Origin of the sequence: Salinimicrobium aquimaris (assembly GCF_035607535.1) — a bacterium.
GTDB lineage: Bacteria > Bacteroidota > Bacteroidia > Flavobacteriales > Flavobacteriaceae > Salinimicrobium.
The window spans coordinates 1-115,343 of sequence record NZ_JAYDZX010000017.1 but is presented as its reverse complement, the minus strand read 5'-3'; the positions used below and the strand labels follow the sequence as shown (position 1 = coordinate 115,343).

Here is a 115,343-nt window from a genome sequence, read left to right as displayed (position 1 = left end):
CGGATGCATTTCCCTAACGGCCTGATGTACTGCCGCGATCTCGGCAGGGTGATGTGCATAATCATCAATGAACACAAGGTCCTCCCGTTTGATACGGTATGAAAATCTGCGCTCCACGCCTTTAAAGGAAGCTATAGCATTGGCAAGGAGCCCGGGGGGGGCACCAAACTCCATTGCCATTGCCAAAGCTGTGACTGCATTCTGTAAATTATGTTTTCCCGGAAGGCTTAATTCAAAGCCTTTATATGTTTTTTCTTTTGTCCTTAGATCGAAGTAATAACTGCCATTTTTGACACCTATGTTCACTGCCGAAATATCGGCGTCGTCATCTACTCCAACAGATGTTCCAAACAGCGGTAAACCATTTGCAAAGAACAACTTCCCATCCTCCGGAACCAGGGCCGCAAAAGATTTGAAAGAATCCTTGATCTGCGAATCTTCTCGGTAGATATCCAAATGATCGGCATCCATTGAGGTTATGGCTGCAAGATTAGGAGAAAGCCTGAGAAAAGACCTGTCAAATTCATCGGCTTCCACCACCATTGCCCTGTCTCCGTCAATAATGAGATTCGAATGATAATTCTCTGATATTCCTCCCAAAAAGGCGGTTATTTGGTAGCCTGTTTCTTTCAGCAAATGGGCCAGCATAGTACTGGTCGTGGTTTTTCCATGAGTTCCGGCAACCGCAAGTGTGAAATGGCCCTTAGTGAGATTCCCCAAAACTGCTGCACGTTTTTCAAGCGTGTAACCATCGGCTGTAAAATGCAGGTATTGTGAATGATCCAGCGGAATGGCCGGCGTATAAACGATAAGAGATTCTTTGTCTTCTAAAATGGCATTGGGAAGATCCTCTACTTTATCTGAAGTGATAACTTCAATTCCTTCTTTTTGTAATTCCCTGGTAAGAGAGCTATGGGTTCGGTCATAACCGGCGACATACTTCCCGGCAGCATGGAAATACCGTGCCAGGGCACTCATCCCGATCCCGCCGATGCCTATAAAATAAATATTTTGTATGTTATCGTAGTGCCCCATTATGGCCAGGTTCTTAATATTTTTTCAATTTCATTTACAATATTCGCAGTTGCATTCGGCTTCTCCAGCTTCTTGATATTTCTACCCAGATCCTTCATCTTTTCATCTGACTCCACCAGCGGAAAGAATATCGACCTGAAACCCTGTTCCAGGTGACTTTCTGAAAGTATCACTGCTGCATCCTTCTCGGCTACCGCCATTGCATTTTTGGTCTGGTGATCTTCGGCCACGTTTGGTGACGGAATAAAGACCACCGGCTTCCCCACTATACACAATTCTGAAACTGTTCCGGCTCCGGCACGGGAGATGATAATATCTGCCGCAGCATACGCCAAATCCATCCTCTTCAAAAATGCGAAAGTCTGAATGTTTTCCATTTCAGCGTATTTGCTGTACTCCTCAAAATACAACGTTCCCGTTTGCCAAAGTAATTGCAGGTTGTGCTTTTCAAACTCCTTCAGGTTGTCCTCGATCAATTGATTGATCTTTCTTGCGCCCAGGCTTCCGCCAAGCACCAAAACTGTCTTTTTTGAAGGATCAATTCCGAAGAATTTCTGCGCCTCTTCCCTCTTTTCACCGACTTTCAGCAGATCCTGCCGAACAGGATTTCCAGTTAGCACGATCTTTTCTTCAGGAAAGAACCTGCCCATATTAGGGTAGGCAACACAGATGCTATTTGCACCCTTAGCTAATAACTTATTAGTGATCCCGGGATAGGAATTCTGTTCCTGGATCAAAGTGGGAATGTTTTCCCTGTTGGCCATTTGCAGTAAAGGTCCACTGGCAAAGCCCCCGGTACCGATCACTACATCTGGTCTGAATTTCTTTATAATATCCCGCGCCTTCCATAAACTCTTAACGAGCTTCACCGGGAAAAGCAGGTTTTTAGCAGTCATGCGCCGTTGAAAACCGCTAATCCATAAGCCTTCGATCTTGTAGCCTGCTTCAGGAACTTTTTGCATTTCCATCTTGTCTTCGGCACCTACGAACAAAATTTCACAGGTTGGATATCTAAGCTTTAATTCGTTGGCAATAGAAATTGCCGGGAAAATATGCCCTCCCGTACCACCTCCAGATATGATCACTCTTAACTGATTTTTCATATTGCCTCACTTAAAATTTCCAGCGGATTATCTTCATCCGCATCGTTTTCTCTTTCTATTTGCTGCAGTTCCTCTTCCCGCTTCGCACTAACACTCAAGACCATTCCCAGTGCCAGGCAGGTCATCCAGATGGAAGAACCACCACTACTGATTAGAGGTAAAGTCTGCCCCGTTACCGGGAACAATTCTACTGCCACTGCCATGTTGACCAGCGCCTGAAAAATGATTGGCAGGCCTACCCCTATGACCAGTAATTTCCCAAAGACGGAATTTGCTTTTGTAGCCACAATAATTATTCTAAAAAACAGCATGAGGTAGGCGAACATGACCCCAATTCCTCCAATCAACCCCATTTCCTCAACTATAATGGCATAAATAAAATCTGAAGAAGACTGCGGAAGAAAATTTCGTTGTACACTTTTCCCAATTCCCTGCCCTGTCACTCCGCCACTGGCAATAGCGATCTTGGCTTTTTCTATTTGGTAGTCGGCTTCAGTAACTTCATCATTTGTGAAATTTTCTACCCGGCTTATCCAGGTGTCAACCCTGTTCGGGAACAATCCGGGGAAAGCTTTTGCTGTGAGCATAAAGATCCCCAGCATCACAATACCAGCTCCAATGATCGCCAGTAAATATTTCCATGGATATCCGCCAATGAAGGTTACTAGTAGCACCATTAAAAAAAGAATGGCAGTAGTCGAAAAGTTGGCCGGTAAAATGAGTCCCATGACCACTGCTACGGGTAACCACAGCGGAACTATAGTTTGCTTAAAAGTATACTCTTTATCCTTGACCTTCGCCATGTACTTGGCTACATAGGTCAGCAACACCACCGAAGCCAAAGTCGAAGGCTGGAAAGTCTTGTTAAGAATTGGAATATTGATCCATCTACTCGCATTGGCGCCATCGATCACTACTCCCTGGGATACCGTGAACAACAGTAACAGTATCAACAAGGGGAGCGTAATTATGGAGAGCCCCACGAAATAATGGTAAGGCACCTTGTGGACAAAAAACATGATCACAAAGCCAAGGAACAGGTGAATAAAATGGTTGACAAGATAAGGAAGGGTGCTCCCATCGCCATAGAGATAGGCAAGATTGCTGCTGGCGCTGTACACCGGCAGGAACGAAAAGATCGCCAGCAATGCTGCCGAAGCCCAAATCGTTTTATCCCCTTTTATCCTCGAAAAAAATCCTGTCATTTATTCTCCTTTTTGACACCTTAATTTTTATAGGTTCCTTACGGCCTCTTTGAATTGACGTCCTCTGTCCTCATAATTCTGAAAAAGATCAAAACTTGCACATGCAGGTGAAAGAAGCACAGTATCTCCTCTCTCTGCGACTTTGTAAGCCTGCTGCACAGCTTCTTCCATGGAGCGGGTCTCGAAAATAAGATCCACACAGTTTCCAAAAGCATTCAGGATAGGCTCATTATTTATTCCCAGGCAAACAATTGCCTTTACTTTTTCATTCACCAAAGGCAACAGTTCGGCGTATTCATTTCCTTTATCGACGCCACCCACGATCCAAACGGTTTCAGCTTCCATGCTCTCAAGTGCATAGTAGGTTGCATTCACATTGGTCGCTTTGGAATCATTGATGTACTGTACATTGTTTATTTTAAGCACTTTTTCAAGACGGTGTTCCACCCCCTGAAAACTTTCCATGCTCTGTCGAATAGTCTCTTTTCTAATGCGTAACAATTGTGCAACAGTAGCTGCAGCCATCGCATTCTTGGCGTTATGTTTTCCTTCTAAGGTTAAATTTGATGTTGGCATGGTTAATTCTGAATTATCTGTACGAATAATAAGTTGTTCATCTTTTATAAAAGCTCCTTTTTCAAACTCCTCCCGCAGCGAAAAAGGCATTTTTTGGGACTGTATCGGGTTTTCTCTAAGCCACTTCGCGATCACGGGATCATCGGCATCATATATAAAATAGTCTTGATCTGTCTGGTTCTTTATTATCCTGAACTTGCTGGCGATATACTGGTTAAAGTCATGCCTGTAACGGTCCAGGTGATCTGGGGTAATATTTGTTAGTACTGCAATATGCGGCCGGAATTCTTCTATCCCGTCCAGCTGAAAACTGCTAATTTCCAGCACATAATGATCTGCATTGGTCTCTGCCACCTGTTTGGCAAAGCTTTGTCCAATGTTTCCGGCCATTCCTACATTCAGTCCCCCGTCTTTCAACAGGTGGTGTGTGAGCATAGTGGTCGTGGTCTTTCCATTACTTCCCGTTATCCCTACCAGCACCGCATTGGTATAACCATAAGCGAACTCGATCTCTGAGATCACCGGAATTCCTTTCCCTCTTAGCCGACTGACGAGGGGGGCATCGTCAGGTATACCCGGACTTTTCATTACCAGGTCGGCCTTGAAGATCTTTTCTTCGGAATGTTGTTCTTCTTCCCAGTCTATTCCGTGGTCGTTGAGCTGAGTTTTAAAGTGATCTTTGATCTTGCCTTTATCTGAAACAAAAGTGCGGAAGCCTTCCTTTTTTCCAAGGATGGCCGTACCCACGCCGCTCTCACCCCCACCAAGGATGACGAGGAAATTGCGGTCTCTGTTCTTTGTTTCTTGCGACATTATCGAATCTTGAGAGTTACAATGGTTACGATGGCGAGGAAGATCCCAATGATCCAGAACCTCACTACGATCTTGCTTTCATGAAATCCCGCCTTTTGAAAATGATGATGTAAAGGCGACATCAGGAAGATCCTTCTTCCTTCTCCATATTTTTTTCGGGTATATTTGAACCATCCTACCTGCATTACAACAGATAGATTTTCAATAAGGAATACCCCACATAAAATAGGGATCAAAAGTTCTTTTCTTGTGGCCAAAGCAAGTACAGCAATAATTCCCCCGATGGTAAGACTTCCCGTGTCTCCCATAAAGACCTGTGCAGGAAAGGTGTTATACCAAAGGAATCCCACCAAAGCTCCCGCAAAAGCCGAAATATAAATAGTCATTTCCCCTGTTCGGGGGATATACATGACATTGAGATAATCTGAAAATATGATGTTACCCGAAACCCATGCAAAGATCCCGAGCGTTAGTACAATAATGGTTGAAGTTCCCGCCGCTAGCCCGTCAATTCCATCGGTAAGATTGGCTCCGTTAGAAACTGCTGTCACAATAAAGATCACGATTGGAATGAAGATCAACCAGGCATATTGAGCGTAATCAGGATTGATCCATGAAATTAGATCGGCGTAATCCAGCTCGTTATTCTTCACAAACGGAATTGTTGTTTTGGTCGACTTTTCCTCCTTCGAAGTAGTCACCGGATTCTCTGCTGAAGAGATCAATTCTACTGCCTGAGTATTACCCGGCAACTGCGGATTCTCATTAATGGTAATATCCGGATGGAAATAAATGGTAGCTCCCACAATGATTCCAAGCCCTACCTGGCCAACCACTTTAAAAATGCCTTTTAGGCCCTCCTTATCTTTCCTAAAGGTTTTGATGTAATCATCCAGAAATCCGATAGCTCCCATCCAGATCGTGGTAACGATCAAAAGGATCACATAAATATTGTTGAGCTTAGCCACCAGCAGCACTGGAATCAACGTTGCAATGATGATGATCAAACCTCCCATGGTAGGAGTTCCGGCTTTTTGAGTTTGTCCTTCCAGCCCAAGATCCCTCACGCTCTCTCCAATCTGCTTCTTTTGAAGGAAATTGATGATCTTCTTTCCATAAATGGTCGAAATACCCAGCGAAAGAATGATCGCCACAGCCGATCTAAAGGAGATGTACTGGTAGAGTCTCTCCCCGGGAAAAGTGTATACGTCTTCTAGATATTCGAACAGATGGTATAACATATGCTTTTGCTTCTTCTCCGGAAGAGATTATTTTTTTAGTTCTTTTAAAGTTTCGCTTACGATCTTGAAATCGTCAAAATCCTTTCTCACCCCATTGATCTCCTGGTAGGTCTCATGACCTTTCCCGGCGATCAAAATGATATCGTTCCTGTTTGCCAGCTGGCAGGCTGTTTTTATAGCCTGAAGCCTGTTGGTAACAGACATAACTTTTTTGAAATTCTGAGGCTCCACGCCTGCTTCCACTTCTTCAATGATCTTATCGGGGTCTTCTGTACGGGGATTATCACTTGTGAAAACAACTTTGGTACTAAGTGCTGATGCAATGTGGCCCATTTTTGGCCTTTTTGAGCGGTCACGATCTCCTCCACAACCCACAACTGTGATCAATTCTTCATTTTTGGTCCTGATGCTGTTGATGGTCTCCAGCACATTCTGCAAAGCATCGGGAGTATGAGCATAATCTACAATTGCAGTGATCTTTCCTTCGGAAATGTGATACTGAAATCTTCCGCTTACGGCGTTGAGTTCGCTAATGTACTTCAGGCTTTCAAGGGTTGTTAATCCGAGTAATTCTGATGCTGCATATATCGCCAGGACATTATAAGCATTAAAGTTTCCAATAAGCTTTGTCCATACCTCCTGTTCATTGATCTTCAGCAACATTCCGCCGAACCCATTCTCCAGGATACGGGCGTTATAATCGGCTACAGATTTTAAAGCATAAGTGTATTTCTTTGCTTTAGTATTCTGAAGCATTACCCTTCCATTCTTGTCATCTCCATTGGTCAAAGCAAAAGCTGAAGCAGGAAGCTGGTCAAAAAAGGCTTTTTTAACATCCCTGTATTCGGCGAAGTTCTTATGATAATCAAGATGCTCGTGGGACAGATTGGTGAAGATCCCGCCTGCAAACCTTAATCCCGTGGTACGGTGTTGCGCGATGCCGTGGGAACTAACTTCCATAAAGCAATACTCCACCCCTGCCTCGTTCATCTTCTTCAGGTAAGAATTGATGGTAAGGGAATCTGGAGTGGTATGTGTGGCAGGGAATTTCTTTTCGGCAATCAAAACCTGAACTGTAGAAAGTAATCCTACTTTATATCCAGCCTTTGTAAAAAGCTGATACAACAGGGAGGCCACGGTAGTTTTTCCGTTAGTTCCGGTTACTCCGACAAGCTTCAGGTTTTCTGAAGGATTTTCGTAGAAATTGTCGGCCATAAAAGCCAGGGCCTGCTGTGAATTCTTAACCTTTACATAAGTAATTCCGTTGACGGTGTGCTTAGGCATTTCTTCACACACTACAGCCAAGGCTCCTTGTTCAACAGCCTTATCAATGTAGGCATGACCATCAGTTTGTGTGCCTCGAATAGCAACAAAGACGTCATTAAATCCCACTTTTCGGGAGTCAAAGTGAATCTCGTTAACAGTGACGTTGGTATTCCCAACTACCGCCTCCAGGGAAACCCTGTATAATATGTCTTTTAAATAATTCAACTCAATTTCAATTTTATCACCAGGTTTTCAGCTATTTCTGTTCCCGGCTGAACAGACTGCTGACTCACCTCTCCGTTTCCGGACAATTCATACTTCACACCCAGATTTTCCAGCAAGGAAACAGCATCCATGGCAGGCATTCCTCTTAGATCGGGCACTACCTCCTGCTCATTTCTGGCTGTGGCAAAATATTTTTCGTAGTTCTTTTCGATTTCCGGATTTATCGCCTCCAGAGTTTCGAACTCGTCGAGCACAGGATTATCGGTGTATATCTTTTGGGCAATTCGCTTAAAAACAGGTCCACTCACATCTGCACCATAATATCCCACCTTATTGTCTGGCTTGTGGATCACAACGATGCAGGAGTACTTGGGGTTTTCTACAGGGAAGAAACCAACAAAGGAAGAAATGTACTGCGGATTCTGTGCCCAGCCCTCTTTCCAGTATTCTGTTTGGGCCGTTCCGGTCTTTCCGGCCATGGAAAAGTTAGGCTCATAAAGACTTTGTCCTGTTCCCCTTTCCACAACATGCTTGAGCATATCGGTCACCTTTGCAACCGTTTCGGGACTGCATATTTGTGGATCTATAACTTTTTTCTCGAACTTCTCAACCGTCCTGTCCCACTCCTTCACCTCTTTGATAAAACGGGGTTTTACCATTTCCCCGCCATTGGCAATTGCATTGTAAAATGTGAGCGTTTGCAACGGAGTGATCTGAATACTTCCGTAGCCATAGGCCATCCAGGGTAACGACAATCCACTCCAGGTCTTATCTCCGGGCGTAGGGATGTAAGGAGTTCCTTCTCCTTTTATGGCCAAACCAAGACTCTCATCAAGATGCATTGCTTTAAGACCATCCACGAATTTCTTGGGCTGGTCCTTATAATTTTCATAGATAAGTTTTACGATCCCAACATTGGAAGAAACCTCGAAAGCCTTACCGGCTGATATCTTTCCGTAGCCACCGTGCTTGGAATCCCGCACTCTCCTGCGGTGAATGATCATTTGCCCGTTCTCTGTATCTACAACTGTACTGGTATCGATTACTTTATCCTCCAAAGCGACGACCATTGCCATGAGCTTAAAGGTAGAACCTGGTTCATGAGCTTCGCCTACGGCATAGTTCAGCCTTTCGTAATAAGTACCTTTTGAGGTGCGGCCAAGATTTGAAATGGCTTTGATCTCGCCGGTTTCGGTTTCCATTACTACGACCGAACCATGATCGGCTTCATATTTTTCAAGCTGCTTGAGCAGGGCGTGATGTGCAATATCCTGGATCTTTACATCAATGGTGGAAATGAGATCATAGCCATCCTTTGGCTCCACCTCATTATTATCGCTTATAGGCTTCCACTGCCCTTTTGCAATCCTTTGCTTAAGGCGTTTGCCTTCCTTCCCTCTAAGGTAAGGTCCAAATGCACCTTCAAGTCCCACGCGGGTGTAGTAACCACTGTCATCCTGCCGCTCATAACCAACGGTACGCTCGGCCATAGTTCCCAGCGGGTGCTCGCGAACCGTTCTCTGCTCAACTATAATTCCGCCGCGGTTGGAGCCGAGTTTGAACATCGGGAAATTCTTGATCTTGATGTATTCGGAATATCCAAGGTTGCGCCCAATGAGAAGGTAACGATGTTTATTAGCTCTTGCTGAACGTAACCTCTGTGCCCAGCGGGAAGAGGATTCCCCGAACATCTTTGCCAGCTCTTCTGAAAGCGGACCTACGTTCTCCTGAAAATTCTTATCTGAAACAGTTACCGCGTCAAACCTGATGTCGTACTTGGGAATGGAAGTAGCCAGTAAATTGCCATTGGTATCATAGAGATTTCCACGGTTAGCCGGAATGACAAAATTGCGGTAGGTGCGTTCCTCTGCCATCTCCCGATAATTCTCCCCCTCCACAATCTGAATATTGAGTAACTTGACCCCTACAGCTACTGCCAACAAGAACATGCAGCCTGCCACAACATAGATGCGGTACAATATGTGCTTTTCGGTGGTTGCCATTTGGCCTTACTCTTTTTCTTTAACTATGATCTTGGTTGGCGGCACATCTGAAGGTTTAATCCCTCTACCTGCCATCCTCTTCGTAATGGTCGATTCCATTTTGAGCTTCATGAGGTTTGACCTGCCGTCAAGAAATTCTGTTCTCAACTCCAGTACCTCATCATTCAACCTTGCAATTTCATGGACCTTTTGCTCTGCACTGTGAGAACTTCCTATCATGAAGATCGCCAGGACCGTGCAGAAAAGGATAAAACGCCAGTTGTTAAAGGCGTCGTTGCTTATTAAAAATTTCCCCTTCAGGATGTCGTATAAGCTCTCTTTCATGCTACTCTATTCTTTCAGCTATTCGCAATCTTGCACTTCGGGCGCGATTGTTCCTCTTAATTTCTTCAGGCGAAGGCGTGATCATTTTTCCCACTTTTCGAAAGGGCACGGAAATATTTCCGTAGAAGTCTTTTTCGGGCTCCCCCTCAAACATGCCACTCCTTATGTATCTTTTAACGAGGCGGTCCTCAAGCGAGTGGTACGAAATAAGACTTAACCGTCCTCCCGGCTTTAGCAAGTCTTCAGTTTGCAATAAAAATTCCTTCAACACCTCGATCTCCTGATTCACCTCAATCCTTATTGCCTGATATATTTGTGCAAGTATCTTATGCTCCCGCCCTGCAGGCAAAAACGGTTTCAAAACCTCTTTTAATCTTTCACTGGTGGCGATCTCTGCCTCTTTACGGGCAGAAACAATCGTGCGGGCGATCTTTGGGGCGTTTCGCAATTCCCCATAGTTGAAGAGCACAGCCCGCAACTGCTTCTCCTCATAATTATTCACCACTTCAAAAGCGCTAAGATTGCTGCCTTGGTTCATCCTCATATCAAGCTTCGATTCAAAGCGGGTCGAGAACCCTCTTTCCGCCACATCAAACTGGTGGGATGAAACACCAAAATCTCCTAAAATACCGTCTACTTTTTTTAATCCGTAGAACCTAAGGAAGCGCTTAATGAACCTGAAATTCTCATTGATAAGCGTAAATCTCTCGTCATCGATCTTATTTTCCAGGGCGTCCTTGTCCTGATCAAAAGCAAATAGTTTTCCATTTGGCCCGAGCCGGTTAAGGATCTCCCGGGAATGCCCGCCACCACCAAATGTCACGTCCACATAAACGCCGGAAGGCTGAATATTCAGCCCGTCAACAGTTTCTTCCAGTAAAACCGGATTATGATAGCTCATTGGCGTCATTGCTTTTATTTCCCATTACACGCTCGGCGAGTTCGGCAAATTCCTCAGGCGGAGTGTCGATTGCCTTTTCATACTCGTCCTTATCCCAGATCTCGATGATGTCAATTGGAGAAGCGATCACCACCTCCTTATTTATTCCGGCAATGCGAATCAGATCCTTCGGAATAAGAAGTCGGCCGTTAGTATCAACCTCCACAATTTTAACACCAGCTGTAAATTTTCTTATAAAGTCCATGTTCTCTTTTACAAAACGATTCAGTTTTCCCACCTCCTGCATAACTTCATTCCATCGTGTCATGGGGTAGAGCTCCAAACAGTTCCCAAAAAGAGAACGTTTAAGCACAAAACCATCTTGTATGATCGGCACAAGTTGCTTCTTCATAGGCGCCGGGATCATCAACCGCCCCTTAGCGTCTACCTTGCATTCATATGTACCAATGAGATTTACCACTTCTATAGTTTACGATTCAAATATATTGAAATTTAAACCACATTTTACCACTTTTTACCACATTGTTGATAAATTTTCCACTTCCCGTCCCACCAGCACCTGTTAAACCAACTACTTGAAGCAGATTTAGTTGTAAACTGATTTTGTTAAAAAAATTTTCAAAAATGAAAACGATTGAGCAGCAGAAATGTGAAATTTCCCCGTCCGAAAATTATGGCAGCTTCTGTAAAATCGATATACTTGTGGGGAAATCATTATATTTGCGAAGCTAACAGCAAAGGCATCAATGGAAAATAATCTAAGGGAAGAAGGGAAATTCAGTTATGTAGAGGAAGGTGAAGGAACACCTATAATAATTCTGCACGGTTTAATGGGAGGACTAAGTAATTTTGAAGGCGTCCTCGATTTTTTTCCGAAGAACGGCTACAAAGTGATCTTGCTTAAATTACCCTTGTATGAACTGTCTCTGTTAAAGACCAGTGTTGCAACTTTTGCCAAATACCTGAAAGAATTTATTGATCACAAGAAGTTCTCACAGTCCATACTCCTTGGAAATTCCTTAGGTGGTCATATTGCTCTTCTTTGTACCAAGCTTTATCCTGAATGTATTAAGGCGCTTGTGATCACCGGAAGCTCCGGTCTTTATGAAAGCGCGATGGGAGAAAGTTATCCAAAAAGGGGAGATTACGACTATATTCGTAAGAAGGCCGAAAATGTTTTTTACGATCCTAAAGTAGCCACCAAAGAAATTGTAGATGACGTTTATGAAACGGTGAATGACCGCAATAAATTGATCAAGACCCTGGCAATTGCGAAAAGTGCAATTCGCCACAATATGTCGAAGGACCTTCCAAAAATGCATACTCCCACCTGTATCATTTGGGGTAGAAACGACAATGTCACTCCGCCGGAAGTCGCCGAAGATTTCCACCGCCTCCTCCCCGACTCCGATCTTTACTGGATTGAGAAGTGTGGACATGCAGCGATGATGGAACATCCCGAGGCTTTCAACGAGATCCTGTTTCGCTGGCTTACTGCCCGAAAATATTAAAATTTTATCATGAAGATCAAGTCGGCCGAATTCGTAATCAGCAATTCTGATGTTGCGAAATGTCCGGATACGAAGCTGCCGGAATATGCTTTCATTGGCCGAAGTAATGTGGGAAAATCTTCTTTGATAAATTCCCTCACGAACAGGAAAGATCTTGCCAAGACCTCCGGCCGGCCCGGAAAGACCCAGCTCATAAATCACTTCTTGATCAACCAAAGCTGGTTCCTGGTAGATTTGCCTGGATATGGTTATGCAAGGGTCTCCAAATCTGCTAAAAAGACTTTTCAGAAGTTCATTACCCAGTATTTTGAGAAGCGGGAGCAAATGATCTGTGCTTTTGTGCTCATTGACAGCCGCCACAAACCTCAGCCCGTCGATATGGAGTTCATGACATGGCTGGGAGAACATCAGGTACCTTTTTGCATCATCTTTACAAAGGCAGACAAGCTGAAACCTAAGGCCCTGGAAAGGAACATCAACGATTACCAGGCAGAAATGCTGCAAACCTGGACAGAGATGCCTCAGTACTTTATTACCTCTTCAGCGAGTGGAAAAGGCCGGGAGGAAGTTCTTGAATTTATACAGGGCATCAATGAAAATCTACAGCAGCAATAAGTTTGGAGTTGAGAGTTCAGAGTTTGGAGAGTTTTTCTTTTTTGAGGAGTGACTTTTTGCCACCAATCCACGTATCATCTTTCTCTAATACCTTCATACTCTAAAAGGCCTGGAATGAGGTGCGGAAAATGTCTTTTTTAAAGGGAGATCATTTTGCTGCGGAAGCTTTTTCAAAACCTCAAGACATCAAAACACTTTCAGAAAGAGAAGCTAAAAATGCGTTTTTTGAAGAGTGATTTTTTGCCACGAATTCACAAATGATCTTTTTCTAAAATCCCAATACACCAAAAGCTTTTCAGAAAGAAGTGCGAAAAGTGCCTTTTTTGAGTGGTAATTTTCGATCCACCATCCCAACTGATCACTGATCACTGACCACTGATTACTGATTACTGATTAGTGATTACTGATCACTGACCACCAACCACCGACCACTGACCACCGACCACTACTTCTTAATCTCCATTTTCTCTGCAAAATAATCACAGAAGTCTTTCATGGTATCACGCATCTTGTCATCCTGTGTCGCGCGATAAAAGGTGTCACTCATGGTAACCAGCGTTTGGTGGAAGAACATTTTCATGTCATCCAGAGGCATGTCTTTCGTCCAAAGGTCTATCTTCAAAGTTTCCTTCTGCGCCGCGTCCCACATAGAAAGGAGCATCGCCTTAGCCTCCTGGTTTTCCACGCCTCCGTCTTCAGCGCTCCAGTGCAATTCTTCGGGCACACGATTCTCGTCTAATGAAACTTTGATATTGATATTTGATTTCTTTGCTATAGCCATTATTTTGTCGGTTTATATTTTGATTGTTTAAATATAGTTTCTGCATTTGCCTGTATCATTTCTTCCACAGGAACATCGTTCTTTTCCATGTATTGTTCCACGATCTGCCAGCCCATGAATTGGCCCAAACGCGGCGGAGCTTCTGCATCAAGTTCCAGGAAGAACTTCGAAAAAGGCGCCGGAAATAAAAATCTTGTCTGCAAATCATTATCTGAAGAGTACAGGAGTTCCCGCTCAACAAAGTACCGCCATATCTGGTCTTCGTTGGCTTCGGCCCAATCCCATTCTTCGGGTAAATAGGTCATCTTTTCCGCATCAGTTTTAAATGGAAGAAGCAGGTCTTTCAGGTAAAGGATCTTTCCGTAGTAGATCATGTGTGCAAGAAAGCTGCGTGAGGACGGCCGCGGAACCACAGTTTGCGCAAAAGCTTCGGCTGCATCCACGGCAATCAACTCCTTGCGCATTTCCTTTTTAATATAATCCTGGACACCTATATATAGCGGATGATCCATTCCCAGATAGGTATCAAGGGCCACAAGCATCAGAGAATCTGCCCACACCACCTGGTTGCGGTAATCAACATCTGATGTCAGCGTTACTACTTTTGGTATCTTGCGTTGTGGAAAGTAGTATTTGATATGTTGAAAAAGCCTTTCCAGTTCTTTTTCAGTTTGCTCCAGGTTAGGAAATTCAGCTGCCACGGCCTGGTTTAATTCCAACTGAATAGTGTCCTCCATTTTCTCCACCCACATGATATCGGGATACTGCCTCGGAAAAAGGAAAGGAAATTGCTTTTTTAGAGCAGAAAGACTATCGGCCGTTGCATCTGCAAATCTTTGGTCAAATCTTTCAACTTGAAGTTCCACAGGAATAGCCGCTATCTCCTCTTCCCTCTTGTCATCTTCAGCACAAGAGATAAGGAAAACAAAGAGGCTGTAAAAAAGGAACTTTTTAAGCATAAGCAAATTAAGAATGGTTTAACGCAGGCTATTTCGTGAAAATTAGCTGAAGGTTTATATTTGTTAACAAAGATATTATTTCCGCTACAAACGAACCAACTATTATGAAAACTAAAGAAGTGATCGACCATATCGTCAACTGGCTAAAGGAATATGCTTCAAATGCCAAAATGAATGGTTTTGTAGTCGGTGTGAGTGGCGGAGTTGATTCTGCAGTTGTTTCTGCACTTTGCGCCAAGACCGGTATGCGGACTTTATGCGTAGAGCTGCCCATCCACCAGTCACCAGACCAGGTAACGAGGGCACAGGAACATATTGCCGGTTTGAAAAAGAAATTTGCAAATGTGACCGATGTACAGGTGGACCTTACAAGGACTTTTGACACTTTTAGTGAAACTGTACCCGAAGTGGAAGCGAGTCCAAAGTTGCACCTTGCCCTGGCTAATGTTAGGGCACGCTTACGAATGACCACCCTATACTACTTTGCCGGCTTGCACAACTATCTCGTTGCAGGAACGGGGAATAAAGTTGAAGACTTTGGCGTGGGCTTTTTCACCAAGTACGGGGATGGAGGAGTCGATCTGAGTCCCATTGCCGACCTCATGAAGAGTGAAGTGTATGAAATTGCCAGGGAAATGGATGTAATCAACAGTATCGTAGTGGCAGCCCCTACCGACGGACTTTTTGGGGACAGCCGTAGCGATGAGGACCAGATAGGTGCGAGTTATGATGAACTGGAGTGGGCAATGAAAGAAGCTGAAAAAGGAAAAACAGAAGATGATTTTTCAGGAAGACAGCAGGAAGTTTTCAGGATCTATAAAATGAGACATAAAGCAAACAAGCACAAGATGGAACCAATACCCGTTTGTGAGATTCCTCTTCACCTGAAATAAATGCAGTTAATCGAAAAAATTATTTTCCGACAGAATAAGGCATTATCTTTCATTCTCCCCCTGATTTGACTATTAAAAACTAACAATCAGAATTTTACCAGACCCCCGCGAATGAAATTCTTTGTGCTAAAATTCAAACAATGACGAAGATTCTAATTGCAGACCATCATCCCATCACCCGTATGGGAATTTCCTCTCTTTTGGAGAAGGAAGGAGTGTATGAAATAGTAGGAAAAGTAACCAATGGAAAGGATCTTTTCAGGGCGTTGAAAACCAAGAATCCCGACGTGTTGATCCTCGAGATCGATCTTCCCGAAATCAATGGAATTACCGCTCTTAGAACTATAAAGTCTGAAAACCCCGGAACTAAGATCCTCATTCTTAGCTGCCATCCAGAAGAAATGTACGCACTAAATGCCATCAAGGCGGGAGCTGCTGCTTACCTTTCAAAAACGGCATCTACAGAAATTCTTAGTGAGGCAGTGCACCAGGTTGCACGGGGAGGAATTTATCTCAACAAGGAGATCAGCGAAAAGATCAACTCGGGCACCACAAGATCCAACAATCTTGTTTCCCGCTACAAAAAACTATCTACCAGGGAAATTGAAGTGCTAAACCTTCTTTCCACGGGAAAAAGAAACAAAGATATCGCCGAAGCTCTGGACATTAATGAAAAGACAGTGAGCACCTACAAGACCAGGCTGCTCAAGAAACTACGGGTGGATAATCTTGCCGATCTTATTAACCAGTCTCGCCTGTTGCAGATAAGGCCTACATAACCCGGTTTAGCTTACCCGAAAGTACTTTTTTAAGGGTAATATAATCCATGATATCCTGAAGGATACCCGAAGATTCCTCTGGCGGGACCTCCTTTATTTCCCGGTTGAGCTCGTGGATCTTTTTGTTTACAAGATATCTTCTTAAAGAAAGGATGGTTTCATTTACCAGCCTACCTATTTCCGCTTTCTTACCTTTTACAAAAATTTCCATCCTTTCCCAGTCGTGCAGTACGTACTGCTCTTCATCCATCAGGATACTTGTAACTTCCGAAGCATTTTCGGGAGGTAGTTCATTGACAAAAGTTTCTATGGAGAACTCTTCCTCTTCGTTGAACTTTTTGATCACCTGCTGATAGATCTTTTGAAAGTGTTCATTTGCAAAAGCGACCTCATCTTCCTGCAGGTCAAGAAAGATCTTTTCATAGACCTTTGCTCTAACCATTTCAGGCTCAAGCGAGATCTCTCCTTTATCATCCACCTTTACAACGAGATCCTCAAAGTCCTCTTCCATCATTCCGTAATGAAGTAAAAGGCTAATTATCGTTCGCTCCAGAATGTACAGCTCGTCGACCTTAGGCTGGGACGTAACTTCATCCCTTACCACTTCAAATTGCTTTGTTTTCTTCGGAGCCGGCTTACCGGTACTCTTCCCGCTCAGTTGGGCAAGGGTGGTGAAGAGGACTTCTTCAGAAATATCCATGATACGGGAAGTCTCCTGCACATAAACCTCCTGCTGAATATTATCGGGGATCTTCGAGATACTGCTCACCATATCGCGAATGAGCGACGCCTTTTTTACCGGGTCATTCTTCGCCTCCTCCATCAAAAGAGAAGCTTTGTAATTTATAAAGTCCTTAGAATTCTCAGCCAGGTACAGCCTTATGTCTTCTTCAGTATTTTTCTTGGCAAAACTATCCGGATCTTCTCCTTCCGGAAAGGCACAAACCTTCACGTTCATTCCCTGCTCGAGAATAAGGTCTATCCCGCGTATCGAAGCCCGCTGTCCCGCAGCATCACTATCGAAAAGTACAGTGATGTTCTTTGTCAGCCGATTGATGAGCCTTATCTGCTCGGGGGTGAGCGCAGTTCCCGAGGAGGAAACCACATTCTCAATTCCGGCTTGATTGAATTGAATAACGTCTGTATATCCTTCAACCAGAAAACAATTATCTTCTTTGGCAATAGCCTGTTTAGCGTGATAGATCCCGTAAAGCACCTTGCTCTTGTGGTAAATATCACTTTCGGGACTATTGAGATACTTAGCAGCTTTCTTATCATTGTTCAGGATCCTGCCTCCAAAACCCAGCACCCGACCGCTCATGGATTGAATAGGGAACATCACCCTACCTTTGAACCTGTCAAATTGCTTTTCTTCTTTGACTATGGTAAGACCCGTTTTCTCAAGATATTTTAATTGATAGCCTTTTTTAATAGCTTCAGAAGTAAAGGCATCCCACTCATCAAGGCAGTAACCTAATCCGAACTTCTCGATAGTATCTTCAGTAAAGCCCCGCTCCCTGAAATAGCTTAAGCCAATAGCCTTCCCCAGTTCGTGCTTGTGAAGGATGTTCTGGAAATATTTTGCAGCAAATTCCGAAACAAGGTACATGCTCTCCCGCTCATCTGCCTGCTCTTTTTGTTCCTGACTCTGCTCTGTCTCCTCTACTTCAATGTTGTATTTTTTAGCGAGGTACTTGATGGCTTCCGGATATGTGAAATGTTCGTGTTCCATGAGAAAAGCCACCACATTTCCGCCTTTTCCGCTGGAGAAATCTTTCCATATCTGTTTTACCGGAGACACCATAAAGCTGGGAGTACGTTCATCGCTAAACGGACTGAGACCTTTATAGTTGCTGCCCGACTTCTTTAAGTTCACGAAATCCCCCAGCACTTCTTCGACGCGGGCGCTTTCAAAAACTTTGTCAATGGTGTTTTTAGAGATCAACTTTTACTGCGGAAAATTTTTCAAATGTACATAAAAAGAAGAGCCTTCTAAAAGGTCTTTTTTAGAAGGCTCTAATGAAAGCAAAATAAAGGCTAATCCTAATTCGCATCAAACCTCAGCCCCACCGAAATGTTATGCAGCTCCGGGTTTGCATCTTTAAAAATTGGATTTAGATCGTATTTCACATAAAGCGAAGTTCCTCCCCAGCCAATGTACCCGCTAAGTCCGTAGATAAATTCATTGGTATTGTAATCTCCTTTTAATTTTTCCTTTACGTCTTCGCCGTCTTCTTCATATTTGAGCTTTTGACGCTCTCCAATATTTACTCCGGCATAACCGCCAAGACCAATTTTGAGCTTGTTATGAGTAGAGAACCAAACACTGCGTGGAGATTCTATTTTTTTAGAAGGCCCGAATTCAAAATGCACCGGAAAAACCAGGTTATCCATCCTGAATTTCGATTTATCCAGGTCCAGCGGAAACTCTTCCAAAGTAGTCAAATCCCCATCTTCAACAAAAAGCCGGTTATCTGTGGGTTTTAATCCGTTGAACTGAAAAGAAAATCCGTAGCGCAATCTCAGGAAGTTGCTGTGCTCAAATACACGAGTTCTCCAGGCAAGACCTAATTCAAAGAATCTGCTGCCTCCAACCTTAAAATCTGAATCATTGATGGACTGGTCTTCCAGTAATGCATTATTGAACCCAAAGGCGACTATTAAATGCGTAGAGGTGCGGCTGTAGTGGTCTTTGAACCAGTGATCATCATCTTCGTCCTCTTCTTCATCCTCCCACTCCCAGTCCGGCTTCTCTTCTCTCGTAAGCAGTGCTATCTGGTTGTCGATGATCGCAACCCGGTTTTGGATATTTAAGGCATGTTTCTTTGCAGCCTCACTCTTTAGTTTCTCAGCCTCCTCCCAGTCAATCTCCTTAGCCTCTGCCCTGCGGTTGATGGCCTCCACCTGCTCTTTCAAAGCTTCTTTTTCTTCAGCTATGATCTGCTCCTTTTGCTTTTGCAATTGTTCAATTTTCTCTTTGTTCGTTTGTTCCTGCGCAAAGACAGGCTCAACAGCAAAAATTGACAAAATAATAAGCGCTAAAAATGTAACTTTTTTCATGTTTGTAAATTTTTATGGCTTTACAAGAAAGCCCGTTGAATGATTGATTGATGAATTAATTAAATCTTAGGTCGCGTGTGGCTACGGCAGTTTTGGCTTTCCGGAACCCATCTTTCACCACGTCAAAAACTTTTTCTCTAAATGACTGGTCCAGTTCATATTCAACCTGGTGTAAAAGGTCACCGGCCTTTACAGTATATGTAGAATCAGCTTTTAATTCGGCAGTTGCAAGTAATAAAAGAGCTTCAACCTCAAGATCTGTGTTCCCGGGGACCATCTCCTCCCGAGCTATGGCAGTTTCAGGTAGAGAAATAACTTCAATACTTTCTGAAGGTTCCTGAATGAGTTCAGAAGGATCTTCAACTGCTACCGCAGTCTCTGCTTCAGAAGATTTTTTAACAGGGGCTTCAAAAATGACATTTTTGACACCTCCTTTTGCGGAAGGTTTTTCCTGCTCTTTTAGCTCCTCTTTCTCTTCGGAAGAAGCCAGATGGATTACCTCGGGCTCTGATGTTTTCTCTTGCAAAACAGGCTCTTCGGCGGTTTGCTCTACCAATTGTGGTTCTTCAGAAGCAATTGGGGAGTTAAAATGAGAGCCAAGTACGAAAAAGATCGCAGCAATTGCCGCTGCGGAGGTCAGCCACAGGAGGTAAGGTCGTTTTTCCTTCTTTGGCGCCAGGCGTTGCTCCAGCTTTTCCCAGGCGGCAGCAGAGGGCTGGATCTCCCTCTCTCCTAGCACCTTTTTCACGTTATTTTCAAATTTTTCCGGTTCCATATTCTGTCCTGTTTTCCTGTTCCAGCTTTTCCTGAAGCATTTTTCGAGCTTTGAAAAGCTGTGATTTAGAAGTTCCTTCTGTTATGTTCAGCATTTTTGCTATTTCATTGTGCTTGTAGCCTTCAACAGCAAACATCAAAAACACCATTTTATAACCTTCTGGAAGACTGTCGATCAACTCCTGAATGTGCGCCGCATTAAAATCGGATGTAAAGGAATACGAGAAATCCTCATTTTCGGCTACCTCATCTTCAGCAAACATGGAGCGCTTATCGGTCCTCAAAAAGGAAATTGATTCCCTTATCATGATCCTTCGCATCCAGCCTTCAAAGCTGCCCTCATCCCGAAAATCCTCCAGGTGTGTGAACACCTTGAAAAATCCGTTGAGCATCACTTCTTCGGCATGCTGCAGGTCCTTTACATATTGCCTGCAAACGCTGAGCATCTTCCCCGAATGTTTCTCATAGATCTTACGCTGCGCCTGCCGGTTACCCGCGGCTGCACGTTTGATCAAAAGAGAATCATTTTTAAAGAGTTGAATTACTTTCACCTGCTTAGCTTTACAAAAGGCCTTCTATTAACATAGACGAGGGAAAGTTACAAAAGGTTGCCTGAGGCGGAGATTTTTTTGGAATTTAAATGCAATGACCTCTCATTAAAGCAATTAAACTTCATTTTTTAATTCTGTGGAAAGGAAAAACTGCGGAAACACTACTTCTTACGCTCTATTACGTAATTCACCATGAGCACAAGGGAATCTTTATATGGAGAATCGGGGTATTCTTCCAAAAGGGAAAGAGCCTGCTGTTGAAAATCTTTCATTCTCCCCACTGCATAATCAAGTCCGCCGTTTGCTTTGACAAAATTGATCACTTCTTTAACTCGCTTACTATCCTTATTATGGTTCTTCACAGAGTTTATAAGCCAGGCCTTTTCTTTTGGCTCAATTTTATTCAGCACGTGGATAAGGGGAAGGGTCATTTTTTGCTCCTTGATATCTATCCCGGTAGGTTTGCCTATGCGTTCGTTGCCGTAATCAAAAAGATCATCTTTGATTTGAAAGGCCATTCCAATAAGTTCTCCGAAATGCCTCATTTTTTCCACTTCCGGGGAATCGGGATGTACAGAAGCGGCGCCTAGACTACAACAGGCAGCTATAAGAGTAGCCGTCTTTTGCCGGATGATCTCGTAGTAAACATCTTCGGTAATATCCAGGCGACGGGCTTTTTCGATCTGCAAAAGCTCACCTTCACTCATTTCCCTTACCGCGACAGAAATGATCTTCAAAAGATCAAAGTCATTGTTGTCTATGGAAAGCAGAAGTCCTTTTGAAAGCAGATAATCCCCTACCAAAACAGCGATCTTGTTCTTCCAGAGCGCATTGATGGAGAAGAAGCCTCTACGCCGGTTGGAATCATCTACCACGTCGTCATGGACAAGGGTGGCAGTATGTATTAATTCTATTACCGAAGCACCACGATAGGTTCGTTCATTCACCTTCCCGTTTGAAACCATTTTGGCCACCAGGAAAACAAACATGGGACGCATTTGCTTTCCCTTGCGGTTTACTATAAAATGGGTGATGCGGTTGAGAAGGGCAACTTTAGAAGACATGGATTCTGTGAACTTCTTTTCAAAAAGTTCCATCTCACCTTCAACCGGCAATTTAATTTTGGAGATCACCTTCATAAGGGCTGCTAAGATAGTTAAAAGATTATTACTCCCTGAAATTTTGCCCTTTTTGAAAGACCTAAGCGGTGGCTTCTTTCGATTTATTGGCAAGCTGTCCACAGGCGGCATCTATATCCTTTCCCCGGGAGCGGCGTACTGTGCAGGTAATATTGTGACGCTCAAGTTCCCTAACATACATATTGGTCGTCTCCTCGGGAGCCTGCATGAAGTGATCATCACCAATAGGATTGTATTCAATAAGATTCACTTTACAAGGCACATACTTGCAAAATCTTACAAGAGCATCCACATCTCTCTTAGAGTCGTTGATCCCCTTCCATACCACATATTCATAGGTAATCCGGCTTTTGGTTTTTGCATACCAGTATTCGAGCGCCTCCCGGAGATCTTCTAGCGGAAAAGTAGCGTTGAAAGGCATAATGGAAGTCCGCACCTCATCTATAGCCGAATGTAAGGAAACCGCCAATTTGAATTTCACCTCCTCATCGGCCAGTCTTTTGATCATTTTTGGCACTCCCGAGGTGGAAACGGTAATACGCTTCGGGGACATTCCAAGACCTTCGGGAGAAGTGATCTTTTCAATAGCTTTCAGAACATTATTGTAGTTCATGAGCGGTTCTCCCATGCCCATAAAGACGATGTTGGAAAGCGGCTTCTCAAAATAAAGTCTGCTCTCGTTGTCGATCGCCACCACCTGATCATAGATCTCATCTGGATTTAGGTTGCGCATTCGCTTGAGTTTGGCCGTCGCGCAGAATTTACAGTCCAGGCTGCAGCCAACCTGTGAAGAAACACAGGCCGTGGTCCTGCTGGCTGTAGGAATTAAAACCGATTCCACGGTGAGGTCATCGTGCAATTTAACGGCATTTTTGATGGTCCCATCACTGCTGCGCTGCATTTGGTCCACGCGAATGTGATTGATCACAAAATTTTCACTCAGCATTTGACGTGTTTCTTTTGAAATATTAGTCATATCTTCAAAAGAATGAGCTCCTTTTCCCCACAACCACTCATAAACCTGAGTTCCACGAAAGGATTTATCCCCTTGAGAAACAAAGAATTGCTGCAGTTGCTCTTTTGTTAAAGCCCGTATGTCTTTCTTATTTTCTTTCACGCTGCAAAAGTAAGGAATTGTACAACCTTTTTTATCTTCAGGAATCTAATAATTTCAGAAGCAGCAGGTTTACAAAAAAGAATTTTCTTTTCGGCTGAAAAAACTTAGTAGCTTGTACTGCAAATTCCTTACAGAAAGTTACACAAAGCCTCCCGCAGATGATACCCTGAAATGATTGCTTAACCTTAGCAGAATTTTATTTTGTGCCGGGGGTTAACTTTCCTCTGCAGAATTATCTTCGATCCCCGCATCGGGAGCATTGGTCTTAACAGAAAGAACACCTTTTTCCATTGCCGTGAGGGACTTGTAGGCCTGACTTGTGCCAATTACCTGACCGTTAGTTGCTTTGAGGTTGAAGCGAAAACCATTTTCTGTCTCCTTGCGATCAAAGCGCTCATCGACCTGAGAGTTTTTTCTAACAGATTCTATACCCTTTAGACAATTTGCTTTGACTTTGTAGCCTTCACTGCTTAATACAACCTGCCCGTTAGCTGCTTTTAGGTTAAACCTGAATTCTTCTGCTTTGTCCTTTTTAATTTCGAATTTTGACATAATAATTTCTTTTTGCTTTTCTATAAACTAATAAAAATTTGCAAAATAAGAACTACCTCAAACAGCTAATCTTCCTTATTACCTGCCAAAAATGTCATTTTTCAGCCTCCTTATGAAAGGCGCTTTTGGATTCCGGTTTTTAAAAAAATAATTTTTTTGAACCTCCACCCTTTATTAATTACATGGGTTGTTTGCGAATCCACTAATATTCAGAAAAGCAAAAAACCCGCAAGGTCAAAAAGAACTTGCAGGTTTTGAATTTTTACTTCTCACTAAAGACTGAGCACTGCTCACTATCCTAAAGGATCAACATCGCGTCCCCGTAGGTATAGAACTTATATTTTTCCTTTACTGCTTCAGCATAGGCTTTCTTCATGAAATCATGCCCTGCAAATGCCGATACCATCATCAACAAAGTCGACTTTGGAGTATGGAAGTTGGTAATCATACAATTAGCAATGCTAAAATCGTATGGAGGGAAAATGAACTTATTGGTCCATCCCTGGAATTCATTCAGGGTTTTGTTTGAAGAGACCGAACTTTCCAGCGAACGCATAACAGTTGTTCCCACCGCACATACTCTGCGTTTTTCCTGAATAGCCTTATTTATAGTGTCTACTGCAGGCTTTTCAATATAAGCTTCTTCACTGTCCATTTTATGCTTGGAAAGATCTTCTACCTCCACAGGACTAAAAGTACCTAACCCCACGTGCAAGGTTACTTCAGCAAAGTTCACTCCTTTTATTTCCAGTCTTTTTAGTAGATGCTTGGAAAAGTGAAGACCTGCAGTTGGGGCAGCCACAGCACCTTCAGCCTTTGCATAGATTGTCTGGTAACGCTCCTTATCTTCGGGCTGCACTTCTCTCTTGATGTATTTTGGCAGCGGAGTTTCTCCAAGCTCTGTCAATTTATCACGGAATTCCTCGTAAGAACCATCGTAAAGAAAACGCAAGGTCCTTCCACGGGAAGTAGTATTGTCAATCACCTCAGCTACAAGACTTTCGTCCTCCCCGAAATAGAGTTTATTTCCAATTCTAATTTTTCTGGCAGGATCTACCAGCACATCCCACAAACGGGTTTCAGCATTAAGTTCTCTCAACAAAAACACCTCAATTCTAGCACCGGTCTTTTCTTTATTTCCAAAAAGACGTGCAGGAAATACCTTCGTGTTGTTCAACACCATCACGTCCTCCGGTTCAAAATAATCGATAAGATCTTTAAAATGCTTGTGCTCAATTGTTTGATCCTTCCTGTTTAAGACCATCAAACGGGCTTCGTCCCTGTTCTCGGCAGGATATTCGGCCAATAGTTCCGGCGGAAGGTCAAAATTGAAGTGCGATAATTTCATTCCCATATAAGATAGATTTTAAGAAGCTGCAAATATACAACCTCGGGATAGGCGTTGTCAAGTAAATGAGCCTTTATTTGAGAAATGTCTTAATTGATGCGGTCACACGTCCATGACTATTGAAGATATTTTAGATATCCTCAATTTCTTCTGAAGAAATTTCGAGCTTACTCAGATCTTCCCAAAATCCAGGAAAAGATTTACTAACCACTCCCGCATCTCTTATCCTCAAAGGAACTTTTAAAGCCAGCGGAGCAAAAGCCAGCGCCATCCTATGATCATGGTAAGTATCTATACTGATGTTGCTCTTTATTTCTGCTGAAGGGTCAAGGCGCAGAGAATCATTGGTGATCTCCACCTGTCCACCAAGTTTCTCCAGTTCATTCTTCAATGCCTGAAGCCTGTCCGTTTCCTTGATCCTTAGAGTGTGTAATCCGGTCATTTCTGCTTCTATTCCCAGTCCGAAGCAGGTGACAGCAATAGTCTGAGCCAGATCGGGACTGTTGGAAAGATCCAGTTCCATCTTCTTCGGAAGTTCCGTTTTTACTTTTTCCAGTCTTATCTCACCATCCAAAAATGTTGTTTTCACTCCCAATTTTTCGTAGATTTCTACGACACTTCTATCGCCCTGCAGACTTTCGGCCCGATAGGAACTCAGGGAAATTTCTGCCGACTCACTTAGAGCCGCCAGGCTGTAAAAATAAGAAGCCGAACTCCAGTCAGATTCCACTGTTATTTCTTTTTCGGGTACGGAAGATACAGGAGCAATGGAGATTTCATTATTCTGAAAACTTCCGCTTATCCCGCATTTCCGAAGTAACTGAAGTGTCATTTCAATATAAGGCACTGAAGTAACTTTTCCCTCAAGATGTATTTTTAATCCTTCAGGAAGGGAAGCCGCAATGAGCATCAATGCCGATATATACTGGCTGCTGATATTAGCCTTAATCGTAACTTCATTTTTTGAAAGTTTCTTGCCTTTTATACGTAAGGGAGGAAATCCTTTATTCTTCTCATAAGAAATATCTGCTCCTAATTCCCTTAGCGCATCTACCAGAATTGCGATAGGCCGCTCCTGCATGCGCTCACTACCTGTCAGCACTACCTCACGGCCTTCATTCGAAGCAAAATAAGCCGTTAAAAAACGCATGGCAGTACCCGCGTGGTGAATATCTATCACTCCTTCAGAAGAAGCCAGAGCTTTTTGCAGCACGCGCGTATCATCACTGTTGGAAAGATTTTCAATCCTGAGTTCGGGAAATAGTGCCTGTAGAATAAGCAGCCTGTTAGATTCACTTTTTGAACCGGTAACAGAGATCCTGCCGGAGAGTTTCCGGCTATCGGAAGTGAGCTGAAGGTGCATAATTACTGCCTGTTAAAGTTCTTGCGCCTGCTGGTCATATACATGGCATACACCAAGCTAATTGCCGCTTTTACCAGAAAATACTCAACCCATTTTCCATCTGAGAATTCATCCTGATAAATGACTGCAAAATCTCCTGAAATGATCTGCCTGAAATGTGAGATGATCAGGGAAAGTCCAACGAATATTACGAAGAAAATTGTCCCCAGTTGTAACACCTTTACCCAATAATCTGGATTTTTAAGATCTTCTAAAATGCGCATTTATTGTAATTTTTCATTGTTCTTATGCCTATCCTTATCCCGCTGAGTTTTAAGGTTAAGCTTCTTATCAAAAGACTCCTGCAGGTCAATTCCCGTCTGGTTTGCAAGACAAAGCACTACGAAAACAACATCGGCCAGTTCCTCTCCAAGGTCTTTGGCTTTATCGCTCTCTTTTTCACTCTGCTCCCCGTATCGCCGGGCAATGATCCTTGCTACTTCTCCTACCTCTTCGGTAAGTTGAGCCATATTGGTGAGTTCGTTGAAGTACCTCACCCCGTGTTCTTTGATCCAGGCATCTACAGCGGCCTGGGAATCTTTTATGTTCATAGTTCTATTCTGTTTCTTAACACCCTCAGTGGCTACTAGCCCTGACATCGGTTCATTTGTTACGACTTCGTTCGTGTACTCTTCAACCCTCTCAGTATGAAAACCACTGACAGGGTTTTTACTATCTGCTCCATTTGTCAACCCTGTCAGCGGCTCTTAGCCCTGACAGCGGTTAATAATCTGCTCAACCCTGTTCGGGTTTGGAACGCTCTGCTCATTCTATAGCAGCTACCCACCACCATCCTTTTGATTATGATAGGCAATAAAATTTTCCTTATCCCCAAATAAGTCTAGCACCTGTTCCTTATTCAAAATCGAAGTTTCCTGGGAAATTATAGCTTTATAAGAAGACCAGGGATAATCTTTAATTTCCTGAACCGCTCCATGAGCAACAGGATTATTATGAATGTAATAAATTACTTTCCGGAGATAATCTTCGGAGTCAATTCTCTTTCGCTCAAATGTTCTTTCAAATATTGAACCTGTCCTGTTATATCTTTTATTTACTGCCTGAGTATAGGAATTAAAGAGGTGCGACAATTGTCGGGAAGGATCTTTATAAACTCCTGGCTTAATTTCAGCATTTGTTCCCATCTCCCTTACCTCCTTAAAATAGATTAAAATGTGAAAATGGTTTCTCATTAGGCACCAGGCAAAGGTTTCAGATATGACATCCATATATTTATCATACAATCGAAGAAAATGCAGATAGTTTTCGTGTTCGAAAAACACATCAGCTCCATTATTACCACGATTGTAAATGTGATAGTAATTTCCCCTTTCTATACTTTCTATTTTCAAGCGATAAAAATTTGTTATGCTCAACCCCCTCTTCAACCCTGTCAGGGTATAAAACCGCTGACAGGGTCAATCCCGCTCAACCCTGTCAGTGGCTCCAAGCCCTGACAGCGGTTATGTCCTAACAACAGTTACTCCTTATTCTTCGAATCCAGAATTATCGTCACAGGCCCATCATTTAAAAGTTCGACTTTCATGTCTGCACCAAATTCTCCCGTGCCAACAGGTTTACCAATTTCTGCTTCCAGCTGCCGAACAAATTTTTCATAGAGAGGAATTGCAACCTCCGGCTTTGCAGCTTCGATATAACTGGGCCTATTCCCTTTTTTGGTACTGGCGTGGAGGGTAAATTGACTCACGACAATTGCATCACCATCCTGATCGAGTAAGGATTGGTTCATTACCCCATTACTGTCATTGAAGATCCGCATGTTGGCTATTTTTCTGCATAGCCAGAGAATGTCTTCATCGCCATCGGCATCCTCTATGCCCAGCAGGATCAATAATCCCCATCCAATTTCTGCCTTTTTAAAACCTTCTATAGTCACTGAAGCTCGTGAAACCCTCTGTATTACTACTCTCATTCCTGTTCGTAATTATCTATACGATATTGCTGGTCGTCCTCTCCTTTGAGGATCTGTACATAACTTTTATAACGGGACCATGGTATTTCTCCGGCGTCAAGGGCCTCCTTTACGGCACATTTAGGCTCCTCCAGGTGCAGACAGTTATAGAATTTACAATCCTGCTTTCTTGCAAAGAATTCAGGAAAGTAATCTCCCAGTTCCTCTTTTTCAATGTCCACAACTCCGAAGCCTTTGATCCCAGGAGTATCGATTATCCTTGCATCAAAACTGAGATCATACATTTCTGCGAAAGTAGTGGTATGTTGACCCTGCTTGTAGAGGTCTGAAATTTCACGCGTCTTCAATTCCAGCCCGGGCTCTATGGCATTTATAAGCGTGGATTTTCCTGTCCCGCTATGCCCCGAGATCATACTGATCTTGTTGTGCATAAGCTCCTTTACCTGCTCCACGTTCTTTCCGGTCTTAGCCGAAATACCTATACACTGGTACCCAATTTGCCGGTACATGGCAGCAAGATATTTCACCTCGGCCAGCTCCTCCTCATTGTAGGTGTCGATCTTGTTGAACAGCAGGATCACCTTTATGTCATAGGCCTCGGCAGTCACCAGGAAACGATCTATAAAAACAGTAAAGGTTGGGGGATTATTCAACGTCACCAGCAAAAATGCCTGATCAATATTTGCAGCAATGATGTGGGTTTGCTTTGACAGGTTGACCGATTTCCGGATGATGTAATTTTCCCGGTCCTTTATCTCGGTAATTACTCCGTTCATTTCCTCGTCACTGCCTTCTTCCGCCTTAAATTCTACTCTGTCGCCCACTGCCACAGGATTGGTACTCTTGATCCCCTTGATCCTGAACTTTCCTTTAATACGGCATTGGTAGAACTTTCCATCTTCGGCTTTCACCTGGTACCAGCTTCCGGTAGATTTATAAACGGTTCCTGTCATGCTACAAAAGTGCGAAATTATTCGCTAATAACCTTTTTCTGATGGTTTATCGACTCCTGGTGAATGGCTTTAAAAATACGCAGAATGAATTCTTCACTCAAGCCATTTTCCTGACCTTCTGAAGTCATCTTGCCAAGGATCTCGCTCCAGCGCTGATTTTGCAGAATAGCAACATTCTGTTCCTTCTTGGCTTTACCTATTTCATCTGAAATTTTCATTCTCCGTGAAAGCACGTCCAGCAATTGTGTATCTGCTATATCGATCATTGCCCTTAGGTTCTTAAGTTTTGCCTGAAATTCCTCGCTTTCAGAAACTTCTTTCCTTATTCTCAGATCCTGCATATACTGCACCAGGGTGGCCGGAGTAATTTGCTGGGCGGCATCACTCCATGCGTTGTCGGGATCATAATGAGTTTCCACCATGAGTCCGTCGTAATTGAGGTCGAGTGCAGTCTGGCAAAGGTCAAAGATCGAGGTTCGGTTTCCGGCGATGTGCGAAGGATCGAGGATCAAAGGCAGATCGGGGAATTTTGTTTGAAGATCGATCGGGATCTGCCATTCGGGATTATTTCTGTACCTGGTCTTTTCGTAAGTAGAGAATCCACGGTGGATCACCCCAAGATTCTTGATGTCATTGGTGTAAAATCTCTCTACGGCGCCCAGCCACAGGGAAAGATCGGGATTTACCGGGTTTTTGACCAGTACGATCTTATCTGTACCCCTAAGGGCATCTGCGATCTCCTGAATAATAAATGGGGAAACAGTGGTTCGGGCACCAATCCAGAGGATGTCGATATCGTGTTTCATGGCCAGTTCCACATGATTGGGATTGGCAACTTCGGTGGTAGTCAACATTCCTGTTTCTTCTTTTGCCTTCTGAAGCCATTTTAGACCTAAAGCACCTACTCCTTCAAAATTTCCGGGTCGGGTTCTGGGTTTCCATATTCCTGCCCGCAGTACATTCACATCTGTATCTTTCAGTTGATGCGCTATCTTGAGAACCTGTTCTTCGGTTTCTGCACTGCAGGGTCCTGCGATAACAAGTGGATGTTCCAGTCCAAAGTTGTCCAACCAGGTTCTTAGCTCTTTTTTATTTTCCATTTTATGATCAGTTTATTCCGTTCAAAATTGTCTTTATATGATTCGTTCTTTCCATTTCCATAAATACCTCTTCAAAATCATCTTTTTCGAGAAGATTTTTGAAACTGGTAAGGTTACTTATATACTCTTCCAGAGTTTCTAATATGTTGTTCTTATTCTGCTGAAAAATCGGAGTCCACATAGCCGGCGAACTTTTCGCAAGCCGCACTGTGGAAGCAAAACCACTTCCCGCCAGGTCAAAAATGTCCTTTTCGTTCTGTTCTTTTTCAAGAACGGTTTTACCCAACATAAAGGAGCTGATGTGAGACAGGTGTGAAACATAGGCAATATGTCGATCGTGAGATTTCGGGTCCATATACCTGATGCGCATTCCCAGCTTCTGAAATATTTCCAAAGCTGTTTCCTGTAGTTTAAAAGCCGTTTTTTCCACTTCACAAATGATGTTTGTCTTCTCGCGGAAAAGATCTTCTACAGCCGCACCCGGCCCCGAAAATTCTGTACCCGCGATAGGATGGGCTGCAAGAAAGTTGCGACGGTTTGGATGTGCTTCAATTGCTTCGCATAATCCCGCCTTTGTGGAACCGGCATCAAAAACAAGAGTGTTGTTTCCTACCTTATCCAGCACCTCAACAGCCACCTTTCTGGCCACATCTACAGGAACTGCAATGATCACCACATCAACCGTCTTTACTCCCTCAAGTCCTGCAGGCTGGTCAATAAGTTTTAACTCGGTAGCCTTCGCAAGGTGAGCTTCATTTGCATCAGTTCCCAGAATTTCCATCCCTGGAAATGCCTTTCTTAGTCCAAGAGCAAACGAACCTCCTATTAAACCTATACCTATGATCTGGACTTTCATGCTGTCAATCGTTTACAGGCTTTGATGATATTTTCTTCAGGGGAACAAAGAGAAAATCTTATATATCCTTCTCCCTGACTTCCAAAAATGAATCCCGGAGCCACAAAAATATGATACTGCTTTAGAAGATGATCTACAAAAGCTTCCGAAGTAGTTCCCTCAGGAACCCGGCACCATAAGAACATTCCGGTTTGATCTTCTGTGAACCTACAGTTAAGAAGGGTGGCCAGGTTCATGATCTGCTCTTTCCTGCTTTGATAAACCTTGTTCTGTTCCCTGAACCATTCCTGCGGAAGTCGAAGTGCCATGGCAGCACCCGCCTGCAGTGGAAAGAACATCCCGCTGTCCATGTTGGTCTTTACCTTTAGGACAGAATTAATATGTTTTTCACTTCCGCAGAGCATTCCTATTCTCCATCCCGACATATTAAAACTTTTACTTAAAGAGTTTAGTTCCAGCACACCATCTGCCTCATCAGAATATTTAAGGATACTTTCCGGCTCCTCATTCAAGATAAAACTGTAGGGGTTATCGTTGACAATAAGAATTCTGTGCTTTTTTCCGAAGGCGATAAGCTGTTTAAAAATTGCCTTTTTTGCCACCACACCTGTAGGCATGTTTGGATAATTCACCCACATCAATTTTACCCTGCTGAGATCCCTCTTTTCCAATTCCTGAAAATCTGGTAGCCAGCCCGTTTCTTCACTGAGGTCATATAACACAGTATTGGCTCCTACGAGCCGACTTACCGCTGCATAGGTTGGATATCCCGGATTTGGCACCAGCACTTCATCCCCTTCATTTAAAAAAGCCATGGAAATATGGGTTATTCCTTCCTTACTGCCCATAAGCGGCAGCACCTCGGTTTCTGAATCTAACTGAACTCCATAGAAATTCCTGTAAAATTCTGAAATGGCCTGCCGAAAATCCTTTGTCCCCCGGTAAGGCTGATATTGATGTGCATCGGGATTGAGCAGTGCCTGGTGTAAAGCCGTCATCACCTGGGATGGCGGTGGCAAATCGGGGCTACCTACTCCCAGGTTTATAACAGGTTTCCCCGAATCCTGTAAATCCCTTACCTCTTTTAATTTGGTTGAAAAGTAATATTCTTCAACATGGTTTAATCTCGTGGCCTGTGCGATCATAGTAAGCCGTTTTTATAAATCCCTAATATTTTTAATTCTTCTGTCAAATCTCTAATAACTCCCAAAACCCTGTGCAGCACCTCTTCTTCCTGAAAAAGAACATCGAGAAAAAAGGCATATTTCCAGGGCGTCTCAATTACCGGAACACTCTGGATCTTTGTCATATCCAGATCGAAATCTCTTAGTATATTCAAGATGCTCACAAGACTTCCTCTTTTGTTTTCAAGCACTAATTTTAAGGACGCCTTGTTCGCTGCTGTTGCTTGTGAGTATCCATTTTTAGCAGAAAGTACAAGAAAACGGGTGGCGTTGCTTTTCATGGTTTGAACATTTTCTTCTAATATCTCCAGACCATAGATCTCTGCCGCAGTTCTACTTGCCAAAGCCGCTATACCTTTTAAACCTCCTTCTTTTATTTTCCTGGCAACCGCCGCCGTGTCGGTATCTTCAATAAGCTCCAAATCGGGATAGGCGTTAAAAAAGGTTTGGCATTGCAGCAAGGCCATTGGATGAGAACAGACTTTCCTGATATCAGATATCTGTTGCCCCGCAAGTGCCATGAGATTCATGCTAATGGGTATATAGTGCTCTCCCTTTATTTGCAGGTCATTGTCATCTATAAGGGCATAATTTGGTAGAATAGTACCTGCAGTCGAATTTTCTATTGCCATAACAGCATAATTGGAACGCTGGGTTAGCAAACTTTCTACCACATCCCGAAATGACCTGCATTCATCAACAGGAATATCTTGTCCAAAATATTCTCCGGCCACCTGGTGGTGAAAAGAACCTCTTATTCCCTGTATTGCAACTTTTTCTTCCATTTTATGGCAAAAAAAAATCCCGATGTTTCGCATCGGGATTTCAGTTATTATATAATTTTAATTATATGGCACTCCCGATCCTATCTCTGTTATAGAAATAAAAGTAATACCAGGCGTTCCAGATAAATAAATTGTTCATTGTCATTTCTGTGAATGGCTAATGTAGCACATATTTCCTAAAAACGATATTTTTTCCTAAAAAAATCACGAGAACGATTTCGCCATTTTGCCAAAGCAGAAGTTCGCCTTTTCAAAAAGTTGATTTACATTTGGGAAAAAGCTGCTATGTCCATTCAGGTAAACAAGATCTCAAAATTCTACGGGGAGCAAAAAGCTTTAGATAATATCTCCTTTAGTATACAAAAAGGCGAAATCGTGGGTTTTTTGGGTCCGAATGGTGCGGGTAAATCTACTCTAATGAAGATCCTTACCGGATATTTAGAGCCTACCTCGGGAGAAGCTGTTGTGAATGACTACTCTATTTCGGAAGAAATATTACAGGCTCAAAAAAGCATTGGATATTTGCCCGAACACAATTCCCTTTACAGCGAAATGTATGTTAGGGAATACCTGGAGTTCAATGCGCTTATCTATAAGGTGTCAAAAAAGCGGATTGAAGAGGTGATTTTTCAAACGGGCCTGTTACCCGAAGCCAATAAAAAGATCGAACAACTTTCTAAAGGATACCGTCAAAGAGTGGGTCTTGCCAATGCGCTTCTACACGATCCCCAGGTTTTGATCCTCGATGAGCCAACCACCGGACTCGATCCAAATCAACTTATAGAAATTAGAGAGCTTATCAAAGAAATAGGAAAAGAAAAAACCATTTTCCTTTCCACTCATATCATGCGTGAGGTAGAAGCACTTTGCGAGCGGGTGATCATTATTAATAAAGGTCAAATTGTGGCCGATAAGCGCCTGGAAGACCTACGCGATGAGCAGGTGCAGATCATTGAAGTTGAATTTGACTACCGCATTGAAGAAGTTGCTCTGCAGCGACTGCCTCATTTACTGAATATCAAGAATGTTGGCGGCTTCGTCTATGAACTTACTTTTGATACTCCCAAAGACATGCGGCCAACTGTCTTTGACTTCGCCCACGACAACGGATTAAAAACTTTGCAGCTGAATCGGAAGAACAAAAATCTCGAAAGCCTTTTTTCTGAATTGACGCTGAAGAAGTAAATTTTTATATGCAAGGCACGGATTGCAAATCGGCGCCATCTAATTTCCTTGAGTAAAGCCATGATCTTCCTATTCTCTATTTAAAATGCAGATAAAATATAGAACCCTGTCAGGGTTTGGAACCGCTGACAGGGTTCTCCGCGAACAGCACCGGAGGTGCGACCCGTAGTATTCCGTAACAAAAGGATTGGGCTAAAGCCCTGATCAAATTATCTTCTACCTCCGGCTAAAGCCGAAGGCAGTTCATTTTTTTGTTATGTAGAGTTTATTTGCATAGAGCCTGAAAGGCTCAATCAAAATAGCCCCGGACATCGCCCGGGGAAAAAAAACCGCAAAATCTATCAGCCTGTAAGGCTGAAATTATAGGTTCTACAGATAATCGAGATGGTGCCAGCCTTACAGGCTGGGGATCAATGGAAATTTTAGGTCTATTGAAGAAGCAGATAAACCTAACAACCCTGTCAGGGTTTGGAACCTCTGACAGGGTTCTCCGTGAACAGCACCGGAGGTGCGACACAAATAACCTGTTCTCTTTCGAAACAGTAATAATCGGGCTAAAAACCTGTTCTTTTTAATTCTTTTGCCTCCGGCTAAAGCCGAAGGCTATTCATTTTGTTGGTATGCAAAATTTATTGCATAGAGCCTGAAAGGATCAAACAAAATAGCCCCGGGCATCGCCCGGGGAAAAAATAACCGCAAAATCTATCAGCCTGTAAGGCTGAAACTATAGGTTCTACAGATGATCGAGGATGATGCCAGCCTTACAGGCTGGGGATCAATGGAAATTCAAAGACTATTGAAGAAGCAGATAAAGCAAACAACCCTGTCATCGTTTGGAACCTCTGACAGGGTTCTCCGTGAACAGCACCGGAGGTGCGACACAAATAACCTGTTCTCTTTCGAAACAGTAATAATCGGGCTAAAAACCTGTTCTTTTTAATTCTTTTGCCTCCGGCTAAAGCCGAAGGCTATTCATTTTGTTGGTATGCAAAATTTATTGCATAGAGCCTGAAAGGATCAAACAAAATAGCCCCGGGCATCGCCCGGGGAAAAAATAACCGCAAAATCTATCAGCCTGTAAGGCTGAAACTATAGGTTCTACAGATGATCGAGGATGATGCCAGCCTTACAGGCTGGGGATCAATGGAAATTTTAAGTCCCGGAGCGCTGCTCCGGGCTGATTTGTTTAAGGCTTTCAGCCTAAACCTTTTCTCCAGATCAATTAGGCGAAGTTAGCACGGATTTTAATCCGTGCCGAAAAAAAAGCTCTTGGCCCCTGAATTCCCTGATCTTCCTTGTTGTTGAAGAAGCACCTCACCGCCTCCTGACCTGCAAGGTTTTAAAAACCTTGTAGGTCTCTATCGAAAATCTCTAAACTAAACCTACAAGGTCAAAAAGACCTTGCAGGTTTGAACGGAGCTTGATATGACATTATAGAAGGTGGCGTGGATCTTTAATTCGTGCCGCGAGGCAAAATACTGTTGCCCTCCTGATGGCGGTATCTGGAACAAAACCCAACAGGTTAAGAAACTGTTGGTTTTGACGGAAAGCCTCTTAACCCCTTCCATCCGGAAGGTGCGGGTGGGATGAAACTGGGCTAGGATTATTCGAAGATCAACCTTCCTGAATAAAACGCTTCCACGTCTACTACCGGCGGACGATTTACGGAAATCACATCCCCTGTACTCCTTATCTCTCCCTTCAACACCTCCTGCGGATTCACAATCAACTTATTTGTCCCCCTGTGCTGGAAATCGACCTTTCCCGCCATTAGCTCACCCGCTTCTACCCTGCCGTCTCCGTTGGCTATAAAGAGGTTAAGATGATCTGTTTTCCCACGCAGAAAGAAGTTAGAAAAATCATCCCCGGTCACCCTCACATAATCTGAAATCAAATGCAGGTCAAAATCTCCAACCGTATATACTCCCTTTGCCCTTTCCTGATTTAAACTTCTAAGCCATATGTTTGGGAAATGTAATTCTCCCACACTTTTGACCACCCGATTTCCGGCATTTTGAAGCCAGTTTAGATTTGGGGTGGTGACGTAAATTTTGGTGACATCATAATCCCTTACCAAATTACAGCCGTTGTCATTCCGGAGGATGAGCCTACTTTCCACCACTTCAGCAGAGATCTCGTTCATGAGATTCTCTCCGGTTTGGACCAATACGCGGTGTTCAGGTCCCTGTTCAATAAACAGATCGATATCTTCATAAACTATAAGTTCATTGAATGACTCTACCTCAAATTCTTTTCCAATGATCTTTCCGGCGGTTTGAAAACAGTCGGGGGCATCTGCGGTATCGCAACCGGCAAAAGACAACAGTCCCAAAAATGGGAAAATCAGCAGGTATTTTTTCAGCAGCAGTTTCATAAACGATATCCAATTGAAAATTCTACTGCCTCGGCATTTGCTCCATGCGAGCGAACGGTTACAGACCCAAAAAGGTCATTCCAGATCTCTCTTTGTAGCCCTACCCTATTGTAAATTCGGTCCACATATTTGTCGTATGGATAATATACATAATATCCGAGATGCGTTATAAGGGAAAGCTTTCTGAACGTAAGTTGGTGCCCGGCAAAGATCCCCACCCGCTTTGAATCTTCATCTCCCGCCGAACCGTCGAGCGGAAAAGCAACAGAATGAAAGTAAATATACTCTTCCATTGCCCGGGAAAGGAACAATTCTGCACCTGCCTGTAAGGTACTTTTGTGGTTCAAAGACTTATCTGCGTAAGCTGAAAAAGTGAGGAATGGATAAGACTCAGATCCTATGACTCCTGTAGTATTAACTCCGCCGCGCAATACAAGGTTGTATCTAAAAGGGGCCGAAAATGGCATTTTTGGATCCTTGGGAATGAACGCTCTTTTAGATTCGTGATTAAAGTCATAGTTCAATCCTGCGCTCCAGGCAAGCGTATTGGTGGAACTGTTGGGAGATTTAAAATCGGCGTTGGAATAATGTATCAGCGATAGTCCGGTTTGGAAACCGAGACCTCCTATAAGGTTTTCAAACTGCAGGTTCCCTGTGAAGATCGTGGAGCTTAAGATGCGGGAGCCGTAAGCATTGTTCCGGTAATTATCATCGGGGTGATAAGGATTTGTGGTCACTGCCAGTCCCTGGCCGACTTTCAGTAAAAGGTGACGCCTTAGAAAATAAAACCCCAGATGTGCATAGGCTCCAAAATTCTGTCCCAAATGCTCATTCTTGAGATCCTGGTACGAGAGCGAAAACCCAACATTGGGATAATTATACCGCCTCTCCCAGGCTTCATCTCCATAGGTCTTCCGGTTGAAGTGCAGCAACAGCCCGTACGGATGTTCTGTTATTAAATGCGAAATATTCGGATTGTGCTCCCAGATGCTGCCATAGAAATAATTCGCCTCCAAAGAATAATGCTTCTCCTGGGAGAAAGCTGTTTGGCCAAGACAAACAAAAAGAAGCAGCAGCAGTTTTCGCATGGGGGAAGAGCGCCGGAATTATTTCTTTACCGGCGAACCGTTCAGGATGATCTCAGATGTAATCTCGGCAGTCTTTTCCAGCATCTTAGCCACAGAACAATATTTTTCCAGCGAAAGGTCTACCGCTCTTACAGCTTTATTTTCCGGAATCTCGCCGTCAATGGTGATCTTGAGGTGAATTCTTCTAAAAACGTTTGGCACAGCGCCATCCACTCTAAAGCCTTCCACATCCATTTCCAGGTTGGTCATTTCCAGCTGCTGCTTTTTGAGGATCATCACAATGTCGATCCCACTGCAACCGGCAATTCCCATGAGCAGCAACTCCATTGGGCTGGCTCCCTGAGGATTCGGTTCGCTCTTGTTATCGAGCTGCACCACATCGCCCCGCTCATTAGTAGTTTCAAAATGATAGTTATTGTTCAGCCTTTTAAGATGGATCTTCATGAGGGTAATTTTTCAGCTAATTTAATTAAATCTGTAAGAACTCCGCGGGCCGTGACAACAGCTCCTGCCCCTGCTCCTTTAATCACCAGAGGCTGCTCTCCGTAAGATTCGGTAAAGATCTCGAAAGAAGAGTCGACATTTTGAAGACTCCCAAGGGCCGAAGATCTCTTCTCCTTCACTAGCTTTACATCCAGCACCCCCTCTTGCAGGTCGAGCTCTCCCACATGTCTTATCACCTCATCTGGTCCAAGATTTTTCTTTAGCTCCAGGAATAATGGGTCAAGTTCGTTCTTTTTCTGCTGAAAATTTTTAAGACTTGATTGCCCATTAAGGTGCGGTGGCACAAGATCCTGAACTGCAATTTCTTCAAATTCCTTTTCCAGCCCCAGTTCACGACCCAGAATAAGTAGCTTTCGCGCAACATCCTTTCCCGATAGATCCACCCTTGGATCGGGCTCTGTAAAACCTTTTTCGGCGGCTTCAGAAAGTACTTCAGAAAAAGCTCTTTCCTGCTCACAATAGGTGTTGAAAATATAACTTAAGGAGCCCGAAAAAACCCCTCTTACCTTCGTGACTCGCTCATTTGAACGGTAAAAATTCCTAAGGGTCTCAATAACCGGCAAACCAGCTCCTACATTCGTCTCGTAAAAGAAAAACCTGTTGTTTTCTTTAAGCGCTGCCCGCAGCTCGCCATAAAATTTTGAGGACCGGGTGTTGGCAACTTTATTGGCTGCCACGATGTGAAAACCGGCCTTGATTAGAGGCAGGTAATGATCCACGAATTCCTCACTGGCCGTGGCATCTACTGCAACCAGGTTCTTATACTTTTGCTTTTGAACGTACTCCAGGATATCATCAAATTTGTAGGGAAAGCCAAACTTTTCGCGGTCGGCCTCCCAGGAAGCCTGCTGATTCTCATTTTGGAAAAAAGCAGTAGTCGAATTTGCAATGACCGGTAAATTAAGCTCCAGCCCTTCTTTTTGTTTTAGACTCTCCCGCGCCTGCAGCACCTGATTAATGAGCTTACTGCCCACGTTACCGGTTCCAAACAGAACTATGTTTATTTTTTTCATCTTTTGTTGGTTTTGTATTAAAAATTGGACCCAGAATTTCCTTCAGCTGGTCATATTCAATAAGGAAAGCGTCGTGACCATGTATTGATCTAATCTCATGGTAGCTCAGGTTCTGCTTCCCTTCGGAAAGTTTTCTATAGGTATCCCTAATTTCCTGCGGAAGAAAAAACAGATCTGAATCAATTCCCACCAAATGAATGTCTCCGGTTATTTTCCCGGCTGCTGCTGAAGGATCCCCTTTGCCTGCCGAAATATCTATAGTTGTTAACAGGTGGTTCATCAATTTATAAGCAGCCAGTTCATATCGCTTCTCCAGCTTCCTGCCGTGATGGCTCAGCCAGTTTGCCACTTCAAATTCAAGATTGGATTCATTTCTTTTTCTGCGGAATTTGGCCGAAAATGACGCCGGAGTCCGATAAAAAGTCATTGCGTGCATTCGGGCATCATGTACAGGATCTGAAGAATTGTTGAGGATCTGGTCCTGCACCTTGCACTGCCCCAGTACCCAGTCGGTGGCTTTAAGATCGGCGGCAATGGGAATCAGGTTCTGGATCAGGTTTGGTTTGAGGACTGCAAGGTACCAGGCCAGGGCGCCCCCAATGGAGCCTCCAATGGCTGCAAACAGGCTGTTGATCTGCAATTCATCAAGTACCTTTAAGAATATTCCGGCAATATCCTCCAGAGTGAATTCGGTGTAATTTTGCAGCAGATGCTCCCGTTTGCCACTTGCGCCATTTCCCGGAACATTAATAGCCAGCACGCAAAACCTGTTGGTATCTATGACCTTTTTTGGCCCAACCAGTTCCTTCCACCATCCCTGCTCCCCCGAAACTTCGGCATTACCTGTGAGTGCATGGTTTACGAGCACCACAGGGGCAGTTCCGGGTTGCTGCCCAAAAAGGCGAAAAAACACATGGATCTTCTGCACGGTACCTGCCGAATTTCTGAAATCGGGTATAACTATTTCCTGAAGCATATCTTTAAATTTTCCGGAACAGCAGAAAAATCCTTCTCCTGTTCCGGATTAAAATTAGTCTGATTAAATGGCATTTTTAACAGGTATTTTTGCCAGGGCCTGCTCAAGATCATATTTGAGATCCTCCAAGTCTTCAAGACCCACAGACAATCTCACGAGATCTTTGGTTACACCCGTTGACTCCTGCTGCTCATCATTTAGTTGTTGATGTGTTGTACTGGCAGGGTGAATGATCAAAGACTTAGTATCGCCAATATTGGCCAGCAGCGAAAACAGCTTTGTCTCATCCACCAGCACTTTTGCAGCTTCATACCCGCCTTTTACTCCAAAGGTCACGACTCCGCTTTGCCCTTTTGGAAGGTACTTCTCAGCCAACTCATGATAAGGACTGCTTTCCAACCCCGGATAGTTCACCCAGCTCACCTCTTCTTTTTGCTGCAGCCATTTTGCCAGAGCCAATGCATTTTCACTGTGCTTTTTGATCCTTATCTCCAGCGTCTCGAGCCCCTGCAGGATCTGGAAAGCATTGAACGGACTCAGCGCTGCACCAAGATCCCGCAGGCCTTCAATTCGCACTTTAGCAATGAAGGCAGCTTCTTTTAAAGCCTCGTGATAGACTAATCCGTGGTAACCCGGCGAAGGTTCTGTGAACTCAGGAAATTTGCCATTGCTCCAGTCGAATTTTCCGGCGTCAATAATGACTCCGCCCAGGGAAGTTCCATTTCCACTAATGTATTTGGTTAGGGAATGGATCACCAGGTCGGCACCATATTCGATAGGTTTTACCAGTGCCGGAGTGGCCACGGTGTTGTCAACTATAAAAGGTACTTTATGTTTTTTTGCCACTTTGGAGATTGCCTCCAGGTCCAGCACATCAAGCCTGGGATTGCCCAGCGATTCCACAAAAACAGCTCGGGTATTCTCCTTTACGGCATTAGAGAAATTCTCAGCATCCTGCGGATCTACAAAAGTAGTGGTGATGCCGAGGCGTGGTAAGGTAACCCTTAGGAGGTTGTAAGTGCCGCCATAGAGGCTGCTGGAAGCCACTATATGATCTCCGGCTTTTAGCAGCGTAAGCAGCGTGGTACTGATCGCCGCAGTACCCGATGCTGTGACCACGGCTGCGATTCCGCCTTCCAGGGCTGCCAGTCGCTGCTCTAAAATGTCGTTTGTAGGATTGTTTAGTCTGGTGTAGATGAATCCCGGTTCTGCCAGTGAGAAAAGGTTGGCCGCATGATCGGAATCTCTAAAGACATAAGAAGTTGACTGGTAGATAGGGACTGCTCTAGTGCCTCCGTTTGCTGCTACATCATGCCCTGCGTGGAGAGCGTTGGTCGAAAAATTGTTTGTTGTACTCATCTTTTAAAGGTTTAAGGAATAAAGGTTAATAGTTAATTGTTATGTGTCAATGTTATCGGTTGTCGGTTCTCAGTTGTCGGTTGTCAGTTGACGGTTGCGGGTTCCGGGTTGCGGGCTAAAAACCTCTTTCCACATTGGAATTTGGAATTTGGTGCTTGATTATTGTTTGTTAATTGTCTTAAAAACAAAAATCCCTTTGACTCGCTTGCCAAAGGGATTTTCTAACTGAATATATAACTAACTTAAATCCTCGTTTTTCGGCAATAGCGGGTTGGTGCGCACATCATGCACATCATACAACACATCATCATCATTGCTATTGCTCTGTAATTTTTCATGGTTTCTCTTTTTTACTCTTTTGCCACTTCTTTTTATGTGGCCTCAAAAATGGCATTTTAGCTAGCTCTTGTTTCTTTAGTTCTTTGAAACAAAAAAGCCGCTGCGGTGGCAGCGGCTTCTTGCTATTTTATCTTTTTCAGATTCATGCAATAGGACGCGCTGCGGAATTTCTCCACATCATACACATCATATTACAAATCACCTTGTTCATTTCTCGATTTCTTGTGAAGCAAAGTTAACGACAGAAAATTTAAAGGAACAAATAAAATTCAAATTAATTTCAATTTCTGAGTGTTGACGGGGCTTCGGAGTTGCGAGTTGCAGGTTGCAGAGTTGCAGGCCTTGGGTTGCGAGTTGCGGTTCCGAGTTGCAGGTTTCGGGTTGCGAGTTCCTGAGTTGCGGGTTACGAGTTGTGGATTCTTTTTCAGTTAGTGAATACTGATCATATGACTAAAAATAATTGCAAACATACCCCAAGATATATTTCGCCCTTACAGGGCTTTTTTTCATGTGGTTCTTTTGAACCCGGGGCTAAAACCCCGGGCAAAAAATATTACGCCCCCTGGGGCTATTTTATATTTTCCACTAACTTTTAACCACGTTCAAAAGTAAAAAAACTAAAGGCTATACTGCCTCCGTAGACCCCCATGAAGTGAAGAGTTCCTGACCTGTTCATTCCTAATTGATCATTGATCATTGCTAATTGTTAATTGAGTCTGCGCTAAGGATTGAGCGGCTGTTGGAGCTCTCCCGCAGCCGGGAGGCTGAGGGAAGCGACCCGCGAAAGCCTGACGGGACGACCGGGAGGTCGCACCGGAGCGCCCAAATTATTCTTAAAAATGAGATTAGGCTGCCCAATTAAAACAATTTTTATACATTTGCTGCTCATCAATTTCAGGGAAAAATTTGACTGATTGCAACCCTTAAAAATGCTAAAGCAGTGACAACTTCTCTAGCGCTTCACGTCAAATATTTTCTGAATATAATTTTTAAAACGACGAAGCATGCCATACTTATTTACTTCAGAAAGTGTTTCTGAAGGCCACCCAGACAAAGTTGCCGATCAAATTAGCGATACTCTTCTTGATAATTTTCTTGCCTTTGACCCCGAATCCAAGGTCGCCTGCGAAACGCTTGTGACTACAGGACAGGTGGTTCTTGCAGGAGAAGTGAAAAGCGACACCTACCTGGATGTGCAGAACATTGCCCGGGAAGTGATCAACGACATTGGTTACACTAAGGGAGCTTATAAATTTAGTGGGGATTCCTGCGGCGTGATCTCTTTGATCCACGAACAGTCTCAGGATATCAACCAGGGAGTGGATCGCGGTAACAAGGAAGAACAGGGAGCCGGCGACCAGGGAATGATGTTTGGCTACGCGACCAAAGAAACTGAGAACTACATGCCGCTGGCGCTGGACATTTCTCATAAGATCCTTATCGAACTGGCAAAACTGCGTCGGGAAAATAAGGAGATCACATACCTGCGCCCCGATTCCAAGAGCCAGGTGACCATTGAATACAGCGATGACAACGTGCCGCAACGAATCGTTTCAATTGTAGTTTCCACGCAGCACGACGAATTTGATGAGGATGATAAGAAAATGCTCGACAAGATCAAGAAGGATATCATCGAGATCCTAATTCCGCGGGTGCAGGCATTACTGCCGGAATACGTTCAGAAATTGTTCAACGACAAGATAAAATACCACATCAACCCTACAGGAAAGTTCGTTATTGGCGGACCGCACGGCGATACCGGACTCACCGGAAGAAAGATCATTGTGGACACCTACGGAGGAAAAGGAGCCCATGGTGGAGGTGCGTTTTCAGGAAAAGATCCAAGTAAGGTAGACAGGTCGGCGGCATATGCGGCGCGGCACATCGCAAAGAACCTGGTAGCTGCAGGCGTGGCCGATGAAGTACTGGTGCAGGTTTCCTACGCTATTGGGGTGGTAGAACCAACTTCCATTTTAGTAGAGACCTACGGCTCGAAAAAAGTAGATCTTAGCCACGGAGAGATTGCCGAAAAGGTGCTCAAGATCTTTGACATGAGACCATCGGCCATTGAAGACAGACTCGGTCTTAGAAATCCGATTTACCGCGAGACCTCAGCTTACGGCCACTTTGGAAAAGAACCACGCACAGAAAGAAAAGTCTTTAGGAGTCCGTACAACGGGGAAAAAACGGTCGAGGTGAAGTTGTTTACCTGGGAAGAGTTGAACTACGTTGACAAAGTAAAAGAGGAATTTGGACTAAACTAATGTTCAGTACTTGATACTGTACCTATATCGGCGGAAAACCGAAAACATAAAAACCCGGAGCTTTTACTCCGGGCTTTTTTTTGTCAGGGTTTAAAAGACAGTTATCTGAACATCTCAATCTTAATTCTAAAGCTAAATTGGAATTCATCCCGATTTTCGTACTTCTAAAATCGTACTTCTAATTTCGAACTTCGCACTTCAAAATACTGTCAACTAAATGGTGGGTCTTCCACCCGTCACCTGAATGGTTGAGCCGGTCATATAGCTGGAGCCTTCTGAAGCCAAAAGCACAAATGGCGCAGCCAGCTCGGCAGGTTGTCCCGGTCTGCCCAAGGGAGTGTCCTTTCCAAAAGTTTCTGTTTGATCCATTGGCATAGTAGCCGGGATAAGCGGTGTCCAAATTGGTCCCGGGGCAACGCAATTGGCCCTTATACCTTTGGGTGCAAGGATCTGTCCTAAATTGGCTGTAAAGTTTTGGATCGCCCCTTTGGTTGCAGCATAGGCCAGCAGCTGTGGGTGTGGCTTATAGGCGTTTATAGAAGTGGTGTTGATAATAGTGCTTCCTGGTTTCATGTGAGGCTCTGCAGCTTTTACCAGGTAGAACATAGAGTAGATGTTGGTCTTAAAGGTCTTGTCCCACTCTCCACTGGGGATGTCCTGTATCGTTTCCCGTGCCATTTGAAAGGCAGCATTGTTCACCAGGATATCGATCTGCCCGAATTCCTTCACTGCTTTTTCGATTATCTTTTTACAATGCTCTTCTTCACTCACGTCTCCGGCCACAAGCACCGCTTTTTTTCCGGCTTTTTCCACCCAATTTGCGGTTTCTTTTGCATCTTCATCTTCATTGAGATAAGCAATTAAAACGTTAGCTCCTTCGCGGGCAAAGGCAATGGCCACGGCACGTCCAATTCCAGAATCCCCTCCTGTGATTATGGCATTTTTTCCTTCCAGCTTTCCCGATCCTTTATACGATTCTTCCCCATGATCAACTTTGGGGTGCATCTTCTTTTCAGTACCGGGAGGATCCTGTCGCTCCTGTTGTTCAAATGGTGGCTGGGCACCTTTTTTTGTGGGATCCTGCATCTTTTTTTTCTCTTTGCTCATAGCTATTCATTTTTTCAGAAGAGGTTCCAAAAATGGCATTTTTGACACCTCAGGATTGAGCATGAATTTACAGAAAGTCGGACGCGACTAAGGAAAAAGTGAAACTAAAGTTTTGCTAAAACTCTATTTAAGAACATGTTGAGCCAGCAGTTTCTGAACTTCATACACGTTGACAGATTTGTTGAATTTTCTACTCACACTGGGTTCCTTTTCCGAAGAGATCCAGATCTTAAGTTCGGCATCAAGATCAAAAGTCCCCGCAGTTTCCACGCTAAACCTTGAAATGCTCTTGTAGCCAATGGAAAGATACTGAGTTTTACTGCCGGTAAGGCCCTGTTTATCTATTAAGATCAACCTCCTATTGGTAAAGACGAAGGTGTCCCTAAAAATTTTAAAACCGGCTTCAATAGTTTCGGCTTCAAATAGAAGCTGCCCATATTCGGCCTGCAGTTTTTGATTATCGACTGCCCCGGCGTTGCCCATTAATGATGAAAAGATTCCCATTTTGTTGTTTTTGAGAAGGTAAATTAATTAAAAAACAAACAGTTCACGGAAACAGCACTTCGGTTTGAGAAAGCTTTAACAGGCTGCCTTTTCTTTAATACCTATTTTTAGAAAAACCTGAAATTATGGCCTTCTTCGGAAAAGTAAGAAATACGATCAACCTCCTTAAGAACATAGATCTTGATCAACTGGCAAAGATCAACAAGCAAATAGATCTTTCGGAAGCAATGCAAACGCTGGGACAGCTCGATGAAAATCAGCTCAAAGGTCTCATGAAAATGCTGAAGACCAAGCGCCGCAAAGGACAGCACGACCTACCGCCTATTGATGGAGATTTTTACAATCTTGATCTAAAGCTCACAGAAGAGCAGCGCAAACTGCAGCTGAAGGTCCGCAATTTTATGGAAGATGAAGTACGGCCACTTGTCAATGACCACTGGAACCGGGCCAAATTTCCCTTTGAGATCATTGAGAAATTCAAGAAGCTTAATATTGCAGGCGTCCCTTACGAAGGCTACGGCTGCCCAAATTTGCCATTTTTGATGGAGGGCATCATTGCCCAGGAGATCGCACGGGTTGATGTTTCCATTTCTACTTTTTTCGGAGTCCACAGCGGACTGGCTATGGGTTCGATCTATCTCTGCGGAAGCGAAGAGCAAAAGCAGGAATGGTTGCCAAAAATGCAGAAACTGGAAGCCATTGGTGCCTTTGGTCTTACCGAACCCAACGTGGGAAGCGGCGTGGCCGGCGGACTTGAAACCACCTGTAAATGGGATGGCGAAAACTGGGTGCTCAATGGCCAGAAGAAATGGATTGGAAATGCCACTTTTGCAGATGTGATCGTGATCTGGGCCCGGGATGAAGATTCGAATCAGGTAAAAGGATTTTTGGTGAGAAAAGGCAATCCGGGTTTTAAAGCTGAAAAGATGCGGGACAAAATGGCGCTGCGCATTGTGCAGAATGCACTTATCACCCTCACCGATTGCAGGGTTCCTGATGAAGACCGGCTTAAAAAAGCAGAATCTTTCAGGGATACCGCAAAGGTGCTGAAAATGACCCGTGCAGGAGTAGCCTGGCAGGCCGTGGGTTGTGCCCGGGGAGCTTATGAAAGTGCCCTGAAATACACCAAGAAGCGGGAGCAATTTGGGAGACCCATTGCTTCTTACCAGTTGATTCAAAATCACCTGGTTGAAATGATCGCCAATGTTACCTCTATGCAAACCCTGTGCTTTAGATTATCTGAACTACAGGATCAGGAACTGCTTAAAGACGAGCATGCTTCGCTGGCTAAGGTTTATACCAGCATGAGAATGAGAGATGTGGTAAGCAGAGCACGTGAAGTGATGGGTGGAAACGGAATCCTTTTAGAATACGATGTCGCCCGCTTCGTCGCCGATGCTGAAGCTATTTACAGCTATGAAGGTACTAAGGAGATCAATTCTCTTATCGTGGGAAGAGCGATCACCGGGTATAGTGCGTTTGTGAATTAGTTCGGAGTCGGGAGTTCAGAGTTCGGCGTTAAAAGATTAGATGTCATTCCTGGAAAAAATAAAATTGATTTTAAAGAAGATTTTCTACAAACTATCAACTACAGACTAAAGACTAAACACATGTCCTTCTTAATTGTAAGTTCACAAAGAGATCCAAAGGCGTGGATCGAAGCGATAAAAGACCAAAACCCTGAAATAGACCTGGAGGTATATCCGGAGGTGAGGGATCCCGAAAAGGTGGAATTTGCCCTTTCCTGGAAGCATCCACATGGCATCTATAAAAATTATCCGAATCTCAAGGTAATTGCTTCCATGGGTGCAGGAATAGATCATATCATTGAAGATCCCGATATTCCGGAGCATGTAAAGATCACACGAGTGATCGACGAACAGCTCACCAAAGACATGAGCGTATTTGTGCTGTCTCTCATCCTCGAACATCTTAGGAACCTTTCATTCCATTACAGCAGCAAAGAATGGAAGCCGGTAAAATATCTGCGCCCTACAGAAGTGCAGGTGGGAATTATGGGGATGGGGGTATTGGGAGTCGGCGTTGCCGAAAAGCTAATTCAGAACAAGTTCAACGTCACCGGCTGGTCTCGCACCCAAAAGGAGATCTTAGGAGTCACCACTTACCATGGAGATGAGCAGCTGCAGGATTTTCTGGAGGCTTCACAGATACTCGTTTGCCTCCTGCCGCTGACTTCCGAAACTGAGAATATCCTTAATAAGCGCCTTTTTGAAAAGTTACCGAAGAACGCCTATGTGATCAACGTCGCACGCGGCCCACATCTGGTTGAGGAGGATCTTCTGGAAATGATCGAAAGAGGACATTTGTCGGGCGCAGCTCTGGATGTTTTCAGGACAGAGCCGCTGCCGAAAGATCATCCTTTCTGGAACAACCAGAAGATCAAGATCACGCCACACGTAGCAAGCGTTACCTATCCGGCCACAGTAGCTCCGCAGATCCTGGAGAACTACCGCAGAATGCAGGAGGGAAAAGAATTAAAAAATGTAGTGGACAGGGAGAAGGAGTATTAGTGTTCAGTGGTCGGTGATCAGTGAGCAGTGGGCAGGAAATTAGAATTTAGAGGTTAGAAGTACGACGTCGCACGACGAAAAACCGTTATACATTAATCATTAAACCTTAAACCTTGAAAAAATGAACGATCTAAAGAACATATTAGTAGCCGTAGATTTTAACGATGCCGTAGGGGACCTTCTAGGATATGCCGAAGGACTGGCCGAGAAATTCGGTGCCAAGGTCTGGGTACTGCATGTAGCAGAACCTGAACCGGATTTTGTAGGCTATGAGCCGGGACCACAGTACATCAGGGATTTTAAGGCTGAAGAATTCAGGGAAGAGCACCGCAACCTGCAAATGTATTGCGACAACTTTCTTAGTGACAATATCGAAAAGGAAGCTTTATTGATACAGGGCTCTACTGTAGAGGCAGTACTAAAGGAAGCTCAAAAACTGGAATCGGACCTGCTGATCGTTGGTACCCACAAACACAGTTTTTTGCACAATCTTCTCAAGGAAAGTGTTTCCCTGGAACTCCTGAAAAAAGCAGATATTCCTATGCTTACTGTACCTATTGATGAATAGATAGCACTATTTAATAATCTCCCAAAGGACTCTTTCGGTAAAGAAAAGCCCAATAATATACTTCCCGGACCTTCAGTTTTATTCAGAAAAAAACCCCGTGCTTTACGGGGTTTTATTTATTAAGAATTAATGCAATTGTAAACTAGGCATCTACATCAAGAGCCCGGTCTATTCTTGCAATAAGATCATTCCAGTGGTAGATGGTAAGTTTATCATTGGTGCGGGATCTTCTTGCTCTCAGGTCTCTTTTAAGCTGTTCGATCTCTCCACGCATTAGAGCAATAATATCGCTTTGTGCAATATCACTATTTCCTTCGGCCTCCAGCTGCTGCACATATCCTGTTGCAGCATCTACATAAGCGCGTTGTATATTTCTTCTATAGGCGTCAACCTCATTCCCCCTGTAAAGCTCGCTGAAAAGACCTTTTCTAAGATCATTCATCATTTCTACCGGAGTATAAGCCTTATTGCCATTAAGTTGTTGATTGGTGAACATACGCTGCAAGCGATCCTCATCCAACAGGTTCTCAAGAGACCTGCTTTGTAAACTTTGAATTCTCTCCAGGGTTCCCGAAGATTCTATTCTGCCGAGCAAGTCTTCGTTTAGCAGCCAGTGCGGCGTAGTAAAAGCATGTTTGTTCAAAAAGGCAACTGCAGCTTCTTGTTTTTCCTTAGGCACATGTGTATAAACCGTTCCTTCCTGGTCGGCAGTCTTGCGGGTCTCGTAGATTCCGCCGACATTAGCCACCACATGATTAATATAGCCTCTCCACATGCCGTTTAGCTCCCGGTAAACTTCCTCAAGGTCGTCGTAGTCCTGATTATCCTTCCGGGTCCATTTCACAAGATTTGGCACTACCTTCTTCAGGTTGGCAAGTCCGTATTCGCTGGCTTTTATTTGATCGGCCCCAAGACTCTCTCTTTGGGATTGAGGGTCGATTCCACCGTAACCACTTCCAAATTCATATACAGGATCCCCGGCTTTTTCCAGTATCCAGTCGCTAAGGATCTGCTTCTCTTCCTGAGTGGTAGCATCCGGAATATAGCGGTACCCCCAGTTGATCGCGTACAGGTCGTAAGGCCCCATCATCCTGATGTAGCGCACTCCCTCATCTCCCGGTTGAGCCACATAATTTACCCGGGCATAGTCCATAATTGATGGAGTTAAGCCGTACTTCTGAGTAAATTCAGGAGAACGTAAAGAATCTGTTGGATAGGCCGAACTTGCTTTCATATTGTGCGGTAAACCAAGGGCATGTCCTACTTCGTGAGCGATCACCATACGCATCATCTCTCCTATCTCTTCTTCGGGAGTATTGAGAGTACGTGCAGATTCCAGTTGCGCTCCGGCTTCGATCATATAACGGTTTCTGTAAGAGCGCAGGTGGTTGTGATACCATACGATATCACTTTCAATGATCTCCCCGGTGCGGGGATCGGTCACCGATGGCCCCATGGCATTCCTGGTAGTACTCGCCACATACCGAACAACAGAGTAACGCACATCCTCCGGACTAAACTCGGGATCTTCTTCTGTTGTTGGAGGATCTTTGGCTATAACTGCATTTTTAAACCCTGCAGCTTCAAAAGCAACATTCCAGTCTTCAATTCCCTGCTTAAAATAGGGTCTCCACTTTTCGGGAGTAGCGGGGTCCAGATACCACACAATAGGCTTCACCGGCTCTACCAGTTCACCTCTTTTATATGCCTCAATATCTTTTGGCACCAGCTTCCAGCGATTGATGATCTCGTAATCATCGGCCTTAAGTTCTTCTGAATTATAATCATATTTGCGCGTTGTGAACCAACCCACACGGTGATCGGCAAGACGCGGCTGCATCTTATTTTCGGGAAGCAGGATCATAGATTGGTTCATAAGCATGGAAATAGTACCGGCCTGATCTCTTTCGGGTGGTTCTTCGGCCTCATAGGTCATCACATGCTTCACTTCAATATTCTTTGGATAAGCGTGAGCAGATTCAATATAGGAGCGCCCTTTATCCAGTCGCTTTACTTTGTATCGCTTTTTAAGAGACGGGGAAACGCCGTTGATCGCGTCCACATCTTCTTTAAACAAGTCACTTGCCTCAATTACTGCGGAAGTTTTATCATCATTAAAAGCTACGATCTTTGAGCTGAAGAGGATAGGAAAGAAGTTGTTTGCCCGCACCGACTGATAAATAGGAGAACCTTCCTCACTTTCATTCTCAAAACTTATCACTTTCATATCGATATGGTCGCCGCGGCGGGACCAGCGTACCACCTGTTCGTTTACCTTGGAACCGGCATTGACATAGCCGCCGCCGTAGCTCGCAGGCACACCTGCAATCCGGCTTACGAGGAGCATATCTTTTTCAAGCAGCTCAAGCGGAATCTCAAAATACAGTTTATCCCCAACAAAATGGGTGTTAAAAAGGCCTTCATCACTCTTTGCTTCAGCGGTAATGACTTCGGAAAAAGGTTTGATGTCGCCCTTGGTTTTTTGCGCCGGGGCCTTGGCGGTGTCTTTCTTAGCATCAGACGTTGCTTTGGGGGTTTGACAACCAAACCCTACGGCCAGCAACAGCCCGTACATCGGTAACTTTTTTATCATGGGTAAATGGAATTTTTAAGATTCCCAAGATAGCCAATGAAGTTAGAAGTACGAAATTAAAAGTGCAGGGAAAATTTTATTAAAGGCCAAAAGTTTTTTGCAGAGAACGCAGAGGTCTTGTAGAACAACAGCTCACAAATTCGAATCTTCAAATTCTCACCTCTTCAAATTCTGTTTGGGAATCTGAGGCTGGAACTGTGGCAATGTTTTTCCCAATAAGCCAGAACACAGAAAAATTTAGCACCACTGAGCACTGTTAATTGATCATTGTTAATTGTTCATTGTTCTAATAAAATCTATAGAAGAATTTGAGTCCGGCGGAAGCTTGAATAAACCCTGAACCGATTATATCCAGGTCGCCCGACACAGCGTCTGTTCTTTCCTTTTTTGCAGTGTTCTGGTCAAGTAGCATGAGCATTACTCCGGCCTCGAGCGCAACGCCGAATTGAGGAGTGAGATTAAAATCCCTCCCGAGTCTTGGCACCAGCAGCAAATTCGTTCTTTTCTCCCACTCCCCTTCACTCCTCATATAAGTAAGACCCGATTTGACGTACCAGGGCATCAGATCCGTTTGTCCGGATCTTCCTGCGAAATGATAGTAAAAATCCCCTGAAACTGTGAAATTCGTGTTTTTATAACCCGGACTGGTTCCTAATGCAATTCCATACTGGTTTTGATCCACCTGCATCCTGACACCGATATTTACAGTTTCCGGGGTTCCGAATCCGCCGGTGATATTGAATTGTTCCTGCGCAAGACTCGTATTACCTGAATAAAAACAGATAAGGCAAAAAATTAGGAGTCGAAAAATGCTGTTTTTCATAGGTATAGGTTTTGCCGGCACAAATGGTTTTACACATTCCACATCAATATCTATTGATGTTGTATCGCAGAACAGCAAAACATCTACAATTTAAACTAAAAATTCTAAATCAGGGTTTAAAAAGAGACCTGCAGCAGAACCAATCCGAAATCAGGTATTGGTATGAAAGAATGTGGTATGGGATTCTTCCTGACACTCTTTTAGTCCCGAAATGAGGCTCGAGTTATTTCCTGAAAGTTCATTTCCCGAAAATATTGTCATTTATGAGAGAGGTTTCAAAAATGACATTTTAAGAACTCCTTCCTCAAAATCTTATTAAGCTTCTGTTACACCTTCAATATCCCTCTAAATCCTCTGGCAGCATAATAGGATTCCGCGCCATTATGGTAAATAAATACCCGACCAAAGCGGAAATCTCCAAAGATCGCCCCTCCCAGCTTTCTAATTTCTTCAGGGGTTTTTAACCAACTGGAGGTTTTTGTGTCAAACGTGCCTAGTTGTTGTAATTCCCTGTATTGTTCTTCTGAAAGTAGCTCAATTCCCATTTTAGCAGCCAGCTCCACAGCACTGTTTTTGGGAGGAAATTTCTTCCTCGAGGCCAGAGCTTCGGGGTCATAACAGACACTCCGTCGCCCCTTCGGACTTTCCGCAGAACAATCATAGAAAATATAGGCTCCCGACTTTTCTTCCATTCCAACTATATCGGGTTCTCCTCCTGTCCTTTCCATCTCGTGAAGCGATAACATTTTGGCAGGATTGGATTTTAATTTGTGCTCCACTTTATCCCATTCCAGGCCTTCGTGCCTGCTTTTATTCTCATCAAATCGGGATTTTAGAGTCGTAAGCAGCTCCTCCTGCTGTGCTGCCGAAAGCTCTTTAAGTTCTGCCATTTCAGATGTCTTTTTGTTACCGGATTTTAAAGGTAGTCAAAAATGGTATTTTAGAAAGCTATCTTTTTACCTCCTGTTCCACAATTCCTTGCCAAGATAAAGACGGTTATTAAATAACTCCTCCTGGATCTCCTCCACATTTTCTCCATTTAAGAAGATTAGGTAGCCGTTTTTGGACTTCGGAAACATTACCGCCAAAGTTCTTACTCCGGGATCACCGCCCGTGTGCAGCAGAGCATACTCCCCGCCTGAAAATCCGGTTAGGATCTCCCAACCCAAACCGAAATAATCGTTTTCCCGGAGTTTCACCTGCCGACTTTGCATCTCCTGAAAAAGATCATTGGATAATTCTGCACCATTAAGGACATAGCTTAGGAATCTTCCGTAATCTTCAACGGTAGTGAGCAGGTTTGCAGCTGCACTGGCCCGGTAATATTTTGCAGTAGCGATCTTCTTCCCTTCCTTGTCAAAATTCTGTGCATACCTGCTCTCGTCCATTTCCTCATCCCACCAGAACCGGGTATCGGTCATTCCCGCAGGTGTAAATACATGTTCCCCGGCTAGTTGTTCAATGCCGGTTCCAAACTTATTTTCCATAGCTCTTTTTAGGTATTCAAAGCCTTCGCCGGAATACTGGTATTGGCTTCCCGGCTCAAACTCAAAGGCCAGCTTCCCGGTTTCATCCAAATATCTCCAGTTGGGAAAACCGGTTTGGTGAGTGAGCACCAATCTCGGTGTTAAAAGCTTGTGCCGCTCATCATTTCGCAGATCGGGATCTGTCCAGTATTGATGCAGGGGCTCATCCAGATCCATCAATCCTTCGTCGATCAATTTAAGGGCAGTAACGGCCACTACAGGTTTGGTGAGGGATGCTACTTTAAAGATCGTGTTATAAGGTGCCGGATTGGTCTTATCCAAAGTTCCGTAAACCTCCACTTTAGTCAGCTCCCCATTTTTAATGATCCCCAGGCCTAAAGCGGGAACGCCATTTTCTTTTAAAAGCTTTTCAATATTCGCTCTTGCACTTATAGAAGCGGGTTCCCCATGGTCGTAGCTTAGCACCTCCGCAAGTTTCCAGGCCCCGTCTTCGAGCCTCCATACGTGCGTAAATTTTGCTGAACCGGTTTGAATTTCTGCTCCACCTTTTTCCCGCAGGTAAAAATGATGCACTCCTTCCTGAATGGCAGCATAGATCTTTCCGTTGTTGTACATTGGGAAGACCTTTAAGCTGTTTTCCTCTACCATTCTTATCGGTTTCGGTCCTGAACCTGAACAGATATTCTTTCTTGTGTTTTTCAGAAACATTTCCCTGTCCTGGTATCCTCCCTGATCGTGATAGAATTCCAGGTCTTCTGTAATATGCTTCTGCAGATATTCAAGATCACACTGATTAAAGGACCGCTCAAAGAACAGACTGTCATGTTTTTTTAGTGTGCGGAATAATTCTGGATTTTCATCCACCTGGGCATAGATGTTAACCATTCCCGCAGCAATAAAAAACAGGCTAAAAACAATTTGAATTTTCATAAAAATAGAATTTGGGGCAAAGATGGGAAATGCCTCCTGTTTTGCCCCGTAAATCCTCCCGCCAATAACCCGCCAATCCGCCGCCAGTAGGGCCTGCGGACGCATTCATCATCTTGAATTTTATTCCTGAAATTCAAATAATGCTGAAGCCCAACTTAATGCGCAGACGTTTATTCCGGTCAATTTCTGCGGCATTCACGAGGATAATAACCACATTGGAAAGAATCAAAATGATCATCATCACCAGCGTGAGGTCATTACTCCAGCCAAAAGATTTTCTAATGAAAATAAACAGCATAAAAATGATGAAGGCGCAGATGCTCCAGAAGATCTGCAGGGAAACGATCTGTTTTGTCAAAGAATTAAATTCCTTCTTTAAAAACATAAGGATCAATGGCAATAGAATATTCGCCGGCGGAAAGATCGTGACCGGCAAAGAGGAAAAGTTAATGATCTTGACCCAGATAAGATTTATTGCTGATTGATCCTTTTTCTCTACCAGTTCCTCCTCCTTGATCTGCAGTGCCGTGGCCAGCATTTTCAGGGAATGACCTTTGGGATCTGTACCAGATTCTATCCGCTGGATCGTTCTCACAGAAACCCCCGATTTTTCACAAAGTTCCTGTTGGGTAAGGTGTTGCTGTTCTCTAATTGTTTTAAGCCTGGACATTCCGGTATAAAGATTTCGCTGGTCAAGATAAATATTTCAAATAGAAGATGGGAACAACAAACAATGCTGTAAACAAACCAGGTTTTTCAGTATAGTTTTTAAGGTTCGGGTAATTGTTGTTTAATTTTTCAAGTATTCTCTTTAAATTATTGATTAACTTCTGTTTACCACCTAAACGATCAAGAAATGGAGACATCTGTACCAGGCCTTACTTTATACCTCAATTTCATCAGTGAAAAACTGGAAGAGGAATTGATGATTGAAATAGATAGCCGCCCCTGGTTGGTCGATTATAAAAGGAGGCTGCAATACTACGGTTTCAGAAATGAGCTGGAGAAGCCTTATGATCTGGTAGGATTTCCAGTACAAATCCCGCCTAAGATCTACAGGCTTTCCGAAGAAATTGTAAAACAGGGAATCCTGGAGGAGCAACCCGACCAGGTGATCATTAATGAGTATGATCCCGGCGAGGGAATAAGACCGCATAAGGATAGAAATTACTTTAAAAACCAGATCTGCGGCGTAAACCTGGGCAGCGGTTGCGTAATGCAGTTCATTAAGAGCGGAGAGAAAATTGAGGTCGAAATGCCTCGCAGGTCAATATATGTAATGCAAGATGAGGCAAGAACAAAATACAAACACGCCATCCCTCCGCGTAAAAAAGATAAATTTGGCGGAGATGTAAAGCACCGCGAGCGCAGACTTTCCATCACCTACCGCAAAGTAAAACCTGAAAAAGTAAAGCTTATCAATCCTGAAGGTAAAGCTGCAGAAATGCTGCGGAAATACTATGAAATTGACATTTAAGAGTACTCACCTCGATGCCTGAACCTGATAATTAATGATTCTTACTCTTTAATTTTTTATCTGAGTTTTCCTCGTCCTCTGGAGCATTATGAAGTTGTAGAAAACGCGCCGCATTGTTATAGAAGATATCCTGCTTTTCGGCCAGACTTAGGAAGGGAGCTTCCTGTACTGCCTCGACTGCAGCACCAATCTTTTCTGGCCACACCATTTGGTCTGAACCAAACATGATTCTTTTACCCAATCCTGCCCTCATAAAAGCCTCCAGATGATCATAGAAAGCGGGGCGTGGGATCACCCAGGTTATCGTAGAAACATCGGCATAAAGCTGGGGATATTGGTACATCATGGCGATCATCTCTTCTGCATAAGGATAGCCGGCATTTTCCACAAAAATTCTTAGATCGGGATATTTCTTCAGCACATCTTCCAGTAAAAGGGGATTACCGGCAGCCGACCTGAAGTGTTCGGTGTAGGGGCCAATTCCGGCACAGTGAATCAATACCGGAATATTGTGTTTATTAGCAAGCTTCAAAAAAGGATCCAATACCCGATCGTTTGGCGCATACCCTTTCAGTTGAACTCCAATTTCTCCCATTCCTTCGAAAAACTTTTGATCGTATCTCTCCCTCAGTTCCATCAAAAGGGAATCGGCCGGTCTTAAAATAAAAGGAGAGGCGATAAAACGTTGAGGTGCAGCAGTCTTCCATTGCCCCACAGCCTGCCAGTCCACGCCACTCAGGGATGCTTGAGTAATGTTGTGATGGTCCATAGCTTCAAGGGACCTTTCCATAAGCTCCTTTGAATCAACAATTGCTTTTCCGTCTCCTTCACAAGGTGCTGGCCGACATAATGAAGGAGCACCGGCAGGCACCTCGTGCGGTAAACCCGTGTGCATATGCATATCTATTATAGGGCCGGTATATCTGGTGGTATCAACCTGAGGTGAAGACTTCTGGGCAAAGATTAATTCCCCACCTAGAAGAATACAGAAAAGGCTTACCAGGGAAAAAACACTGCTTTTCATAACCTAAGATTTACGTATATAGTAAATCATAAAATTACTGAAAATCAATTATTTATAAAAACACCGCTTCTGTTACATCACAAACAAGATTTGCAAAGAAGGTTCAAAAACCCCTTTTTGGAACTTTAATTCAAATGTTGACGATGAGATGGCTAAGATCCTAGCGATGCTGATCAATCAGGATCATATTGCCATCTGGATCGGAAAGCATGAGACTGGCGGGACCCGAAGAATTCTCATCTGCTTCAGAAACAAGAGATATATTCTCCTTCTTTAAGTGCTTCTGAATTTCCCGTACATCATTAAATTCTTCGAGGTTCTGTGCATTTTCATCCCATCCCGGATTGAAAGTGAGAATATTTCCCTGGAACATTCCCTGAAATAGTCCAATCAGTGCATTTCCATTTTTCATGATAAGATAGTTCTTATCTGCGCTTCCGGCAAAGATCTCAAAACCTAGCGACTCGTAAAATTTGCTGGAAACCTGCAGGTCCTGCACGTTTAAGCTGACAGAAAATGCTCCTAATTTCATAAATGATGGGTTTTTATTTATTGATAGTTTAAAGGTAGTCAAAAAAGGTATTTTTGATGCCCATTATATTTGCCGGTTCCCACAACCTGGAACTTCTTTTTTATGCGCCAACGCTAAGGAGCTTCCTTACCCCCTTTTATAAGAAGCCAGATTGCAAAGGACATCTCCCCTAAAATACTTGGCACCGCAACGAGCATCAGGAAAACCGAAGCATAGTTTTCATAATCGGGCAGCATAAAATGAGCGGTTGTATCTATCATATACATAATTCCCGCCAAGAGCAATAGTATTCTGATGATCTGTGGCTTATCCAGAATTTTTGCCAGCAGAATGAGGTGCACCCCAAAAAAGAAAAGTCCAAGGAGCCATATTATATTGAAGATTTCCACCTGTCGCAGGATCTCCTGGTTGGAGGTGAAATCCAAAGATAGGGGTAGCATAGCTATAGCTACTCCCATGATGGTGGCATGAATGAGCCTAAAGATCGTACTAAGACCCGACAGCTTATGTGCTCTGTAAAGTTCAAAAAGGGCCCAGGCTACTACTGCATCAAAGAAGACGGTGAGCATAAACGCAAAAATTCCCAGCCCCACCAGGAACCTCTCCTGCTGTACCGTCTCCAGTGGATTCTCAAGTATAGCTTCGAGAACCATAAAATTCGCAAAGATCGCAGCAAAAAAGATAACGAGATAACTAAAGCCGGCAAGTTTGGCAAGCGTTCCAGGTTTCATTGGTATGTATTTTACAGGTTGGTAAATTCAGGATTGTCCTTCACCTCCCCTCACACATCCTGATGACTCAGGAAATTTCAGAATAAAATATCCTGAATTCCTGCGCATTAATTGGTAAAATTATAAATTATTTGTTAAAATCGAAGCTTTTCGCTAACCTGATTGAAATTGGGAGAAGAAAAGAATAAAAGATCCTCTTCAAGGCTGCTTCCTACCGATTCGAAAAATCCTCTGTAATGCGAAATAAGTAAGACCGCCGCCAAAAAGAAACAGCATCCAATAAATGCTGTTGAATTGCAGCTCAAAAATCCAGTTGTAGAAATCCCCTCCCCAAAACTGCAGGGTGAACCAAAGGAAATTTACCAGAACATGAAGAATAATGGTATAAAGAATATTTTTAGTCTTCTTATACAGCAGACAAGCGATAACACCAAAAATAAAAGTAGGTAACAAATTACGGAAACTCGGAAGGTGGAAGAGCGAAAAGCAAAGACTGGAAACCAGGATCGAGGTTGTAGTTGAATACCGGCTAAGCAGTTTTCCAAAAAGGAATTTTCGAAAAAACAATTCTTCGAATAAAGGTGCTAAACATATTGCAAAAACCCCGGTGTAAATAATAAATATGTCTGCTTCAGGCAGGTAGTATGGTTCTGCATTTCCTAAAGATAGGAAATTCCAGATCCTCTTAAAATCATATAATGGGCGGTCAAGGAATTCCAGACCTATGGCAATCAACAGAATGTAAAGTAAGGTTTCAGGTCTGAGAGAATTCAGCTTAAATGGCACCATTTTCAAATCGGGTCGAAATTTCGAAAAATAAAAGATTAACCCGTAGCCAAGAAAAGGGGTGATCCAGCTAATGATCCCAAAGCCATGTTGATAGCCATTCTCCGGAAGATCGAACAGTTCAAGCAGATATAGTTCTGCTATACCAATTACCAGCATGATTACTACCAGTGCAAAAAATAAGGATAAAGCTCTCGAAATATTCATGCCCTGGTTTTGTTTAAAAGTGGCAAAAGGGAATTTTTCAGAAGGTTTTTCAAAGGAAGTTAGTGATTTGAAGCAGTTCCAACTGTTTTAGCTCCCTTACTCCCAATTTTGTTTTTTCTAGTAGTATCCAACCGGAAATCTGATCCCCAGAGCTATAGCGCCGGAAAACTGTTTAATACCGGGATGAATATAAGAGGTTACTGCTACATTTACATTGTGTCTTGACCCGAACTCCACGCCCAGAGAAAAAGGTATATGCATATAAACTCCGTTTTCATCTATCTCTGTAGTGGCTGTAAGAGTCTGAAAAGTACCAATAGAGCCCCCTAGACCTATTTCGGCATAAGGTGCAACCCAGTCGAAAGGAATCCTGAACCGTCCTTTCCCCCCGAAGAGTACGGCGTTTGCAGTTGCTTTTTCACCCGCCTCAAAGAGTCCTGATAAATTATCGTTCATGTCGGTTTTCACATAACCGGCGTAAGGCCGTAGGTCGATCCATTCATTGACCCCCAGCACGTATTCTCCCTGTACAAAGAATCCCGTACCATAAAATCCCGCGTTCTCAAAAGGCACGGTAAGGCCGTAGCCAAGTGAAAATTCTACAGCCTCTGCGGAATGGAACTGGGCCTGCCCCCGGGAAAAACTTAAAAGAAGAAATAAAATTAAAAGCGTTCTTTTCACGATGTTGAATCTATCCTGGTTCAGCAACTCGACCACTTTTGTAGGGCAGAAGGGGTAGTGGAGTTATTGGTCGAAAATATAAAAATTTCCCAGATCAACCGGAAGGAGTTACAGGCTTTGGATGAAAAGGTTCTTTTCCACGCCAAAAGTTGTGTTCAAATATTTTTATTGCATTTTTTTAAAGACCCTGAAGAATCAGCTTGGTTCAGCTGCAATTAAAAATGCTTCAGGATTTCCTTATATTTAGCCCTCTGAAATTCAAATATCAAGTGAAATTTATGACCTATAGAAACCTGCTGGCCTTAGTTGTACTAATGACCACTTCTGCCCTGTTTGCACAGGAGAAAGAAGAAAAAGACAAAAAATGGGATGTCAACGATCCCTACACAGACGATTGGAACATCAAAGAAGTAGCTCTCAATACGGATGAAGGCACCTGGATGAACCTGGACGTGAGCCCCGATGGAAAACAGATCGTTTTTGACCTTTTAGGAGACATATATCTCATGCCGGTTTCCGGCGGAAAAGCTACCGCATTAACCAGCGGCATGGCCTATGACGTGCAACCGCGGTTTAGCCCCGACGGAAAAAAGATCTCCTTCACCAGTGATGCCGGTGGCGGAGATAACATCTGGATCATGGATACCGATGGCAGCGATGCAGAACAACTTACTAAAGAAAATTTCCGCCTGCTTAATAACGCGGTGTGGATGCCAGATGGTAACGCAATTGTTGCCCGTAAGCACTTTACTTCGGGCCGTTCTCTTGGAGCCGGAGAAATGTGGATGTACCACATAGGTGCAGGCGCTGCAGGAATCCAGCTGGTAGAAAAGAAGAACGAGCAGCAGGATATCAATGAGCCCAGTATTTCGCCCGATGGCCGATATCTGTACTACAGCCAGGACGTGTATCCCGGTGGGGCATTTCAGTATAACAAGGATCCAAATAACCAGATCTACGTGATCAACCGCTACGATTTTGAAACAGGTGAGATCGACCGGGTTACAGGAGGGCCGGGCGGTGCAGCAAGACCACAGGTTTCTCCCGATGGAAAGAAGCTGGCCTTTGTAAAGCGGGTGCGCACAAATTCTGTGCTTTATATTCACGACCTGCAAACAGGCGAGGAATGGCCGGTAAACGATGAGCTAAGCAAAGACCAACAGGAAGCCTGGGCCATTTTTGGAGTCTATCCGGGCTTCGGCTGGATGCCGAACAGCCAGGAAATAGTTTTCTGGAGCCAGGGAAAGATCAAGAGAGCGAATATTGAGACCACCAATGTTTCTGAAATTCCATTCGAGGTGAACAACACCATCAAGATCGCCGAAACGCACCATGTGAAGCACAAGGTTTTTTCAGAAGAATTCAATCCTAAGGTGATTCGCCACGCAGTGACTTCACCCGATGGAAAAACACTGGTCTTCAATGCCGTAGGTTACCTCTGGAAGAAAAGTCTTCCTAACGGAACTCCGGAAAGGATCACTAAAGCTGAAGAATTTGAGTTTGAGCCCAGCTTTTCACCCGATGGAAAAACCATTGTTTACGTAACCTGGAGCGACGATAATATGGGTGCTGTGAGAACAGTTGGTCTTAACGGAAGAAATGCAAAAAAACTGACTGCCGAAAAAGGCATTTTCAGGAACCCTTCTTTTTCGAGTGACGGCCGAATGATCGTCTTCAACAAGGAAGGCGGAAACTCAGACCTGGGAAGAACTTTCACCAAGAATCCAGGGATCTATTTGATGGATGCTTCCGGAGGGAATGTAAGGAAGATTAGCGATAACGGAGAATTCGCAATGTTCAACGCCACAGATGACCGTATCCTTTTCCAGACGGGAGGATATTTATTCGGAAGCCTTACCAAAAGCCTGAAGAGCGTCGACCTCAACGGAAAGGATGAGCGCACACATATGGAATCCAAGTACGGCGGCCGCCTGGTGCCAAGCCCCGACAACAATTGGGTGGCATTTAGCAATCTTCACAAGGCTTACGTGGCTCCGCTGGTTATGACCGGCAAGGCCGTGGAGATTGGCCCCGACAGTAAAACCGTTCCGGTAAGTCAGCTGGCAAAGGATGCAGGGATCAACATCCACTGGTCTAACGACAGCAAGAATGTACACTGGACCTTAGGGGACGAATATTTCACCAATAAAATTACCGACAGATTTACCTTTTTAGAGAACTCAGTAGATTCCATTCCTCCAATTACCGAGCAGGGAACGAAGATCGGGTTGAAAGTGAAGACAGATGTACCTTCGGGACAGATAGCATTCACCAACGCCCGTATCATCACCATGAATGGCGAAAAAGTAATCGAGAACGGAAGTATTGTTGTTGAAGGCAACAAGATCGTGCAGATAGGAAACGCTTCCGAAGTAAATGTTCCGAAAAATGCGAAAGTTTATGACGTTCAGGGTAAGACCATTATGCCCGGAATGGTAGATGCGCATGCGCACATTGGGGCCTTTAGATATGGATTGACACCGCAGCAGCATTGGCCTGCATTCGCTAACCTGGCTTATGGGGTGACCACCGCACATGATCCTTCTGCTTTAAGTGAAACCGTCTTCGGAATGGCCGAATTGATCGAGAGCGGCGAAATGGTGGGACCACGTCTCTACTCTACCGGAATTATCCTTTATGGAGCCGAAGGAGATTTTAAAGCCGAGATCAATAGCCTGGAAGATGCAAGATCTGCATTGAGAAGAACAAAGGCCTTTGGCGCGACTTCAGTAAAAAGTTATAATCAGCCACGCCGCGAGCAACGGCAGCAGGTGATGCAGGCTGCCAAGGAACTCGACATGAACGTAGTTCCTGAAGGCGGAAGTACTTTCTTCCACAACATGAACATGATCGTGGACGGGCACACCGGGATCGAGCACAATATTCCAGTCGCACCGGTTTACAAGGATATCAAGACCCTTTGGGGCAATAGTAATACAGGTTACACGCCCACGCTCATCGTGAACTACGGCGGAATCAACGGGGAATATTATTTCTATGACAAGCACAATGTTTGGGAGAATGAAAAGCTGCTGGAATTTACTCCGCGTTCTGTTGTTGATTCCCGATCAAGACACCGTACCAAACTTCCTGATGAAGAATATGAACATGGTCCTATCCTGGTTTCCAAAACTGCAAAAGAACTTAGTGATGTGGGTGTAAAAGTGAACATGGGTGCCCACGGACAACTGCAAGGACTGGGAGCGCACTGGGAGCTATGGCTTATCCAGATGGGAGGCATGAGCAATATGGAAGCCCTTAAAACCGCCACCATCAATGCTGCGGAATATATTGGATTGGGTGACGAGATCGGATCTCTTGAAGAAGGAAAACTAGCCGATCTTATTGTTCTTGAGGAGAATCCGCTGGAGGATATTCAGAACACCAACACGATCATCTACACCATGGTAAACGGACGACTTTACGATGCCGGCACCATGAACGAGATTGGGAATGAGCCGAAAGAAAGAAAAGAATTCTACTGGGAAAACAATAAATATAATCCCTCTTTTGGATGGCATGAGGAAGGACATGCACATGGATGTATGGCGCATTAGTCGAAAGTCGTTAGACGGTAGACGGTAGACGGTAGACGGTAGAAATTAAGAGCCGGGATCCTTATGATTCCGGCTTTTTCTTTGGGCTAAAGCCCATTTTCAGATTACATTGCTATCCTCCACCTGAAGGTGGGGCAATTGATTTTCTATTTTATAATTTTCATTGGCAGAGTATAGTCCTTGTTAGAGATTAGAAATTACCTCCAAACTAAACCCAGATCTTATCCAAATATTATTGCTTATATAGCATCACTTCCAGGATCCGCATCTCAATTCTTAGCTCTGAAAGCGGCAGGCAATTTCCTATTTCTCCTTTAGACAAGCAGAGAGAAATGTTTAAAGATGAATTGCCTCCGGCTTTAGCCGGAGGAACTAAAAATGATTCTCAAAAAAGGGCTTTAGCCCAATTTTTTTCCATTGGCGGTTTTGCCTGGAATTAAATGTAATTTTACAGTCAGACTTTCGCCCAATAGGTCAGAAGCTTAAATTTTAAATCTTGAATCCGGAATGCTTCAAACAGTAGTTCATTACTTCCTGCACTTCATTTTCATTGGCGCCATTGCCTACTGGTATGACAAAAACAACTGGAAGAAATTCTGGCTGATCTTGCTGGCGACGATGCTCGTGGACCTGGACCATTTACTTGCAACTCCCATTTTTCATCCCGGGCGCTGTAGCATAGGTTTTCATTTGCTGCACTCCGAATTTGTTATTCCGCTTTACTTCCTGGGCGCAGTTTTCATTAAGCATAAAATCATCCGCCTCATAATGATCGGGCTTGCCTTCCATATGATCACCGATTTTATTGACTGCCTGTGGATGTATTCCAGGTGCAAAGAATGTACGGCTTCAGAGGTATTTACAGGACTTTTCTAGAACCAGAGATCAGGAGATAGAAATCAGCATGTAATTTCTAATTGCTGGAAGTCTTGTTCTAAAACTTTCAGGGAATTGTGGTTACAGAAGAAATAATTAGCCATTCCCCAAACCCTATAAACCAAATACATTTTAACTTTTAATACAAAACGGAATTCTCTTATATTTACCAGCGGGGAAATTTCCCCATTCCAAATTAACAGCCAAAATATTCACGGAACATGCACGTAGCCATTGCGGGAAACATAGGGGCGGGAAAAACCACCCTTACCAAATTACTAGCAAAACATTTTAATTGGGAAGCACAATATGAAGATGTACTCGAGAATCCATATCTCGAGGACTTTTACAACAAAATGGAACGCTGGTCATTTAATCTGCAGATCTACTTTTTGAACAGCCGTTTCCGTCAGATTCTGGACATCCGCGAAAGCGGAAGAGCCATTATTCAGGATCGTACGATCTATGAGGACGCTCACATCTTTGCACCCAACCTTCATGCAATGGGCTTGATGACCAACCGCGATTACGAAAACTACAAATCCCTTTTTGACCTGATGGAAAGCGTCGTAAAGGGCCCCGATCTTTTGATCTACCTGCGCAGTAGCATTCCAAACCTGGTATCCCAGATCCATAAACGCGGAAGGGATTACGAAAATTCTATTTCCATCGACTACCTGAGCCGGCTTAACGAGCGTTATGAAGCCTGGGTGCACAACTACAACAAAGGGAACCTGCTCATCATCGATGTGGACAACATCAATTTTGTTGACAATCCGGAGGATCTTGGTAACATCATTACCAGGGTGGATGGCGAGCTACATGGACTCTTCAAGTAGATAGTCTTTAGTCGATAGACGGTAGTTTAGTTGAGAGTAGAGAGTTCGGAGTTGGGAGATTGAAGAAATCAAGTTTTCTTTTTTTCTTTACGTCTTTGCGAAGGAGTCCCGAGGCTTCGGGACGACTGAAGCAATCTCCCTCTAAAGAACCACCATTCATTCTTCTTTACTAAATGGAACGATTCTGCTAACCAAAAGGAGATCACTTCGCTCCCCAATGTCGCTCGTGAAGACGGAAAGAAGAATTCAATTAATCCGGCTCACATCCTTTACTTTTTTCCGTCTTTGCGAAGGAGACCCGGGGCTTCGGGACGACTGAAGCAATCTCCCTCTAAAGAACCACTATTCATTCTTCTTTACTAAATGGAACGATTCTGCTAACCAGAAGGAGATCAATTCGCTCCCTCAGTTTTCTCGTGAAGACGGAAAGAAGAGTTCGATTAGTCCGGCTCACATCCTTTACTTTTTTCCGTCTTTGCGAGGAGTCCCGAGGCTTGGGGACGACTGAAGCAATCTCCCTCTAAAGAACCACTATTCATTCTTCTTTATTGAATGGAACGATTCTGCTAACCAGAAGGAGATCAATTCGCTCCCTCAGTTTTCTCGTGAAGACGGAAAGAAGAATTCAATTAATCCGGCTCACATCCTTTACTTTTTTCCGTCTTTGCGAAGGAGTCACGAGGCTTCGGGACGACTGAAGCAATCTCCTCCTAGAGGACCACTATTCATTCTTCTTTACTAAATGGAACGATTCTGCTATACCAGAAGGAGATCAATTCGCTCCCTCAGTTTTCTCGTGAAGACGGAAAGAAGAATTCAATTAATCCGGCTCACATCCTTTACTTTTTTCCGTCTTTGCGAAGGAGTCCCGAGGCTTGGGGTCGACTGAAGTAATCTCCCTCTAAAGAACCACTATTCATTCTTCTTTACCAAAGTAGAACGATTCTGCTATACCAGAAGGAGATTGCTTCGCTCCCCAATATTGCTCGTGAAGACGGAAAGAAGTGGTCCATTTGGGTTGTAATTCGCGTTCACATTCTCTTGATAATTAGAATCTCGTGTCATAAATTAGTAGTAACCAATTAGTTGGACTCACTCATTAACCCTTTGCTATGGAATCAAAAAAAATTGGGAGGCCAAAACATAAAGGCTCTCCTCCACTCTTCAAAAATCCCATTTTAGAGCGACTCACCCACACCCATATTTCCCTTCCATTAATTATATTTTTTTCAATTGCAGCGATCCTGATTTACTATGGGATTTTTGAAAAAGGATTCCAGGTGCCCGAGATGATCCTCCTGTTTCTCGGCGGACTCTTCTTTTTCACTCTCGTAGAATACCTGATGCATCGCTACCTGTACCACATTCCTGCCACGACAGAGCGGCGAAAAAAGATATCCTACACTATGCACGGCGTGCATCACGATTATCCAAAGGATAAATCCCGACTGGCCATGCCGCCGGTGCTGAGTTTGATCATTGCAACAGTTTTGTTCATTCTTTACCGCGCAGTACTTGGAGACCTGGTTTTCGGATTCCTCTCAGGATTCCTGGTTGGTTATGCAGGATATCTCGCTATTCATTATTCGGTACATGCTTTTAAGGTGCCTAAGAATTTCCTGAAGGTCCTGTGGCATCACCACGCCATCCATCATTATCGCGAAGACGACCGCGCCTTTGGGGTTTCTTCTCCATTCTGGGATTATGTCTTTGGAACCATGCCCCGAAAGGCGCCGGTGGAAAGGAAAAATTAGGGTGGTTTTTAGTTGAGAGGTCGGAGTTCGGAGATTCTTTCTTTTCCGTCCTTGCGATGGAGCTTTTTAGCGACTAAAATCTGCCGGCAGGCAGCTAATATCTATATCGGGAAGCTCACCTTTTGCTTTTTACTCTATGCTCCCTCGCCAAAAAGAAATGAAGAAGAATTGAAATTTGTAATTTGGGATTTAAGATTTGAGAACTTTGATTTAGTACAGAACTGTTAATCCTTATTCCCTAAACCTTGATCCTTTTAAATAAAGATTCTGCCATACAACCGTAAAATTGCTTCGTCCGCTCCGCTCCCTGATAAAGACGGAATGAAGTAGGATTAAAATTTGGAAATTGGAATTTGGAATTTGGAATTTGTGAGATTTTAGATTTAGTCCAGAACAATTAATCCTTATTCCAAACCTTAATCCTTTAAATAAACCCATTCTCCCTGGCATGCTCCTGAGCTTGTTGAGAGGTTTCTACCAGAAGTACGGGTACAGTTTCAAAATTATCAACTATACTCCTCACTCTTTGCATTTGTCGGCGGTGTTTCACGCTGCGTAGATAGATAGCAATGATACGGTCAGGATATTGGGCGGCGATTTCGGTGTAAATGGCAGGATCATGCTCCCCACTATCGCCTATCAGGATGAAATTGAGGTGTGGATAGGTCTTGAGAATGTTTATGATCTCCTTCTGCTTGTGAGGCTTTTCAGGTTTGAGGGACTTGTCAAAGGGAGTCCTGAAATGCCGCAGCAGAATTGGCCCTTTTGGAAAGTCATTGACCTGCAGGAACAGCTTTAGGTATTGATAGAGATTCCACGGACTATTGCTTAGGTAAATGATCGGGTTTTGCTCATTTCCCTTTTTTCCGGCGTGCAGATCCCGGTAAAATTGCGGAGATCCTTCCAGAGAAATTCTTTTGTGAGCATTCTTAAAAAGGGAATTCTTGATGAGCCTCCATTTTAAAAAGGAGGTGACCCCGGTGTGTAAAATTGTGTCATCAATGTCAGAAATTACTCCGTAGCTCGCCTTGAGTGGCGGGATGAGTAACTCGGCTTCAAATTCATTCCCGTGAGATATGATGCTGTTGGGAACATCATTCACGAAGGAAACCTTAAGTTTGACCCAGCCTCCCTCATCTGCAAAATCTTTCAAATTGAGGGAAATGGTTTTGTCAAACAGAAAATAGCCATTCCTGTTGGTTTTCTCAGTCAAGACTGTACCGTTTGGCAGTTCAAGTGCGATCTCAGCATTGGCGATCTCATAGCTGTCGAATTGTTTGTAGGTATTGGAAAGAGTTCTGAAGAATGACTGATCTTCGTGCATCTTCAGTTTATCATCATCTATAGCCCTGCCCAGCAGGTAAAGATGGCTGGCGGTGCCATAACTGCGGTATGTAGCCAGTTTCACTTCAGGTTTTGCCGTAAGATGATTTTTTAGCCGGGAGAGTATCTTCATAAAAAGGGTTTCTAAAAGTCATTTTTGACGCACCTCTTTCAAGTTACATTTAAAAACAAAAATCCCCTGCGGCTGCAGGGGATTTTTAAAACTATTTTAGGAAATTTCTTTCAGAATTACTCTTTTTGAGATCCTGCTTCTGAAGATTGTTTGGCATTGACAGGCTCAAGTTGAGATATGGTTTCAGCTATTCTTTCAGCAGCAATCAACTCTTCACTTTTATCGGCTGAAAATTCAACCTGAGACTCAATTGAGTTTCCTTTCTGCTCATGAATAGTAGTTACTTCTTCCACTTCGGGAGTATTGGCAACCGCCATATCCTGCCCGAGGATTGGAGCAATAACAAGTCCTATTAGACAGGTAAGCTTGATCAAAATGTTCATAGAAGGTCCTGAAGTATCCTTAAATGGATCTCCAACCGTATCTCCGGTAACGGCGGCTTTATGAGCATCAGATCCCTTGTAGGTCATTTCCCCGTTGATCATCACTCCGGCCTCAAAAGATTTTTTAGCGTTATCCCAGGCACCACCGGCATTGTTCTGGAAAATAGCCCAAAGCACACCACTTACGGTAACCCCGGCCATATACCCACCAAGCATTTCAGCAATCAGGCGGTTCTCATATCCCAGAGCCATTGGCAGAAGAACGATAAGGATTGGGAAACCAATAGTAAGTAATCCAGGCAACAACATTTCGCGAAGTGCAGCTTTGGTCGAGATCTCCACACATTTGTCGTATTGCGGCTTTCCGGTTCCTTCCATTATTCCGGGAATATCACGGAACTGTCTACGCACCTCGTTCACCATTTCCATGGCCGCTTTTCCTACCGACTGCATCGCAAGGGCAGAAAAAACCACCGGGATCATTCCCCCAATGAAAAGCATCGCCAGTACAGGAGCTTTAAAGATGTTGATCCCATCAATTCCCGTAAAGGTCACATAGGCGGCAAAAAGGGCAAGGGAAGTAAGCGCTGCAGAAGCGATCGCAAATCCTTTTCCTGTAGCGGCAGTAGTGTTCCCTACAGAATCCAGGATGTCTGTTCTCTCTCTCACTTCTGAAGGCAATTCGCTCATTTCGGCAATACCACCTGCGTTATCGGCAATAGGTCCAAAGGCATCAATAGCCAGCTGCATCGCAGTAGTTGCCATCATAGCCGAAGCTGCAATTGCAACTCCATAAAAACCTGCAAAAGCATAAGAAGCCCAGATCGCGATGGCGAAAAGAAGTACTGAATAGAAAGTTGAAAGCATCCCCGTTGCAAGGCCGGCAATTATATTGGTTCCGGCACCTGTGCTGGAATTTTGGACGATAGATAGTACCGGCTTTTTACCAAGCCCGGTGTAATATTCGGTAACAGCCGAGATCACCCCTCCAACTACAAGACCAACCAGGGTAGCGTAGAAAACGCGGAGAGAAGAAACTACGTGTACCCCTTCCCCAAAAAAGACCATTTTCATACTGGAAGGTAACATCCAGGTCACCAGGAAATATGAGGAAATTGCTACCAGAATAATGGAGATCCAGTTTCCTTTATTTAGAGCCGACTGTACCTGTGCTTCTTTAGCTGAATTACTGTTGATCTTCACCAGCATCGTCCCAATGATAGAGAAGATGATTCCGAAGCCGGCGATCGCCATTGGCAAAAGGATAGGGCCAATTCCGCTGAAGCCTTCTCCTACAATATTTCCGCCCATGTCATTGATCACATAATTTCCAAGTACCATGGCAGCAAGCACGGTAGCGACATAACTTCCGAAGAGATCGGCTCCCATTCCGGCCACATCACCCACGTTATCACCTACGTTGTCGGCAATGGTAGCAGGGTTACGCGGATCATCTTCAGGAATACCGGCTTCCACTTTTCCTACCAAATCGGCACCAACATCGGCAGCCTTGGTGTAAATACCACCACCTACACGTGCGAAAAGCGCGATAGATTCAGCTCCAAGAGAGAATCCTGCAAGGGTCTCCAGCACGATGGTCATTTGATGAACATTCGTCCATTCTCCACCCATAAACACGTGGAAGAAAATGATGAAGAAAGTAGTCAATCCAAGAACGGCAAGACCGGCAACTCCAAGACCCATAACAGTTCCGCCTCCAAAAGATACCTTTAGAGCCTGCGGCAGACTGCTGCGGGCAGCCTGGGTGGTGCGAACGTTTGATTGGGTTGCAATGCGCATTCCGATATTTCCGGCAAAAGCCGAAAAAATAGCTCCAAAAATGAAAGCTACAACAATAAGGATATGTGTGGTGGGAACTATAAATGATATCCCTGCCAGCAAAATACTGGCCACAATGACAAAAATGGTGAGGATCTTGTATTCGGCATTAAGAAATGCCAAAGCCCCTTCGTAAATATGAGAGGAAATATCTTTCATCTTTCCATCTCCTGCATCCTGCTTCAAAACCCAGGCACGTTTTGCCCACATAAAAATGAGCCCAATGATCGCCAGAATAGCCGGCAACCAGATCATGTATTCTTCCATAATTTTTTGTTAAAAATTAATTAGCGGCGCTAAAGTTAGCAAAAGAGGGGAAAATATAGCTCACCTATAATGATGTTTATCAGTAAGAGCCCGAAAAAATTCCCATATCCTCAATAACAGGAGCCCCCGAAGGATTTTATTTTCAATATTAGAAGTTTTTGCTCCTAATACTGGATTTTACTCCTTTTTTTTAACTCCTGACGAAAAATATCTAGCCGCAATTAGAACCAAAAAAGGCAGCTACTTTTCAATAACTGCCTTTTGATATGGTAAGAAGATTTTGATTAAAGAATCGAGAAATTTCCTTTTTTGCCGTCACTATCTTTATAACGCTGAATGCAGTCTTCAATAATAGTGTTAGCTTCCTCAAGGTTCCCCCAACCTTCTACATCAACTTTCTTTTGTTCAAGATCTTTGTACACCTGGAAGAAATGTTCGATCTCCTTAATTAGGTGTCCGTTTACGTCACTAAGATCGTTTAATCTGTTCCAGATAGGATCGGAAACCGGTACACAGATCACCTTTTCATCCGGTCCTTTCTCATCGGCCATGTGAAAGACGCCAATTGGCTTCACTTCCATGACACAACCAGGAAAAGTTGGTTCGGTTACAAGCACCAGCACATCAAGCGGATCTCCATCAAGAGCAAGAGTTTCAGGAATAAATCCGTAATCGGCAGGATACATCATGGAAGAAAAGATCATCCTGTCATAGCGGACTTTCTTAAGATCAAAGTCGTACTCGTATTTATTACGGCTCCCTTTCGGGATCTCGATAAGAACGTCAAATGTTTTACTCATTATAATATTATATGTTTAGTACTTTTTTTGCTTAGGGGCGGCAAATATACTACTTCATTCGGTTTTAGGAAGAAACATTATTTTAAGAAGTTGCTCCCAACCAAAAGTTTAGGTTTTTCTTCACAAATGCCGCTGGCAAATTCCGAAGAACAATTTCCAAATTCCAAATTTTCTGTGCGGATTCGTGGTGCCTGGTGTTTGTTATTTGTGCCTGGTGCTTGGGACTTGGTGCTTTGTGTTTGGTGCTTGATACTGGATACTTGGTACTTGGTGCTTGGCGCTTGGTGCTTGGTGCTTGGTGCTTGGTGCTTGGTGCTTGATACTTGTACTTGGTGCTTGCTGCCTGGCGCTTGGTGCTTGGTGCTTAAAAGAAAAAGCCTCCCAAAAAGGAGGCTCAAAAATGTAATTTTTGGAAGGCCTTATTTAGTCCTTATACATTACTTTTTTCACTGCCTTGATTACATCATTGTGATTCGGCAACCACTCTTCCAGCAGCACGGGAGAGTAAGGCGCAGGAGTATCGGCAGTGTTTATCTTCACGATTGGTGCATCTAGATAATCAAATGCCTGTGATTGCACCTGGTAGGTGATCTCTGTTGCGACATTTCCAAATGGCCATGCTTCCTCAACAATTACAAGTCTGTTGGTCTTCTTTACAGATTCCAGGATCGCCTCATGGTCCATTGGCCGAATAGTACGAAGATCGATGATCTCACAGGAAATCCCTTCTTTTTCAAGTTCTTCAGCAGCTTTGTAACAGATCTTGATGATCTTTCCGAAGGAAACAATGGTCACATCGCTACCTTCTCTTTTAATATCTGCTTTTCCAATAGGAAGTACATATTCTTCTTCAGGCACTTCTCCTTTATCCCCGTACATCTGTTCAGATTCCATAAAGATCACAGGATCCTCATCGCGAATAGCAGCTTTTAAAAGGCCTTTTGCATCGTATGGGTTGGAAGGAACTATAACTTTAAGTCCCGGAGTATTGGCGTACCAGCTTTCAAAAGCCTGGGAGTGCGTTGCTCCTAACTGCCCTGCTGAAGCTGTTGGCCCGCGGAAAACAATTGGTACGTTGAACTGCCCGCCGCTCATTTGACGCATTTTGGCAGCATTATTTATGATCTGGTCAATTCCCACCAGGGAAAAGTTGAAGGTCATGAATTCTATAATAGGGCGATTTCCATTCATTGCGCTACCAACGCCTATCCCGGAAAAACCTAATTCGGAGATCGGGGTGTCGATCACGCGATCTGGACCAAATTCGTCCAGCATCCCTTTTGATGCTTTATAAGCTCCATTATATTCAGCAACTTCTTCTCCCATGAGGTACACAGACTCGTCTCTGCGCATCTCTTCACTCATGGCCTCTGCAATTGCTTCCCTGAACTGGATTGTCTTCATTACACGTATTTGATTAAAATTTTTCGAAACACAAAAATAGTAATTCAAATAAGTATTACCGACTACTTGCGGACAAAAATTTCTTATGCACGCACAGTATTTTTCCTCAGTTTTTCCTTATCTTCGTAAACCATTTATAAACTTATTTTAAAAATTTCTGAGATATATGAAAATATTAGTGTGTATTAGTCACGTACCTGATACAACCTCCAAGATCAATTTTTCTGAAGGCGATACCAAATTCGACACCGCCGGAGTGCAGTTCGTGATCAATCCAAATGACGAATTTGGCCTTACCAGGGCCATGTGGTTCAAGGAAAAACAAGGCGCAACTGTAGATGTTGTAAACGTAGGTGGAACTGAAACAGAACCTACCCTTAGAAAAGCACTGGCTATTGGAGCCGATACCGCTATTCGTGTAAATACTCCCGCCACAGATGGGATTTTTGTTGCAAAGCAGATCGCTAAAGTAGCACAGGACGGCGGGTATGATCTCATTATCGCAGGCCGGGAATCTATTGACTATAACGGCGGAATGGTTCCGGGAATGGTTGCAGGACTTATTGGTGCAAACTTCATCAACACCTGTATTGGTCTTGAAGTTGAAGGAAATGAAGCTACTGCCGTTCGGGAGATCGATGGCGGAAAGGAAACTTTGAAGGCCAGCCTTCCACTCGTGGTTGGAGCACAAAAAGGAATCGTACAGGAAAGTGACCTGAAGATCCCAAATATGCGCGGGATCATGCAGGCACGTAAAAAACCTCTAAACGTGGTAGAACCTGTGGAAGCCGGAAAGCATTCTGAAGCCGTAAAGTTTGAGAAACCACAACCAAAAGGAGACATTAAACTTATAGATCCAGATAACCTGGATAAATTAGTGGATTTGCTACACAATGAAGCAAAAGTTATTTAAAATTCAAGATTCAGAATTCAAGATTCAAAATTGGAATTTTGGATTTTGCGCTTGGAATTTAAATGTAAAGTAATCTATATAAAATATTCAATTAGAAGATATGTCAGTTTTAGTATATACAGAATCAGAAGAAGGAAAATTTAAGAAGACGGCTTTCGAGGTGGCTTCTTATGCAAAAGGGGTGGCCGATATGTTGGGAACAGAAGTCACTGCTGTTTCTTTCAACGCACAGAGCGCCGGGGACCTCGGAAAGTATGGGGTGAGCAAGTTGCTCAAGGTAAATGACAGCAAACTGGAGAAGTTCAACGCAAAAGCATACGCCGATGCCATTAAACAGGCTGCTGACAAGGAGGGATCAAAAGTGATCGTCCTTAGCCAGAGTGCCAATGCAAAGTATTTAGCCCCGCTACTTGCAGTACAACTGGAGGCAGGTTATGCTTCAAACGTAGTTGCCCTTCCTGAAGGTACAGAGCCGCTTGAAGTTAAAAGAACTGCTTTTACAAATAAAGCATTTAGCTTCACAAAACTTTCTACAGATGTGAAGATCATAGGTCTTTCCAAAAATGCTTTTGGATTGAAAGAAAGTCAGGCAGAAACAACGGAAGAGGACTTCTCCCCTTCCCTTTCTGAAGGAGATTTTTCTATAGAAGTAGTTTCTGTTGACAAAGCAGCCGATAAGGTGACCATCGCCGACGCCGAGATCGTAGTAAGCGGTGGCCGCGGATTGAAAGGACCGGAGAACTGGGGAATGCTCGAGGAACTTGCCGAGACCTTGGGAGCAGCAACAGCATGTTCTAAGCCGGTAAGTGATATGGGGTGGAGACCTCACAGCGAACACGTGGGACAAACCGGGAAACCGGTTGCTGCCAACCTTTATATCGCAGTAGGTATTTCTGGAGCTATTCAGCATTTGGCAGGGGTAAGCGCTTCAAAAACAAAGGTGGTGATCAATAATGATCCCGAAGCTCCTTTCTTTAAAGCAGCCGACTACGGCGTGGTAGGAGATGCCTTTGAAATAGTACCAAAGCTCACCGAAAAATTAAAGGAATTTAAGGCTAATAACTCATAATTTTTTTAACTTGCGTGCCGTTAAAAGGGCTGTCTGAATTTGGTATTTTGCCCATTTAGACAGCTTTTTTTGTATTTTTGAAGTATGAGTTTAGTGCGCCTTAACATCAAGGGAATTTCTTACAGCCAAACACAGAACGGGGCATATGCTTTAATCCTGAGCGAGGTAGAAGGAGAACGCAAACTTCCTATTGTCATTGGAGCCTTTGAAGCCCAGTCTATTGCCATAGCTCTCGAAAAAGAAATAAAACCACCCAGACCACTCACCCACGACCTGTTTAAGAACTTTGCCGATCGATTTGAGATTGTTGTAAAACAGGTGATCATTCACAAATTGGTGGACGGGGTTTTCTATTCCAGTCTTATCTGTGAGCGGGACAAGATCGAAGAGATCATAGACGCAAGAACCAGTGACGCCATTGCTCTTGCCTTGAGATTTCAGGCCCCTATTTTTACCTATAAGAACATTTTGGACAAGGCGGGAATCTACCTCAAGGGGGACGCTGCTAAAGAAGCTGAAGAAGAAAAGGAAAAAGAAGATATTATAGTCGATGAACTTTTCTCTAAAGAAGTGGAAATAAAATCTGACCAACCCGATTACAAAAAGCTTTCCCTTAACGAACTTAATAACATGTTAGATCAGGCCGTAAAAAATGAAGATTACGAAAAAGCGGCCCGCCTGCGAGATGAGATCTCAAAGCGAAAATAATTCCCCCCTGGTATGAATAAAATCTGGTGCTGCCTGTTCCTGATCTTCTTCGGAATATCCCCTCTTTTTGCCCAATCCATTTCTAAAACCTGGGATTTTGAAGCCGTAGAAGGCAACTCTCAAAATACCCTTTTTGAAATCTCTCCGGGAAATGATTATCTCAAACTGAATAACGGCGCCTTCGAACTCGCCCTCACCAATGAAGAAGTACCCGGCGCTTCAGGAAATTACGTTTATCAAAACGGGGTGCTGGTCCTGTTTTTTGACACTCCGGGAGACAGCATACAAAACTTCAGGGTTAACACCCTTACAGATTCTACCCTGGTACTTAACGCAAGAGATGTTATTTATTCCCTTAAAGAAGTACCTCAAACGATTGAGGAGGTATTACCGGTAGAAACAGCTAAGACTGTTGTACCCAATCAGGGTTTTACCTTTACAAGCTTCTGGAGAGGAGCCTTGGGAATGACCTCCCTCATTTTACTGGCGTTCCTTTTTAGCAGCAACCGCAGAGCCATCAACTGGAAAACCATATTAGTAGGTTTAAGTGCACAGTTGTTACTTGCCATTGGGGTCTTAAAAGTGGAAGTAATTCAGAACATTTTTGAGTTTGTAGGTGGAATCTTTGTTCTTATTCTTGATTTCACGGCAGCAGGAAGTGAATTTCTCCTGGGAGGACTAATGAGCGTAGAAAGCTATGGATTCATCTTCCTTTTCCAGGTTTTACCTACGATTATCTTTTTCTCGGCGCTTACCTCTGTACTCTTCTACCTGGGAGTAATTCAGGTAATTGTAAAGGGAATGGCCTGGGTACTTACAAAATTAATGGGCATCTCGGGCCCTGAGAGTTTAAGTGTGGCCGGAAACATCTTTTTAGGTCAGACAGAGGCACCACTTATGATCAAGGCATACCTCGAGAGAATGACCCGGTCTGAGATCCTACTGGTAATGATTGGTGGAATGGCTACAGTAGCAGGAGGAGTGCTAGCTGCCTACATCGGGTTTTTAGGTGGAGATGATCCTGCCTTGAGACTGGAATTCGCAAAACACCTTTTGGCAGCTTCAGTCATGGCCGCACCAGGAGCTATTGTAGTTTCCAAGATCCTTTATCCGCAGCAACAGGAGTTCGACAAGAATGTAGAAGTTTCTTCGGAGAAGATCGGCTCCAACCTCCTTGATGCCATTGCCAATGGAACGACTGAAGGTTTAAAACTTGCAGCCAATGTTGCCGCTATGCTACTGGTGTTTATTGCCTTTATTGCCCTTATCAATTATGTCCTTGGATGGTTTGGCGATCTTACCACCCTCAATGCTGTAATGGCTGAAAATACTCCCTATGCAAGACTTTCCCTGGAATCTTTACTTGGGCTAATCTTTGCACCACTAATGTGGCTGATAGGTGTAGCTACAGAAGATATGATGCTCATGGGGCAGCTGCTCGGGATCAAACTGGCAGCCAGTGAGTTTGTGGGTTATATCCAATTAGCGGAACTAAAGAACCCGGTAAATGCCTTAAGCCTCACCTATGAGAAGTCGATCATTATGGCGACATATATGCTTTGTGGTTTTGCAAATTTTGCTTCCATAGGAATACAAATCGGAGGAATTGGCTCCCTGGCGCCGGGACAGCGTAAGAACCTGTCGGAGTTCGGGATGAAAGCTCTCATTGGCGGTACCATTGCTTCCCTGCTTTCGGCTACCATTGCCGGAATGATCATTGGTTAATTGGCATGTGTATGCCCTGAAGGGGAATCTCAAGCAAAGAGCCAAGAATCAAGAGCCAAGAATCAAGAGGCAAGAACCAAGAATCAAGAGGCAAGAATCAAGATTTTCAATTCTTCATCATCTAACGGAAGTAGCAGGCACACCTTATCCTCAGGATGTTAGTTGATAAGTCTGTAACAACTCCTTTTTGGAATTAACTTTTTTAATGGGGACAGTTTTTTATTTTAGCTGAAATTGATCCCGAATTTGTCATTTTTGACCCGCAGGATTTTAGAAACCTTGTAGGTGTGAAGCAGTTATTTCTAGACCTACTATTTTAAAAATAAAGCTTGTAGGTCTGAAGGACATCTAGTCGGAAAGATTATATTATAAGACCTACAAGGTTAAAAATAAACCTTGCAGGTCTTTTTAAACTAATACTATGAAGCAATATCACGACCTGATAAAACACGTTCTCGAAAACGGAAATGAAAAAGGAGATCGCACAGGGACCGGCACAAAAAGTGTCTTTGGTTATCAAATGCGATTTGATCTAAGCGAAGGCTTTCCCATGGTCACTACCAAAAAACTTCACCTTAAATCGATCATCTATGAACTTTTATGGTTCTTACATGGTGACACTAATGTGAAGTATTTGCAGGACCACGGGGTGCGCATCTGGAATGAATGGGCAGATGAGAATGGAGATCTGGGGCCGGTTTACGGGCATCAATGGCGTAACTGGAACAGCGAAGATATTGACCAGATAAGGGAAGTGGTGGAAACGCTCAAGAACAACCCTAACAGCCGCCGTATGCTGGTGACTGCATGGAACCCTTCGGTACTGCCAGATACCTCAAAATCCTTTTCAGAAAATGTAGCAAACGGCAAAGCAGCACTTCCACCCTGCCACGCCTTTTTTCAGTTCTATGTAGCCGACGGAAAACTATCCTGCCAGCTCTACCAGCGCAGTGCCGATATCTTTCTCGGAGTACCTTTCAATATTGCCTCCTATGCCCTGCTCACCATGATGATCGCACAGGTATGTGGTTATGAAGCAGGTGATTTTATTCACACTTTTGGAGATGCACATATTTACAACAACCACCTGGAGCAGGTGAACCTGCAACTGTCGCGGGATTTCAGACCATTACCCACCATGAAGCTGAACCCGGAGGTGAAAAATATTTTTGATTTTAAGTTTGAAGATTTTAAATTGGAAAATTATGATCCGCACCCTGCCATAAAAGGCCAGGTAGCGGTTTAATTTTTGTCCAATTTTAAATTTTTAAGCAGTATGAAAAAGTTCTTGGTTATTACATGTTTTTTCTTTGGAGGCATAGCAGTTTCACAGGCACAGCAAACCTCTCCGGTTTGGCCGGGTTGTGAAGACGCCGAAGATAAATCTGAATGTTTTAACGAAAAACTGAATGCCCACGTTAGAGAACATTATGAATACCCAATGAAAGACAACGAGTACATTCGCGGACAGGTGAAGGTATCTTTTGATGTCAATGAAAAGGGTGAAGTTGTTGTAAAATCGGTTGAAGGTTCGGAGCCACTGGTGAATGAAGCAGCACGTGAAATGCTGGAGAAGATCCCCGATATGGAACCGGGAACTCTTAATGGCGAACCAGATTCCAGGAATTTCACAACGACCTACCGTTTTTAACCTTTTAAAAACCCCAGATCATGAAGAAACTATTGTTAGTGTTGTTCCTTTTCTCGGCAGGCACAGTCCTGGCCCAGGAGGGAGTAAAAGTTTCCGGTAATACAATTACTTCTAAAGAGGTCCCACCAGTTTGGCCCGGTTGTGAAACTGCTCCAGCTGCTAAAGCCTGCTTTAAGGAGAAACTTACCCAGCACCTCAAGGCAAACTACAAATTCCCTAAAGATGCCAATGGTAATTATATTAGAGGTAAAGCAGTAGTTTCTTTCGAGATCAACAAAGAAGGAAAACCGGTGGTAACCAAGGTTGAAGGACCAAAAAAGGAATTAAATGAGGAAGCAAAAAGAATAATTCTGGCCATTCCACAGATGACGCCCGGGCAGCTTGCCGGCAAACCCACAGAGGTGAGTTATAAAGTTCCTTTTAATTTTTAATTGGGGGCTACTGAATCATTAGTTAGTATTCCTTTAACTAAAAGGAGGGTTTTAAATTTTAAATTTGAAGGAAACCTGCGGGTTTCCTTTTTTTATAGTCTCAAAAAAGGGAAATAAGCAGCTAATTTTTCTTTATGAACAACACCAAACCTCCGGAATTCAAAACGCAGTTCGCCGAAGATGTTTTTAAAGGCCTCACCTCCTATCCCAAGAAGATAAGCTCAAAATACTTTTACGACGACAAGGGAGATGAGCTTTTTCAGCAGATTATGGACCTGCCCGAATATTATCTTACGGGGAAGGAATATCATATTCTAATGCGCAACAGGGAGGAAATTGGAGATGCATTTGCTTCTTTTGAAGGTTTTGACCTTATAGAACTGGGTGCCGGTGACGGGAAAAAAACCAAGGTGCTGCTAAGACATTTCGAACAAAAGAATTACGACTACAAATATCTTCCGGTGGATATTAGCAAAAATGTGCTTGAACAGCTTAGCGGCAGTCTCCAACAGGAATTCCCTTCAGTTGACGTCGAACCACAGCAGGGAACTTATGCCGAAGTGCTTTCACGCCTGTCCGATTACCGGGAGCGGAAAAAAGTTATCCTGTTCCTGGGATCGAACATTGGCAATCTCTCTCAGGAAGAAGCTGTTAACTTCCTTAAAAAGATCTCTTCAGCAATGCACGAAAAGGATCTTTTCTTCATGGGAGTTGATCAAAAAAAGGAACCTCAGGTCATTCTGGATGCATACGATGACAGTGCGGGAGTGACCGAGGCATTTAACAAGAACCTGTTGGTTCGCATGAACCGGGAACTGCGCGCCAATTTTGATCCTGAAACCTTTCTCCATTGGCCCATATACAATCCTGAAACCGGCGTGGCAAAAAGCTACCTGGTTAGTACTAAAGAACAAACAATACAGATAGATGCCCTCGATATGGAAGTACATTTTCAGAAGTGGGAGACCATTCATACCGAAGTATCTCAAAAATATGACGACACTTCAATAGCATGGCTTGCAAAAGAAGCAGGCCTGGAGATCGCCGGCAGCTGGGCAGATAAGGAGAACTGCTTTAAGAATTACCTTTTTAAAAGAATAACAACATGAAAGCCATCTGGAACGACACCATCATAGCAGAGAGTGATAAGACCGTAGAGGTAGAAAACAATCATTATTTCCCTCCCGACGCAATAAAGTCTGAATTCTTTCAGCTAAGCGACAAACACACCATCTGTCCCTGGAAAGGAAAAGCTTCCTATTTTCACCTGCAGGTAGGAGAAGAAAAAAATCCCGATGCAGCTTGGTTCTACCCTCATCCAAAGCCCGAAGCCTCAAAAATTAAGAATTTTGTTGCCTTCTGGAATGGAGTCAAAGTAGAAAAATAAATTTGCAGGTTGAGAAAAAAGAAGTAAGTTTACAAATATCAAAAAGATAATCAGGTGATTTTCAATAACAACAATAATAACTTCAATAACAATCTGAATCAACTCAGGTTGCGGAAAGCTATTATTGTGTAAAAAGATCCCTTCAACAATATTAAAAGCCTTTCCGCCCCCGGAAAGGCTTTTTTTTTGGCACCTATGAAAAAAATACAAGTAAATAATATCAATAATAATAGTCCACCACCCGATGGAGAGGATTTCTGTGCTTATTGGCCTGCTCCTTTCCGGGGCAGGCTTTTTTATTAATAAACAATCAAAAACAAGAAATATGAAAACTACAGTACAACAACTATCGCAAAAACTTCAAACAGAAGAAGCCGTTCACTTTGTAAAAGCAGAATTTGAAAAACACCTGAAGGAACAACTATCCCTTATAAAAATCTCGGCTCCTAGTGTAGTACTCCAAGGCACCGGCATTAACGACGACCTCAACGGAATAGAAAGACCGGTGGGATTTCCCATCAAGTTCATGCAGGAGCAAAGAGCCGAAGTTGTTCAATCCCTGGCCAAGTGGAAGCGCCTGCGATTGAAGGATTACGAACTGGAGGCGGGCACAGGGATAGTGACCGATATGAAAGCCCTGCGTCCCGATGAAGACCTCGGCCCCTTGCACTCCATTTCGGTAGACCAATGGGACTGGGAAAAAGTAATGTCCCCAGAAGATCGACATCTTGACTTCTTAAAAGACCAGGTAAGCAAGATCTACAGCGCCATTTTAGCTACAGAGGCTGCTGTGGCCGCCCAATATCCACTCCTCACGCCAGTCTTACCGGCAGAAATCACCTTTATTCATGCCGAAGACCTGCAAAAACAATTTCCCCACCTTACCCCAAAACAAAGAGAAGATAAAGCTGTAAAAGAATATGGCGCTGTGTTTCTAATAGGAATTGGAGGGGCAATGGAAGGCGGTGAACTTCATGACGGTCGTGCCCCCGATTATGATGACTGGAGCACTCCCACTTCTGCTACGACCAAAGGCTTGAATGGGGATATTCTTGTATGGCATCCCATTTTAGAACAGGCATTTGAGCTATCATCTATGGGAATAAGAGTGGACCCGAAGACCCTTGAACTTCAGCTGAAGATCCGCCGGGCAGAAGATCGAAGGGAATTGTTTTACCACAGTCAGCTCTTAGAAGGAAAATTGCCTCAAACCATTGGCGGCGGCATTGGTCAATCCAGAATGTGCATGTTTCTCCTAAAGAAACAGCACATCGGGGAAGTACAGGCAAGCGTATGGCCCGAAGAAATGAGACAGGAATTAAAAACTAAAGGTGTGTTTTTGCTTTAGAAACTGTTAGTCTCACAGGTTTTGGAAATCTGTGAAATCCAATCAATCGGCAATTGCTGGAAGCGATCGACAAAAGGTATTCAAAAAGGAAATTTTTGAATACCTTTTATTTTAAGAGCTTAATGAGTTTATCCAGATCGGCTTCAGTATTAAAATAATGAAAACTCACTCTTATCCCCTCTCCCCTCATAGAGCAGATGATCTTGTTACTGCGCAATTTACTGAACAGCTTTTCGTCTCCTTTAATATTAAAAATAGAAGAATGCAGCTTCCGGTTCACAACTGCAGGCTCTAAAAGCTCCTTTTCAGCAAGCTTTTCTTTAGCAACAGCTGCCAGCCCTGCGATACGATTTTCGATCCCCTCCATTCCTATCTGGTTTACGAGATCTATGGCAGTTTTAAGGCTCCCGAAGTTGAGGGTATCGAGGTGACCGGGTTCGAATTTTACGATAAAGCTTCCCCGGTGCGGTTTGTTGTTAGGCTGCAATTCCTTGAGCTCCAGATTGGCCGGAGCGATCATTTCCTGCACGTGTTCCTTAAACAGGAAAAATCCATTTCCATAACCGGCATTGAGCCATTTATAGGTACTCACCCCCAGTACATCAATACCTGAATCTTCAAAATTAAATCTTTCGGTTCCGCAATACTGCGTGCCGTCGGCGATGAGAAGGAGGTTCTTATTTTCACTTTTTAGAGACTTCAGGAAGTCGGGATCTATTTTTATTCCGTTGATGTATTGGACGAGACTAAAAGCAAGAACATCGGGCTTCTCCCGTTCAACGGCTTCAGCAATATTCTGTTCCAGGTTTCCGTCGATTTCAGCATAACAGATCTCAAATTTCCGGGATTCCACAGCCCAATTTAAAGAGGGATAATCATTCCGCAGTAAAAGCACCTTTTTATCCTTTGAAAGGCCTTCCATGAGCAGGTTGATTCCGTAGGAAAAGTTGGGGCTGAGTGCGACTAGATTGGGAGCGCTGCCAAAAAGGCTTCCTAGAGATTGTCTTACCTTCAAAAAAATTTTATCCCGCTTCTCCCGGAACAAACTCCCTCCTATTAAAAAATCCAGGTCGTGGTCCTGCCGGAATTCCAGAACGGCCTCTGGCAATAGACCTGAAGCAGCCGTGTTGAGATAAGTATACTGCTCTAAAAGGGGAAACTGCTGCTTAAAATTCTTCATAGACTTGGAGGATTCCGCGTGAAAATCAATAAATTTGAGATTATCTCTAAATTACATTTAAAAATGGGCGTGGAAAAATATAGTTCTTCAAAAATTGACCCCGAGCAACGCATGCTCATCGAAAGAGCTCAAATGCGGGCGAGGCAAAAAAGGAGATTATACCAGCATTTTATCGTATTTCTTCTGGGGTCGGTAGTTTTGATCCTGTTAAACGTCATCTTTGAAATTGGCCGAGACATTAATCCTTTCGGGATCGATTGGTTTGTCTGGGCAATTATCTTTTGGGCTCTGCTACTACTCATCCATGTCTTTAATGTCTTTGTGACCAACAAGTTCTTTGGAAAAGACTGGGAAAATGAGCAAGTTGACCGCCTGGTCGCCAAGCAGCAAAAAAGAATTGCAGAACTTCAGAAAAAAGTGGAAAAAGATTATCCTTTGCCAAAAAAAGGAGAGCCTTACATTCCGCCAACTACACGCAAACCAATTGATCCCGATGCACCAATAAACTCTTAATCATGGGAAAAGTTATTTTGATCGCCGCTGCCGGAGAGAACAATGAATTGGGAAAAGACAAGGACCTGGTTTGGCATTTACCCGATGATTTTAGGAGATTTAAAAAACTCACTACGGGCCATTACATCATTATGGGCCGCAAGACTTTTGAAACATTCCCTCAACTCCTGCCCAATCGCACCCACGTTATCATTACCAGGAAGGAAGATTATGATCCTGAAGGCACAATAGTGGTCAATTCTTTGGACGAAGCTCTGGAAGCTGCAAAGGATGATCCACAACCATTTGTTATTGGTGGAGGCGAGATCTATAAGCTGGCCCTTGAAAAAGCTGACGCTATTGAATTGACGCGGGTTCACGGAACTTTTGACGCCGACACCTATTTTCCGGAATTTGATGAAGAGAACTGGAAACTGGTGGAAAAAGAAGAACATCCTGCAGATGAGCGGCATAAATATGCTTTCACCTACCTGACTTACGAACGTGCCAAATGATCAACAGGTCATACACGAACTGGCCAACAGCCATGGTTTTGCAGTAGATAAAACGAAGTCGCTGGCGGGTGGCAGCATAAATCAGGTTTATCTTTTAAAAACTTCGGAAGGAAAGAAGGTAGTAAAGATCAATTCTGCCGAAAAATTCCCCGGAATGTTTGCAGCTGAAAAGCAGGGCCTAGAAACACTGAAACACGCTGAAGCTTTTGATGTACCGGAAGTTCTCGCTCTCGGAGAAGTTGAAGATAAAGCCTACCTGCTCCTGGAGCACAAAAAAGAAGGGGGACAAAAAAGCCATTTTTGGAAGGTATTTGGTGAGCAGCTTTCACAACTCCACAAAACTACAGCAGAAGAATTCGGCTTTCCCGAGTCCAACTATATTGGCAGCCTGCCTCAATACAACGCCCGTTGCAAATCGGCAGCAGATTTTTATGTGAGTCAGCGGTTGGAGCCACAGGTAAAAATGGCAAAAGACAGAGGTTTCTCGCTGGGAGAGCTTTCAGGATTTTACAAGAATATTTCCGAAGAAATTCCGCAGGAAGCACCTGCCCTACTCCACGGGGACCTCTGGAGCGGCAATTATATGAGCAACGAAGAAGGGCTGCCCTGCCTCATTGATCCTGCCGTTTGCTATGGCCCCCGGGAGATGGACCTGGCGATGATGAAACTCTTCGGTGGTTTTCCAGCTGAAGTTTTTGAGGTTTATGATTCGCGATTTCCGCTTCAGCCGGGTTGGGAACAACGTATTCCTTTGTGGCAACTCTATTACCTTTTGGTCCATCTCAATATCTTCGGAAGCAGTTACCTTCCGCAGGTACAGGGGATCATACGGCGCTTTTCATAATCTTAACAGGCTCAAGTCTTCTTTTAGCAGTTCTTTAGAGCACATGCGGCGCTAATTCCTTTATATTTAGGTGGAACCAAAAAAAGAGATATGAGTACAGAGAATTTGACTAAAGATGAATCCTGGGAAAAGCTTAGGGAGCTGGTAGATGATATAAAGGTAGCCATGATGGTAACCGGGCTGGAGAAAAAACCTATCAACGCCATTCCCATGAGCACGAAAAAAGTTGATGATAAAGGGAATATCTGGTTCCTGAGTATGGGAAATAGCGAACATAATCAAAATCTCGCATCGAATCCCGATGTGCATTTACTTTACAGCGATCCCGACGATATGGAGTTCATGAGCCTCTACGGGAGCGCAGAGATCACCAAAGACAGGTCTGTTCTTGAAGACCTTTATAATCCCAGCACCGATAACTGGTTTGACGGGCCCGACGATCCAAACCTCACGGCAGTAAAAGTTACTCCTGCAGAAGCCTATTATTGGGACACCAAGGCTAATAAATATGTTACCCTTCTTAAAATGGGAGTTGGTGCCGTTACCGGGAAAAATCAGGATATCGGAGAAAAAGGAAAACTGAACCTTTAAGCCTGAAGGCAAAAGCTTATGGGCTGCCTTAAAAGCTAAAACACGTCATTCTGAATTTATTTCAGAATCTTATTGATTTTTCAAAACAGAATTGATTAGAACCTGAAACTTCCGGAATATATTCGGGACAGGTGGACAAAAGACAGGCTTTTAAGGCAGCTCTTTTAATTTTACTAATTTTGCAGTCTAATCGTTATAATTATGAAGGCATACATTTTTCCGGGACAAGGAGCCCAGTTCAAAGGAATGGGGCAGGATCTCTATAATAATTCCCCCCTCGCAAAGGACCTTTTTGAAAAAGCCAATGATATACTTGGATTTTCTATTACTAAAGTGATGTTTGAAGGTGAGGCTGAAGATTTAAAGCGTACAAAGGTAACGCAGCCCGCAGTCTTCCTGCATTCTGTGATCCTTTCTAAAGTTATAGGAGACTCCTTTAAGCCCGACATGGTGGCGGGACATTCTTTGGGTGAATTTTCGGCCCTTGTTGCTAACGGAGTTCTAAAATTTGAGGACGGACTCAAACTGGTTTCCAAAAGGGCTATGGCCATGCAACATGCCTGTGAACTTGAAGAATCGACTATGGCAGCAGTTCTTGGATTAGAAGATCATTTAGTAGAAGCCGTTTGTGCCGATGTAAAAGGTACTGTGGTTGCTGCAAACTACAATTGCCCCGGGCAGCTGGTAATTTCGGGAGATCTTTTAGCTGTAGAAAAAGCCTGTGAAGACCTGAAGGAAAGAGGTGCAAAAAGGGCCATGGTACTGCCTGTTGGTGGAGCTTTTCACTCCCCATTAATGGAGCCTGCAAGAGAAGAACTTGCAGCAGCCATAAAGGAGACAGAATTCCATAAACCCATTTGCCCAATTTACCAGAATGTTTCCACCTTTGCAGTAACCGACCCGGATGAGATAAGAAAAAATCTCATTTTCCAGTTAACAGCTCCGGTGAAATGGACGCAAACAGTACAGAACATGATCAAGGATGGTGCGACCGAATTTATTGAAGTCGGCCCCGGAAAAGTTTTGCAGGGATTGGTTAAGAAAATCGATCGAAGTGCGCAGGTAAGTTCGGCGGAAATGTAAAGTCAAGGTTTAAGGTTTAAGGCTTAAGATTTAAGGTTTAAGGCTTAAGGTTTAAGGTTTAAAACATATAAATTGTATATTCAAGGTTGAATTGTGACTTTGAATTAACTTAATTTCGGATTGTTTGAATTCTAAAAATCAATAGACAAGACTCCTCACAAGGCGTTGATAATTTTTTTATAATAAAAAAGCCGGAGAATTATCTCCGGCTTTTTTATTGCTCTATTGGTTGTATCAAAGTTTAACTGCCAACTAATCACTGAATACTGCCTACTAATTTTTATAGATTTTCCCTGCTTTCATCACAAACTGCACATCCTCCAGGGTCTTGACGTTTTTGGTGGGATCTTCTTTGACTGCAATGATATCGGCAAAGAATCCGGGGGCCACCTGTCCCATTTCCTTCTCCATCTTGAAGATCTGGGCAGGAACAATAGTAGCCGATTGAATGGCTTCTAAAGCCGGCATCCCTGCTTCTACCATATATCCAAATTCTTTTGCGTTCTTCCCGTGCTCAAACACTCCGGCATCTGTGCCAAAGGCGATCTTCACCCCTTTTTTGTATGCTCTTCCGAAGGTGTTCTGTATCTGCGGACCAATTTGTTTTGCCTTTGGAACTACAAGTTCGGGGTAGTAATTTTCTATTTCAGCTTTTTCGGCTACCTCTTTTCCTGCAGTGATTGTAGGGACAAGATAGGTGCCGTACTGTTTCATCAATTCCATAGTTTCGTCACTCATAAGAGTTCCATGCTCAATAGTGGTTACTCCTCCTTTTACCGCCCGCTGCATTCCTTCGTCTCCATGCGCATGTGCAGCTACATGAAAATCATAATCTTTTGCAATATCCACGATAGCTTTGATCTCCTCTACAGTGAATTGCGGGTTGGAACTACTTTTCGCCACACTTAAAACTCCGCCGGTAGCAGTGATCTTGATAAGATCGGCTCCGTTTTTGTATCGCTGCCTTACAGCCTTTCGCGCATCTTCCACACTGTTCACAACTCCCTCCTTTGGCCCGGGATCACCTGCCAAAGCGCTGTTCATTCCGTTAGAAGGATCGGCGTGACCTCCCGTTGTGGCAAGAGATTTTCCCGAGGTAAAGATCCTCGGTCCTTTTACTTTGCCTTTGTTGATAGCATTCCGCAGGGAAATATTCACTCCTGTACCTCCCAGATCTCTAACGCTGGTGAATCCTGCCATCAAAGTAGTTTCGGCAAAGCCTACTGAATTAAAAGCATCATCTGCCGGATCATTGGTAAAACGCTCAAGATATTTTGATGGGTTGGTTTCACTCTCCAGGTGCACATGCATATCTGTCAAACCGGGAAGCAGGAACATATCCTTCAGGTCAATTAAACTGTCTGCGGGACTGGCGGGTTGCACAAAGCCATCCCTGATCTCTTTGATCTTGTCTCCGGATATAACTATAGTTTTTTCACTGAGAATTTTTCCTGTCCTGGTATCCAGGAGTTTTCCGCTGTGGATGTAGGTGTCCTGTGCAGCGGCTACAAAAGTGAACAGCAGGCTGCAGGCAAAGAGAAAATTTTTCATAAGGTGCTATTGATTAAAAAATTCTTTTATAGAACCCGTAATATAGGAAATTTGCTCTTCATCCAACTCGGTATGCATTGGGAGTGAAATAACTTCCTTTACCAGTTGGTTGGTGACAGGGAAATCTTCTTCCTCATATCGCCCGTCTTTATAGGCCTTTTGGTTGTGAAGCGGGATAGGATAATAAATTCCAAAAGGAATACCTTTTTCAGAAAGATATTTCGCTAAGGCATCACGCTTTCCATTGGCAATTTTGATAGTATACTGGTGATAAACATGCGTATCTTCTGTACTTTCGGTATAAGGAACAGTAATTTCTTCTACATCTTTTAGTGCTTCAGAATACTTTCTGGCGGCATTTTGCCTCGCCTCATTGTAAGTATCCAGGTGCGGAAGCTTAGCCCGCAGTACCGCTGCCTGTAAACTATCAAGCCTGGAATTCACCCCAACTACATCGTGATGGTAACGCTCATACATCCCATGATTCACGATTCCTCTTATGGTATGTGCAAGATCATCATCATTGGTGAAAATAGCCCCACCATCCCCATAGCACCCCAAATTCTTAGAAGGGAAAAAAGATGTTGATGCGGCGTGACCTATGGCACCGGCTTTTTTTGTAGTGCCGTCTTTGAAATGATAATTAGAACCTATGGCCTGGGCATTATCTTCAATGACAAACAGATCATGTTCGTTGGCAATTTCCATTATAGCATCCATGTTGGCAGTTTGGCCGAACAGGTGCACCGGCACAATGGCCTTTGTCTTTGGCGTTATAGCTCTTTTAATAGCCTCGGGATCAATGTTGAACGTATCTGGTTCCACGTCAACGAGTACGGGAGTGAGTTGCAAAAGGGCGATCACCTCTACAGTTGCTGCGAAAGTAAAGTCGGCTGTGATCACTTCGTCTCCAGGTTTTAGCCCCAGCCCCATCATTGCGATCTGCAGTGCATCTGTACCGTTGGCACAGGGAATTACATGTTTTACGTCCAGATAATTCTCCAGCTCCTTCTGAAACTGCTGCACTTCGGGTCCATTTATAAAGGCGGTGGTATCAAGAACTTCTGAAAAAGCAGAATTTACAGTATCTTTTATTTTTTCGTATTGACCCTTAAGGTCAACCATTTGTATTTTTTTCATCATATAAAGTTAGGACTACGAAAATACGAAGAAAGCCACTTTTGCCAATGGTAATTTCTTAATTTAGCACCCAAAATACCGGCCTTGCATTTTCTCTACAACCTTGCTATAAGATCTGCTGAAAACCTACTTCCCCTGGCGGGCAGTATTAATGAAAAGCTCCGGATCTTTAACGAGGGCAGAAAAGACCTTTTTAAGCACCTTGCTTCTGAAATTTCCCCTACAGAAAAGACCATCTGGTTTCATGCAGCCTCGCTTGGAGAATATGAACAGGCAGTGCCGGTAATAGAAGCAGCAAAGAAAATCTTTCCCTCGCATAAGATCGTACTCAGCTTTTTTTCCCCGTCGGGCTACGAAGTGAAAAAAGATTCTTCCCTGGCCGATGTCGTAACCTACCTGCCACTGGACACCACAGAGAACGCCACTAAATTTCTTGATCTGGTCCATCCTGATTGGACGCTGTTTGTAAAATATGAGTTCTGGCCTAATTTCTTGAATGAACTAAAAAAGAGGAAGATGCGCAGCCTCCTTATTTCCGGGGCCTTTAGAGAAGACCAGCTCTTCTTTAAAAGTTATGGGAAATGGATGAGAAGGTATCTCGAAGCTTTTGAATTCTTTTTCCTTCAAAACGAGAAATCTAAAGAACTGTTACGTCACATCGGATTTGAAAATGCTGCTGTAAGTGGAGATACGAGGTTCGACCGGGTAAGCGCCCAGCCCGAGCAGGATAATAAGCTGGATTTTATCGAGAATTTTGTTAGGGACAAAATTTGCATTGTAGCCGGAAGTACATGGCCCGAAGATGAAGAACTGCTGCTAGAATTTATCAATAATGACCAATTAGAGGTGAAGCTCATTATAGCCCCTCATGCCATCAAACCTGAAAAAATAAAACAGTTGCAGGAGAAACTGGAAGTGGACAGCATACTATATTCTGAAAAAGATAGGAATAAGCCAGAAGATTTTAAGGTGTTCATTATTGACACTGTTGGCCTGCTTTCCAGAATCTACAGCTATGCAGACATTGCTTATGTAGGCGGGGCCGCGGGGGATACCGGGTTGCATAACATCCTCGAACCGGCTGCTTTTGGAGTTCCGGTCATTATTGGTAAAAATTATTCCAGGTTCCCTGAAGCAGAAGATCTAAAAAATGCAGGAGGATTGGTTCCGGTGCAGAACAGATCTGAGGCACGAGAAGTGCTTGCAAAGCTAGTCGCCAATGAGAACGAACGTAAGATAAAAGGTTCGATTTCAGCAAAATACATTCAGAAAAACAAAGGGGCTACCCAAATGATTTCAGAATATCTCTTAAAAAATCGATAAAAATAAAGCTACTTTAAGGGGTGGAGCAGGACTTTATTCAATCACTGCTTTGCATATATAAAAAATAGTTTAAATTTGTTTCAACTAATTAAACATACTAACATGAAAAAATTATTTTTAGGATTACTTGTTGCTGCATTTACTCTTTCTATCTACTCTTGTAGAGAAACTACTGAGGAAAATGTAGAAGCTGAAATGGAAGAAGTAGAAACTGATTTTGAAGAGGCTGGAGAAGACATCGAGTCTGGTCTTGAAGAAACTGGAGAAGAAATAGAGCAGGCTGGAGAACAGACTGAAGAGGAAATTGAAGAAGAAGTGAACGAAACTGATGATATGCAGTAGTTCTTTCTTTTTTAAAGGAATCTAAAGCCATAAGTTCTGACTTATGGCTTTTTTTGAATTTTAAAAACAAGATGTTATGAAAAAAGTAGTTTTTGGTTTATTCGTTATCGGTATCTCTTTCACCACCTACTCCTGCAGGGAAAGTACTGAGGAAAAGACCGAGGAAGCCGTTGAAGCTATAGGGGAAGACATAAAGGATAATACCCGTCGTGCCGCCGATAAGGTAGAAAAGGGCGCCGAAAAACTGGAACGTGAGATCGATGAGGAAATTCACGAGACCGACGATCAGATCCATCATGAAGAAATAGAGGATCAATAGACTTTCTTCTTATACAATCTTTTAAGGCCGTTCTTTCCGAACGGCTTTTTTCGTGTTTAAAAATAGAATATATTAGGTTTGATAGAATCAAATCAAGGAAATGCGATCAACTTTGTTTCTTTTTATACCCTTATTCGTGTCTTCCTGCCTGGGTTCCAAAAAGGTGAGTCTAAATCCCTCTTTTAAGGTGATAGGACACCGAGGACATGTTTCTCATTTTCCTGAAAATAGTCTTGAAGGTTTTAAAAGTGCTGTTTCCCTTGGAGTGAACGCCCTGGAAATGGATCTGGTAATCTCTGCCGACAAACAAGTCGTTATTTCCCACGAGCCTTATATGGCAGCTGCTTCAGTTTTAACCCCGCAGAATAAAAGGATCAGCAAGTCAGCAGAGAAAAGCTACGACCTCTATGGCATGCCATACGACAGCATCAGGCAGTATAAGACCGGACTACTAAAGAGCCGAAAGTTCAGGAATCAAATGAAAGTAGAGACCTTTAAACCTCTTTTAGCTGAAGTTTTAGAACAGGTGGAGAGGCATCGCAAAGACCAAGACCTACCTCAAATTGACTACTTTCTGGAAGTAAAGTCCAACCCTTCGCATTATGGGATTTTTCAACCTTACCCCCGGGAATTTGCAGAACTTCTTATGGGAGTTATTAAGGAACATGAAATAGAAAAACAGGTGGTGATACAATCTTTTGATGCAGAATTTCTGAATGCCTTTAATAGTAGATATCCTGAAATTAGAACCTCGGTACTTGTTTACAGGACACCCTGGAGGGAGAAACTTGAACAGCTCAATTTCAAGCCAGACATTATTGGTCCGTATTTTAAACAATTGAATAGAATAGAGCAGGTAGAGGAATTACATGCACAAGGATTTGAGGTCATTCCCTGGACCGTAAACAGTAAAGGAAAGATCAGAAAAATGTTGAAATTGGGAGTGGATGGAATAATATCCGACTATCCCGAAAGACTATTAAATATTCGGGAGCAATAGAACCTCTAGTGTTCTTCTGTTTTCGCCAGAATTTCTTCAATTTTTGCCACCAGATCCTCCATCTCGAATGGCTTGGCTATAAAATCATTCGCGCCTGCTTCCCTGCACTTTTTTCCGGCATCGTGTAAAGCCGACATCATTAAAACCGGAGTTTCACTAGTTTGCGGATTCTTCCTTAGTTTGGCACAAACATCAGTTCCATTAACTCCCGAAATGAGCATATCCAGCATAACCAGGTCAACGTCTTTCTCTACGATGAGCTTTTCAGTTTCCTCGGGCTGTGGAGTAACCGTAACCTCATATTCATAGAACTCAAGAAGGGTCTTGAGCATTTCTCCAATTCCGGAGTCATCGTCAACTACTAGGATCTTCTTTTTACTCATTCTGTTGCAGGTATCTTTTATCAAACTTGTCGACAGGTTCCCTGGATTTATCACCCATTAAAGGATCTGGTTTGTCTTCAAATAAATAATCTTAATGGAGAAGGGCTAAAATAAACTTTTCAAAAAGCTATTTTCTAAAAGAAATCTCAAAATTTACACCAGCCCTGCAGAAAAATGAATTGATGAAACTTAGGAGGTATATTTTACAACTACATATACGGCCAGCACAACACTAAAAAGGAGCAATAGTGTACGCCAGATCTTGTAAGACTGATTTAACATGGTAAAGGATTTTCTGAAGGTAAAATAAGGGATAATGAGCACAAGAGCTATAGGGGAAATCCCCTATTTAATTCCCCGGCACCTTCCCTTGCCTTCGTAATAGATTAAAAACAAAAAACCCTCTAAACCAATAAGATAAAGAGGGCTTCTGTACTCGGAGCGGGACTTGAACCCGCACGAACATTGCTGTTCATTGGATTTTAAGTCCAACGTGTCTACCAATTCCACCATCCGAGCATTCCAAACTAAAAACCCCGAAGAACCGGGGTTTCTAATTCTGGTTTCAGAGCGAAAAACGGGATTCGAACCCGCGACCTCCACCTTGGCAAGGTGGCGCTCTACCAACTGAGCTATTTTCGCATTTAAAAGAACATCTCCCGTTGCTGAGAGTATTGCGGTGCAAATTTAATATATTTCTGAAACTGGCAAAGCTATTTTTCAAAAAAACACAGGCCTTTTGCTATTCCTTTTTTCTCCTTAAACGCCTGCCTTTTGCCCCTTGCCCAGCATCCTTTTTATCTCATTCAGCTTCATTAAAGCTTCCACCGGGGTAAGGGTGTTGATATCTAAATGAAGGATTTCTTCCTTAAGCTCTTCCAGAATAGGATCATCCAGATTGAAAAAGCTAAGCTGCATGTCGTCTTCTGCCGATTTCTTAAGTGTGCCCGACTTCTCTTTCATCCCGTGGGACTCCTCCAGTTTTTCCAGGATCTTATTAGCCCTTCTTAAAACCTGTTGCGGCATACCCGCCATTCGGGCGACGTGTATCCCAAAACTGTGTTCACTGCCTCCCGGCACCAGTTTTCTCAAAAAGAGCACATTATCCTTGAGTTCCTTTACAGATACATTGTAATTTTTAATACGCCCAAAGGTGTCCCCCATATCATTCAACTCGTGGTAATGGGTGGCAAACAAGGTCTTTGCCCGCGCGGGGTGCTCATGCAGGTATTCGGTAATTGCCCAGGCAATGGAAATCCCATCATAGGTGCTTGTACCCCGGCCAATCTCGTCCAGTAAAACAAGACTTCTTTCTGAAAGATTGTTAAGTATGCTTGCAGTCTCGTTCATTTCCACCATAAACGTGGATTCCCCCATAGAAATATTGTCGCTCGCCCCTACCCTTGTGAAGATCTTGTCTACCAGCCCTATCTTTACAGCTTCAGCCGGCACAAAGCTTCCCATCTGCGCCATGAGAACTATTAAAGCAGTCTGTCTTAGAATGGCCGACTTACCACTCATGTTAGGTCCGGTGATCATAATGATCTGTTGGCTTTCCCTATTGAGATATAAATCATTGGCAACGTAGGATTCGGAAAGCGGCAACTGCTTTTCGATCACGGGGTGACGACCGTTAATGATCTCCAGTTCGTGAGAGTCATCAATTTCGGGCTTGCAGTAGTTTTCTGAAATAGCCTGCTGTGCAAAAGAGCACAGACAATCCAACTGACCTATGAGAAGGGCGTTTTGTTGTACCGGCTGAATATAATCTGCTATCCAGGCTACCAGTTCTCCAAAGATCTCCTGTTCCAGTTGCAGGATCTTCTCTTCGGCACCCAGGATCTTTGCCTCATATTCCTTGAGTTCCTGCGTTATATAGCGTTCGGCATTTACCAGGGTTTGCTTTCTTACCCATTCTTCTGGAACTTTATTTTTGTGCGTATTTCTTACCTCGATATAATACCCAAAGACATTGTTGCTGCCAATTTTAAGGGAAGAGATCCCGGTAGCTGCACTTTCTCTCTCAATTAGTTTATCAAGGTAATCCTTGCCCGAAAATGCTATTTTTCGCAGCTCATCTAGTTCCGGAGAAAATCCTTCAGCCACGGTTTTGCCCTTCAGGATATTTACGGGCGCATCTTCACACAAGGTTCCTTTGATCTTGTTCCGCAGTAGATCACAACTTTGAAGGTTATCGCCCATTACTTTCAAGGCTTCTTCGGAAGAGGAAGTAGACAGGGCTTTAACAGGAATCACCGCCTCCAGAGAATTCTTCAGCTGTACAACTTCCCGCGGACAAACCTTGCCTGTTGCGACCTTGGAAATCAAGCGTTCCAAATCACTTATCTTTTTGATGTGGGATCTTATCTCTTGAAGTGTATCAGGGTTTCCTGCCAGATATTCCACAATCTGGTGGCGCTTCTTTATCTTATCGGCATTTTTAAGAGGTAGCGCCAACCAGCGCTTCAGCATTCTCCCACCCATGGGAGAGATGGTCTTGTCAATTACATCGAGAAGGGTGACAGCATTTTGAGCATTGGAAGTATAAAGCTCCAGATTGCGGATTGTAAACCTGTCCATCCACACATATTCCTCTTCTGCAATACGGGTAAGCCCGGTAATGTGTTGCAATCGGTGATGCTGTGTCTCTCCCAGATAATAAAGTACCGCGCCTGCTGCAATAATACCTTCCTCCAGGTGCTCCACTCCAAACCCTTTGAGAGACTTGGTTCTGAAATGGGTATTTAGGTTCTCATAAGCATAATCGAGCTTATACACCCAATCTTCCAGAAAAAAAACGTGGTGATCCTCCCCAAATTCTTTAAAGAAATCCTTTTTCTTCTGTTTGGGCACTAAGATTTCGCTGGGATTGAAATTTTGAAGTAATTTATCGATATACTCTGCCGAGCCTTCGGCAGTTAAGAATTCTCCTGTAGAGACATCCAAAAACGAGATCCCGTAAGACCTTTTTCCAAACTGTACCGAACACAGAAAATTGTTCGTTTTACTTTGGAGCACCTCATCATTCATAGCTACTCCCGGGGTTACCAGCTCGGTCACTCCCCGCTTGACGATCTTTTTTGTAAGCTTGGGATCTTCCAGTTGATCACATATGGCTACCCGCTCCCCTGCTTTTACCAGTTTTGGCAAATAAGTGTTAAGCGAGTGATGCGGAAAACCGGCAAGTTCACTGCGTTCACTTCCGTTATTGCGATTGGTAAGCACAATATTTAATATACGTGCAGCTTTTACGGCGTCCTCTCCAAAAGTCTCATAAAAATCCCCAACTCTAAAGAGCAACATGGCATCGGGATATTTCTTCTTGATGCTGTTGTACTGCTGCATTAATGGAGTGATCTTCTTTTCTGATTTTCCTGACACGGTGCTCGATTTTTTGCTGAGGGCTAAAATATAGATTCTCTTCCTTTAAAGATAATCTTCCCCTTTCTGATTTTCAAACTTTTATTCACAACTAAAAATGGATAATAATAAAGACTTCTGAAGAATTTCATTATCCCAGAAGCCATATGCCTTAAGGAATCTTTTATAAGAATAATCCTACTTAAGTATCTGATGATCAAAAAAGTATATTGTGCATTTCATCGATTTTTTCTTGCATTTAATCTGATTTAGTACTTTATTTGCTATAATATCGCTGTGGATATCTATAACTAGTTTAATAGATGACCCTGCTTAAAAGCCACTCCTCCCCAAGAGTGGCTTTTTAATTTTTCTATTTTTGCCCTATGGAAAACCGGAAGCTAAAGAACAGCGAACTCGACAGAAAATCTACGGAAGAATTTAAAGCTGCTGAAAAGACCCCGATAATTGTCATTTTGGACAATGTTAGGAGCCTAAACAACATAGGATCTATTTTTCGTACGGCCGATGCCTTCCTTATTGAAAAGGTTTGGCTTTGCGGGATCACTGCTACTCCGCCGCATAAGGATATTCAGAAAACGGCACTGGGCGCGACAGAAACTGTAGAATGGGAATACGCAGAGGATGCTCTGGAACTGGTAAAAAGACTCCAGGAGGAAAAAACAAGGGTCTATGCTGTAGAACAGGCCGAAAATGCCAACTTTCTCAACAAGTTTACTCCTCAAAAAGGGGAAAAATATGCTGTGATCTTTGGAAATGAAGTTAAAGGAGTGCAGCAAGAAATAGTTTCAAACAGCGACGGAGTCCTTGAAATACCTCAGCTAGGCAGCAAACATTCTCTCAACATTGCAGTGAGTGCGGGAGTGGTACTGTGGGATCTTTTTACCAAAATTACAGACCTTCAGAGTAAGATCTAGCCAAATTGATTAAAAAGAAAAACCTGCACTTAGATACACACCAGAAGAACCGGGAGAAATTTCAGTTACCAAATAATTTGAACCCACTCGAATTTTCAAACCTGCACCGGCCACAAGGGTAGGTGCAACAACATACTCGGTGTCGGTTCCCTGGATAGCTTCAAATTCTATGAAGTAGTCGTCGAGCTTTCCAACTCCCACACCTCCTCCGGCGTAGATGTAAGGTCTTATGGTACCTGGGGAACTCTGGAACATTAAACCAATAGGAATGAAACTAAGAACCTGCCTTTTATAATTAAGATGTCCTTTATAAAAATATTGGGTGGGAATTGAAACTTCCTTTTTCTCACGATAGGTATAAAAGACACCACTTATATAAGAAAAGGTGTTTGTTCTTTCTACAGCTGTTCTGGTCTGTATAACCGCAGCCCTTATCCTGGATTGCTCCTGAAAGGAAGGCCCGCTAACTGCTGTCCCTCCTAAAAGGATATATTCCCTTTCCTTTTTTTCTTTGTAGCTTCTGGTTTCATAAGCATCTGAAAACTCTTGGTTATGCAAGGAAATATCTTTACGGATCTTGTCTTCGGTATACCTTATCTTCTTCTGCTCAAATTCCTCTCCTTTAACGTCACCCAATAACCTTAGATAATCGCGATCCTCCTGGGAAAAATCCCTTCCGTCCACAGTAGTCATCTTCTTCTTTGGACGTGTGAGATGAACGGTATCATGAGTGGCCCGATTAATTAGAAACATATCCGGCTTGCGGTTCTTACCTTTTCGCCAAATAAGCACATCAATCTTACCCTTTTCCACCTCTTTGGCAAAAATTACTTTTTCTTGTTCTGAAACTATATCAGTAAATTTAAAGGTTCGGAATGTTCGGCCGTAATCGAACCCAAATCCTGAAATATCCCGGGGATTGAATTCCTTACTTTCCGAATCGCTGCTACTCCGGAACTCTATTTCATGGACAAGATCATTATCCACCTGCTCCTTAATCATTCCCTGAACAGTATCATTATCAAAGGTAATAATATAGCCGGGTTCAAATTCCTGAGCGTGTATTTGCTGAAGGGATATTAGGAAAAGTAATACAAGAGGTAAAGTAGGTTTCATGAAAGAGGCAATTAGTTCTTAGTTTTTGGATTTATGGTTAAAGACATAGCTAGACTTTAAATATCTCTTCAAGCAACATCAAATAATCTTCCCTCCTTTTCACAAAATCAAGTTCCGATATATCAATAATCTTTACGTTTAGCCCTGGCTGCGACTTTATAAAAGAGAGATAGCTGCGGTTAATATTCGCGAGGTAATCGGCTTCAATATTCTGCTCATATTCCCTTCCCCGCTTTTTGATGTTCTGCAAAAGCCGGTCGGTGTTTTGATAGAGATACACGTAAAGGTCCGGCTTTACCAGCTCCTTGTACATAAGATGAAAAAGCTTCTGGTAAAGCAAATATTCATCCTCATGGAGAGTGATCTTTGCAAAGATCAGCGACTTGAAGACGTCGTAATCTGAAATGACAAAATCCTTGAAAAGGTCGTACTGCGCCAGGTCATCGGAGAGCTGCTGATACCTGTCGGCCAAAAATGACATTTCCAGGGGAAATGCGTACCGCGACTGATCTTCGTAGAACTTCGGAAGAAAAGGATTATCCTTAAAGCGTTCCAGGATAAGCTTCGCATTGAAATCCTGGGAAACCATCGTGGCAAAACTGGTCTTTCCGGCACCAATATTTCCTTCTACGGCGATATAATTAAACCCTGAAAAGGAAAATTTCTTCGGAAGTTGTAATTTGTCAGAGCTAAGCTGAAGCCCGTTTTTATCTACGGCCTCAAAAAGTGTCTTTACTCTTACATTTCTGAGAGGGTGCTTAACTTCCGCAGCAATATCGGCAAGCGGTGCCAATACAAAGTTGCGCAAGTGCATTGCAGGATGTGGAACAGTGAGCTGTTCAGAAGTGAGTATCTCCTCTTCTACAAGGAGGAGGTCAAGATCAATAGGACGATTGTGGTAGCCACCCGGTTTTCTCTGCCTACCCATGATCTTTTCGATCTCCAGCAATTGGGTTAGGATCTTGTGAGGCTTGAACCTGCTGCTAACGGCTATACATGCGTTTAAAAACGGATTACCTTCAAATCCCATGGCAGGTGTTTCATACACCTTTGAAACTGCCAGTACTTCTCCGGTCTTTTGCTGGATCTTTTGAATCGCCTGCTGTAAAAAATTAATTCTGGCACCCTCGTTGCTTCCTAGTGCTATATAAACAGTTTTTAAAGGGTTCAAGGGAGTTTAAGAAAATTTTAGTAAGACGAGATCAAGTATTTCACAGCAAATTAAATAAAACAAAAGCACATACCCTTAACTTTGTTTTAAAGAGTTTCAACAAATTTAATCCTGCGGGATCATTGGTCTAAAGCAGATCTTTAGCAGAACAATATAAAACACTAAACATGAAAAAGTTTCTCAAAATATTTGGAATCGTGCTGGGAGTTATCTTGCTCCTGCTATTCCTAACTCCTTTTCTGTTTGAAAAACAGTTAAAAGACCTGGTGCAGGAAACGATCAATAAGAATGTGAACGCTACAGTTACCTTTGAGGACATTGATCTTAGCATTTTCAGGAATTTTCCCGACGCCACCCTGGCTATACAAAATCTAAAGATCATTAATAATGCACCTTTTGAAGGAGATACTCTTGCCTTGAGTGAGGAGATCGTTCTGCAAATGTCAATAAGGGAGTTATTTAAGGGAGGTGATGAGCCAAAAAAAATTGATGCACTAAGAATAGAAGATACTTTTATGAATATAAAAGTTGATTCCCTCGGGAACAACAATTATGACATCGCGATCCAGGATTCTGTCTCCACTACCACTTCAGGGGGTGGTGGTTTTAGTTTTGATGTAGATCACTACGAGATCAACAATTCAAAGATAAAATACGTGGACGAGGGTTCGAAAATCAATTTACTAGTGGAAGATCTTAATCATGAAGGAAACGGGGATTTTTCAGCAGAAACCTCTACCCTCAGCACCTATTCTACTGCCCTTGTGAGTTTCACAATGGACAGCGTGAATTACCTGAATCGAAATAAGCTTAAACTGGATGCCGACTTCAAAATGGACCTCCAAAATATGCGGTATACCTTCCTTGAGAATGAAGCCCTTATTAATCAGCTGCCCCTAACTTTTGACGGTTACGTTCAGGTCAACGAGAATAATAATGAAGTGGATATCAGCTTTAAAACTCCTACCTCCTCCTTCAAAAATTTCCTGGCTGTTATGCCTGCTGAATATTCAAAAAACATTGAAAATGTAGAGACCAGGGGAGATTTTATTGTGGATGGCTATATCCGCGGAATTGTGGATGAAACCTACATTCCTAAGATGCAGATCAATGTAGCTTCCAACAATGCAGCCTTTAAATATCCCGACCTTCCTAAAGCAGTCGAAGACATTAGCATTGCAGCAGTATTAAAGAACGAAACCGGCTTAGCGGAGGATACTTATATCGACATCAACAAGCTTAACTTCCGGATAGATCAGGATGCTTTTAGTGCCAACGGAAGTATTAAAAATCTCACCGGAAATATGTTGGTGAACATGGCACTCAAAGGCACTATCAACCTGGCAAATATTACAAGAGCTTATCCTCTTGAGCTGGAGCAGGATTTAAACGGGATCGTTACTGCCGATGTAACTACAAGCTTTGATATGAATTCGGTAGAGAATGAACAGTATCAAAACGTCAAGAGCAGCGGAACAGCAACTATAAGAGATTTTAGTTATACTTCACCCGAGATCCCGAATGAAGTAAAGCTTGCCACTGCCCGACTCCAGTTCAATCCCGCGACTGTGAACCTTGAAAATACGACCCTCACCACAGGCCAAACAGATCTTGCGGTGAATGGAACGCTACAAAACCTGATGGGCTATTTGTTCACCGACCAGAAACTGAAAGGAAATTTCACGGTTACCTCTAAGACCTTTTCGGTTAACGACTTTATGGTAAAAGAAACTGCGGAAGAGGGAGTTGCCTCCCAAACCACTACTGCCGAAGTTGCGGGGGACGAAGCCATTAAAATTCCGCCATTTTTGGATGCCAATATTGATTTCACAGCCAATCGTGTACTTTATGATAACCTGGTACTGGAGAACACCCGCGGAAGTCTAAGGATCGTCGACGAAACAGCCAGCCTGTCAAACGTCTCTTCCAGCATATTTGATGGAAATATTCTTCTCAACGGGCTGGTCTCTACCAGGGAAGCCATTCCGAATTTCGCTATGCAGCTGGAGTTACGATCCATTGATATTGCCGGTGCATTTAAAGATATGGAACTCTTGAGAAACCTGGCACCCATCGCACAGGCACTGCAGGGAGAACTAACCACGAACATCGATTTGCGGGGAAACCTCAATGATGATCTTACTCCGCAACTGCAAACGCTTGCAGGTAACGCCCTGGCCGAGATCATTGGTGCAAGGGTGAATCCGGAACAAACTCCTTTACTGGCTCAACTTGACCAGCGACTTAATTTTATAGATCTCAGTAATCTCAACTTAAAAGATCTGGAAACCAGGCTCACTTTTAATAATGGACGGGTAGAGGTGCAGCCGTTTGATTTCAATATTAAAGGTATTAAAGGTAGAGCTTCCGGCGCACATGGATTTGATATGGATATGAATTACAATGTTGCTCTTGATATTCCGGCGAAGTATTTAGGAAGTCAGGTAGGTAATACGCTGGCCCGCCTCAGCGCACAGGAGCAGGAAAATATGACTGTCGCTCTCCCTGTAAATATTACCGGTAGCTTTGGCAGTCCTAATATCAACCTCAACATGCAGCAGGCGGTTAACAACCTCACCCAGCAGATCATCGCAACACAAAAGGACGAACTAAAAGAAAAAGGCCGCGGCGTACTTCAGGATATTATTACGGGAGGCCAAAGAAAAGATACTACAGCGGGCAAAGTCCCGTCCCAAAATGATTCTATAGCTAAAAAGAATCCTAATGAGGCCGTGAAAGAAACAGCCAGGGACATTCTTGGCGGACTTCTTGGAGGTGCTAAAAAGAAAAAGGATACGACTAAAAATCAGTAGTTATTGTAGGGATAAGGTGACGTTAAAGCCTTCGTGCTTCCTTACGTTAAAGACCATTCCGTCTTCAAAGATGAGATACTGGCCCTTAATTCCTTTTAGAACTCCCTCGTAAAATGGCATTTTTGCGAGGTTAAGAGTTTTGCATTTTGCAGGGTAAGAGATCACCGGAAATTCTATTTCCAGCTCTTTTGAATTCGCCAGATAATAATCCTGAACCTCTACAGGCAGGTACTGCCTCATATCTTCTCTAATGGCGACCAGATCAAGATCCTTCAGGTCATTGGTGAGCATGCTTCGCCAATTGGTTTTGTCAGAAATATGCTCCTTAAGTGCTACTTCGGTAATTCCCGCCAGATAGCGGTTTGGCACTTCAACAACCTCAATAGCTTCATGCGCTCCCTGGTCTATCCAGCGGGTAGGAATCTCACTTTTTCGGGTCACCCCTACCTTCACATTACTTGAGTTGGCCAGATAGACCACGTGTGGTTGCAGTTGGGCAGCCTTTTCGAATTCCAGATCCCTGTCTTCTTCGTTGAGATGGGCCTTGCTCAATTCGGGTCTTATCACCCACTCCCCGTTCTGTGGAAGTTCCATAAAACAATTATAGCATACCCCGTTGGCGAAAACCTTCTTTTTTTTATGACAATTAGTACACTCGTAATTGAGAAAATTAATCGAGATCTTTTTTTCCAGTACCTGATTCACGTTTAAAAAATCCTGCTCAAAAATGAGGTAATATTGAACCGTTTCTGCAAGTTCAGTTTTCATTTTTCGAAGCACACCCTGATATGTCATAAAAAGAAGAATTTTATCCCTATCTTATTTTTTTGTCAGCAATAAGAATAGTTTTAATTTTAACCGGTTACTACCCGATTTGAAGGGCTCAAAGATAATAAGAAAAATGCCAATTCCGTTAGTACATTCAGTAGCTTCCTGGTTCCTCAAGAAGCGTATCCATCAAATGGAATTGTTCATCAAATACCCTCATGAGGTACAGCATGAGCTTCTAAAAAAACTTCTTAATAAGGCTAAAGACACCGAGGTAGGTCTGCAATATGGATTTGCTTCCATGGGCTCTTATGAAGATTTTGCATCCCGGGTTCCTATTCAGCAATATGAAGATTTTGAGCCGCAAATTGAGCGCAGCCGTCGTGGAGAAGTGAATATCTTTTGGCCCACAGCTATTAAATGGTTTGCCAAATCCAGTGGCACAACAAATGCCAAGAGCAAATTTATTCCTGTAAGCGATGAATCCTTGGAAAAGTGCCACTATGCAGCAGGGAAGGATATGCTGTGCATGTACCTCAACAACAATCCCGACTCCCAACTCTTCAGCGGAAAAAGCCTGCGGCTTGGGGGCAGTAAAGAGCTTTACTGCCGCAACGGGACTCAGTTCGGAGACCTTTCAGCAATATTGATAGACAACATGCCTTTTTGGGCAGAATACAGCAGTACTCCCAGCAACGAAGTTTCCCTAATGAGCAATTGGGAAGTAAAAATGCCTGCCATTGTAAAGGAAACCATAAACGAGAACGTTACCAGCCTGGCCGGGGTACCTTCCTGGATGCTGGTCCTTCTCAACAAAACCCTCGAAGAAGCAGGCAGGGAGAACCTTTTTGAGATCTGGCCGAACCTTGAGGTGTACTTTCACGGCGGAGTAAATTTCCTGCCCTATGCAGATCAATACCGAAAGATCCTGCCTTCCAGCAGTTTCAGGTATTTTGAGATCTATAATGCTTCGGAAGGATTTTTTGCCATTCAGGATTCAAATGACTCCAAGGAACTTCTGCTGATGCTGGACTACGGAGTCTTCTACGAGTTCATACCGATGGATAGTTACGGTACTCCTGAGGAGAAAGTCATTCCGCTTTCTGAAGTTGAAGAAGGAAAGAATTATGCTGTTGTGATCACTACCAATGCCGGGCTATGGCGTTACAAGATTGGAGACACCGTACGCTTTACCTCCCTTGACCCCTACCGCATCAAGATCACCGGAAGGACAAAACATCACATTAACGTGTTTGGGGAAGAGCTCATCATAGAAAATGCCGATGAAGCATTAAAAAGAGCTGCTCATCAAACAGATTCTGAAATTGTGGATTACACGGCAGCCCCTGTCTTTATGCAGGACAAGGAAAAAGGTGCACATGAATGGGTGATAGAATTTAAAACTCCGCCGCAGGACTTCAACTTCTTTATTGAGTGCCTGGACAACCACTTGCAAAGCATCAACAGTGACTATGAAGCCAAGCGCTTCAACAATATGACCCTTAATGCACCCAAAGTACACTGTGCCAGAAAAAATCTCTTTTATGACTGGCTCAAGAAGAATGATAAACTCGGAGGGCAGCACAAGATCCCGAGACTCTCAAATAAACGTTGTTATGTGGAGGAGTTACTGGATATGAACGGGAGTTAGAGGATAGACCTTAGGCGGTAGACTATAGACTGTAGACTGTAGACTGTAGACTGTAGACTAGACTGTAGACTGTAGACTAGACTGTAGACTGTAGACTGTAGACTAGACTGTAGACGGTAGACTGTAGTTGGTTCGTTCAACCCATCATAATTTAGATCTTAAAAGATTTCAAAACTTGTTTTTATAAAGCTCCAGAGGCGCGAAATGTTTAGAGAACGCCATTACCCAAGGTGTATGAGCTCCGGAGGAGCGATATATTTTTTTACCCAACAAATTCAAGGGATCATTGAGAGTCATTGCAGAGAATTGAAATGACGGGAGTAGATAGACCTAAAAATGAAAAAATCTCACAGGTTTCGAAAACCTGTGAGATTTGAAGTTAATGACTGAATATTTCTATAAACTCTTCGAAACCTGATGCACGGCTTCAATGGTCGCGTCAAGATCTTTATACGACAGCGCATCTGTAATGAACCAGGTCTCAAAAGCACTGGGTGCAATGTAAATGCAGTGGTTGAGCAAACCGTGAAAGAATTTATTGAATGTACCGGTAGAGGCAGATCTTGCTGAAGATTCAAAATCATTCACCGGTTCTTCTCCAAAATGCACTGAGATCATTGAGCCCTGTCGGTTTATGGTGTGTGCGACCTTATTTCGGTTAAGAACATTCTGCAGACCTTTGTGCAGATAACCTGTTTTTTCCTCCAGGCGGTTGTAGATCTCACTGTCGTTGTTTAACTCCTCCAACATCGCAAGTCCCGCAGCCATCGCCAGCGGATTTCCACTTAAGGTTCCCGCCTGGTAAACCGGTCCGCTTGGTGCGAGGTGATCCATGATCTCATTACGGGCGGCAAAAGCTCCAACCGGGAGTCCGCCGCCAATTACTTTTCCAAAGCAAACAATATCGGCATTCACGCCGTACATTTCCTGGGCACCCCCTTTCGCCAGTCGGAATCCCGTCATTACCTCATCAAAAACCAGCAAAACATCGTGCTTATCACAAAGTTGTCGAAGCCCTTCCAAAAATCCCTTTTTTGGAGGGATACATCCCATGTTTCCTGCTACAGGTTCGAGAATAATGCACGCCACCTCCCCTTTATTAGCTTCCAAAAGCTGCTCTACATTTTCGAGGTCGTTATATTTAGCGAGCAATGTATCCTGTGCAGTTCCTTTTGTCACCCCCGGACTATTCGGAGTTCCAAAAGTGACTGCCCCACTCCCGGCCTGGATAAGAAAGGAATCACTATGCCCGTGGTAACAGCCTGCGAATTTTATAATCTTGTCACGGTTCTTGAAACCTCTTGCCAAACGAACTGCACTCATGGTAGCCTCGGTACCCGAGTTCACCATTCTTATCTTGTCAATATTAGGGACCATGGATACGGCAAGCTCGGCCACTGTAGTTTCCAGTTGCGTAGGCGTTCCAAAAGAAGTTCCTTTTTTAGCTCTTTCCACCACGGCATTTACCACCGGCTCATGAGCATGTCCCAGGATGAGCGGCCCCCAGGAATTGATATAATCAATATATTTATTTCCGTCTTCGTCGAACAGGTAAGCCCCCCTCGCTTCTTTTATAAAAATAGGCTCTCCACCAACGGCGCTAAATGCCCGCACAGGAGAATTCACTCCGCCGGGAATAACTTTTTTAGCTGCAGTGAAAAGTTCGCTGCTTCTTTTATAGATCATAATATGGTTTTAAGGTGTCACTAAAAGTTTCTGACCAATGCCAATATTAGTGCCTTGCAGGTTATTGATTTTTTGTAGTTGCTCAACCGTCAGGTTGTGTCTTTTCGCTATGGAGTACAAGGTATCCCCTTTTTGCACAGTATATGCCCGCGCACCATAATTTGATGATGCACTGGAGTCTGAATAGGCCACCACTTCTTTTGCAGGAGCATCTCCGTCATACAAATAAAGTTGATATCTCTCAATAAGGCTGATCAATTTTTCAGGATACTTTCTGTCGGTAGCGTATCCAGCAGCCCGAAGGCCATGCGCCCAACCTTTGTAGTCTTTAATATCCAGCTCAAAAAGGGCAGCATAACGCTTTCTTTCAGTGAGGAAAAGCGAATGGTCGCGATAGGAGTATTTTGGGTCGTTATATTTTCTGAAGCATTCCTGGGAACGGTCATCATCGTGATACACAGTACCACCCGTCCAGCCGTGACATTTGATCCCAAAATGATTATTGGCCCTGCGGGTAAGGTCTCCTTCGCCGGCGCCCGATTCTAATATTCCCTGAGCCAAAGTGATACTGGCCGGAATTTTGTATAACTTCATTTCCTCCTGAGCCAGGGGAGCGTAAAGCTGAATATATCTTGAAACTTTATCTGTATAAGTCGTGGGTGTGGATGACATTTTAGGCTGAGAAACTTTATTTCCCCGGGGCCTTTTTTCAGTCCTTCGTTCTTTACTGGCCACCTCAGCTTTTCTGGTGGTCTTTTTACTTGTGCCGCAGGATACGGTGAAGATCAGGAGAAATAGGGTAAAAATTTTCAGTGCAACTCTCATCTTACGTCAAAATTGGGGGTAAATTTCTCATTTTTAACACCTTGTTCATACCGGAAATTCCCTGAAGGCCACCCGTATGAATGGCTAAAATACGAGTATTTTTAGAAAAATATTCTTTTTCAGCCAGATCAAAGATACCGTACATCATTTTTCCGGTGTAGACAGGATCGAGCTGTATTCCATATTCCTTTCTGAAGCTATTTATGAAGTCGATCAAAGTCTTATTCACCTTAGCATAACCGCCAAAATGATAATCTGGTATAATTCTCCAGTTATTTTTTTTGCTGAAATGTTCAACCTCAGTTTTCAAAAAATCACCTTTTAGAGCCGGAAATCCCAGCACCTGCTGATGGGAAGCCGAGGTATTGATAAGTCCGCTGATGGTTCCTCCCGTGCCTACTGCACATGCGATCACGTCAAAGTTTTCGTCTTCATGGGTAAGGATTTCTTCACAACCTTTTACAGCCTGGTCATTGGTTCCGCCTTCGGGGACCAGGTAAAAATCTCCGAATTTCTTCCGCAGCCCTTCAATAAATGCTTCAGTATTCTTGTTCCGGTATTCACTTCGGCTTACAAATTGAAGTGCCATCCCGCATTCATGTGCAAACCTGAGCGTATCATTCTCCTGCAGGGTTTTTTCAAGATCCTTTGCAAGCTCCTCCCCTCTAATAACACCAATGCTCCTAAAACCCGCAATCTTCCCTGCGGCTGCCGTTGCAGCTATATGATTTGAAAATGCTCCTCCAAAGGTGAGCAGCATATTCCTTTTTTGAGAAGCTGCTTTTGCTATGTTGTACTTGAGCTTCCGGAATTTGTTGCCCGAAACTTCGGGATGCAGCAAGTTTTCCCTTTTCAGATAGATCTTTGCTCCGCCTACTTCAGCAATAAATTGATTGGGGATAACCGGTTGTTCTTCAAATAATTTCATGTGACGGCACAAAGCTACCTACTTCCAAAGAGAATCTAAAGGTAATTGAGGAAATTCCAGAAAGGCCGCCTTTCCCGGTACCCAAGGTTCCTTTCATTCGCATATGCCTCCCGCTCGAAACAGATCCTGTTATAAGCCTTGTACGAGTCGCCATACTTTAGAAGCCTGATGAAATATTCGAAAAAGTACCACACAAAAAAGAAGATAAGCAGCAGCTCAACCTGCTGTTTTAGGTGGATGCGCTCGTGGTTCATAAAGACAGCATCTTCTTTAAGTTCTGCCCGCTTCACTACAATGAAAGGCCATAGCACCACTCCGTCAAAGTGTTTCGCGAGAAGAAACTTATTTACCACCACAAACATGAGGACAAGATAAGAAAATGCTATTTTTGTAATATGAGTTTTTTCAGGAAAAAAATTGAGCTCGAAGAGGGCGACTATTATCTTACTCCCGAAGGTTACCGCTGCTTTACCGAACAATACCATCTCAAAAGAGGTTACTGCTGTCAAAGTGGTTGTCGCCATTGCCCTTATGGGTTCAACCAGAAAACCAACCAACAGAAAAAATAGACCAGATATGGACTTTAAAAATGCCATTTTAGAAGGTATTCCCAATAAGTTACCGGCTGCAAAAGCATACGATCCACAAATAAATCACGCCCCAAAACGCAAGGATATTCTTTCTCCGGATGAAAAAAAACTGGCCCTGAGAAACGCCTTGAGGTATTTTAATAAAGAACATCATAAAGAGCTGCTTCCCGAATTTCGACATGAGCTTGAGACCTATGGCCGGATCTATATGTACCGCCTGCGTCCCGACTATGAAATGTATGCCCGGTCAATTTCCGAATACCCGGGAAAATGTAAGCAGGCAAAGGCAATCATGCTCATGATCCAGAACAACCTGGACCCCACGGTAGCTCAGCATCCGCATGAGTTGATCACCTATGGTGGTAACGGAGCGGTTTTTCAAAACTGGGCACAATACCGGCTGGTTATGAAATACCTGGCCGAAATGACCGGGGAACAAACACTGGTCATGAACTCGGGCCACCCGCTGGGGCTTTTTCCTTCGCATAAAGATGCGCCCCGTGTAGTAGTGACCAATGGTATGATGATCCCAAATTATTCAAAGCAGGACGACTGGGAGAAATTCAATGCGCTGGGAGTGACCCAATATGGGCAGATGACCGCCGGCAGCTATATGTATATTGGTCCGCAGGGAATAGTTCACGGCACCACGATCACAGTACTCAACGCCTTGCGAAAAATAGCAAAAAACTCTCCCTCTTTTCGGGGAAGGGGGCCCGGAGAGGGGTCTGTATTTGTGACTTCAGGCCTTGGAGGCATGAGTGGCGCCCAGCCTAAAGCCGGAAACATTGCAGGATGTATCACCGTTTGTGCCGAGGTAAATCCTAAAGCCGTTCACACCCGGCATACTCAAGGTTGGGTAGATGAAGTTGTCGAAGATCTTGATGAATTGACTGAAAAAGTTAATCAGGCAAAAGCTGAAGGAAAAGCCATTTCCTTTGCTTATTTGGGGAATGTGGTAGACGTATGGGAGAAATTTGACCGGGAGAACATTCATATTGACCTGGGCAGCGACCAAACCTCACTACACAATCCCTGGGCCGGTGGCTATTACCCGGTAGACCTAACTTTTGAGGAAGCCAACGAGATGATGAGCAAAGATCCCGAAGGTTTTAAAGATAAGGTAAGAGAAAGCCTGCGCCGGCAGACTGAAGCTATTAACCACCATTCCAAAAAAGGCACTTACTTCTTTGACTACGGAAATGCATTTTTACTTGAAGCTTCAAGGGCAGGAGCAAAAATTTACAAGGATGAGGAGGGAAATTTTGTTAGCGGAACTTCCGCCGGAGAAGATAGAGAATTCGCCTACCCCAGCTACGTACAGGATATCATGGGACCTATGTGTTTCGATTACGGCTTCGGACCTTTTCGCTGGGTATGTGCTTCAGGAAAAGAAGAAGATCTCGAGCGAACAGATGAAATTGCGCGGGAAGTGCTTGAGAAATTAGAAAAAGAAGCCCCCGAGGAGATTCAGCAGCAAATGCAGGATAATATCAAATGGATAGAAGGTGCGCGCGCCAATAAACTGGTAGTAGGATCACAGGCCCGCATCCTTTATGCCGATGCCGAAGGGCGAATCGAAATAGCGAGAGCTTTCAACAAGGCTATTGAAAAAGGGGAAATAGGACCAGTAATTTTGGGAAGAGATCATCACGATGTTTCGGGTACCGATTCTCCATACCGTGAAACCTCCAATATCTACGATGGATCCCGCTATACGGCCGATATGGCCATTCAAAATGTAATTGGGGACAGCTTTAGAGGCGCTACCTGGGTGAGCATACACAACGGTGGCGGAGTTGGTTGGGGAGAAGTGATCAACGGCGGATTCGGTATGGTTCTTGAGGGTAATAAAGAGTCGGAGAGGCGACTCAGCTCTATGTTATTTTGGGATGTAAACAACGGGATCGCTCGCCGGTCCTGGGCTCGTAACCACGGAGCCTTATTTGCCATTAAAAGGGCAATGCAGGCAGAGCCCCTTCTAAAGGTTACTATACCCAACATGGTCGATGACCTTCTACTGGACAATTAACCTATAAAAACTTAAACGTATGAGAGCGATTAAAATTACCTCGGTACTCGTCCTGTTTGTACTGGTCATGACTTCCTGTAACACAGTTCGGGTAGCAACAGATTACGACAGGGAAGCAAATTTTGCACAGTATCAAACCTATGCTTTTTTTAAACCCGGAATTGACAAAGCTGAAATTTCTGACCTGGACAAGAAAAGGATCTTGAGAGCAATAGATCAGGAAATGCAGGAAAAAGGTTTTACCAAGTCCGATAATCCCGATCTACTGGTGAGTATCTTTACAAAAACTAAAGAGAACATTAATATTTACAACAATCCTTACGGCTACGGTTATGGCTGGGGTTGGCATCCATGGTATTGGGGTGCAGGTTATAACACTGTGAATTCTACAACCGAAGGCACCTTATATATTGATCTGGTGGATGCAGGAGAGAAAGAACTGGTTTGGCAGGGAATGGGAACCGCAGCCCTTTCCAACAAAGTGGAACATAAACAGGAGAGGATCAACAAAATCGTTGAGGAGATCCTTGAAAAATATCCCCCTTCATTGAATTAGATTGTAGTCCCCCGACTGAAGCCGCTAGTAATGAAAATTGTAGCGGCTTTTTTATTTCCTCTCAGGCTATACTGAAGAAAATCAAAGCTTTACAATGTCCATAATTTTGTATCTTTAAAACCTGTTCATTACCTATTAGCTATGGAACAAGAATTTGAATCTAATGAGATCATCGACAGGCTTCCGGCACACCTGAAGCAGTTTATAAAACCACAGAATTATGAGGATTACACGCCTATAAATCAGGCGGTGTGGAGATACGTAATGAGGAAAAATGTGGATTACCTGAGTAAGGTAGCCCACTCCTCTTATCTCGATGGTTTGAAACAAACCGGGATCTCCATAGATCACATTCCAAACATGTATGGAATGAACAGGATCCTCAAGGAAATTGGCTGGGCTGCAGTTGCAGTTGACGGGTTTATTCCGCCGGCAGCTTTTATGGAATTTCAGGCATTTAATGTCTTGGTTATTGCCAGTGATATCAGGCAGCTCGAACATATAGAATACACTCCGGCGCCCGACATTATCCACGAAGGCGCAGGCCACGCTCCAATTATTGCCAATCCTGAGTATGCAGAATACCTCCGGCGATTTGGAGAAATAGGCTGCAAAGCTATTTCCAGCGCCAAGGATTACGAGATCTATGAAGCTATTCGTCACCTGTCCATTATCAAAGAAGCCGAAGACACTCCTCAAGAGGAGATCGAAGCGGCGGAAAAAAGAGTGGACGAACTGCAGAATGACCTTCGGGAACAAAGTGAAATGGCCCAGATACGAAACCTGCACTGGTGGACCGTAGAATATGGACTTATAGGCACGGTAGAAAACCCGAAGATCTATGGCGCGGGGCTCCTTTCTTCTATTGGAGAAAGCGCCTGGTGCATGACCGATAAAGTGAAGAAGATCCCTTACACCATTGATGCGGCCCAACAGGAATTTGACATTACCAAACCTCAGCCTCAGCTATACGTAACTCCCGATTTCGCTCACCTAAGCCTTGTGCTGGAAGAATTTGCAAATAAAATGGCATTGCGTATTGGAGGGCTGGAAGGACTGCAAAAGCTCATTGCATCAAAAAATATTGGCACCATTGAATTGAGTACGGGAATACAGATTTCCGGGAACTTTAGCCGTGTGATCGAACATGAAGGAAAACCTATTTATTTCCAAACCACCGGCGAAACAGCTCTGGCAGCGAGAGAAAAAGAACTTGTGGGGCATGGAAAAGCAAATCATCCCGATGGTTTTGGCTCTCCCGTGGGTAAATTAAAAGGAATAAACCTTGCAATTGAAGATATGAGCCCCAGGGATCTCAGGGCGTATGATATCTACGAAGGGGAGCAAGTGAGCTTTGAATTTGAAGGAGGCGTAAAAGTTGAAGGGGAGATCATCACCGGAACGAGGAACCTGCAAGGAAAAGTCATTCTTATCAGCTTAAAAAATTGTACTGTAACCTTTAAAGATGAGGTGTTATTTAAACCCGAATGGGGGAATTATGACATGGCCATTGGTAAAGAGATCATTTCTGCCTTTGCAGGCCCTGCAGATGCCAAATCCTTTAATCTCATCACACACACGCCTTCTTCGACGACTATTAAGAGCAAAAAGACGCCAGAGCGTGAAGAACTGGAATCCCTCTATGAATCTGTTCGCAATATAAGGGAAGGCAAAAACACCAAATTTTCCCTGCAAGCGGCTTTTGATCTGGTTAAGAAATACCATCAAAAAGATTGGCTGCTCTCTGTCGAAATTTTTGAGCTCGCACATGGTAATGATGAAAAACTGGCTCGTGAAGTAGCAGAATATCTGGATGATGTAAAAAGACGCAGACCTGAGGTTGCCCATCTCATTGATAACGGACTCGAACTGGCAAAACCTTCCCTGGTTACAGGCTAATTAAAGCTTTAACTCCTGCATTTCACGGGCTGCACCAAACTCCTCGTCATTATAAGTCAGGGTCCAGCCAAGAGTATTTGTGAGGATATAGATCTTTTGCAGCTCGCTTATCAGCCGGTTTTTGGCGTTTGATTTTAGCGTCGAGTTTTCCACCTTTTCCCGCATCGACCTGTTAATGCGCTGCTTTATCTTGTTGTAATCTTCGGCAGTGAATTGATTGAGGTAATCCTGTGTGATGTCGTAATATTTTATGTCGGGATAAATATTGATCTCCTCCTTGGGAATATGTGTGATACGAACTGTTTTATTTTCAACATCTACTTCTGTTTGCAGCTTACTCAGATCGTAAGCCACCGTAGCCTTTGCATTGACGATAATAAGCGCCCTTTTCCGGGCTGGAAGCACGTCTAAAAATCTATTTTTGGTATCCTTATAGGTGTAGACCTGTGAAAAAGTACCCTCGGTTACCACAAGCTTACCAACATTCTTGATTTGCTGCTGAATCATAGCAGTACTCTCCTCCAGGCGATCTCTTTCCGCATCTCTGTTCTCGCAGTAGCGAAAAGTCAAAAAGATGATCAAAACCACCAGAGCACCAACTAGATATTTCTTCATGTGTCTAAAATACGAATAAGAAGGAGGCTTTTTTTGAAGAAAATGTGAAGATTAGTTTAGAACCTTATTTGCGGCACTTCTTTTTCTAACTTATTTATCTTTTGCTGAAGATCTTTCCTGAATTTCTGATGTGCTTCGGAAGTTTCATTAAATGGTCGATGTAAAAGCCCTTTTTGAATGGTATCTACTTGTTTCATTATTGCTGAAACTTCTGAAGCTATCCAGGCCTCCCGGAATTTCTCCCAGATGTAATCTACAGCTGTGGAATTTGGGTGAATCATATCTTCAGCATAGAACCTGTAGTCCCTAAGCTCATCCATCATGATCTCATAAGACGGAAAGTAGGAGCACTTTTCTTCGGAAGCTACAATTTCCTGAATTGCAGTGATCAATTTGGCCTTGCTCAGCTGATTTTCCACAAAACCATCTTTGAGATGCCGAACAGGGGAAACTGTAAAAATGATTTCAGCTGAAGGATTCAGGCCCCTCACAATTTCAGAGGTCTCAAAAAGGGCATTTTTAACCTCCGTTATTTCTTTGCTAAACTTTGCCTGTGGCAATTTGTGGCAATTCGCTACCACCTCACCTGTTTCTTTTAACCTGTAGCCCCAGGCCGTCCCCGGAGTGATGACCACGTGCGTGGCCGAGCTCAAGAATTCGTAGGTTTCCTGTATAGAAGAATTTAATTTTACAAGAATATCCTTTTTATCCCCTGAATTAAGGTCGGAATGTCCTTCGTAGCACTTCCAGGTTTCATTGTGGAAGAAAATATCGGCTTCAGTAAAAACATGCCGTTCTTTTACCCTTTTCAGGAAGTTATTGATAGCAGCGGGATGAAATAAAATCCCGAATGGATTAAGCAGGTTTGGAAATTTGAAATATTCCAGCTTCTTTCCAATATTCTCCACAAAACAGGATCCCAAAAGCAGCACTTTTGAGGAGTAACCAATTTTTGGTTCTCGGGGTGTTATGGGAATTTGAGTGCGGAATTCCATTTTGATATTTTCGAGACCTGCAAGGTTTGGGAAACCTTGTAGGTCTAATTTTTTTTGTTAACAAGCAGAACCCTTCCAAGATTTAGAACCCTCGTATGTTTGAATTGTGAGGATCTTTTCAAAGATAAGCTATACAAAAAGAAATAATCTTACTTACTTGAAT

Annotated in this window: 106 protein-coding genes and 2 tRNA genes (1 of these 108 running past the window's edge); 40 read left to right on the top strand and 68 right to left on the bottom strand. The window is 43.5% G+C overall.

The genetic code is table 11. From position 1 onward, the window contains the following. The 10 genes in view from murC to mraZ are tightly spaced (at most 27 nt apart) and all read right to left on the bottom strand, a layout consistent with a single transcriptional unit that may run on beyond the window. Positions 1-1,035, bottom strand: the 5' portion of a protein-coding gene (gene murC / locus VR862_RS14290; RefSeq protein WP_324721688.1) for a UDP-N-acetylmuramate--L-alanine ligase. The gene continues 321 nt to the left of window position 1, outside the view; the window shows 1,035 of its 1,356 coding nt (coding positions 1-1,035); its start codon is at positions 1,033-1,035; its stop codon lies off the left edge, out of view. Continuing rightward, entirely contained in the window at positions 1,035-2,138 is a 1,104-nt protein-coding gene (murG, locus tag VR862_RS14285) for an undecaprenyldiphospho-muramoylpentapeptide beta-N-acetylglucosaminyltransferase (protein WP_324721686.1), read from the bottom strand. The genes murC and murG overlap by 1 nt, the downstream gene beginning before the upstream one ends. After that, entirely contained in the window at positions 2,135-3,343 is a 1,209-nt protein-coding gene (locus VR862_RS14280; RefSeq protein WP_324721685.1) for an FtsW/RodA/SpoVE family cell cycle protein, read from the bottom strand. Before VR862_RS14280 ends, murG begins: the two co-directional genes overlap by 4 nt. A 27-nt stretch (positions 3,344-3,370) precedes the next feature. Beyond that, positions 3,371-4,732 (bottom strand): UDP-N-acetylmuramoyl-L-alanine--D-glutamate ligase, encoded by a 1,362-nt coding sequence (murD, locus tag VR862_RS14275; RefSeq protein WP_324721684.1) that lies wholly within the window; start codon positions 4,730-4,732, stop codon positions 3,371-3,373. Further along, a complete protein-coding gene (gene mraY, locus VR862_RS14270) occupies positions 4,732-5,973 on the bottom strand; it encodes a phospho-N-acetylmuramoyl-pentapeptide-transferase (protein ID WP_324721683.1) in 1,242 nt (413 codons plus the stop codon). The genes murD and mraY overlap by 1 nt, the downstream gene beginning before the upstream one ends. 27 nt (positions 5,974-6,000) lie before the next feature. Then, positions 6,001-7,464 carry a UDP-N-acetylmuramoyl-L-alanyl-D-glutamate--2,6-diaminopimelate ligase gene (locus VR862_RS14265; RefSeq protein WP_324721682.1) on the bottom strand — a complete coding sequence of 488 codons (1,464 nt, stop codon included), beginning with the start codon at positions 7,462-7,464 and terminating at the stop codon, positions 6,001-6,003. Continuing rightward, positions 7,461-9,467: a PASTA domain-containing penicillin-binding protein gene (locus VR862_RS14260; protein WP_324721681.1), complete on the bottom strand. Its 2,007-nt coding sequence runs from the start codon at positions 9,465-9,467 to the stop codon at positions 7,461-7,463. The genes VR862_RS14265 and VR862_RS14260 overlap by 4 nt, the downstream gene beginning before the upstream one ends. Positions 9,468-9,473: 6 nt before the next feature. Further along, a complete protein-coding gene (locus VR862_RS14255; protein ID WP_324721680.1) occupies positions 9,474-9,791 on the bottom strand; it encodes an FtsL-like putative cell division protein in 318 nt (105 codons plus the stop codon). Position 9,792: 1 nt separating this feature from the next. Then, positions 9,793-10,692: a 16S rRNA (cytosine(1402)-N(4))-methyltransferase RsmH gene (gene rsmH, locus VR862_RS14250; RefSeq protein ID WP_324721679.1), complete on the bottom strand. Its 900-nt coding sequence runs from the start codon at positions 10,690-10,692 to the stop codon at positions 9,793-9,795. Beyond that, positions 10,679-11,152: a division/cell wall cluster transcriptional repressor MraZ gene (gene mraZ / locus VR862_RS14245; protein ID WP_324721678.1), complete on the bottom strand. Its 474-nt coding sequence runs from the start codon at positions 11,150-11,152 to the stop codon at positions 10,679-10,681. Before mraZ ends, rsmH begins: the two co-directional genes overlap by 14 nt. 286 nt (positions 11,153-11,438) lie before the next feature. Between mraZ and VR862_RS14240 the strand changes: the two genes are divergently transcribed. Together VR862_RS14240 and yihA are read left to right on the top strand one after the other, a co-directional pair. Continuing rightward, positions 11,439-12,203, top strand: coding sequence for an alpha/beta fold hydrolase (locus tag VR862_RS14240; protein WP_324721677.1), 765 nt, complete (start codon positions 11,439-11,441; stop codon positions 12,201-12,203). Positions 12,204-12,212: 9 nt separating this feature from the next. Further along, positions 12,213-12,818 carry a ribosome biogenesis GTP-binding protein YihA/YsxC gene (gene yihA / locus VR862_RS14235; protein WP_324721676.1) on the top strand — a complete coding sequence of 202 codons (606 nt, stop codon included), beginning with the start codon at positions 12,213-12,215 and terminating at the stop codon, positions 12,816-12,818. Between the two features lie 445 nt (positions 12,819-13,263). On the opposite strand, the gene gldC is transcribed toward yihA, so the two are convergent. Together gldC and gldB are read right to left on the bottom strand one after the other, a co-directional pair. Continuing rightward, a complete protein-coding gene (gldC, locus tag VR862_RS14230) occupies positions 13,264-13,599 on the bottom strand; it encodes a gliding motility protein GldC (RefSeq protein ID WP_324721675.1) in 336 nt (111 codons plus the stop codon). Continuing rightward, positions 13,599-14,558 (bottom strand): gliding motility lipoprotein GldB, encoded by a 960-nt coding sequence (gene gldB, locus VR862_RS14225; RefSeq protein ID WP_324721674.1) that lies wholly within the window; start codon positions 14,556-14,558, stop codon positions 13,599-13,601. Before gldB ends, gldC begins: the two co-directional genes overlap by 1 nt. 104 nt (positions 14,559-14,662) lie before the next feature. Here gldB and nadE point away from each other — a divergent pair, with 104 nt between their 5' ends. Further along, positions 14,663-15,451, top strand: a complete 789-nt coding sequence (gene nadE, locus VR862_RS14220) for an NAD(+) synthase (RefSeq protein WP_324721673.1) — start codon at positions 14,663-14,665, stop codon at positions 15,449-15,451. Positions 15,452-15,591: 140 nt separating this feature from the next. Next, a complete protein-coding gene (locus VR862_RS14215) occupies positions 15,592-16,230 on the top strand; it encodes a response regulator transcription factor (protein ID WP_324721672.1) in 639 nt (212 codons plus the stop codon). Here VR862_RS14215 and dnaG read toward each other — a convergent pair. From dnaG to VR862_RS14125, 18 genes are all read right to left on the bottom strand, one after another. Continuing rightward, a complete protein-coding gene (gene dnaG / locus VR862_RS14210) occupies positions 16,223-18,175 on the bottom strand; it encodes a DNA primase (RefSeq protein ID WP_324721671.1) in 1,953 nt (650 codons plus the stop codon). The two genes, VR862_RS14215 and dnaG, sit on opposite strands and share 8 nt — an antisense overlap. 98 nt (positions 18,176-18,273) lie before the next feature. Continuing rightward, the gene (locus VR862_RS14205) at positions 18,274-19,290 is read right to left on the bottom strand and encodes a hypothetical protein (protein WP_324721670.1); all 1,017 of its coding nucleotides are present in this window, start codon (positions 19,288-19,290) and stop codon (positions 18,274-18,276) included. Between the two features lie 55 nt (positions 19,291-19,345). Further along, positions 19,346-20,065: a hypothetical protein gene (locus VR862_RS14200; protein WP_324721669.1), complete on the bottom strand. Its 720-nt coding sequence runs from the start codon at positions 20,063-20,065 to the stop codon at positions 19,346-19,348. Continuing rightward, entirely contained in the window at positions 20,046-20,615 is a 570-nt protein-coding gene (locus tag VR862_RS14195) for an RNA polymerase sigma factor (RefSeq protein ID WP_324721668.1), read from the bottom strand. Before VR862_RS14195 ends, VR862_RS14200 begins: the two co-directional genes overlap by 20 nt. Positions 20,616-20,776: 161 nt before the next feature. Then, a complete protein-coding gene (locus VR862_RS14190; RefSeq protein ID WP_324721667.1) occupies positions 20,777-21,754 on the bottom strand; it encodes a polyprenyl synthetase family protein in 978 nt (325 codons plus the stop codon). A gap of 61 nt (positions 21,755-21,815) precedes the next feature. Next, a complete protein-coding gene (rlmN, locus tag VR862_RS14185) occupies positions 21,816-22,871 on the bottom strand; it encodes a dual-specificity RNA methyltransferase RlmN (RefSeq protein WP_324721666.1) in 1,056 nt (351 codons plus the stop codon). A 213-nt stretch (positions 22,872-23,084) separates the two neighbouring features. Continuing rightward, positions 23,085-23,423, bottom strand: coding sequence for a YegP family protein (locus VR862_RS14180; protein WP_324721664.1), 339 nt, complete (start codon positions 23,421-23,423; stop codon positions 23,085-23,087). A gap of 298 nt (positions 23,424-23,721) precedes the next feature. Beyond that, positions 23,722-24,771 (bottom strand): tRNA preQ1(34) S-adenosylmethionine ribosyltransferase-isomerase QueA, encoded by a 1,050-nt coding sequence (gene queA, locus VR862_RS14175; RefSeq protein ID WP_324721974.1) that lies wholly within the window; start codon positions 24,769-24,771, stop codon positions 23,722-23,724. A 130-nt stretch (positions 24,772-24,901) separates the two neighbouring features. Further along, on the bottom strand, positions 24,902-26,134 hold the full coding sequence (aroA, locus tag VR862_RS14170; protein WP_324721663.1) for a 3-phosphoshikimate 1-carboxyvinyltransferase: 1,233 nt from the start codon (positions 26,132-26,134) through the stop codon (positions 24,902-24,904). A gap of 2 nt (positions 26,135-26,136) precedes the next feature. Further along, the gene (locus tag VR862_RS14165; protein ID WP_324721662.1) at positions 26,137-26,397 is read right to left on the bottom strand and encodes a hypothetical protein; all 261 of its coding nucleotides are present in this window, start codon (positions 26,395-26,397) and stop codon (positions 26,137-26,139) included. Beyond that, positions 26,398-26,724: a nucleotide pyrophosphohydrolase gene (locus tag VR862_RS14160; RefSeq protein WP_324721661.1), complete on the bottom strand. Its 327-nt coding sequence runs from the start codon at positions 26,722-26,724 to the stop codon at positions 26,398-26,400. It abuts the gene before it with no gap. Between the two features lie 228 nt (positions 26,725-26,952). After that, positions 26,953-27,525, bottom strand: a complete 573-nt coding sequence (locus VR862_RS14155) for a hypothetical protein (RefSeq protein WP_324721660.1) — start codon at positions 27,523-27,525, stop codon at positions 26,953-26,955. Between the two features lie 128 nt (positions 27,526-27,653). Further along, positions 27,654-28,106, bottom strand: a complete 453-nt coding sequence (gene dtd, locus VR862_RS14150; RefSeq protein WP_324721659.1) for a D-aminoacyl-tRNA deacylase — start codon at positions 28,104-28,106, stop codon at positions 27,654-27,656. Further along, positions 28,103-29,059 carry a ribosome small subunit-dependent GTPase A gene (rsgA, locus tag VR862_RS14145; protein WP_324721658.1) on the bottom strand — a complete coding sequence of 319 codons (957 nt, stop codon included), beginning with the start codon at positions 29,057-29,059 and terminating at the stop codon, positions 28,103-28,105. Before rsgA ends, dtd begins: the two co-directional genes overlap by 4 nt. A 17-nt stretch (positions 29,060-29,076) precedes the next feature. Beyond that, the gene (locus tag VR862_RS14140; RefSeq protein WP_324721657.1) at positions 29,077-30,159 is read right to left on the bottom strand and encodes a chorismate mutase; all 1,083 of its coding nucleotides are present in this window, start codon (positions 30,157-30,159) and stop codon (positions 29,077-29,079) included. Positions 30,160-30,166: 7 nt separating this feature from the next. Then, positions 30,167-31,015: a prephenate dehydrogenase gene (locus tag VR862_RS14135; RefSeq protein ID WP_324721655.1), complete on the bottom strand. Its 849-nt coding sequence runs from the start codon at positions 31,013-31,015 to the stop codon at positions 30,167-30,169. Further along, on the bottom strand, positions 31,012-32,160 hold the full coding sequence (locus VR862_RS14130) for a pyridoxal phosphate-dependent aminotransferase (protein WP_324721654.1): 1,149 nt from the start codon (positions 32,158-32,160) through the stop codon (positions 31,012-31,014). The genes VR862_RS14135 and VR862_RS14130 overlap by 4 nt, the downstream gene beginning before the upstream one ends. Next, on the bottom strand, positions 32,157-32,984 hold the full coding sequence (locus VR862_RS14125; RefSeq protein WP_324721653.1) for a prephenate dehydratase: 828 nt from the start codon (positions 32,982-32,984) through the stop codon (positions 32,157-32,159). Before VR862_RS14125 ends, VR862_RS14130 begins: the two co-directional genes overlap by 4 nt. Before the next feature lie 285 nt (positions 32,985-33,269). Between VR862_RS14125 and gldA the strand changes: the two genes are divergently transcribed. Next, positions 33,270-34,169, top strand: coding sequence for a gliding motility-associated ABC transporter ATP-binding subunit GldA (gldA, locus tag VR862_RS14120; protein WP_324721652.1), 900 nt, complete (start codon positions 33,270-33,272; stop codon positions 34,167-34,169). 1,603 nt (positions 34,170-35,772) lie between these two features. Here gldA and VR862_RS14115 read toward each other — a convergent pair. The 6 genes from VR862_RS14115 to VR862_RS14090 form a co-directional block, all read right to left on the bottom strand. Further along, entirely contained in the window at positions 35,773-36,543 is a 771-nt protein-coding gene (locus VR862_RS14115; protein WP_324721651.1) for a head GIN domain-containing protein, read from the bottom strand. After that, positions 36,540-37,631 (bottom strand): acyloxyacyl hydrolase, encoded by a 1,092-nt coding sequence (locus VR862_RS14110; protein WP_324721650.1) that lies wholly within the window; start codon positions 37,629-37,631, stop codon positions 36,540-36,542. The genes VR862_RS14115 and VR862_RS14110 overlap by 4 nt, the downstream gene beginning before the upstream one ends. An 18-nt stretch (positions 37,632-37,649) precedes the next feature. Continuing rightward, entirely contained in the window at positions 37,650-38,075 is a 426-nt protein-coding gene (locus tag VR862_RS14105; RefSeq protein WP_324721649.1) for an OsmC family protein, read from the bottom strand. After that, positions 38,072-39,148 carry a homoserine dehydrogenase family protein gene (locus VR862_RS14100; protein ID WP_324721648.1) on the bottom strand — a complete coding sequence of 359 codons (1,077 nt, stop codon included), beginning with the start codon at positions 39,146-39,148 and terminating at the stop codon, positions 38,072-38,074. The genes VR862_RS14105 and VR862_RS14100 overlap by 4 nt, the downstream gene beginning before the upstream one ends. Next, the gene (locus tag VR862_RS14095) at positions 39,111-40,124 is read right to left on the bottom strand and encodes an alpha/beta fold hydrolase (protein ID WP_324721647.1); all 1,014 of its coding nucleotides are present in this window, start codon (positions 40,122-40,124) and stop codon (positions 39,111-39,113) included. Before VR862_RS14095 ends, VR862_RS14100 begins: the two co-directional genes overlap by 38 nt. 63 nt (positions 40,125-40,187) lie before the next feature. Beyond that, a complete protein-coding gene (locus VR862_RS14090; RefSeq protein ID WP_324721646.1) occupies positions 40,188-41,483 on the bottom strand; it encodes an O-acetylhomoserine aminocarboxypropyltransferase/cysteine synthase family protein in 1,296 nt (431 codons plus the stop codon). A gap of 1,343 nt (positions 41,484-42,826) precedes the next feature. Between VR862_RS14090 and metK the strand changes: the two genes are divergently transcribed. Further along, positions 42,827-44,086: a methionine adenosyltransferase gene (gene metK / locus VR862_RS14085; RefSeq protein WP_324721645.1), complete on the top strand. Its 1,260-nt coding sequence runs from the start codon at positions 42,827-42,829 to the stop codon at positions 44,084-44,086. Positions 44,087-44,299: 213 nt separating this feature from the next. Here metK and VR862_RS14080 read toward each other — a convergent pair whose 3' ends face one another. Then, positions 44,300-45,193, bottom strand: a complete 894-nt coding sequence (locus tag VR862_RS14080) for an SDR family oxidoreductase (RefSeq protein WP_324721644.1) — start codon at positions 45,191-45,193, stop codon at positions 44,300-44,302. 123 nt (positions 45,194-45,316) lie between these two features. Beyond that, a complete protein-coding gene (locus VR862_RS14075) occupies positions 45,317-45,697 on the bottom strand; it encodes a PH domain-containing protein (protein ID WP_324721643.1) in 381 nt (126 codons plus the stop codon). Positions 45,698-45,822: 125 nt separating this feature from the next. Between VR862_RS14075 and VR862_RS14070 the strand changes: the two genes are divergently transcribed. The 3 genes from VR862_RS14070 (at position 45,823) to VR862_RS14060 (ending at position 48,796) form a co-directional block, all read left to right on the top strand. Next, positions 45,823-47,187, top strand: a complete 1,365-nt coding sequence (locus VR862_RS14070) for an acyl-CoA dehydrogenase family protein (RefSeq protein WP_324721642.1) — start codon at positions 45,823-45,825, stop codon at positions 47,185-47,187. 120 nt (positions 47,188-47,307) lie between these two features. Beyond that, on the top strand, positions 47,308-48,228 hold the full coding sequence (locus VR862_RS14065) for a 2-hydroxyacid dehydrogenase (protein WP_324721641.1): 921 nt from the start codon (positions 47,308-47,310) through the stop codon (positions 48,226-48,228). Between the two features lie 121 nt (positions 48,229-48,349). Beyond that, positions 48,350-48,796: a universal stress protein gene (locus VR862_RS14060; protein ID WP_324721640.1), complete on the top strand. Its 447-nt coding sequence runs from the start codon at positions 48,350-48,352 to the stop codon at positions 48,794-48,796. Positions 48,797-48,938: 142 nt separating this feature from the next. Here the strand turns inward: VR862_RS14060 and VR862_RS14055 are convergent, their stop codons facing one another. From VR862_RS14055 to VR862_RS14035, 5 genes are all read right to left on the bottom strand, one after another. Continuing rightward, complete coding sequence (locus VR862_RS14055) at positions 48,939-51,389, bottom strand: zinc-dependent metalloprotease (protein ID WP_324721639.1); 2,451 nt, start codon at positions 51,387-51,389, stop codon at positions 48,939-48,941. 286 nt (positions 51,390-51,675) lie between these two features. Further along, complete coding sequence (locus VR862_RS14050) at positions 51,676-52,212, bottom strand: hypothetical protein (RefSeq protein ID WP_324721638.1); 537 nt, start codon at positions 52,210-52,212, stop codon at positions 51,676-51,678. 326 nt (positions 52,213-52,538) lie between these two features. Then, positions 52,539-53,102, bottom strand: coding sequence for a DUF4256 domain-containing protein (locus VR862_RS14045; RefSeq protein WP_324721637.1), 564 nt, complete (start codon positions 53,100-53,102; stop codon positions 52,539-52,541). Positions 53,103-53,168: 66 nt separating this feature from the next. After that, entirely contained in the window at positions 53,169-54,629 is a 1,461-nt protein-coding gene (locus tag VR862_RS14040; protein ID WP_324721636.1) for a serine hydrolase domain-containing protein, read from the bottom strand. Positions 54,630-54,762: 133 nt separating this feature from the next. Further along, the gene (locus VR862_RS14035; RefSeq protein WP_324721635.1) at positions 54,763-55,299 is read right to left on the bottom strand and encodes a helix-turn-helix domain-containing protein; all 537 of its coding nucleotides are present in this window, start codon (positions 55,297-55,299) and stop codon (positions 54,763-54,765) included. A 186-nt stretch (positions 55,300-55,485) separates the two neighbouring features. Between VR862_RS14035 and VR862_RS14030 the strand changes: the two genes are divergently transcribed. Beyond that, on the top strand, positions 55,486-56,106 hold the full coding sequence (locus VR862_RS14030; protein WP_324721634.1) for an alpha-ketoglutarate-dependent dioxygenase AlkB: 621 nt from the start codon (positions 55,486-55,488) through the stop codon (positions 56,104-56,106). Positions 56,107-56,137: 31 nt separating this feature from the next. Here VR862_RS14030 and VR862_RS14025 read toward each other — a convergent pair whose 3' ends face one another. The 5 genes from VR862_RS14025 to VR862_RS14005 all read right to left on the bottom strand — a co-directional run bounded on the left by VR862_RS14025 (position 56,138) and on the right by VR862_RS14005 (position 60,103). Then, positions 56,138-57,130 carry an amidohydrolase family protein gene (locus VR862_RS14025; protein ID WP_324721633.1) on the bottom strand — a complete coding sequence of 331 codons (993 nt, stop codon included), beginning with the start codon at positions 57,128-57,130 and terminating at the stop codon, positions 56,138-56,140. 160 nt (positions 57,131-57,290) lie between these two features. Continuing rightward, positions 57,291-57,662 (bottom strand): VOC family protein, encoded by a 372-nt coding sequence (locus tag VR862_RS14020; RefSeq protein WP_324721632.1) that lies wholly within the window; start codon positions 57,660-57,662, stop codon positions 57,291-57,293. A 113-nt stretch (positions 57,663-57,775) separates the two neighbouring features. Further along, entirely contained in the window at positions 57,776-58,393 is a 618-nt protein-coding gene (locus VR862_RS14015) for a DUF4386 domain-containing protein (RefSeq protein WP_324721630.1), read from the bottom strand. A 198-nt stretch (positions 58,394-58,591) separates the two neighbouring features. Further along, the gene (locus tag VR862_RS14010) at positions 58,592-59,386 is read right to left on the bottom strand and encodes a CPBP family intramembrane glutamic endopeptidase (protein WP_324721629.1); all 795 of its coding nucleotides are present in this window, start codon (positions 59,384-59,386) and stop codon (positions 58,592-58,594) included. A 117-nt stretch (positions 59,387-59,503) separates the two neighbouring features. Next, positions 59,504-60,103 carry a hypothetical protein gene (locus tag VR862_RS14005; protein ID WP_324721628.1) on the bottom strand — a complete coding sequence of 200 codons (600 nt, stop codon included), beginning with the start codon at positions 60,101-60,103 and terminating at the stop codon, positions 59,504-59,506. A 242-nt stretch (positions 60,104-60,345) separates the two neighbouring features. On the opposite strand from VR862_RS14005, the gene VR862_RS14000 reads away from it, so the two are divergent. The 4 genes from VR862_RS14000 (at position 60,346) to VR862_RS13985 (ending at position 67,093) form a co-directional block, all read left to right on the top strand. Beyond that, entirely contained in the window at positions 60,346-63,624 is a 3,279-nt protein-coding gene (locus tag VR862_RS14000; RefSeq protein WP_324721626.1) for an amidohydrolase family protein, read from the top strand. Positions 63,625-64,131: 507 nt separating this feature from the next. After that, positions 64,132-64,500: a DUF6122 family protein gene (locus VR862_RS13995; RefSeq protein ID WP_324721625.1), complete on the top strand. Its 369-nt coding sequence runs from the start codon at positions 64,132-64,134 to the stop codon at positions 64,498-64,500. A gap of 221 nt (positions 64,501-64,721) precedes the next feature. Further along, positions 64,722-65,339, top strand: coding sequence for a deoxynucleoside kinase (locus tag VR862_RS13990; RefSeq protein WP_324721624.1), 618 nt, complete (start codon positions 64,722-64,724; stop codon positions 65,337-65,339). A gap of 1,112 nt (positions 65,340-66,451) precedes the next feature. Further along, a complete protein-coding gene (locus VR862_RS13985) occupies positions 66,452-67,093 on the top strand; it encodes a sterol desaturase family protein (RefSeq protein WP_324721623.1) in 642 nt (213 codons plus the stop codon). A 424-nt stretch (positions 67,094-67,517) separates the two neighbouring features. Here the strand turns inward: VR862_RS13985 and VR862_RS13980 are convergent, their stop codons facing one another. The 4 genes from VR862_RS13980 to VR862_RS13965 all read right to left on the bottom strand — a co-directional run bounded on the left by VR862_RS13980 (position 67,518) and on the right by VR862_RS13965 (position 73,290). Beyond that, positions 67,518-68,549: an App1 family protein phosphatidate phosphatase gene (locus tag VR862_RS13980; RefSeq protein ID WP_324721622.1), complete on the bottom strand. Its 1,032-nt coding sequence runs from the start codon at positions 68,547-68,549 to the stop codon at positions 67,518-67,520. A gap of 116 nt (positions 68,550-68,665) precedes the next feature. After that, entirely contained in the window at positions 68,666-71,038 is a 2,373-nt protein-coding gene (locus VR862_RS13975) for a sodium-translocating pyrophosphatase (RefSeq protein ID WP_324721621.1), read from the bottom strand. Between the two features lie 284 nt (positions 71,039-71,322). After that, positions 71,323-71,838 carry an inorganic diphosphatase gene (locus VR862_RS13970; protein ID WP_324721620.1) on the bottom strand — a complete coding sequence of 172 codons (516 nt, stop codon included), beginning with the start codon at positions 71,836-71,838 and terminating at the stop codon, positions 71,323-71,325. Positions 71,839-72,261: 423 nt separating this feature from the next. Then, complete coding sequence (locus VR862_RS13965; RefSeq protein WP_324721619.1) at positions 72,262-73,290, bottom strand: pyruvate dehydrogenase complex E1 component subunit beta; 1,029 nt, start codon at positions 73,288-73,290, stop codon at positions 72,262-72,264. Between the two features lie 118 nt (positions 73,291-73,408). Here VR862_RS13965 and VR862_RS13960 point away from each other — a divergent pair, with 118 nt between their 5' ends. The 10 genes from VR862_RS13960 to asnA all read left to right on the top strand — a co-directional run bounded on the left by VR862_RS13960 (position 73,409) and on the right by asnA (position 82,474). Beyond that, positions 73,409-74,155 (top strand): electron transfer flavoprotein subunit beta/FixA family protein, encoded by a 747-nt coding sequence (locus tag VR862_RS13960; protein ID WP_324721618.1) that lies wholly within the window; start codon positions 73,409-73,411, stop codon positions 74,153-74,155. 100 nt (positions 74,156-74,255) lie between these two features. Next, entirely contained in the window at positions 74,256-75,224 is a 969-nt protein-coding gene (locus tag VR862_RS13955; protein ID WP_324721617.1) for an electron transfer flavoprotein subunit alpha/FixB family protein, read from the top strand. Positions 75,225-75,308: 84 nt separating this feature from the next. Next, a complete protein-coding gene (locus tag VR862_RS13950) occupies positions 75,309-75,932 on the top strand; it encodes a bifunctional nuclease family protein (RefSeq protein WP_324721616.1) in 624 nt (207 codons plus the stop codon). Positions 75,933-75,944: 12 nt separating this feature from the next. Continuing rightward, the gene (locus tag VR862_RS13945; protein WP_324721615.1) at positions 75,945-77,657 is read left to right on the top strand and encodes a nucleoside transporter C-terminal domain-containing protein; all 1,713 of its coding nucleotides are present in this window, start codon (positions 75,945-75,947) and stop codon (positions 77,655-77,657) included. Between the two features lie 421 nt (positions 77,658-78,078). Continuing rightward, on the top strand, positions 78,079-78,903 hold the full coding sequence (locus VR862_RS13940) for a thymidylate synthase (RefSeq protein ID WP_324721614.1): 825 nt from the start codon (positions 78,079-78,081) through the stop codon (positions 78,901-78,903). A 30-nt stretch (positions 78,904-78,933) separates the two neighbouring features. Continuing rightward, positions 78,934-79,308: an energy transducer TonB gene (locus tag VR862_RS13935; protein WP_324721613.1), complete on the top strand. Its 375-nt coding sequence runs from the start codon at positions 78,934-78,936 to the stop codon at positions 79,306-79,308. A gap of 20 nt (positions 79,309-79,328) precedes the next feature. Next, the gene (locus VR862_RS13930) at positions 79,329-79,739 is read left to right on the top strand and encodes an energy transducer TonB (protein ID WP_324721612.1); all 411 of its coding nucleotides are present in this window, start codon (positions 79,329-79,331) and stop codon (positions 79,737-79,739) included. A gap of 134 nt (positions 79,740-79,873) precedes the next feature. Beyond that, complete coding sequence (gene egtD / locus VR862_RS13925; protein WP_324721611.1) at positions 79,874-80,848, top strand: L-histidine N(alpha)-methyltransferase; 975 nt, start codon at positions 79,874-79,876, stop codon at positions 80,846-80,848. Next, positions 80,845-81,126, top strand: coding sequence for a DUF427 domain-containing protein (locus tag VR862_RS13920; protein WP_324721609.1), 282 nt, complete (start codon positions 80,845-80,847; stop codon positions 81,124-81,126). The genes egtD and VR862_RS13920 overlap by 4 nt, the downstream gene beginning before the upstream one ends. A 325-nt stretch (positions 81,127-81,451) precedes the next feature. After that, entirely contained in the window at positions 81,452-82,474 is a 1,023-nt protein-coding gene (gene asnA, locus VR862_RS13915) for an aspartate--ammonia ligase (protein ID WP_324721607.1), read from the top strand. A 106-nt stretch (positions 82,475-82,580) separates the two neighbouring features. On the opposite strand, the gene VR862_RS13910 is transcribed toward asnA, so the two are convergent. After that, complete coding sequence (locus VR862_RS13910; RefSeq protein WP_324721606.1) at positions 82,581-83,654, bottom strand: aminotransferase class V-fold PLP-dependent enzyme; 1,074 nt, start codon at positions 83,652-83,654, stop codon at positions 82,581-82,583. Positions 83,655-83,717: 63 nt separating this feature from the next. Here VR862_RS13910 and VR862_RS13905 point away from each other — a divergent pair, with 63 nt between their 5' ends. From VR862_RS13905 to fabD, 5 genes are all read left to right on the top strand, one after another. Continuing rightward, positions 83,718-84,167 (top strand): 2TM domain-containing protein, encoded by a 450-nt coding sequence (locus VR862_RS13905; protein ID WP_324721605.1) that lies wholly within the window; start codon positions 83,718-83,720, stop codon positions 84,165-84,167. Between the two features lie 2 nt (positions 84,168-84,169). Continuing rightward, positions 84,170-84,661 (top strand): dihydrofolate reductase, encoded by a 492-nt coding sequence (locus tag VR862_RS13900; protein WP_324721604.1) that lies wholly within the window; start codon positions 84,170-84,172, stop codon positions 84,659-84,661. Then, complete coding sequence (locus tag VR862_RS13895; RefSeq protein WP_324721603.1) at positions 84,651-85,505, top strand: fructosamine kinase family protein; 855 nt, start codon at positions 84,651-84,653, stop codon at positions 85,503-85,505. Before VR862_RS13900 ends, VR862_RS13895 begins: the two co-directional genes overlap by 11 nt. A 90-nt stretch (positions 85,506-85,595) precedes the next feature. Next, positions 85,596-86,096 (top strand): pyridoxamine 5'-phosphate oxidase family protein, encoded by a 501-nt coding sequence (locus tag VR862_RS13890; protein WP_324721602.1) that lies wholly within the window; start codon positions 85,596-85,598, stop codon positions 86,094-86,096. Between the two features lie 201 nt (positions 86,097-86,297). Next, positions 86,298-87,179, top strand: a complete 882-nt coding sequence (fabD, locus tag VR862_RS13885; protein ID WP_324721601.1) for an ACP S-malonyltransferase — start codon at positions 86,298-86,300, stop codon at positions 87,177-87,179. A gap of 273 nt (positions 87,180-87,452) precedes the next feature. Here the strand turns inward: fabD and VR862_RS13880 are convergent, their stop codons facing one another. After that, positions 87,453-88,730: a metal-dependent hydrolase family protein gene (locus tag VR862_RS13880; RefSeq protein WP_324721600.1), complete on the bottom strand. Its 1,278-nt coding sequence runs from the start codon at positions 88,728-88,730 to the stop codon at positions 87,453-87,455. Between the two features lie 6 nt (positions 88,731-88,736). Continuing rightward, a complete protein-coding gene (locus tag VR862_RS13875; RefSeq protein WP_324721599.1) occupies positions 88,737-89,870 on the bottom strand; it encodes a DegT/DnrJ/EryC1/StrS family aminotransferase in 1,134 nt (377 codons plus the stop codon). Between the two features lie 84 nt (positions 89,871-89,954). Here VR862_RS13875 and VR862_RS13870 point away from each other — a divergent pair, with 84 nt between their 5' ends. The 4 genes from VR862_RS13870 (at position 89,955) to VR862_RS13855 (ending at position 92,854) form a co-directional block, all read left to right on the top strand. Further along, positions 89,955-91,193 (top strand): 3-deoxy-D-manno-octulosonic acid transferase, encoded by a 1,239-nt coding sequence (locus tag VR862_RS13870; RefSeq protein WP_324721598.1) that lies wholly within the window; start codon positions 89,955-89,957, stop codon positions 91,191-91,193. Between the two features lie 102 nt (positions 91,194-91,295). Then, positions 91,296-91,535, top strand: coding sequence for a hypothetical protein (locus VR862_RS13865; protein ID WP_324721597.1), 240 nt, complete (start codon positions 91,296-91,298; stop codon positions 91,533-91,535). A gap of 76 nt (positions 91,536-91,611) precedes the next feature. Continuing rightward, positions 91,612-91,854: a hypothetical protein gene (locus VR862_RS13860; RefSeq protein ID WP_324721596.1), complete on the top strand. Its 243-nt coding sequence runs from the start codon at positions 91,612-91,614 to the stop codon at positions 91,852-91,854. Between the two features lie 187 nt (positions 91,855-92,041). Then, complete coding sequence (locus tag VR862_RS13855) at positions 92,042-92,854, top strand: glycerophosphodiester phosphodiesterase family protein (RefSeq protein WP_324721595.1); 813 nt, start codon at positions 92,042-92,044, stop codon at positions 92,852-92,854. A gap of 5 nt (positions 92,855-92,859) precedes the next feature. Here VR862_RS13855 and VR862_RS13850 read toward each other — a convergent pair whose 3' ends face one another. The 4 genes from VR862_RS13850 to mutS form a co-directional block, all read right to left on the bottom strand. Next, the gene (locus tag VR862_RS13850; RefSeq protein ID WP_324721594.1) at positions 92,860-93,237 is read right to left on the bottom strand and encodes a response regulator; all 378 of its coding nucleotides are present in this window, start codon (positions 93,235-93,237) and stop codon (positions 92,860-92,862) included. A gap of 433 nt (positions 93,238-93,670) precedes the next feature. Further along, a tRNA-Leu gene (locus tag VR862_RS13845) sits at positions 93,671-93,756 on the bottom strand. 50 nt (positions 93,757-93,806) lie between these two features. Beyond that, positions 93,807-93,879: transfer RNA gene (locus tag VR862_RS13840), tRNA-Gly, on the bottom strand. Between the two features lie 117 nt (positions 93,880-93,996). Further along, entirely contained in the window at positions 93,997-96,582 is a 2,586-nt protein-coding gene (gene mutS, locus VR862_RS13835) for a DNA mismatch repair protein MutS (protein WP_416384506.1), read from the bottom strand. 401 nt (positions 96,583-96,983) lie between these two features. On the opposite strand from mutS, the gene VR862_RS13830 reads away from it, so the two are divergent. Next, complete coding sequence (locus VR862_RS13830; RefSeq protein WP_324721591.1) at positions 96,984-97,535, top strand: RNA methyltransferase; 552 nt, start codon at positions 96,984-96,986, stop codon at positions 97,533-97,535. Between the two features lie 9 nt (positions 97,536-97,544). On the opposite strand, the gene VR862_RS13825 is transcribed toward VR862_RS13830, so the two are convergent. Together VR862_RS13825 and folK are read right to left on the bottom strand one after the other, a co-directional pair. Then, entirely contained in the window at positions 97,545-98,651 is a 1,107-nt protein-coding gene (locus VR862_RS13825) for a hypothetical protein (protein ID WP_324721590.1), read from the bottom strand. 49 nt (positions 98,652-98,700) lie between these two features. After that, positions 98,701-99,822, bottom strand: coding sequence for a 2-amino-4-hydroxy-6-hydroxymethyldihydropteridine diphosphokinase (gene folK, locus VR862_RS13820; protein ID WP_324721589.1), 1,122 nt, complete (start codon positions 99,820-99,822; stop codon positions 98,701-98,703). Positions 99,823-99,989: 167 nt separating this feature from the next. Between folK and VR862_RS13815 the strand changes: the two genes are divergently transcribed. Further along, positions 99,990-102,635, top strand: coding sequence for an AsmA-like C-terminal region-containing protein (locus VR862_RS13815; protein ID WP_324721588.1), 2,646 nt, complete (start codon positions 99,990-99,992; stop codon positions 102,633-102,635). On the opposite strand, the gene VR862_RS13810 is transcribed toward VR862_RS13815, so the two are convergent. Further along, on the bottom strand, positions 102,636-103,430 hold the full coding sequence (locus VR862_RS13810) for a DUF2797 domain-containing protein (RefSeq protein ID WP_324721587.1): 795 nt from the start codon (positions 103,428-103,430) through the stop codon (positions 102,636-102,638). Between the two features lie 106 nt (positions 103,431-103,536). Between VR862_RS13810 and VR862_RS13805 the strand changes: the two genes are divergently transcribed. Continuing rightward, positions 103,537-105,054: a GH3 auxin-responsive promoter family protein gene (locus VR862_RS13805; RefSeq protein ID WP_324721586.1), complete on the top strand. Its 1,518-nt coding sequence runs from the start codon at positions 103,537-103,539 to the stop codon at positions 105,052-105,054. A gap of 396 nt (positions 105,055-105,450) precedes the next feature. On the opposite strand, the gene hemL is transcribed toward VR862_RS13805, so the two are convergent. From hemL to VR862_RS13785, 4 genes are all read right to left on the bottom strand, one after another. Then, a complete protein-coding gene (hemL, locus tag VR862_RS13800) occupies positions 105,451-106,740 on the bottom strand; it encodes a glutamate-1-semialdehyde 2,1-aminomutase (RefSeq protein ID WP_324721585.1) in 1,290 nt (429 codons plus the stop codon). 9 nt (positions 106,741-106,749) lie between these two features. Then, a complete protein-coding gene (locus VR862_RS13795; protein ID WP_324721584.1) occupies positions 106,750-107,412 on the bottom strand; it encodes a glucosaminidase domain-containing protein in 663 nt (220 codons plus the stop codon). 154 nt (positions 107,413-107,566) lie between these two features. After that, positions 107,567-108,493, bottom strand: coding sequence for a 1-aminocyclopropane-1-carboxylate deaminase/D-cysteine desulfhydrase (locus VR862_RS13790; RefSeq protein ID WP_324721582.1), 927 nt, complete (start codon positions 108,491-108,493; stop codon positions 107,567-107,569). 35 nt (positions 108,494-108,528) lie between these two features. Beyond that, positions 108,529-108,855, bottom strand: a complete 327-nt coding sequence (locus tag VR862_RS13785; protein ID WP_324721581.1) for a hypothetical protein — start codon at positions 108,853-108,855, stop codon at positions 108,529-108,531. A gap of 33 nt (positions 108,856-108,888) precedes the next feature. Between VR862_RS13785 and VR862_RS13780 the strand changes: the two genes are divergently transcribed. The 4 genes from VR862_RS13780 (at position 108,889) to VR862_RS13765 (ending at position 113,570) form a co-directional block, all read left to right on the top strand. Continuing rightward, complete coding sequence (locus VR862_RS13780; RefSeq protein WP_324721580.1) at positions 108,889-109,062, top strand: C1orf53 family protein; 174 nt, start codon at positions 108,889-108,891, stop codon at positions 109,060-109,062. A 7-nt stretch (positions 109,063-109,069) separates the two neighbouring features. Next, positions 109,070-111,115 (top strand): urocanate hydratase, encoded by a 2,046-nt coding sequence (gene hutU, locus VR862_RS13775; protein ID WP_324721579.1) that lies wholly within the window; start codon positions 109,070-109,072, stop codon positions 111,113-111,115. 19 nt (positions 111,116-111,134) lie between these two features. Continuing rightward, positions 111,135-111,671: a DUF4136 domain-containing protein gene (locus VR862_RS13770; protein ID WP_324721578.1), complete on the top strand. Its 537-nt coding sequence runs from the start codon at positions 111,135-111,137 to the stop codon at positions 111,669-111,671. 141 nt (positions 111,672-111,812) lie between these two features. Beyond that, entirely contained in the window at positions 111,813-113,570 is a 1,758-nt protein-coding gene (locus VR862_RS13765) for an aromatic amino acid hydroxylase (RefSeq protein WP_324721576.1), read from the top strand. Here VR862_RS13765 and VR862_RS13760 read toward each other — a convergent pair whose 3' ends face one another. Both VR862_RS13760 and VR862_RS13755 read right to left on the bottom strand, forming a co-directional pair. Then, positions 113,571-114,185 carry a DUF4230 domain-containing protein gene (locus VR862_RS13760; protein ID WP_324721575.1) on the bottom strand — a complete coding sequence of 205 codons (615 nt, stop codon included), beginning with the start codon at positions 114,183-114,185 and terminating at the stop codon, positions 113,571-113,573. Between the two features lie 56 nt (positions 114,186-114,241). Further along, positions 114,242-115,180: a GSCFA domain-containing protein gene (locus VR862_RS13755; RefSeq protein ID WP_324721574.1), complete on the bottom strand. Its 939-nt coding sequence runs from the start codon at positions 115,178-115,180 to the stop codon at positions 114,242-114,244. Between the last annotated feature and the right edge of the window lie 163 nt (positions 115,181-115,343).

What these genes read in the sequence shown, in the direction of transcription:
- murG (WP_324721686.1), bottom strand. Translation starts at nt 2,138, where the DNA reads ATGAAAAATCAGTTAAGAGTGATCATATCTGGAGGTGGTACGGGAGGG.
- VR862_RS14280 (WP_324721685.1), bottom strand. Translation starts at nt 3,343, where the DNA reads ATGACAGGATTTTTTTCGAGGATAAAAGGGGATAAAACGATTTGGGCT.
- murD (WP_324721684.1), bottom strand. Translation starts at nt 4,732, where the DNA reads ATGTCGCAAGAAACAAAGAACAGAGACCGCAATTTCCTCGTCATCCTT.
- mraY (WP_324721683.1), bottom strand. Translation starts at nt 5,973, where the DNA reads ATGTTATACCATCTGTTCGAATATCTAGAAGACGTATACACTTTTCCC.
- VR862_RS14260 (WP_324721681.1), bottom strand. Translation starts at nt 9,467, where the DNA reads ATGGCAACCACCGAAAAGCACATATTGTACCGCATCTATGTTGTGGCA.
- VR862_RS14255 (WP_324721680.1), bottom strand. Translation starts at nt 9,791, where the DNA reads ATGAAAGAGAGCTTATACGACATCCTGAAGGGGAAATTTTTAATAAGC.
- rsmH (WP_324721679.1), bottom strand. Translation starts at nt 10,692, where the DNA reads ATGAGCTATCATAATCCGGTTTTACTGGAAGAAACTGTTGACGGGCTG.
- VR862_RS14240 (WP_324721677.1), top strand. Translation starts at nt 11,439, where the DNA reads ATGGAAAATAATCTAAGGGAAGAAGGGAAATTCAGTTATGTAGAGGAA.
- yihA (WP_324721676.1), top strand. Translation starts at nt 12,213, where the DNA reads ATGAAGATCAAGTCGGCCGAATTCGTAATCAGCAATTCTGATGTTGCG.
- gldC (WP_324721675.1), bottom strand. Translation starts at nt 13,599, where the DNA reads ATGGCTATAGCAAAGAAATCAAATATCAATATCAAAGTTTCATTAGAC.
- gldB (WP_324721674.1), bottom strand. Translation starts at nt 14,558, where the DNA reads ATGCTTAAAAAGTTCCTTTTTTACAGCCTCTTTGTTTTCCTTATCTCT.
- nadE (WP_324721673.1), top strand. Translation starts at nt 14,663, where the DNA reads ATGAAAACTAAAGAAGTGATCGACCATATCGTCAACTGGCTAAAGGAA.
- VR862_RS14215 (WP_324721672.1), top strand. Translation starts at nt 15,592, where the DNA reads ATGACGAAGATTCTAATTGCAGACCATCATCCCATCACCCGTATGGGA.
- VR862_RS14205 (WP_324721670.1), bottom strand. Translation starts at nt 19,290, where the DNA reads ATGAAAAAAGTTACATTTTTAGCGCTTATTATTTTGTCAATTTTTGCT.
- VR862_RS14200 (WP_324721669.1), bottom strand. Translation starts at nt 20,065, where the DNA reads ATGGAACCGGAAAAATTTGAAAATAACGTGAAAAAGGTGCTAGGAGAG.
- VR862_RS14190 (WP_324721667.1), bottom strand. Translation starts at nt 21,754, where the DNA reads ATGAAGGTGATCTCCAAAATTAAATTGCCGGTTGAAGGTGAGATGGAA.
- VR862_RS14180 (WP_324721664.1), bottom strand. Translation starts at nt 23,423, where the DNA reads ATGTCAAAATTCGAAATTAAAAAGGACAAAGCAGAAGAATTCAGGTTT.
- queA (WP_324721974.1), bottom strand. Translation starts at nt 24,771, where the DNA reads ATGAAATTATCGCACTTCAATTTTGACCTTCCGCCGGAACTATTGGCC.
- aroA (WP_324721663.1), bottom strand. Translation starts at nt 26,134, where the DNA reads ATGCACCTTCAGCTCACTTCCGATAGCCGGAAACTCTCCGGCAGGATC.
- VR862_RS14165 (WP_324721662.1), bottom strand. Translation starts at nt 26,397, where the DNA reads ATGCGCATTTTAGAAGATCTTAAAAATCCAGATTATTGGGTAAAGGTG.
- VR862_RS14160 (WP_324721661.1), bottom strand. Translation starts at nt 26,724, where the DNA reads ATGAACATAAAAGATTCCCAGGCCGCTGTAGATGCCTGGATCAAAGAA.
- dtd (WP_324721659.1), bottom strand. Translation starts at nt 28,106, where the DNA reads ATGAGAGTAGTAATACAGAGGGTTTCACGAGCTTCAGTGACTATAGAA.
- rsgA (WP_324721658.1), bottom strand. Translation starts at nt 29,059, where the DNA reads ATGACAGGAACCGTTTATAAATCTACCGGAAGCTGGTACCAGGTGAAA.
- VR862_RS14140 (WP_324721657.1), bottom strand. Translation starts at nt 30,159, where the DNA reads ATGGAAAATAAAAAAGAGCTAAGAACCTGGTTGGACAACTTTGGACTG.
- VR862_RS14135 (WP_324721655.1), bottom strand. Translation starts at nt 31,015, where the DNA reads ATGAAAGTCCAGATCATAGGTATAGGTTTAATAGGAGGTTCGTTTGCT.
- VR862_RS14130 (WP_324721654.1), bottom strand. Translation starts at nt 32,160, where the DNA reads ATGATCGCACAGGCCACGAGATTAAACCATGTTGAAGAATATTACTTT.
- VR862_RS14125 (WP_324721653.1), bottom strand. Translation starts at nt 32,984, where the DNA reads ATGGAAGAAAAAGTTGCAATACAGGGAATAAGAGGTTCTTTTCACCAC.
- gldA (WP_324721652.1), top strand. Translation starts at nt 33,270, where the DNA reads ATGTCCATTCAGGTAAACAAGATCTCAAAATTCTACGGGGAGCAAAAA.
- VR862_RS14115 (WP_324721651.1), bottom strand. Translation starts at nt 36,543, where the DNA reads ATGAAACTGCTGCTGAAAAAATACCTGCTGATTTTCCCATTTTTGGGA.
- VR862_RS14110 (WP_324721650.1), bottom strand. Translation starts at nt 37,631, where the DNA reads ATGCGAAAACTGCTGCTGCTTCTTTTTGTTTGTCTTGGCCAAACAGCT.
- VR862_RS14105 (WP_324721649.1), bottom strand. Translation starts at nt 38,075, where the DNA reads ATGAAGATCCATCTTAAAAGGCTGAACAATAACTATCATTTTGAAACT.
- VR862_RS14100 (WP_324721648.1), bottom strand. Translation starts at nt 39,148, where the DNA reads ATGAAAAAAATAAACATAGTTCTGTTTGGAACCGGTAACGTGGGCAGT.
- VR862_RS14095 (WP_324721647.1), bottom strand. Translation starts at nt 40,124, where the DNA reads ATGCTTCAGGAAATAGTTATACCCGATTTCAGAAATTCGGCAGGTACC.
- VR862_RS14090 (WP_324721646.1), bottom strand. Translation starts at nt 41,483, where the DNA reads ATGAGTACAACAAACAATTTTTCGACCAACGCTCTCCACGCAGGGCAT.
- metK (WP_324721645.1), top strand. Translation starts at nt 42,827, where the DNA reads ATGCCATACTTATTTACTTCAGAAAGTGTTTCTGAAGGCCACCCAGAC.
- VR862_RS14080 (WP_324721644.1), bottom strand. Translation starts at nt 45,193, where the DNA reads ATGAGCAAAGAGAAAAAAAAGATGCAGGATCCCACAAAAAAAGGTGCC.
- VR862_RS14075 (WP_324721643.1), bottom strand. Translation starts at nt 45,697, where the DNA reads ATGGGAATCTTTTCATCATTAATGGGCAACGCCGGGGCAGTCGATAAT.
- VR862_RS14070 (WP_324721642.1), top strand. Translation starts at nt 45,823, where the DNA reads ATGGCCTTCTTCGGAAAAGTAAGAAATACGATCAACCTCCTTAAGAAC.
- VR862_RS14065 (WP_324721641.1), top strand. Translation starts at nt 47,308, where the DNA reads ATGTCCTTCTTAATTGTAAGTTCACAAAGAGATCCAAAGGCGTGGATC.
- VR862_RS14060 (WP_324721640.1), top strand. Translation starts at nt 48,350, where the DNA reads ATGAACGATCTAAAGAACATATTAGTAGCCGTAGATTTTAACGATGCC.
- VR862_RS14055 (WP_324721639.1), bottom strand. Translation starts at nt 51,389, where the DNA reads ATGATAAAAAAGTTACCGATGTACGGGCTGTTGCTGGCCGTAGGGTTT.
- VR862_RS14050 (WP_324721638.1), bottom strand. Translation starts at nt 52,212, where the DNA reads ATGAAAAACAGCATTTTTCGACTCCTAATTTTTTGCCTTATCTGTTTT.
- VR862_RS14045 (WP_324721637.1), bottom strand. Translation starts at nt 53,102, where the DNA reads ATGGCAGAACTTAAAGAGCTTTCGGCAGCACAGCAGGAGGAGCTGCTT.
- VR862_RS14040 (WP_324721636.1), bottom strand. Translation starts at nt 54,629, where the DNA reads ATGAAAATTCAAATTGTTTTTAGCCTGTTTTTTATTGCTGCGGGAATG.
- VR862_RS14035 (WP_324721635.1), bottom strand. Translation starts at nt 55,299, where the DNA reads ATGTCCAGGCTTAAAACAATTAGAGAACAGCAACACCTTACCCAACAG.
- VR862_RS14030 (WP_324721634.1), top strand. Translation starts at nt 55,486, where the DNA reads ATGGAGACATCTGTACCAGGCCTTACTTTATACCTCAATTTCATCAGT.
- VR862_RS14025 (WP_324721633.1), bottom strand. Translation starts at nt 57,130, where the DNA reads ATGAAAAGCAGTGTTTTTTCCCTGGTAAGCCTTTTCTGTATTCTTCTA.
- VR862_RS14020 (WP_324721632.1), bottom strand. Translation starts at nt 57,662, where the DNA reads ATGAAATTAGGAGCATTTTCTGTCAGCTTAAACGTGCAGGACCTGCAG.
- VR862_RS14015 (WP_324721630.1), bottom strand. Translation starts at nt 58,393, where the DNA reads ATGAAACCTGGAACGCTTGCCAAACTTGCCGGCTTTAGTTATCTCGTT.
- VR862_RS14010 (WP_324721629.1), bottom strand. Translation starts at nt 59,386, where the DNA reads ATGAATATTTCGAGAGCTTTATCCTTATTTTTTGCACTGGTAGTAATC.
- VR862_RS14000 (WP_324721626.1), top strand. Translation starts at nt 60,346, where the DNA reads ATGACCTATAGAAACCTGCTGGCCTTAGTTGTACTAATGACCACTTCT.
- VR862_RS13995 (WP_324721625.1), top strand. Translation starts at nt 64,132, where the DNA reads ATGCTTCAAACAGTAGTTCATTACTTCCTGCACTTCATTTTCATTGGC.
- VR862_RS13990 (WP_324721624.1), top strand. Translation starts at nt 64,722, where the DNA reads ATGCACGTAGCCATTGCGGGAAACATAGGGGCGGGAAAAACCACCCTT.
- VR862_RS13985 (WP_324721623.1), top strand. Translation starts at nt 66,452, where the DNA reads ATGGAATCAAAAAAAATTGGGAGGCCAAAACATAAAGGCTCTCCTCCA.
- VR862_RS13980 (WP_324721622.1), bottom strand. Translation starts at nt 68,549, where the DNA reads ATGAAGATACTCTCCCGGCTAAAAAATCATCTTACGGCAAAACCTGAA.
- VR862_RS13975 (WP_324721621.1), bottom strand. Translation starts at nt 71,038, where the DNA reads ATGGAAGAATACATGATCTGGTTGCCGGCTATTCTGGCGATCATTGGG.
- VR862_RS13970 (WP_324721620.1), bottom strand. Translation starts at nt 71,838, where the DNA reads ATGAGTAAAACATTTGACGTTCTTATCGAGATCCCGAAAGGGAGCCGT.
- VR862_RS13960 (WP_324721618.1), top strand. Translation starts at nt 73,409, where the DNA reads ATGAAAATATTAGTGTGTATTAGTCACGTACCTGATACAACCTCCAAG.
- VR862_RS13955 (WP_324721617.1), top strand. Translation starts at nt 74,256, where the DNA reads ATGTCAGTTTTAGTATATACAGAATCAGAAGAAGGAAAATTTAAGAAG.
- VR862_RS13950 (WP_324721616.1), top strand. Translation starts at nt 75,309, where the DNA reads ATGAGTTTAGTGCGCCTTAACATCAAGGGAATTTCTTACAGCCAAACA.
- VR862_RS13945 (WP_324721615.1), top strand. Translation starts at nt 75,945, where the DNA reads ATGAATAAAATCTGGTGCTGCCTGTTCCTGATCTTCTTCGGAATATCC.
- VR862_RS13940 (WP_324721614.1), top strand. Translation starts at nt 78,079, where the DNA reads ATGAAGCAATATCACGACCTGATAAAACACGTTCTCGAAAACGGAAAT.
- VR862_RS13935 (WP_324721613.1), top strand. Translation starts at nt 78,934, where the DNA reads ATGAAAAAGTTCTTGGTTATTACATGTTTTTTCTTTGGAGGCATAGCA.
- VR862_RS13930 (WP_324721612.1), top strand. Translation starts at nt 79,329, where the DNA reads ATGAAGAAACTATTGTTAGTGTTGTTCCTTTTCTCGGCAGGCACAGTC.
- egtD (WP_324721611.1), top strand. Translation starts at nt 79,874, where the DNA reads ATGAACAACACCAAACCTCCGGAATTCAAAACGCAGTTCGCCGAAGAT.
- VR862_RS13920 (WP_324721609.1), top strand. Translation starts at nt 80,845, where the DNA reads ATGAAAGCCATCTGGAACGACACCATCATAGCAGAGAGTGATAAGACC.
- asnA (WP_324721607.1), top strand. Translation starts at nt 81,452, where the DNA reads ATGAAAACTACAGTACAACAACTATCGCAAAAACTTCAAACAGAAGAA.
- VR862_RS13910 (WP_324721606.1), bottom strand. Translation starts at nt 83,654, where the DNA reads ATGAAGAATTTTAAGCAGCAGTTTCCCCTTTTAGAGCAGTATACTTAT.
- VR862_RS13905 (WP_324721605.1), top strand. Translation starts at nt 83,718, where the DNA reads ATGGGCGTGGAAAAATATAGTTCTTCAAAAATTGACCCCGAGCAACGC.
- VR862_RS13900 (WP_324721604.1), top strand. Translation starts at nt 84,170, where the DNA reads ATGGGAAAAGTTATTTTGATCGCCGCTGCCGGAGAGAACAATGAATTG.
- VR862_RS13890 (WP_324721602.1), top strand. Translation starts at nt 85,596, where the DNA reads ATGAGTACAGAGAATTTGACTAAAGATGAATCCTGGGAAAAGCTTAGG.
- fabD (WP_324721601.1), top strand. Translation starts at nt 86,298, where the DNA reads ATGAAGGCATACATTTTTCCGGGACAAGGAGCCCAGTTCAAAGGAATG.
- VR862_RS13880 (WP_324721600.1), bottom strand. Translation starts at nt 88,730, where the DNA reads ATGAAAAATTTTCTCTTTGCCTGCAGCCTGCTGTTCACTTTTGTAGCC.
- VR862_RS13875 (WP_324721599.1), bottom strand. Translation starts at nt 89,870, where the DNA reads ATGAAAAAAATACAAATGGTTGACCTTAAGGGTCAATACGAAAAAATA.
- VR862_RS13865 (WP_324721597.1), top strand. Translation starts at nt 91,296, where the DNA reads ATGAAAAAATTATTTTTAGGATTACTTGTTGCTGCATTTACTCTTTCT.
- VR862_RS13860 (WP_324721596.1), top strand. Translation starts at nt 91,612, where the DNA reads ATGAAAAAAGTAGTTTTTGGTTTATTCGTTATCGGTATCTCTTTCACC.
- VR862_RS13850 (WP_324721594.1), bottom strand. Translation starts at nt 93,237, where the DNA reads ATGAGTAAAAAGAAGATCCTAGTAGTTGACGATGACTCCGGAATTGGA.
- mutS (WP_416384506.1), bottom strand. Translation starts at nt 96,582, where the DNA reads ATGCAGCAGTACAACAGCATCAAGAAGAAATATCCCGATGCCATGTTG.
- VR862_RS13830 (WP_324721591.1), top strand. Translation starts at nt 96,984, where the DNA reads ATGGAAAACCGGAAGCTAAAGAACAGCGAACTCGACAGAAAATCTACG.
- VR862_RS13825 (WP_324721590.1), bottom strand. Translation starts at nt 98,651, where the DNA reads ATGAAACCTACTTTACCTCTTGTATTACTTTTCCTAATATCCCTTCAG.
- VR862_RS13815 (WP_324721588.1), top strand. Translation starts at nt 99,990, where the DNA reads ATGAAAAAGTTTCTCAAAATATTTGGAATCGTGCTGGGAGTTATCTTG.
- VR862_RS13810 (WP_324721587.1), bottom strand. Translation starts at nt 103,430, where the DNA reads ATGACATATCAGGGTGTGCTTCGAAAAATGAAAACTGAACTTGCAGAA.
- VR862_RS13805 (WP_324721586.1), top strand. Translation starts at nt 103,537, where the DNA reads ATGCCAATTCCGTTAGTACATTCAGTAGCTTCCTGGTTCCTCAAGAAG.
- hemL (WP_324721585.1), bottom strand. Translation starts at nt 106,740, where the DNA reads ATGATCTATAAAAGAAGCAGCGAACTTTTCACTGCAGCTAAAAAAGTT.
- VR862_RS13795 (WP_324721584.1), bottom strand. Translation starts at nt 107,412, where the DNA reads ATGTCATCCACACCCACGACTTATACAGATAAAGTTTCAAGATATATT.
- VR862_RS13790 (WP_324721582.1), bottom strand. Translation starts at nt 108,493, where the DNA reads ATGAAATTATTTGAAGAACAACCGGTTATCCCCAATCAATTTATTGCT.
- VR862_RS13785 (WP_324721581.1), bottom strand. Translation starts at nt 108,855, where the DNA reads ATGTTTGTGGTGGTAAATAAGTTTCTTCTCGCGAAACACTTTGACGGA.
- VR862_RS13780 (WP_324721580.1), top strand. Translation starts at nt 108,889, where the DNA reads ATGAGTTTTTTCAGGAAAAAAATTGAGCTCGAAGAGGGCGACTATTAT.
- hutU (WP_324721579.1), top strand. Translation starts at nt 109,070, where the DNA reads ATGGACTTTAAAAATGCCATTTTAGAAGGTATTCCCAATAAGTTACCG.
- VR862_RS13770 (WP_324721578.1), top strand. Translation starts at nt 111,135, where the DNA reads ATGAGAGCGATTAAAATTACCTCGGTACTCGTCCTGTTTGTACTGGTC.
- VR862_RS13765 (WP_324721576.1), top strand. Translation starts at nt 111,813, where the DNA reads ATGGAACAAGAATTTGAATCTAATGAGATCATCGACAGGCTTCCGGCA.
- VR862_RS13760 (WP_324721575.1), bottom strand. Translation starts at nt 114,185, where the DNA reads ATGAAGAAATATCTAGTTGGTGCTCTGGTGGTTTTGATCATCTTTTTG.
- VR862_RS13755 (WP_324721574.1), bottom strand. Translation starts at nt 115,180, where the DNA reads ATGGAATTCCGCACTCAAATTCCCATAACACCCCGAGAACCAAAAATT.